We start from the raw sequence: 115343 nt of genomic DNA, 5'->3' as shown, positions 1-115343 counted from the left end.
GCTGTGCGTGCTACGTAATAGAATGATTTAGTACGGCCTTCAATTTTTAGGCTGTGTACACCCATTTTAGTCAGTTGGTCAACGTATTGAACGGCACGTAAATCTTTGGAGTTCATGATATACGTACCATGCTCGTCTTCGAATGCTGGCATATATTCGCCTGGACGACCTTGTTCTTCTAACAAGAAAATTTCGTCGGTTGGTTTGCCTTCGCCAAGCGTTGGGATGATTTGTTTTGGGTCAAATTTATGAACAACATCGCCTGTGGCTGTTTCAACGGCTGGTTTTGCATCGTAGCTCCAACGACATGCATTTGTACATGTGCCTTGGTTTGGATCGCGCTTATTAATGTATCCGGACAGCAAGCAACGACCTGAATAAGCCATACACAGTGCGCCATGAACAAACACTTCGAGTTCGGTCTGCGGACATAGTTCGCGAATTTCTGCAATTTCTTCAAGCGACAATTCGCGTGACAAAATAACACGCTCAATCCCTTGTTTAGCCCAGAAGTTCACCGTGGCAAAGTTAACCGCGTTCGCTTGCACTGAGAGGTGAATAGGCATATCCGGCCATTTTTCACGCACCAACATAATCAAACCAGGATCAGACATGATTAGCGCATCAGGCTTCATTTCAATTACGGGTTCAATATCGCGCATGTACGTCTTTACTTTTGCGTTATGTGGTGCAATGTTTGAGACTACGTATAGTTTTTTGTTTTGCGCGTGCGCCTCGTTAATACCTAATGCGAGGTTATCAAGATCAAATTCGTTGTTACGCACACGGAGACTATACCGCGGTTGGCCCGCATAAACGGCATCGGCTCCGTAGGCGAATGCATAGCGCATGTTCTTTAAACTGCCTGCCGGTGATAATAATTCTGGTGTAAACATGAGAACCTCATACATTGAACTGAGTACAAGTCAGCTGCTGGGGTAAGTAAGCAATAGGCATGAATTTAATCTATGCCACACTCTAAAAGCGGCGCATTATACAGAAATGCGAAAATAATCACATTACTTTTAGTGTGGTTATTTTTTTCAAACGGTCACAATGAGTTCACCACTCATGGAATCACACCGTCTTCGTATTTCTGTAAAACAATCCACGTAAATTGGTTTTGTTGCGCAAAAAATGTGCGCAAAAGTTAAAACGAGCCTAGGTTTTTCACACTAAAGCGCGTATAATCCGCGGCCGTTAACATTCACTAAGCTAATTTTGGAGCAAAAGATGGCTTTAGAGCGTACTTTTTCTATCGTTAAGCCTGATGCGGTTGCTAAGAACCACATCGGTGCTATTTACAGCCGTTTCGAAGCTGCAGGTCTTAAGATCGTAGCTTCTAAAATGGTTCACCTTTCACAAGAGAAAGCAGAAGGTTTCTACGCAGAACACAAAGAGCGTCCTTTCTTTGGCGCACTAGTGTCTTTCATGACTTCTGGTCCAGTAATGGTTCAAGTTCTTGAAGGTGAAGATGCAGTTCGTAAGAACCGTGAAATCATGGGCGCAACGAACCCAGCTCAAGCAGCTGCTGGTACTTTACGTCACGACTTCGCTGACAGCATCGACGAAAACGCAGTACACGGTTCAGACGCTCCAGAGTCTGCAGCACGTGAAATCGCGTACTTCTTCGCTGACGAAGAAATCTGTCCACGTACTCGTTAATCTCGAGTCTGGCCAAGAAAAAGGGGCTTTCGAGCCCTTTTTTCGTCCCTAAGCTCACTCGCAAAATTGCTTTCCTCCCGTTTGAATAAAGCCATTTTGCAAGTTAGCTAAACTGGTTTTGTTTGGTTGATTTTTGTACAATTATCATCTGAAGTGTATTTGTTGTGCCAATGCAGTCGTTAGGCAGACACAAACACGTTGTTGTTACCGTCACAGAGGTTGTTCCATGGACACTAATGTTAAGAAAATTAATCTACTTGATCTCAACCGCGAGGGAATGCGTGAATTATTTGCGTCATTTGGCGAAAAGCCGTTCCGTGCGGATCAGGTGATGAAGTGGATTTATCACTTTGGTGTCGACAACTTTGACGATATGAGCAACTTAAACAAAAAGCTACGTGCGACATTGATTGATAAATGCGAAATCAAGGCGCCAGAAATCGCGGTGAAGCAAGTTGCCTCAGACGGTACGATTAAATACGCACTACGCCTTGAAGGTGGTCAAGAAGTAGAAAGCGTTTGGATCCCAGAAAAAGACCGCGCAACGCTGTGTGTGTCTTCGCAGGTTGGTTGCGCACTTGAATGTACATTCTGCTCGACGGCGCAACAAGGTTTTAACCGTAATCTTAAAGTATCTGAAATCATCGGTCAGGTCTGGCGCGTTGCGACCGACATCGGTTTGTATAACGATAGCACACGTCGTCCTATTACGAACGTGGTGATGATGGGCATGGGTGAGCCGCTTCTGAATCTCAACAACGTAGTTCCAGCGATGGAACTGATGATGGACGATTGGGCATTTGGTTTATCAAAACGTCGTGTAACGCTCAGTACTTCAGGCGTTGTTCCAGCACTCGATTTACTTAAAGAAAAAATTGACGTTGCACTTGCCATTTCATTGCACGCGCCAAACAACCCGCTTCGTGATGAAATTGTGCCAATCAACAAAAAATACCCAATCGAAGAATTCTTGGCTGCATGCCGCCGTTATATCGATGGTTCTAAAGCGAACAAAGACGTGACCATCGAATACGTGATGTTGCAAGGCATCAACGACTCAACCGATCACGCTCATGAATTGGTTCAAGTATTGAAAGGCACACCGTCGAAAATCAACTTGATCCCATTTAATCCGTTCCCAGGAAGTGATTATCAGCGTTCAAGTAACAGTCGTATTGACCGCTTTTCAAAAGTATTACAAGAAGCTGGCCTTACCTGTATCGTTCGCCGTACACGTGGCGATGACATTGATGCCGCCTGCGGTCAGTTGGTCGGCGATGTGAAAGACCGTACGAAGCGCTTATTGAAGAAAAAGCAGCTTGATGACAACGCGATTGATGTTTCAATCAACGCCGGTTAAATAAAAAATGGGGGTAGGTCGTCAGGCTTTACCCCCTTTGTTTAAACGAATTTTGAAAAATCCTATTCAATTTTCGAAAAATAGATGAATCACAAAGGCTTTTCGGTAATATAAAGGCAATAACGGATTGAGATGCAAAACGTAATGCGAAAAGTACTTGTCTTACCCTTCACGATGTTTGCACTAAGCGGATGCGTAACGCAAACCACTTACGTTGGTAGCGAACAACCTGTCGTTGAAAATAAAATTGATAACATCGAAGCGGCGAAAACGCGTATTTCTTTAGCGCTACAATACCTTACTACCGGCAACACCACACAAGCGAAGTTTAATTTAGAGCGGGCTTTAAATCTGGCTCCTTCGTTACCTGAAGTGCATTACTCCCTAGCTTATTACTATCAAAACGTTGGTGAAAATGCGATGGCTAAAAACGCCTATATCAAGGCGCTTGAAATCGAGCCGAACGATCCGAATACTTTAAACAACTATGGTGCATTTTTGTGTGGTATTGGTGAATACGGTGAGGCAAATGAACAGTTTTTAAAAGCGATAGCTATTCCTAGCTATTTGCGTGTTGCGCAAAGTTATGAAAATTTGGCCTTGTGCTCGATTAAAGACAATAAATTTGATGCGGCTGAACAACACCTGCGAAGTGCCATAAATCACAATGGTCAGCGCCAATCTTCACTGTTGTTGCTGGCTTCGCTTCTGTATGCGAAAAGTGATTTACATCAAGCGCAGCAAGTTTTAAAGCTGTTTGAAGACAAAGGCTTCGTCTCTGCGGAAAGTTTGTTTATTCGCTACTTGGTTGATACGCGTATGGGACGTATCGAACAAGCTCAAACACAAAGCAAAACATTATTACAAACCTATCCAACCTCTCAACAAGCAGGGTGGGTAAGAGACAATACGATTGCTCAAAGTGACATAGAGCAACTTCGAGAGCAATACCGCCAAGCGCAATTAGACGCGCTAACGCATGATGGCAATGAACGGTTTGTAAAACAGCCAACGATTAAAATAACGCGAAAAGTTGCCCCAAGTCAGGCTGAAAACAAGGAGCGATTCAGAGTTGATTCAGCGGCTAAACAGAAAATAAGTAAACCTGACAGTACAACTAGCGGCGTATCGATTAGAACGGCTCAAAAACCTCGTACAGACGAGCGTACTGAAACAGAAGCGCACCCTGTGCAGTTTTATGAACCGGATCCAAATGACATCGTGTTTACTGAGGATAGTTCGCAACCACAGGTTAGTTTTGTCGAGCCTACGTTAGTTACTAGTGCGAGCGAAAAAACGTTGTTGAACCCTGATATTCCGTTGCCTAAAGTGCCATTTCATGAACTGCAAATTGGTGAAAATCTGTTTAGTGTTTCGGTTAAATACAACATTAAGCTTGCGATGTTATTGCAATGGAATGACCTTAAAGAATCGGCTCGTTTGTCGATTGGCAGCAAAGTCTATTTAAACAACCCTCGTGTTACAGCACCGATCGAAGCCGGCGACTCGTTACTGGATGTGGCAAATCGCTATCAGGTTATGGTCGATGAATTAATGCGTTGGAATAAATTAACACCGGACGTGACCCTAAAAGAGGGGTACTCCTTATTAGTCGTGGATCCAAGTACCTACAAGCTATGAGCGAAGAAGAAAATACACAACCACAAAACACTCTCGGACAAACCCTAGCGCAGGCGCGTGCAAGCCGAAATATAAGCGTCGACTTTATTGCGACTCAGCTTAAAATTACGCCACAACAAATCGAGCGCATTGAAGCGGATGATTACCTGACGCTCGGACCGGAAACGTTTGTCCGTGGCTATATCAAGGCATATTGCCGAATTGTGGAGCTAAATCAAGACGAAGTCTTTGCGCTTTATGTGGGCCATCCAGTACCAGAAAAGTCTCGTCGAATGAAAAGCTTTTCGCGCCGTACTGAAAAAGAAGCCAATGATAGTCGTTTAATGTGGGTAAGCTACGCCATTTTGGCCTTGGTGATAGGATCGTCCATTTTTTGGTGGTGGCAAACGACGTCGTCATCGGAAATCACGCCGTCAAATAACACCGTACAAACCATTGAATTGACGCAAGCCGAGACCAATGACAGTGCACCTGAATCTGAAATGCTCGCAGATAAACTTGAAAACACCGAGGTTGAAACGGCAGAAAGTGCACTGATTGTTGAACCTTCAGTAGCCGATTTAAGCGTAGATAAAGCGGAAAACAACTCGAAAGCAAGTGATGGTTTGAGTACAATTGTGATGAATTTCCGTGAAGAAAGCTGGGTCGAAATTTTTGATGCTACGTCAGAGCGCATTGCGTTTGGTGTCAAAAAGGCAGGTTATCGAATGACGGTTGCGGGTAAAGCTCCATTTTCAGTGGTGCTAGTTAAACATCACGCGGTGGATGTGACGCTCGATGGTCAGCCAGTTAATTTGTCTCACTTGCAAAAGAATCGCTTAGCTAAATTTAAATTACCGTTAACTGAGTAATCGTGATGTTTTCAGAATCTCCTATCATACGCAGAAAGTCGACACGCATTTATGTGGGTAATGTACCCATTGGTGATGGTGCACCAATTGCCGTTCAGTCGATGACGAATACCAACACGATGGATGTTGATGCAACCGTCGCGCAAATCCGTGCAATTCAAATGGCCGGCGCTGATTTAGTTCGTGTGTCAGTGCCGACAATGGACGCAGCTGAAGCGTTTCGCAGCATTAAAGAGCAAGTCGATATTCCAGTCGTTGCGGATATTCACTTTGATTACCGTATCGCGCTAAAAGTCGCTGACTATGGCGCGGATTGTTTGCGTATCAATCCAGGCAACATTGGTAGTGAAGATCGAATTCGTGCGGTGATTGATGCGGCAAAAACGCACAGCATTCCGATTCGAATTGGTGTCAATGGCGGTTCGCTTGAGCGAGATCTACAAGAAAAATATGGTGAACCGACGCCTGAGGCGTTACTCGAGTCGGCAATGCGTCATGTCGACATCTTACGTCGTTATGACTTTGACCAGTTTAAAGTGTCTGTGAAAGCATCTGATGTGTTTCTAGCCGTTGGTGCGTACCGTTTGCTTGCCAAAGAGATTGAGCAGCCACTTCATCTCGGAATTACGGAAGCCGGTGGATTTCGTGCGGGCTCTGTAAAATCCGCTGTGGGTCTTGGGATGTTGCTGGCAGAAGGGATTGGAGATACGCTCCGAATTTCATTGGCTGCCGATCCGGTTCAAGAAGTGAAAGTGGGTTATGACATCTTAAAGTCTCTGCGCATTCGCTCTCGAGGCATTAACTTCATCGCTTGCCCTAGTTGTTCAAGACAAGAATTTGATGTGGTTAATACCATGAATCAACTTGAAGAACGATTAGAAGACATTATTGATCCTATTACGGTTTCGGTAATTGGTTGCGTGGTGAACGGTCCAGGTGAAGCTTTGGTGAGCGACATAGGGCTTGCGGGAGCAAATCGTAAGTCGGGGTTGTACATCAATGGTGAACGTAAAAAAACGCGCATTGACAATGATGATGTCGTTGACCAACTCGAAGCGCAGATCCGCGGATATTTACAAAGCAAAATCGATGTAAAGGTGGTAGAATAACCACCTTTTTCGTTTAAAGATCGTTTACGTTTTAGCCGAGCTAGTTATAATAGCGAGCTATTTATTTTCTATATTCTGGGACAGCTCCCTCTCCTGTGGCTTTGAAGCGCACAGTGCATTGATTAAAGGTTAGGATTTTTTCGTGGCAAAACAAATTCAGGCAATTCGTGGCATGAACGATTGTCTGCCAGGCGATACGCAAATTTGGCAGAAGGTTGAAGGCATCTTACGTGAGACGGTCGCGTCTTATGGATATCAAGAAATTCGTTTCCCAATCGTAGAGTCAACGGACTTATTTAAGCGTTCAATTGGTGAAGTGACAGACATTGTCGAGAAAGAAATGTACACGTTTGCCGACCGCAATGGCGACAGTCTGACACTTCGTCCTGAAGGTACAGCCGTCTGTGTACGTGCAGGCAATGAAAATGGCCTGCTTTACAACCAAGAACAACGTCTTTGGTACATGGGACCGATGTTTCGCCATGAACGCCCACAAAAAGGTCGCTACCGTCAGTTCCATCAATTTGGATTGGAAGCGTTTGGCGTAGCAACTGCGGATATTGATGCAGAAGTAATTTTGCTTACAGCACGTTTGTGGAAAGCTTTTGGGATTAGTGATTACGTTCGCCTTGAATTAAATTCATTGGGCTCAAACGAAGCTCGTGCGAATTACCGTGATGCATTGGTTGCTTTCCTTGAACAGCACATTGATGTATTAGATGAAGATGCAAAGCGTCGTATGTATTCAAATCCATTGCGCGTTCTTGACACTAAAAATGCTGATATTCAAGCGGTGTTAGTGGATGCGCCAAAGCTGTCTGAGCATCTAGATGAAGAATCTCGCGAACATTTTGCAAATTTATGTGAACGTTTAGACGCAGCAGGCATCCAATACCAGGTTAACGAAAAGCTAGTTCGTGGTTTGGACTACTATAATCGCACCGTTTTTGAATGGGTTACCGATAGTTTAGGGGCTCAAGGTACGGTGTGTGCGGGTGGTCGTTACGATGGTCTCGTTGAGCAACTGGGTGGCAAAGCAACGCCAGCGGTTGGTTTCGCGATGGGGATGGAGCGTTTAGTTTTACTTCTTCAAGCATTGGAATGTGTTGGTGAACTTCGACGTGATGTTGATGTTTATGTAGCAGCAATGGGCGATAAAGCGAGTATTGCCGCGCCAGTGATAGCAGAAGAACTGCGTACGTCTGTGGCTGGGCTTCGCGTCATGGTTCACGCGGGCGGTGGCAACTTTAAAAAACAATTTAAGCGTGCAGATAAAAGCGGTGCACTCGTCGCTCTGATTTTTGGGGAAGACGAGTTAGCACAAGGTGTGGTTACAGTTAAGTATCTGCGCGAAGAAAAAGAACAAGTTACGCTTTCTATAAACGAAGTTAAAACACTTCTAGCGGACTTGATTGCATAAGAGGTAAGCATGGAAATTTATTCAACAGAAGAACAACAAGCCGAAGCAATAAAACGATTTTTCCGTGAAAATGGTGTTTCACTTGCGCTGGGTATTGTCTTAGGTCTGGGCGGCCTTTATGGCTGGAAAGCCTATAATGCGCATCAAATCGATGTGGCAGACAAAGCATCTAATGCGTTCAACACATTCGTTGAGTCAGAAGACGCTTTGGCAAAAAGCGACGCGTTCATTGCGGACAATTCGGGTTCAAATTACGCGGTGTTAGCTGCATTTGTCGCGGCGAAAGAAGCCGTTGAACAAAAACAACTGGACAAAGCAGCTGAGAAATTAACTTGGGCAGCTGAAAACGTGAAAAATGAAGAGCTTAAGGCAACCGCATTGCTTCGCTTAGCCCGAGTTCAGGCGGCCCTTGGTCAAGCGGATGTTGCTTTTGCAACGCTTGAGAAAAAAATGCCAGAGGGTTTCGCGGCTCAAGTAGCGGAAATCAAAGGTGATATTAAACTGTCTTTGGGTGATGAAGCCGCGGCGCGCGCAGCATACCAACAAGCGGTTGATAAAGGTGGTTTGGACAATAACCCAACCCTACAAACGAAGTTAGACAATCTCGCTCAAGCTGCAAACTAAGGAGTGAGGATGAAGAAGTTCAGTCTAGCTGTACTTGCGCTCTGTGGCTCTGCTTTATTAGCAGGTTGTACATCGAAAGATGAAGAAGAATTGGTGTTACCTGACATTAATAACCAGTTCAAAACGCAAGTCGTTTGGCAAGAAAGTGTCGGCAATGGCGTAGAGCATTATTTCTCGCGCCTAACGCCAGCTGTTTATAAAGACACCGTATATGCGGCCTCTCGCGATGGTATTGTTTCCGCATTCGCATTAGCGGATGGTAAGCGTTTATGGCGCACTGATGTGCGTGAAAACAGTTCAATTTGGCCATGGCAAGGCGGTGAAGGTGCAAAATTGTCAGGCGGCATTTTGCAGGCGTTTGGCAAGCTTTACATCGGCTCTGAACACGGTTCGGTTATCGCGCTTGATAGAGAAACGGGTGAGGTGTTATGGCGTAAATCGGTGCCAGGTGAAGCGCTATCTACACCAGCGGCTGGCGAGGGCCTTATCTATGTCAATCTAGGTTCAGGTAAGTTACTTGCTTTACATCCAGATACGGGCGAAGAACGTTGGACGTATGAACAAGAGATGCCAGCATTGACCTTACGCGGCCTCAGTTCACCAAACGTTGCCGCGGGCGGTGTGTTGGTTGGCGAAGAAACGGGTCGTTTATCTGTCTTGATTGCGAACTCAGGTTTTGCAGCATGGAGTGCAGATGTTGCTGTGGCAAAAGGCGCGTCAGAGTTTGAACGTTTAGTTGATGTTGACACAAAACCACTGGTTAGTGGCGCATATGTTTACTCAATAGCCTATAATGGCAACTTAGCGGCACTGGACTTACGTACCGGCAATGTGGTGTGGAAACGTGAATACAGTAGCTACCGTGAAATGACCATCGAAGGTCAAACGATTTACCTTGTGGATAGTGACGGTGTGGTTTACGCACTCGATAAAGATTCGGGTATTGAACGTTGGAGTCAATCAGCGCTACGTGGTTGGTATTTAACGGGACCAGGCGTGTTAGGTGACTATTTAGCGCTTGGTGACCAAGAAGGTAATCTACATTGGTTGAACCGAACAACGGGTGAACTCGTTGCTCGAGCAGAATTTGATGGTTCAGGTTTTTATGTTGAACCAATTCAAGCGGACGATAAGTTAATTGTTATCACCCGTGATGGCGAGATAAGCGCAATCGCCAAGCCTTAATCCGGAATAATCCGAATGGTTTTTTGAGGCTTCGCATTGCGAAGCCTTTTGTTGTTTATTGAAGGGGTTGTATATGCTTCCTGTGATCGCTCTGGTAGGGCGACCTAATGTTGGTAAGTCTACACTGTTTAACCGATTAACTCGTACTCGCGACGCGTTAGTTGCCGATTTTCCTGGTTTAACTCGTGACCGTAAGTATGGTCATGCAAGTTATGAAGGATATGAGTTTATCGTTGTTGATACTGGCGGTATCGATGGGTCTGAAGAGGGCATTGAAACGGAAATGGCTCAGCAGTCGCTATTGGCGATTGAAGAAGCTGATATCGTTTTGTTCTTGGTAGACGCAAGAGCAGGCCTAACGAGCGCAGATATCGGCATTGCCGATCACCTTCGTAAACAGCAAAAGAAGAGCTTTGTTGTCGCTAACAAAACAGACGGCATTGATGCTGATTCGGCTGCGGCGGAATTTTATCAGCTAGCATTAGGTGAAGTGCATCATATCGCTGCGGCGCATGGTCGAGGGGTAACTCAACTTCTAGAGCACACACTTCGCCCAGTACTTGGTGATTTGAATGAAGAAATCGCGGAAGAAGAAGCTGAATTCGACAATGCATTTGATGCTTTTGACGAAGAACATGTCGATGGAGAAGAAGAGGTCGAGGCTGAAGATAAACCAATTAAATTGGCAATTATCGGTCGTCCCAATGTAGGTAAGTCAACACTTACAAACCGTATTCTTGGTGAAGAACGTGTTATTGTTTACGATATGCCTGGCACGACGCGTGACTCTATTTATATTCCAATGACACGTAATGACCGTGAGTACATTTTGATTGATACGGCGGGTGTTCGTAAACGTAAGAAAGTTTCTGACGTAGTTGAGAAATTCTCAGTGATCAAAACGTTGCAAGCGATTGAAGATGCTAACGTCATTTTATTGGTCATTGATGCTCGCGAAGGAATCTCTGACCAAGACTTGAGTTTACTCGGTTTTGCGCTTAATTCAGGTCGCTCATTGGTTATTGCGGTAAACAAGTGGGACGGGCTTGATGAGTACGTTAAAGAGCGTATTAAATCAGAGCTTGACCGTCGACTAGGTTTTATAGATTTTGCACGTATTCACTTTATTTCAGCGTTACACGGTACGGGTGTAGGCCATTTATTTGAGTCGGTAGAAGAGGCTTACGATTCTGCAACGCGTCGTGTGTCTACTGCAATGCTACGTCGTATCATGGATATGGCTCAAGCCGACCATCAGCCGCCGATGATCCGTGGCCGTCGTGTTAAACTTAAATACGCACACGCGGGGGGATATAACCCACCTCGAATCGTTATTCATGGCAACCAAGTGGATGATTTACCAGATAGCTATAAGCGCTACTTGATGAACTACTATCGTAAAGCGCTTAATATCATGGGCACACCGATTAAAATTGAATTCCGTGAAGGGGATAACCCATACGCGAATCGCAGCAACAAAATGACGCTTTCTCAAAAGCGTAAGTTGCGCCGCTTTATGTCGGAAAATCGTAACAAATAGTTGGTGCGAACTGGAATTCAAAACCCCCTCGAAGCAAAAGTTTCGAGGGGGTTTTGTTTTTAGCGCGGAAATTTTTTTCGGACATCTTTTAGTGAGCACAAGAGCCAACTTTTATTTGGGGATTACTTAAGTATGTGTTTTATGATTTAAAATGGCCGTGATTGGACTCACTGGGTAGCGCACAATTTGACTTACTTCTATTCCATACTTCAATATAAAAAGAATATACATGGAAAAGTGAGGGTCTATGTCGCAAGTCATCAAAATGGTGATTTATGTGGAAGATGTCCCCGAGGTTTTAGATTTCTATTATCAGGCTTTTGGGCTGACAACGGCACATTTAAGTGAAATGGGTGATTATGGCGAGTTAGATACTGGCGAGATTGTCGTCGGCTTCGCGACGCATCCATTGGCTCAATCGCAATTCAAACAGAATTACATTCGAAGCCATCCAAAACAACCTGCATTAGGGTATGAATTAATCATTTCCTGTACGAATGTGTTTGAAGCGTATGATAAAGCTGTGGAAGCAGGGGCTGAACCTTATTGTCCACCGGGAATTCGCGGCAGTGATTGTAAGGGATACGTGCGTGCAATAGAGGGGACGCTTATCGCGCTGGTGAATATAACCGAGCAGCAGTAAGGCAAAGCGATGCTTCGCCTTACTATGACATCGAGACTTAGTCTTCTAGTGCTCGTGCAAGGCCAGTCGGTTCGATTTCAACACAAACATTATCATCGTTCCAGTTTAAGCCAAGCAATGCGCTGTCTGCGTTTAACTCTTCAATCCACTCATCAAGCAGTTCGTCCAATGGAATAGCCACAGGTTCGAATTCTGCCCACTCTTCATTGCACTGTGCTTTTGCTTTCTCTTCACTATCCCAAAGTAACAACACATCTGTGTCATCAAATTGGTTTGAGTCACACACGACAAGACCTTCATCGTCCGCACCCAAAGCCCATACTTGACCTTGTTGGCGAACTGCAGTCACAAAGTTTACGAGTTCTGAATCGAGTTCTAATTCATTCATTTTGTTTCTCTTTAATGGTTACGTGGATCGCTTTGTGCTACATCGTCTTGCGTTGAAAACACCGAATAAAAACGTTGTAAATTCGGGTGTTCATCAAGCGTCCACAATGCGCGAAATGCTATCCAATCCAACAAGCAGTATAAACTGATTGCTAAATAACTGCAGTTAATAAATGAGGATTTCTCACACTCCTCATTTAGCAAAGTTAATAGTGATGACACGCGTTCGCGCTGCAAATTAAAAAACAGTTTGTCGTCTTTCGTATCAAAACCTGAGCGGTCACAGAGCAGCAATTCAACACAGGAATCGTTACAGGCATTAATGTAGGTCAACACATTCTCTTGATGCCACGTTAACGCGGAGAGTTGAAACTTTTGTGACACGTAGCGAAAAATGACATTGGAATCACAGATTACCGTAGCGCCGTCGACGAGAAATGGAATTTTTTTCGCAGGGTTATGTTCATTTAAAATTGCACGGCCTTCAGTAGAAAAAATATCAATGTGTTGATAGGTAAAAGGCAAATGTTCGCGTGCTAACCAAAGTCTCAATCTGCGGGCGAACGGTGACGTGTTTGAGCCGTAAAGTATCATGATGCAGTCCTTGTAAAGTTGTCGCTGGTGTTTGATGAGTGAATAGGCAATATCGAATCTTAAGCACTTTTATACCGTGATTAGAAGCACTTGCCAATGCTCCAATGAGAGCAAATTTAAAGGTTAGTAATTAGCGTCTATGGGCAAGAGCCATGCAAGTATCTGCGTAAAAGAGTAAAACAAAAAACGCAGCCATCGCTGCGCTATGTTTTACTGCTTGTACAGATTACTCTGTGCGATTGGTCACCTCTAAAAGATGATAACCAAATTGTGTTTGAACAGGGCCTTGCACTTCATTAATCGGTGCGGAAAAAACCACTCGGTCAAACTCTGGCACCATCATACCCGGTCCAAATTCACCAAGCGCCCCGCCATCTTGGCCAGATGGGCAATTTGAATAGGTTTTAGCTAGTTCGGCGAAATCTTCTCCGGCTATTATCCTTTCTTTGAGGTCTTGGCACTGTGCTTCACTGTCCACCAAAATATGGCGGGCATTCGCAAGTTTCATAGGCTTATCCTTATTATTCTAGAAATCATACTTTAGTCTAGGAGATATTTTAAAATTTGCACCGTTATTTCAAAAGCTTTTCGATGGCACTGCGGAGTTCCTCTGAATCTGGCTTCGTGCGGCTATTGAAGCGCTGAATTTCTTTGCGATCTTTTGAAACAAGGTATTTGTAGAAATTCCAATTAGGTGAGCTTGTCTGTTCGTTTAGATATTTAAACACCGCATTAGCATTACTTCCTCTTACTTCAGATGTGGCCATCATTGGAAAGGTGACGCCATAATTCATAAAGCACACTTTAGCGGTATCTGCTTCGTCGTTTTCTTCTTGTAAAAAGTCATCGGATGGAAAGCCTATCACGACAAGACCTTGATCTTTATATTCCTTATATAGGGCTTCAAGCCCTTTGAATTGGCTAGTAAACCCACAGTTGCTTGCCGTGTTTACGATGAGAAGCGGTTTGTCTTTGAACTCACACAGGTTAATGGATTCTTTGGAATGGAGTTTCCTAAAGGTAGTATTCGTAAAATCGTCGCAGGTTTCAGACGCTGACGTAACGAACGACAGACCACTTACACATAAACCAACACACAATGATGCAATTCGTAGCATTCTTATTTCCTTCCTAATAGAGCTGCTCTACTATACGAGACGATACCACTTTTTGATCAAGAACCCGAATAATGACGCAGAATTTGCTTTTCACTGGTGACTATACAATACGTTTGGCTCAACGCGATGATCTCCCTGCTATTGTCGCAATCTACAACGAAACTATCGAAGGGCGAATGGTCACTGCGGATACCTCACCTGTGACAGTAGAGGAACGTGAACCGTGGTTTGCAAGCCACCATGAAAAAAGACCTATTTTCACGGTCCAAGAGGGCCAAAACACTGTCGCGTGGCTCAGTTTTAAGTCATTTTATGGTCGCCCAGCCTATGACGGTACTGTTGAAGTCAGTATTTACATCACGAAAGCAGCTCACGGTCGGGGATTAGGTAGAACATTGTTGTTGTTTGCGGAGCAACATGCTCCAACCATTGGCATACACACCTTACTTGGCTTTATATTCAGTCATAATTTACCGAGTATGAAGTTATTTGAACGCTTGGGTTATGCCCTCTGGGGGCAGTTACCAAATGTCGCTATGATGGATGGTAAAGAATTCAGCTTGAGTATTTTAGGTAAACGCCTTGTCGAGTCCGTTTAAGTATAGAATCGTTGCTTGCAGCTTTGTCATGTTGCTCAAATTGCACTTGATGAATAAAGAACGGGAAATCTGATGGGTTAGCGTTGGTGTTGGTTCTGACGTAATTATCACGTAAGGCTTGTGTGTTTACGTTAGGCCTCGCTTATTAGTGAACAACGATGATTTACTCTCTAATTTTCAATACGTCCAAATAAATTCGTCTACACTGATTACTGAAGGATTAGTTTCGGTGGCGATATGTCAGATCAAGTTCTCATCATAGATAACAACAGTGTTCTTGCCATGCGCATAAAAGTGCTTTGTGAGCTCTTGGGGTGTGAGGTTGAACATAACCATTTTTTAATGTTGTCCGAAAGGGTCGATTTTTCGCTCTACAATGTCATCGTCATTGCGCACGGATTACCTCGTGACTATATCCCCATCCTTCAACCCCTTAATCGACATCAGAAGATTATATTATTAGCACCAAAACCGGATAACGCCGAACATCTAAAAGCATTTAGTGAACTAAACAAAGTTTTGCCCAACGCCATTGTGATTTACCCGTTTTTTGCAAATAAAGATATTTCTAACTTACTCGAACGTGTGCTGGAAGTCGGTGGAAATAGTCGCTTAGTGCTGCCTACCGTGTTGGTTGTTGATCACGATGAAAATCGGTTACAGCAAATTTGCACCAATTTGCGAAGTGCACAGATAAAGGTATTCTGTGCGACAGGGAAAGAAAACGTTTTAGATATTATTGCTGAAAATAACATCGACCTGTTAATTAGTGATTTTAATTTTGCGGATGTATCGGGGCTCGATCTTTTTACCTTAGTCAAATCTCGGCAACCTAATTGCCGCTGTTTGTTGATGACGTCGCGAGCGTCACAAGTTGATATGCTGGTGGCTATTCGCCAAGGTGTCGATGATGTTTTAGTAAAGCCGATAAACGAAAACATGTTGCTGCAAGCATTGCACCGAGTCTGGCAAATCGAGTTATTACGACGTCATAATCAAGAACTAGTCGAGCGCATGCAAGCTACAGTAGATGCCTTAATTGAACGTGACAGTCTATTGCGTGTTATTTACAAACACACGCCAGATCCAATCATGTTGTTTAATCGCAATGGCCTCATCATTGAAGCGAACGATGCATTTACGCAACTAGTCAATAAAACCTCTGAAGAGTTGGCCGGTTTTTCATTTTTTGAATTGCTGCAAAGTGGCTGTGTCGACAAACTAAAACAAACTATTCAATCTGATGCGCACAAACGTCAATTTAGCTCAGATGTGAATTTTCCGACTAGCGCTGGAATGATCCCGATGATGGGATCGTTTAATGAAATCGATCACCATGGCGAAATGGCGTTTGCGGTTATCTTCAAAAATATTGCGCACTTAAAAGAAAAAGAAGAATTGTTAACCGAAGCAAAGGAAATGTTGGAAGAGCAAGTTTTGGCTCGAACTGCTCAGTTGCAATTGGCTAAAGAACAGGCCGAAGCGGCCAATTTAAGCAAATCAGAATTTTTAGCCAACATGTCCCATGAATTGCGGACGCCGATGCACTCCATACTCAGTTTTGCTCGTTTTGGTCTTGAGAAACTTGAGTCGACTATCGTACCCGTTGATAAGTTAAGTAAGTATTTATCCCGTATTGAAACAAGTGGGGAACGGTTGTTGTCGTTACTCAATAATTTGCTGGATTTATCTAAACTTGAAGCGGGTAAGTTTCCATTTAGACCAGAAACACATGATCTTGCGTCTATCATTAAAACTGCCATTGATGATGTTTCTGGTAGTGCACTTGAAAAGCACATTGAACTTATATTTCACCCGCCTAAAGAATCTGTTCGGTGTCTGTGTGACCGTGAGCAGCTCAATCAGGTGTTTCGTAACCTTTTAGGTAATGCACTTAAATTTAGTGGTCCAGAGTCGCAAGTCATGGTCACAATAACCCATGATGATGTTTTGGCTCGCATCAAAGTGATTGATAGCGGCGTTGGGATCCCAGAAGACGAGTTAGAGCATATCTTCTCGAAGTTTGCACAGAGTAGTAAAACGAACAGTGGTGCCGGTGGAACAGGACTTGGATTGGCTATTTGTCGAGAGTTTGTGACGCTTCATGGTGGGCAAATTTTTGCAGCGAATAACCCTCAAGGCGGGGCCACTATCCACGTCGAGATCCCACTGCAAAGCGAAGCGACAATTTGAATTAATTCATGATGCTACTGGCAAGCTTCGAGTTTGTCGCTATAACTTAATATGAGAGCCTTAATTGATTTCAAATTTGGGATAAACGTTACCCGCGTTAAATCAAAAGTGCTCAAGCGTTGTTTTTAAAAAGAATTCTTTAGTACTTTGATTTTACTCACTTGGGTTTGCGTAAAAAGGAAGATTAGATGGAATTAAGACGTATCTTGGCGGTGGATGACGAACCGTTTAACCTCGAAATTATAGAAGAAATATTAGAAGATTTGGACTTTGAGTTGGCGACGGCAGCCAGTGGTCCCGAATGTTTAGAAATGGTGGAAGCGTATAATCCGCAAGTTATTCTGCTGGACGTCAGTATGCCACAAATGAATGGCTATGAAGTTTGCAAAGCGCTCAAGGCGAACCCTAATACCAGCCACATCGTTGTTATGTTTGTATCAGCCCGAGGCTCCGTTGAAGAGAGAATGGAGGGCTATTCGGTTGGTGCTGAAGACTACATTGTGAAACCGTTTGGGCATACTGAATTAAAATCAAAACTTATGAATTTGAATAAGCTGCTTGAAGAAAAAGCATCGCTTACTCAGCAAATTGAAGATGCGACAAATACGGCATTCAGTGCTATGGCGACCAGCAGTGAAATGGGGCAAATCGTCAACTTCATTGAGCAAATCGGTGAAATTGAAGACGTCAACGAGCTTGCTCATGCTCTACTGCGCTGTTTAGAAAATTTTGGTTTGTCGAGCAACCTTGAATTTCGCATTGATGATGAGCGTCAACATTACGCCTCGTCAGGAGTGTGTTCCCCCATCGTCATCGAGTTGTTCGATATCTTAAAAGGAAAAGGTCGACTGCACGAATTCACAAATCGAATTTTGGTTAACTACCCAGTAATTAGCCTGTTAATTTTAAACATGCCAACGGATGACCCTGACAAGCGAGGTCGGATCCGTGACCACATCTGTTTTATAGTTTCCGTGACGGAGCAGCAATTGAGAGCAATCCTGACACGCTGCCGACTGCTCGATCAGCAACGAAACTTGAATGATGCAATCGCCATGATCCACACAAAATTTCATGGCATGGTCACGTTGCTTGATAAGAATCGCAAAGAAAACGAATCGGTGTTCAAAGAGCTACAGGAAGAGTTTGAAAACAGGATCCCAACTATGGGATTGGATGAAGACCAAGAGGTGTTTATTTTTTCTAAGTTGGATACATCTATCCAACGTTCGATTGCACGGGAAGGTGCGATACAGGATGTAAAAGGCGCATTCAAAGAAATTGAAAGTGACTTAGCTTTGCTTGCGCAACACGTGAACAACTAGTCCGGAACGATACATTTTACGGTTTTGAGTCTAACGTTGGGCTGATGAGATATCAGCCCTTTTTCTATATCGACTTTAAGTAAGGGTCGTTTCCCCGTATGGTTATGAATCGCGCGGAAGTCCTTTTTCGACAATACGAATTAAGCGCGCCATTTTTCTATTTTTTTCAGTGCGTTTAGTCGCTTGTTGTTTGAGTGCCCAGTCAATGTGCTCCAGAATCACAGGTGTCGCATTTTCTCGTCGTGACTCTAAGGCTGACACGATGGTTTCATCATAGTCAGCGTTACCCATACCGACCGATAAATTGCGAAGCCATTTTTCATGACCTATTCGACGTATAGCACTGCCTTCTGTGTGCTTAAGGAAGGTCGCTTCGTCCCATAAAAACAATTCGGCAAGCGATCTGTCTTTAAGCTTAGCTCGCGGTAAAAAATCGGTTTCTTGAGTAAGTTGGCCATAACGGTTCCATGGACAAACGAGTTGGCAATCATCACAACCGTAGATCCGATTACCCATTTTTTCCCTGAATTCGATAGGAATGGGCCCATCATGTTCGATAGTGAGGTATGAAATACAGCGTCTAGCGTCAACAACGTACGGTTCGACAATCGCACCTGTTGGACATAGCGTTAAGCACGCGGTGCATTTGCCGCAATGTTCAGTTTTTTGAACTTCCTCTATGGGAAGCGGTAGATCAACAAACAGTTCGCCTAAGAAAAACCATGAACCGGCTTGTCGGTTTAGCAGCAAGCTATTTTTCCCTCGCCAACCGAGTCCTGCATTTTCTGCAAGTTGACGTTCCATTACTGGGGCTGAATCGACAAACGGACGATAACCTAATTCAGCGACATGTTGTTTTATCTGTTCGCCAAGTTGCTTAAGTTTGTTTCGCATTACTTTGTGGTAATCGCGGCCAAGAGCATAGCGGCTAATATAGGCCGTTGATGGTGACGACAACGCTTTTGCAAAGTGCGCATCAGGTGGAAGGTAGTTCATTCGTACACTTATCACACGAAGTGTGCCTGGAACAAGTTCGGTTGGGCGTGCGCGTTTTAGGCCGTGAGCCTCCATATAATTCATCGTGCCATGATACCCTTTTTCAAGCCACTCGAGAAAAGGCTGTTCATGTTCACTTAAATCAATACCTGTTATACCAACATCATCAAATCCGAGCGCTTTTGCCCATTGCTTAATTTGGTCAGCTAGGTCACGATAATCAATAGTCGGAGTGCTCACGAGAATACTTAAAAAAATGAAACAATTCAGCGCTAATTTACCACAAAAAGCCTATACCGCGCACCAAGTAAGAGACAATGAAGCATTGGCTGCCGAACAAAGTGGTACAACTTTGTCTCAGTTAATGCAACGTGCAGGAAGTGCAGTTGCAGCGTACGTGCAATCTTACTGTCAGAGTCAGGAGTTAGATGGTGCTTATACGGTCGTATTGTGTGGTAAAGGCAATAATGCGGGAGATGGCTACATTGCGGCGAAGATCCTAAAAGAGTTAGGTTTACGGGTCGTTGTTTGGTCGTTGTTTGATCCTTCGTTGTTAAAAGGTGATGCACAGGACGCATTCAATGCGTTTGTCGACTTCGGTGGTGAAGTAACGCGTAAATGCCCGCTTGATTTAGATGAAGCGGCTATCACGATTGATGCGGTATTTGGTGGGGGATTCCGTGGACAACTGCCTGAGGCGGTTCAGTCGGCATTTGATAGCATCGAAAATGCAAGTACCTACAAGGTAAGCGTTGACATTCCTAGTGGCGTTAACGGCACGACCTCAGAAGTGAGTGATAACGCATTTCAAGCGGATGTCACGGTTACTTTTATTGCACTTAAACAGGGTATGTTAACCGGACAGGCAAGAGGCTGTTGCGGGCAGATCCTGTTTGCTGGACTTGGCGTTGCAAAAGCATTTTCTAAACTTGTTGCAGGTACATCGTCTTTTTCATCTGAGGTGCAACATTTTCGTTCTATTCCTGTACGCGCTTTCGACAGTTACAAACATCAATTGGGGCACGTTTTATTGATTGGCGGCGGCAAAGGGATGGCAGGAGCAATTCGCTTAGCCGCCGAGGCGTGTTTACGCTCTGGGGCGGGTTTAGTTAGTGTAGCGACTCACCCAGACAACGTTGGTGCGGTGCTGCAAGGACGGTACGAATTGATGGTACATGGCGTTGAAACTGCGCCACATTTACATGCGTTATTGGATAAAGCAACAATCGTGGTATTGGGGCCTGGTCTTGGATTAGATGCCTGGGCCAAGGAGCTATTTTTTGCCTGCAGTGAGGTAACATGCCCACTTGTCATCGATGCGGATGGTTTGACCTTATTGGCGCAAAATCCGCAGGCGCTGAAGGCAACAGTGGTTACACCTCATTTGGGCGAAGCGAAACGATTGCTCGATAGAAATGACGTAGAATACGTTCATCATCGTTTTGAACTTGCGGAAAAGGTGTATCAGACGACCAAAGCAATTACGGTCCTAAAGGGACCTGGTACCATCATACAAGGCTATGAGCGGCGAAATATTAATCGTTCAGGAACGCCGGCGATGGCGAGTGCTGGGATGGGGGATGTATTGTCTGGTATCATTGCGGCTTTGTTAGCGCAGCAAGTCCCGACATTTGCAGCGGTTTGTTTAGCTGTGTATATTCATGGATTAGCAGCTGAAGAGGCAGCAAAAGACGGTGCATTAGGATTAGTCGCTAGCGATTTGTTTAGCCATATCAGACGTATATTGGGGTAGTCATGAACTTGCTGTTTTCCAGAGCTTTAGAGAATGAAGATGCAACCGTTGCCATGGGACGTCAACTTGCTGCTGTATTGCACTTAGGTGGGGTGATTTACCTCAAAGGGGATTTGGGCGCGGGTAAAACCACTTTGAGTCGCGGAGTTGTGCAAGGGCTTGGCCATACGGGTAAAGTAAAAAGTCCAACGTATACCTTAGTCGAGCCGTATGAATTGGAACGCATCAATGTTTACCATTTTGATCTATATCGATTAGGAGACCCAGAAGAACTAGAATACATGGGGATCCGTGACTATTTCAGTCCCGAAACGATATGTATTGTTGAGTGGCCAGATAAAGGGACAGGATTTATTCCTAAACCTGATTTAGATATTGAAATGCGCTACGTGGGAGATGCACGAGAAATCGCCATTTCCGCTTGTTCATCTCGTGGTCAGGAATTGATCGAAAAACTACAAAGTGATGAAAATAAATAAAATAATAATCCTATTTTTCGTGTTGAGTGCTTTGCTCATAACGCAGGCACATGCCAGCAACAAAATTGAAGGGGTGCGGGTTTGGCCTTCTCCTGAGAGCACTCGGGTTGTTTTCGATCTCTCGAGCAAGCCCGATTTCTCTTATTTTATGCTTAAAAACCCCTATCGTTTAGTCGTCGATTTCTCAGATACGGATAAATTACCATCCTTACCTGAGGTACCCGACGAGCATCGCATTATCAAAAAATTGCGTTACAGTTCCCCGAAAAGCAAAGGTGACTCCCGAGTCGTATTCGATTTATCTCGTACAGCAAAACCGGTTGTGTTTGCTCTTGCGCCAACAGGCCCTTATAAGGACAGGTTAGTCGTAGATTTGTATGGCACTCAAATGAGCGCTTACAGCAATGAAAGTACAAATAAAAAGTCAGACTCTCGGGAGAAAGATCGCAACATCGTAATTGCGATAGATGCTGGACATGGTGGTGAAGACCCCGGTTCAATTGGACCTTCGGGTACGTACGAGAAAAACATCACACTGCAAATTGCCAAACGTTTAGTGCGGTTAATTGATAATGAGCCCGGAATGGAAGCCAAATTGATCCGTACGGGAGATTATTTTCTGAAACTTAACACGCGAACAGTAAGGGCTCGAGAACGCAAAGCGGATTTCTTTGTGTCTATCCACGCCGACGCGTTTACTCGACCTGAACCAAGTGGTTCTTCTGTGTGGGTGCTGTCTTTAAATCGGGCCAATTCTGAAATAGGTAAATGGCTAGAAAATACAGAAAAACACTCACAATTATTGGGCGGTGCAGCCGACGTTATCAAAGACACCGAAAATGAACGCTATCTCGCGAAAGCTTTGCTCGATATGTCGATGGATCATTCGATGAAGACGGGATTCCAAGTGGCGGAGGAAGTTATTGGGGAACTGCGCAAGGTGACCAAACTTCACAAACGAACACCACAAGCGGCAAACTTAGGTGTGCTGAAATCACCAGATATACCATCAATTTTGGTCGAAACGGGATTCATCTCTAATCCGACAGAAGAGCGGATGTTACTGTCTAGTTCACATCAAGATAAACTAGCTCGAGCAGTGTTTAACGCAATCAAAGGCTATTATTGGCAAAATCCGCCAGCCGACTCATTGTTTGCCTCAATGAGAGACGATAATCCGGTTAAGCACACTGTGAAAGCGGGTGAATCGCTCAGTGTTTTGGCAAGTCGCTATAAGGTGAGTGTCGAGTCTCTTAAGCGCTTTAACAGTTTAAAATCTAACACATTGTTTGTTGGGCAAGTGCTCACTATTCCAAAGGCTTAAACATGGCAATTGAAATTTTACCTGCACGTTTGGCGAACCAAATTGCAGCAGGGGAAGTTGTCGAACGTCCTGCGTCAGTGGTTAAAGAATTAGTCGAAAATAGCCTCGATTCTGGGGCGACAAAAATTCAAATCGACATTGAACGAGGTGGGCACAAGTTAATTCGGATCCGAGACAATGGCAGCGGCATTATCAAAGAGGAACTAACCCTTGCGCTTTCTCGCCATGCAACAAGCAAGTTGAAGACGTTAGATGACCTTGAAAACATCATTAGCTTGGGATTTCGTGGTGAAGCTCTCGCATCAATTAGTTCTGTTTCCCGTTTAACACTGAGTTCAAAGCCAGAGGCGCAAGAAACCGCATGGCAAGCCTTTGCCGAAGGTCGTGACATGGCCGTTCAAGTGCAACCGACATCACACCCAAACGGAACGACAGTTGAAGTCAAAGATCTCTTTTTTAATACGCCTGCTCGGCGGAAATTTTTAAGAACAGAAAAGACCGAATTTGCACATATTGATGAATTGGTTAAGCGGATAGCCCTTAGTCGCTTTGATGTCGCTTTCACACTAACTCACAACGGTAAAGTAGTACGCCAGTACCGAAGCAATGGAAGTGTTGACGCAAATATACAACGTGTCGCACAGGTTGCAGGAAAGGCTTTCTTAGAACAAGCGGCATTTCTAGAGTCGGGTACGGATGGATTAACCCTGTTTGGTTGGTTAATGCCTGTAGGGACCTCGGGGAGTACGCAGTACACCTACGTTAATGGTCGCATGATGCGTGATAAGCTCATTCAGCATGCTATTCGACAAGCGTACGAAGAGATTGCGGGCAATGAAGAAGTTCCATCTTTTGTCCTCTACTTGGTGTTAGACCCAAGGCAGGTTGATGTGAATGTCCACCCTGCAAAACACGAGGTACGCTTTCACCAAGCTCGGCTAATCCATGACTTTATTGTTCAAGCGGTTAAACAAGTTGTTTCAAGTGAGCAGCACACCTTTGGTGAGATTGCCACAAACGCTGTCGCTGAGAATGAAATTGAATCTCCATCATTTGAGCTGACACACTCAGAACCGAGGAATTTCCAGCCGCCTGAATTTGCTTATGCGCAGGACGCGAAGGAACACAGAGAGTTTGTTGCACCGCTTACTCGTTCTATTCGTTCGGCGAGTGACGCTCGAAGTGGTGGAGGCTACACGGCTTCCCATAAATCGACACATCAGTACAACGTTAACCGGCTTTATCAAGAATTGGATGTTCCATTGCATCCTCGCGAGATTGAGTCTGCTGACAGGATAAGCGAAGCGCAGCCAACGACGGCTTCTAAAATCCAAGATGTTCTCCCTGTGGCCGGAGGTTTGCGCTTGTGGACTCAATCAGGCGTTTTGTTTGGCGTACACTATCGTGAAGCATTGCCCGCATGGTGGCAAAATGTGATCGAAACTGATGGGGCATTACCCTCGAAAGCTTTACTACTGCCAGTCAGAGTTGCAATAGATGAGTGCGATTCAGCGCGCGTCAAGTTACAAGAAGCGACACTAGCGTTAATTGGCTTTGAAATTCATACGGCTGAACGTTTTGTCATCGTGAAGAAAACGCCACCAAGCCTTTATCAATTGGATGCGGCAGAATTGATTCAGCGGCTTCTTGCGAAAATAAATCGTTTGGAATCGACCGTGGATTTGTGCCAATGGTTCGAATGGATGGCGCAAAATGTACCGGATGTCTTTTTTGAGAGTCAGGCGTTCTTAGTTAACGTCACGGAACTTGAAAAAAATCCGATTTGTATCGCCCGTTTAGAGGAAAAAGCAGTTAAAATAGATACCAATGTCTTAATGACACAGATATTGGATGCGAAGTAGATTGAAAAAATTACCAGTAATCACCTTAATGGGCCCAACCGCTGCCGGAAAAACCGATTTGGCAATCGCGCTTTGTCAGCATTTAGACACAGAAGTGATCAGTGTCGATTCAGCATTGGTGTACAAAGGGATGGATATTGGTACAGCGAAACCGACGCTTGAAGAGCAGACACAAGCGCCACATCAACTGATTGATATACTCGACCCAAAAGAAAGTTATTCTGTGGCTGATTTCCGCCGAGATGCAATATCGCATATTGAACGATTGCATCGTTTAGGAAAAGTGCCAATTTTGGTTGGTGGCACCATGATGTATTTCAAGGGGCTCATCGATGGTCTTTCGCCGTTACCCGAGGCTGACCCAAAGATTCGAGCCGTGCTTGAGCAGGAGGCCGACGAATTAGGCTGGCCTGAAATGCACAAAAAGCTGGTGGAAGTGGACCCAATTGCTGCAAGCAAAATCAGTGAAAACGATTCGCAACGTATTAATCGTGCACTCGAAGTTTATCGAATTACGGGCAAATCGATGACTGAACTGCAAAAAACAAAAGAAACCCCGCTTCCATACGAGTTTCATCAATTTGCAATTGCACCAGCTGATCGTAGTGTATTGCATGAACGTATTGAGCTTAGGTTCAAAAAAATGCTTGCAGAGGGGTTTGAAAATGAAGTTTCGGCCCTATATCAGAGATCTGATTTACATCCAGATTTGCCCTCCATCCGTTGTGTTGGGTATCGGCAAATGTGGGATTACTTAGCGGGTCGTTGCGATTATGACGAAATGGTATTCAAAGGGATTGCCGCGACTCGACAGCTGGCTAAGCGACAGCTGACTTGGTTAAGAAGCTGGCCGGAAGTTACATGGTTAGATAGTGCTGACCAAGAAAACTTGCAACGTGTTGTAAGTTCGCTAAGCTAATAGAAGTCATACGAAAAAGTTACGTAAAGACTTTGCGGGCAAAATTACAATAACACCTAAGAACTAAGGAAAATAACATGGCAAAAGGCCAATCGTTACAAGACCCATTTTTGAATGCGCTACGTCGTGAGCGTGTTCCCGTTTCAATTTTTTTAGTTAACGGAATCAAATTGCAAGGCAAAATCCAATCGTTTGACCAATTTGTGATTTTGCTTGAAAACACGGTAAACCAAATGGTTTACAAACATGCCATTTCTACAGTTGTACCAGCTCGCGCAATTACCTTCCAAGGTATTCAAGGTGCGGAAGGCGATAGCAACGCAGACGATGGTAATTATTAAGAAGTAGGAGCGTAATGCTTGTTTGACCGTTATGAAGCCGGCGAACAGGCAATCTTAGTTCACGTAAACTTTTCTAATGACAGCAATCGTGAAGATTTGAACGAGTTAGAAATGTTGGTATCTTCTGCGGGTGTTAATACGTTGGCGGTTGTGCAAGGCAGCCGTCAATCGCCCCATGCCAAATTGTTCGTCGGTACAGGCAAAGCAGAAGAAATAGCTGAGATTGTCAAATTCCACAACGCAGATGTCGTCATTTTTAACCACCAACTCAGTCCCTCTCAAGAACGAAATTTAGAGCGAGTGTGTCAATGCCGTGTGTTAGATCGAACTTCGTTGATCCTTGATATTTTTGCTCAACGTGCACGTACGCACGAGGGGAAACTACAGGTTGAGCTTGCTCAACTACGTCACATTTCTACACGACTTATCCGAGGTTGGACACACTTAGAACGTCAAAAAGGCGGGATTGGATTACGCGGTCCGGGTGAAACTCAGCTTGAAACAGACAGACGACTTCTTCGTGAACGTATCAAGAGCATTATGAAACGTTTGGAAAAAGTAGCAACGGTACGTGAACAGGGACGACGAGCTCGAGCTCGTAATGATATCCCGACGTTATCGCTTGTCGGTTATACCAATGCGGGTAAATCAAGTCTATTTAATCGCATCACTGGCGCGGATGTTTATGCCGCAGATCAGTTATTTGCGACATTAGACCCAACGCTACGAAAAATCGAAGTAGACGATGTGGGGCCTGTGATTTTAGCCGATACGGTTGGCTTTATTCGCCATTTACCCCATGACTTGGTTGCCGCGTTTAAAGCAACATTGACCGAAACACGGGAAGCTGATTTACAACTGCATGTTATTGATGTTGCAGACCCGCGCCGTCAAGAAAACATTCAAGAAGTGCAAAAAGTCTTAGCAGAAATAGAGGCAGATCACATTCCTCAACTGCTTGTTTTTAACAAAATAGATTTACTTGAAAAAGTCAGCCCGCAAATCGATAGAGACGACGAAGGGCTACCAATTCGAGTTTGGCTGTCAGCCCAGTCTGGTGAAGGAATAGAACTGCTTTTTCAAGCAATTACCGAACTGTTATCTAAAAAGGTGTTTGATGCCCAACTTAAGGTACCGCCTAGATTTGGTAAATTGCGAGGTGCGCTATTTGGATTAAATGGTGTGCAAGACGAGCAATATGATGATGAAGGTAATTGGCTGGTCTCCGTACGCATACCAATGGTAGATTGGGAAAAGCTAAAAAAGGAACAGCAACTGGACTTAGATAACTTGATTGTTGAATCGGTAGATAGGACAATCTAATTTACGTTTAAGCACAGGCTTGTGCTGCAAGTGAGTGGGAAAACTGAGAAATAGTCGCGCTTTTTTCTGTCAGTGGCGCGATATATTTGTTAGATTTAACTTAATTCATTTTAATAACAATGGAGTAGAGCTATGGCCTGGAACGAACCGGGTAACAATGGCAATGACAAAGATCCGTGGGGTAACCGCGGTGGTCGTGACCAAGGGCCTCCTGAGCTTGATGAGGTGTTTCGCAAATTCGGTGATAAATTTGGCGGACTATTTGGTGGTAAACCAGGTGGTAGCGGCGGACTAAGCGGCATCGGATTCACTCTTGTTTTTTTAATCGCGCTAGTCGTATGGGCACTAAGTGGTGTTTATACGGTAAAAGAAGCGGAACGTGGCATTGTATTGCAGTTTGGTAAATTTGATCGCATAGCAGAGCCTGGCTTACGTTGGAAAATGACGTTTATTGAACGCGTTATTCCAATTGATATTGAAGCGGTACGCTCGTTGTCAGCGTCTGGTTTTATGCTAACTGAAGACGAAAACGTGGTAAGCGTGGAGTTTGAAGTTCAGTACCGAGTTGTTGACCCGACACTTTATCGTTTCAGTGTAACGGATGCAGATCACAGTTTACAACAAGCGCTAGACAGTGCATTACGTTATGTTGTCGGCCATTCACGTATGGACGAAGTGTTGACGACGGGTCGTGAGATCGTTCGTCAACGCACGTGGGACGAACTTAATAAGGTTATCGAGCCTTATAAGCTGGGTATCATTGTCACTGACGTAAACTTCAAAGATTCTCGTCCTCCAGCAGAAGTGAAAGATGCGTTTGATGATGCAATAGCTGCACAAGAAGATGAAGAACGTTTCATTCGTGAAGCTGAAGCTTATGCTCGTGAAATCGAACCTCGAGCGCGTGGTCAAGTGACGCGAATGACTCAAGAAGCTGAGGGTTATCGTGAGCGCGTAGCGTTAGAGGCTCGAGGTGAAGTAGAGCGCTTCGAAAAACTTTTACCAGAATATAAAGCAGCGAAACAAGTAACACGCCAACGTTTGTACATTGAAACGATGGAAGAAGTGCTTGGCAACAGTTCAAAAGTGCTTGTTGATGTTGAAGGCAGCAACAATATGTTGTACTTACCTTTGGACAAGATTATGGAAAATCATGGTGGGCAAACGCCAACTTCGTTACCAAATCAAAATGACATCAACCACCTACGCAGTAAACTAAGTACGTCAGCGCGCAACAACAGCACGCCGCAAAGCACAGACCGCTTTGCCAATGACCGTTTTAGTAATGGGAGATAAGACTGATGAGAAATTTTAGTGTTGTATTACTCCTTGCTGCCGTTGTGCTGTGCTTTTCTTCTGTATTTGTTGTAACAGAAGGTCAGCGAGCGATCGTTTTATTGTTCAGTAAAGTACAAAAGGACTCTGACGATAAAGCGATGGTGTATGGTCCAGGTTTACATTTCAAAGTGCCATTCTTTGCGCAGGTACGCCATCTCGATGCGCGTATTCAAACGCTAGACGGAGCACCAGATCGTTTCGTTACTAGTGAGAAGAAAGACTTGATTGTTGACTCGTATGTGAAATGGCGAGTGAACGATTTCAGCGCATTCTACCTTCGTGCACGTGGTGATAAGCAATATGCTGAAACGCTACTCAAGCAAAAAGTGAATAATGGACTTAGAACGAACTTTGGTTCTCGTACAATCAAAGAGATCGTCTCTGGTGAACGAAGCGAATTGATGGAAGAGGCGCTCGTTCAAGCAGGTGAAAGTGCAAAAGAACTGGGGATAGAAGTGCTTGACGTTCGCGTTAAGCAAATTAATTTACCAGGCGAAGTGAGTAGCTCTATTTATCAACGTATGCGTGCAGAACGTACAGCAGTGGCTAAAGAACACCGTTCGCAAGGTCAAGAAAAAGCTGAAACTATTCGTGCTGAAGTTGACCGTAGAGTAACTGTAATGCTTGCTGACGCTGAGCGTAACGCACGAGCTGTACGTGGTGAAGGTGATGCATTATCTGCCAAGATTTATGCAGATGCTTATAATAAAGACGCTGAATTCTTTGGTTTTGTACGTAGCCTAGAGGCCTACAGAAAGACCTTCAAAGACAAGAATGATGTGATGGTACTTTCACCGAACAGTGAGTTCTTTAATTATATGAAGGAAGCGAAAGCTAAATAATCTTATTTGGTTATCACTTCTGATAAGCCTCGAATTCGTTCGGGGCTTTTTTATTAGTTAGATCATATAGTTTTAAAAAGAACGAGATGAACGCAGAAAAATTAACCATTACGGGGGTGTCTTCCCTTTGCTTTTCTGGTAAAATCTGCCCCTAATTTTTTCTAAGTGATTTTGCAATGGGTAAAAACGTCGTTGTATTAGGCACCCAATGGGGTGACGAAGGTAAAGGTAAGGTTGTTGACCTACTTACAGATAAAGCGTCTTATGTCGTTCGTTATCAAGGTGGTCATAACGCTGGCCATACACTAGTGATCAACGGAGAAAAGACGGTATTACATTTAATTCCATCTGGCGTTTTACGTGATAACGTAAAATGTATCATCGGCAACGGTGTAGTACTTGCACCAGACGCGTTGATGAAAGAGATTGGCATGCTAGAAGAGCGTGGCGTTCCAGTGCGTGAACGTTTGCTTATCAGTGAAGCCTGTCCGCTGATCCTGCCATACCATGTGGCATTGGATAAAGCGCGCGAATTAGCACGTGGCAATAAAGCAATCGGTACTACCGGTCGCGGTATCGGCCCTGCGTACGAAGACAAAGTTGCTCGTCGTGGCCTACGTGTTGGTGATTTGTTCAACCCAGAGCAATTCGCTACGAAACTAAAAGAAATTCTTGAGTTCCATAACTTCGCACTTGTTAACTACTACAAAGTAGATGCAGTTGATTTCCAAGAAACCTACGACCAAGCAATGGCTGTGGCTGACATTCTGAAATCAATGGTTGTTGACGTAACTGAGCTACTTGATACTGCTCGTAAAAATGGCGACAACTTATTGTTTGAAGGTGCGCAAGGTACATTACTTGATATCGACCACGGTACATACCCATACGTTACGTCTTCAAACACAACGGCTGGCGGTGTAGCAACAGGTTCTGGTTTTGGTCCTCTTTACCTAGACTATGTGTTAGGTATTGTTAAAGCATACACAACGCGTGTTGGTTCTGGTCCTTTCCCAACGGAGCTTAGCTGTGAAGTTGGTGAGCACTTAGGTGTTAAAGGCCATGAATTTGGTGCGACAACTGGTCGTAAGCGTCGCACAGGTTGGTTTGATGCGGTTGCAATGCGCCGTGCTATTCAAATCAACAGCATCACAGGTTTCTGTTTAACGAAACTTGATGTTCTTGACGGTCTTGAAACGATCAAAATCTGTACGGGCTACCAAATGGAAGACGGCACAGTAACAAACGTGTCTCCACTTGCCGCTGAAGGTTACGAGAAAGTAACTCCAGTTTACGAAGAAATGCCAGGTTGGAGCGAAAATACGTTTGGCGCAACGACAGTTGAGCAGCTTCCACAAGCGGCTATCAACTACATCAAACGTCTTGAAGAAATCACTGGTGTGCCAATTGATATCATTTCAACGGGCCCAGACCGCGTTGAGACGATGATCGTTCGCAACCCGTTCAGCGCATAAGTTGCGTTGAAAAGAAAAAAGCTGCTTCGGCAGCTTTTTTTGTGCCTGTTGGTATACTTTTTGTAGGTCAAACTGTAGTGAACAATTTAGAGTGTCAAAAAATAGGCGAGAACATGCAGAAAAAGCTAACGCGTGTTGGGTTGGTTGTATTGATTTGCAGCAGTGTCTTTGGTCATGCTTATGCCGAAGAAACAAAACCGTCTGATAACGAAGCTGTACCGCTTTATACGCAAGAAGAGTTGGTCAATCTCATCAATAAAAATGAGCATTTGAAGCGTGTCAAAGCGGACGAATGCCAGCTTGTCGACGATATTAAAGCGCGAGCAGAAGTAATGGCGTTGCCGAGCTATCAGTTTTTATATGGTGATATGCTGGCGTATGCCGTGTGTGTAGACCAAGACGTAGAACTTGGTGTTTATTACATGCGTCGAGCGGCAGAACAAGGTCTTGCCGCTGCGCTTGAGCAGCTCGGACGTTATTACGACACGGGCAAATTGGTGCAACAAGACAAAGCAATGGCAATTACTTACCTACGAGAAGCGGCCTCTCAAGGAAATTTAGCTGCGCAAATTCGATTTGTGAATTTACTCAATGATGGTCATGGGAGTCCTCGTGACTTTGAGGCGGCATATCGTTGGCTGTTTCAATCCATCGTTGCGGATAAAGGTATGCACAAAAAAGTGGAAGAGGCGCTTGCGAGATTAGCAATGAAAATGCCTGAAAGTGTCGTAAAACGAGCTCGTTTAGCAAATTAACTTTAGCACTATTTCATAAAAATTCAGTTCAAGATCCCAAGCAAAAAAGCGAGAACCTGTTCAGTTCTCGCTTTGTCATTTATTCAATGAGTGGGTAGCGTTTTATTTCGACGCTAATTTCTCGCCAATCGTCATATCCTTATTCGTGTTGCCACTTAATATCGTCATTTTCGGTGGCTGTAACGAAATAATCCGCTCTCCAACTTCAGGAGGCTTGTTCATGTCGGTAATAAATGGGCGGATACGTACCGTTTCATCTTCTTTTCGTTGCTCGGATAGGATGAAAAGGGGAATAGCTTCTTTATTGTTAGCCTGGAATTGCTCCCAACTAAATTCCTCTGAGATGCGCGTAGAGCTGACTTTGCCACCTTTGGCAATGATGCTCGACAATTTGGAATAGTTACCAAGATCACCAAACAGAATTTGACGAGATAAGAAAGTCGCGCTGTCCTTGTTCGCTTTTGCGTGGTTTGTTGACGATCGCAGAGAAAACACATTTTGGTCGCCAAGTAAGTGTGAGAAATATTGAACGCCGAGCGCGTTGTGGTGCCGGTTTGGTGATAGTGCTAGTACGGATTTTACCGAGGTGAGAGGTAAGTAACGCTCAGCATGCTCGGATTGAGGATTGCCGTAATAACAATTAAGTCCATCCATTCGAGCCATCTTGCAGTTTTCCCACGCAGGGTCAGATAAAAAGACGTCAATATTTTGTTCTTTGAGTCCAACAGCAATCGCACGCGCAACATGGTTTGCACCGATAATTAAGAAGGTGTTAGGTGCTGGTTGGCGAACACCCAGTAGCTTAGCAAGTGGTGTTGCTGTCAGACTTTGCGAGACGACCGTTACGATGATAACCGTAAAGATGAGTGGAACGATTTTATTGGCATCTGGAATTTGAGCTTCAACCATACTAAGCGCAAAAACCGATCCTACCGCTGCTGCCACAATCCCTCTTGGGGCTATCCAAGCAAGTACTAAACGTGATTTAAAAGGAAGTTCTGAACCATAGGTAGAAAGCGCGATACAAACCGGGCGAGCGATAAATAAAACGATGGCGAGGAATAAAAAGACTTTGAAATCTAGCAGCATGAGATCTGCAATTTGCAAACGCGCCGCAAGAAGGATAAACAACGTCGAAATCAGAATCATCGACAAATCTTCTTTGAATTCCAACACAGAATCGATTTCAAGGTCGTCTTGGTTAGCAAGCCAAATCCCATAAACGGTGACTGCCAATAGACCGGACTCTAACGCGAGATAATTCGAACCGGTAAATGACATTAAAACAAACGCAAGAATTGCAAACTTGTGTAATTCAAAAGGAAGCCATTCTTTGCGGATCATGTGGCTTGTCAGCCATCCCGATAAAACGCCAACAGAAAGGCCAACCGAAACTGTTTTAAATAACGCCATAAGCGTGTGGTTTACTATCCCTTCATCGCCCACCAACATTACAGCTTCGAACACGAGAACGGCAAAAAGCGCCCCGATAGGATCAATAACAATGCCTTCCCAGCGAAGCACTCTGTCAATATCTTTATTCGGTCGCATGGTGTTGAGCATCGGCGCGATAACAGTTGGGCCAGTGACAACTAATACAGCCCCAAGTACTGCGGCAACCCGCCAATCAAGCCCCAAAATACCGTAGGCACTTAGCCCTACAAGTACAAACGTGCTGAACATTCCAATAGAACAAAGGTTACGTACCACTTTGCCAATACCTTTTAATTCTTGGAAGTGTAAGGTCAATGAACCTTCGAAGAGAATGACTGCGACGGCTAACGACACAACAGGAAATAGGAGATCGCCAAGAAGCATATCGGGATCGAGTTGTCCGGTCATTGGGCCAAGAATAAGGCCGACCAGCAACAAAAACAAAATGGCTGGAACCTTGAAAAACCAAGCCATCCATTGAGCGAATACGGAACACATCGCAATTCCTGCGATATAGATCGCTGACATAAAATCTCCAGTAGTAGTAAAAAACGGTGAACTCTGGCTTATGAGAGTGTTATAACACAGATACTGACTTTGTATAGTGAATAAGGCGTTGAAATCCCAATACTATCAATAAACACGATAGTCGACATAGGGAATTAAAATGCAATCGACTTGAAATCAATATCTTATCGCGTTAAGGTAGAAAGGTAAGTTTGTTCTTACATCAGAAGTTCTACTCTTTTGCGTAATTTTTCATTGCGTTTCAAGTTATTTGAATCCCATCAAACCATGATGGTCCAATTCAAATCGACTAGATGCGAGTTATACGGCGTGTGCCACACTCAGCATCACAATCCAATTTATGATGTCTTTGGCGAAAGCCGCATTTGACAAAACTCTAGTCTGTTTTTCACTTTTCATCTTGAAAAGCGGTCCGCTTTTTCCATCGACGTCGTTCCTTATTTTACGCACGTTTAAAAGGGCATTATTTGTCTTAAACTATGTTGGGGCATTTCTTTGGCGTTGCGTATTTTGATTCGTCTGTCGTGTTGATGGAAATCGAATTATTTCCCATAGGGTGGCAATTCTTAGGAGGAAACTATGTCAAGTAAACCAACGGAGCGCTTGGTTTTAAAAATAGGTAGCGCGTTAATTGCACCAATGCAGGATGGTTGCCGTTCCGCCAATTTATTGCGAGTTGCGCAGTTTATCGTTGATGCGCGAGCTCAAGGCAAAGAAGTCATTTTAGTATCTTCAGGTGCAGTTGCGGCTGGATCGCACCATTTTTCGAATGAGGAACCCCATACAGTAACGGTTAAAAAAGCGATGGCTGCGGCAGGTCAAACAGCGATGATGTCGATGTGGGATCGCTTTTTTGATTTTCCATGTGCCCAGTTATTACTAACCCACGCTGACCTACGTCACAGAGAGCGCTACACCAGTATTCGTCAAACATTATTCACTTTACTCGAGCAAGGGATTTTACCTATTATCAATGAAAATGATGCCGTCACTAGTGATAATCTCAAGGTGGGTGACAACGATAACCTATCCGCAATGGTTGCAGCGGCGGCTGAAGCTAATACGTTAGTGATTTGTACGGATGTGGATGGGCTTTTCGATAAAAACCCACACACTCATGCTGACGCAAAGCTCGTTAAGGAAGTTCACCATATCGACTCGTCGATAATTGCCTCCTGTGAGGGACCGTCGAGCCGTGTTGGTACTGGTGGAATGAGAACCAAATTGGAGGCTGCAGAAAAGGCCACATCACATGGTATAACAACGTTTATCGTCAATGGTTTTAAAGATGAAACGTTCAAAGCGCTGATCTTAGGAGAAAATCCAGGAACGCAGTTGATGCCGTATGAAAAGCCCCTACAAGAGCCAATTCATTGGTTAACGCATACAGCGGCTGCGCAAGGTGAACTGATTGTGCAACCCGAAGCAATAGAAGAAGTAAGCGAAGGGGAAGTGGACTTCGCTGTGATGAAATTCAATCCGTGGAAGGGGACTTCTCAGCGGGTGAAACCATTTTAATCAAAGATGAACAAGGTAAGCCAATTGCTAAGGCGAAGTCGAATTACAGCAGTTGTTTGCTAAATTTCATTACCGAACATCAAGAGGGGCTGTTTACCTCACAAATGCAAGACAGCATCGGACCTATCATTTCACAGCAGGATATTGCCGTATTGGAGAAGTAAGACGTGAGTTTAATCAGAGAATTATCAAAAGGTGCTGCGAAAGCAGCTAAGAAACTAGCTTTGTTATCTACAGCACAAAAAAATCGAGTATTAAGCGCTATGGCGCAAGGACTACGTGAGCAGCAAGCCACCATCCTAGATGCAAATAAGCTTGATTTAGATGCTGCGCACAATGCTGGACTTTCGCCCGCAATGATAGACCGATTGACGCTTACACCCGATAGAATTGAGGCAATGGCACAAGGTATCGAGACCATCGTTTCGCTGCCCGATCCGGTTGGAGCGACACGAGAACTATGTACTCGCCCAAATGGCATCCGTATCCGAAAAATGCGCGTGCCGCTCGGTGTGGTGTGCATGATTTATGAGGCACGACCGAATGTTACTGCAGATGCTGGTGCTTTGTGTTTTAAGTCGGGTAATGGGGTTATTTTAAGAGGTGGTAAAGAGGCATTACAAAGTTCATTAGCAATTGCATCTGTTCTTCATCAAGTGCTTGAAACTCATGGCGTACCTAAAGATGTTATTACCGTTGTTCCAGATCCTGATAGAGCCTTGATGATGGAGCTGATGCAACAAAAAGACTACATCGACCTTATTATTCCCCGAGGCGGTGAAGGGCTAATCAATTTCGTTACGGAAAATAGTACGGTGCCGGTTATCCAGCATTTTAAAGGCGTATGTCATCTATATGTTGATAAAGAGGCTGATTTGGACGTTGCCCTTTCGCTTTTGCTTAACGGTAAAACACAGCGAACAGGGGTTTGCAATGCGCTGGAAGGGTTGTTAGTGCACAGTGAAATTGCCGCGGCCTTTTTACCGTTAGTGGCTCGTGCTTTGGCAGATAAACAGGTCAAAATTAATGCGTGCCAGAGGTCGTTTAGCTACTTTGAAAATGCGACCATTTTGGCTGATGACGAATTTGGCGAAGAGTATCTTAGCTTAGAAATAGCTGTACGTATCGTAGATGATTTTGACGCAGCATTAGACCACATTGATGCGTTCGGTAGTCATCATACTGAAGTGATTTGCACGACGAACGCACAAACAGGAGTATTGTTTCAACGTAGCGTCGATGCCTCTGTTGTTATGGTTAATGCCTCGTCTCGTTTTTCGGATGGTGGCGAGTTGGGGCTTGGTGCTGAAATTGGTATTGCAACGAGCAAACTTCACGCCTATGGACCAATGGGACTTGAATCGTTGACCACGGAAAAATATTTAGTCGATGGTGAAGGCCAAGTGAGAAGCTAATTTATGGCGTATTTGCAGTATCGGGGCGTTGCTTCGGTATTGCAAATGGCTGTAGCGATAAAAAATAAGCGTCTAAGAAAGATTAAATTTTTTACGGTGTTGAATTTAAAACTTAGAAGAGACTTTAGAGTGGAAAGTGGTGGAGCTAAGCAGGATCGAACTGCTGACCTCCTGCGTGCAAGGCAGGCGCTCTCCCAGCTGAGCTATAGCCCCACATTCCAGTCGGTGTTCTTTATAAGAATCACCTGAAGACGTTGCGCATTATAAGAATTTATCAAAAAGCGTCAAGCCCCTAAATTGAAAAAAGATTAATAATTTGAAAAATAGCGTTCTTTTGGTTGTTTAATCATCAAATTCGCCGTGCGCATTCCAATTTTTGAACCAAACTGACCGAGTTACGGACAAACAGATTAGGTTCTGTTTTATCCATGCGCCTTGATGGCGTTCATCACATTTTGCCCACGTTAAGGCAAACTTGTGTACAATGCATTGGATCAACATTAATCGTCTACTCCTTATGGCGATTGAAAAAGATAATATCTCTACAGTTTGGTAGCCAAATAAAGCGAAAATAATGAATAAGTTAGTTAAAACCATCCCTTTATTTTTAATTACTCTGATACTGAGTGCCTGCGCGGCGAAGCCTGAGGCGCCTAAATACCAAATAGAAAACGAAAAGTTTTATCAACGAGGTGTCGACGGTGGTCGTACCGAGTTTGTATTTATAGTCACTGTAGCGCCGACGCCCGCTTTTACCTTTGCGAATGGGCAGCCTTCAAATCAACGTGAAATGCGAGCCTTTATTGAGCATGAGCGTGTTGAAGATTCGCCTGCACTTAAAATTGAACTTGAAGACGAAGCTGTTCGTCGACTGAAGCATACTCTTCAAGATCGACAAATTTGTCGTCAGGGGCATAAGATCGACCAAGTGTTTTGGCGCGACCGCAGCGTACAACTGCGCGGTGGGTGCTATGAGTAGCACTCAAGCACCGCATGAGCAACACCCAAATCGTCTTTTACTTTCAAAGACACTCAATGCTCTTGGGATTGAGTGGTTATGCTATGAACATCCTCCACTCTATACGTGTGATGAAGCCGACGCATTAGGACTTAAACGAGACGGGACTCGCATTAAAAATTTATTCTTGCGGGATAACTATGGACGAGCGCATTTTCTATTGCTCACTCATGCTGAAACTCAAGTTGATTTGAAATCGTTGTCCCGCCAATTAAACGTATCACGGCTCGGATTTGCCTCATCAGAACGTCTAATGCGGTATCTTAAGGTGAAACCCGGGTGTGTATCTGGATTGTCACTATTCAACGATGAAAATCGTTCTGTGGAGCTTTGGATAGATCATGCCCTTTGGTGTGAAGCTGAATTGTGGCAATGTCATCCATTTGACAATCACTTAACTTGGGTTTTGAAAAAAGTAGATTTAGTCCGTTTTTGGACACATCTGGGTTACGAACCAAAGTTAATCGATCTACCAAGGTTTTAATTCCTTCCAACGCGTATGTCTGTATTGCGCACTTTACAGACTCGGCACGTTACCGGCTTTTTTGTTAACCTGTGTAATACACCACGTGCCTAACATACACACACATGTCAATGTTAGTAAAAAACCATGGGTACCGAGGTGCTCAAAAGCAAAACCAGGAAGAAATGAGCCGAGTGCACCACCGCTGTAATAAAAGGAGACGTAAGCGCCATTAGTCACTGTTGATGGAGCTTGGCTGAGGTGATTGGCAAATCCTGCGGCGGTTGTATGGATCATAAACATTGCCATACAGAATAAGGTAAATGCAGTGATAAAAAGCCAAAATGAAGGAAACTGCATGACCATTAGCGTTAGGACATAAAGAATAAAAATCCAGAAAATAAACACCGATGCACTGGGGCATTTTTTTACTATCCATGGGCTTGTCACACTGAGTGTTGCACCTGCTAAATAGCCGGTATAAACGAGACCGACATCTTTTGGATCGGTGATGGCATAAGTATCTTGCAAAATAAATGGTAAGAAATTCATTAATCCAGCAAAACAGAAGAACATACAAAAAACCGCAAGATAAAGTGAAATAAGTGCACGGTTTTTGAGAGGGCGCAAATAATCTTTCGGTGAGTTGGCGGCTTTTATTTGTGCTTGATGATTGGTCGGCTTGATTAAACAAGACAGTAATATGAGCAGCACCGCTATAACATAGTAAAAACTTTGCCAGTCGAGCATCGATGCGAAGCTGGCGGATAACACTCGACCTAGATACCCCCCAAGAATGGTACTACCGATATACAAACTCATGTTCTTTTGAAGCGTTGTACCTTGGTAACTCATACCAATGTAGCCTGTCATACTGGTTAACGCAGCCGGTAATAGCAAACCTTGAATAAATCGAAGCCATTGTAATAAATAAAAGCTATCCACGTGGACAAAGAGCAGACAGGAGAGAGCAAGCCCAACCATGGTCATTTTAAGAACGAATAATAGGTTTCGTTTTGCTAAAAAGAGCCCGTATACGATTGGCGCAATGGCTAGAGGCAGCATTGTGAGCGACATTAACGAGCCACTTTGTGCAGGCGAGACATTAAAGTCAGAACTGAAAAGAACTAATAGCGGCTGCGGTGCATAAAGTACAAAAAAAATGACAACCGAACATAGCAACAACAATACAAGAGGCATGAGGGACTCGGTGTTCTGATTTGCGCAATATCTTACCTAAATTCAAATTATTTCGCTTAGAAAATCTGATAAAATTTTGCGCTAAATCACAGAATTAAATGTAATAGCTGGTAGATTGAGAGGCGCTGCTACTTCTAATAATGAATCTGCCTGTTTACAATGTACGTATAAGCGAATACAGATTGGAGTATCACAATGGGTTCTCTTCAAGAACAATTATTGAAAGCTGGGCTAACTACAGCACACGATGCGCGAGTCGCGAAATCTGAAAAACGTAAACAGCAAAAGAAAAAGAAAAAAGGTGCAACGAGCGAACAAAGTGATTTGCAAAAGCACATCGAGCAAACGAAACTCGAGCAACAGAAAAAAGCGCAAGAACTGAATGAAGCTAAAAAGGCTGAGCTGAAAGACAAAGAGCAAGTAGCGCGAGCCAAGCAAATTCTTGAGCACCACAATCAAGAAGAAATTAAAGGCGATTCCGTCTTTAATTTTGCATACGACGGCAAAATTAAAGAGTTGGATGTCAATGAGGCTACACGTAAAGCACTTGCAAAAGGGCGTTTAGCAATTTGTGTGCTGGAAGGGGCGTTTTATGTTTTACCCGATGAGCCTGCACGAAAAATAGCTGAAATTGATCCAAGTTATATTGTAGTTCATGCGATTAACGAGAACGATAAGCCAGCGGAAGACGATCCTTATGCGGATTATGAAATTCCAGATGACTTGATGTGGTAGACACCTGAATTGCAGTTCCTAAAATGCTGATAAATAGCAAATTGGTATGCTTGGTCTACACTCAAACAGGATTTAACGTTAAACAATAAGAGATAGGAACAATGAGCAAGATTAAATATTTAGTACTTGGTACTGCACTTTCAATGTCTGCATTCGTTTCAACATCAAGCCAAGCGGCCGATGGTGCAGGTTTGTATACTGCAAAAATGTGTCAAACGTGCCACGGTGCGGAAGGTAAAGCGCCAATTATGGGCTCTTATCCAAAGCTTGCGGGTCAGAATAAAGATTACTTAGTCCAACAGATGAAAGACATAAAATCTGGCGCTCGAAATAACGGTATGGCAATGGCAATGAAAGCCATGGTTGCAAATGTTTCTGAAGAAGAAATGGCCGCGATTGCTGAATACCTATCACAATTAAAGTAGTCACAGCAGTGTAAATTAAAAAGAAAACCATCGCATAAGCGATGGTTTTTTTATCCAGAGATTGAAACGTAAACCTTTCTATTTTAGACTTCTAAACATCCATTTGGATGTGGAACACAGAAACGGAGTGATCATGTTTGAGCTGCCTAAATTTAGTCTTAAAGGCAAAGTAAGTGACGAAGAGTGGCAATTACGCGTAGACCTCGCTGCGTGTTATCGCTTAGTGGAGCATTTTCGATGGGGCGATTTGATCTATACCCATATGTCTGCACGTGTACCTGGAACAAACCAATACTTAGTCAATGCATTTGGGCTCAGCTTTGATGAGGTTACTGCGTCTAATCTAGTTAAAGTAGACCTCGATGGTAACATTCTGGAAGACTCTCCATATTCAATAAATCCAGCTGGTTTTACTATCCACAGCGCAATACATGAAGTTAGGGAAGATGCACATTGTGTAATTCACCTTCATACAAAAGAAACAATTGCCGTCGCTACGCTTGAATGTGGCTTATTACCACTGAGTCAGCACGCGATGTTTTCGCTACCGTCATTGTCCTATCACGGATATGAAGGTTTAGCGGTGAATGAAGCCGAAAAGGCTCGTCTACAATCGGATTTAGGTACGACAAATCACATGCTACTTGTGAATCATGGGGGGTTAACCGTAGGTCCTACTGTCGGTGATGCGTTTATGCGTTTTTATGATTTACAACGCGCTTGTGAAATTCAAGTGGCAATTCTGGCAACGGGTCAACCCGCGGTGCCGGTGCCTCAACCTATAATCGATAACATTTATAATCAAGCGAATGTGGTTCACAGTGGTAGTACAGGTGGCCAGCTTGCGTGGCCAGCCATGCTAAGAAAAGCGTATCGTTTAGACCCAAGCTTTGCTGAATAGGAGCAAACATGAAAGTAACTCGCGTCGAAGTTTTTGATATCCATTGTCCTGATAGACCTCAGTGGACACCCGTTTTTGTCCGTATTCATACTGATGAAGGTATCTCAGGAGTGGGTGAAGCCGGTCTTGCCTATGATTTAGGCCACAGTGCTGCAGCGGCGATGATTAAAGAAATGGCAGAAGCGTTTCTAATTGGCCATGACCCTTTTCAAACCGAGTTACTTTGGTCTCGTATGCTCCGTGAAAGTTTTTGGGGGTTAGGTGGGGGTCCAGTTATCTATTCAGCCATGAGTGCCATCGACACGGCGCTTTGGGACATTAAGGGTAAAGCCTTAAACCTACCAGTTTACCAACTATTAGGTGGTAAAGTGAACGATGAATTACGTACCTATGCATCACAGTTGCAGTTCGATTGGGGTCCTGAATTTAAGAAATTAATTCGTCCTGAAGAATACGCAGAAGCGGCGTTAAAAGCGATAGCAGATGGCTATGACGCTGTTAAAGTTGACCCAATCATGTACGACAAAGACGGTAATACTTACTACGATCGCACGAAGCTGATTTCACGTACAGAAATGAAGCTTTATCGTGCTCGTATGCAGGCTATCCGCGAAGCCGTTGGCGATGAAGTCGATATTATTTTTGAGTGCCACAGCCTTCCAGGTGCGACCTCGGCCATTCAAATAGGTGAGATTGCGGAAGAGTTCGATTGTATGTATTACGAAGAACCAGTGAATTACCTTAATCATTCGTTACACGATAAGGTGGCAAAAAAGGTCAATGTACCTCTAGCTGGTGGTGAGCGTTTGTATAACCGCTGGGCATTCCGTCCTTATTTTGAAGACCAAAGTATTGACGTATTACAACCCGACATTGGCTTATGCGGTGGTTTCACTGAAACGAAGAAAGTGTGTGATTACGCGGATATCTTTGATATTCGTATCCAAGCACACGTCTGCGGTGGTCCAGTTGCAACTGCTGCATCTTTGCACCTTGAATCTGCAATTCCTAACTTCTTGATTCATGAACATCACACGTATGCCATTAAAAAGTGGAACAGAGAACTTTGTATTCAAGATCCTCAACCTGTAAATGGTAAGTTTAAAGTGTCTGACTTACCGGGTATTGGTATTGAACTAAACGACGAAGTCGTCATGCGCTCACCGAGAGTTGAGATTAAATAGACAGATGTAAAAGAGCCGTCCTGAATGAGATGGCTCTTTACTTTAAGCTTCGTTGTTTCTGTTTTTAGGTTTTTTTAATGATGGTAGTTTTTTAAATCTTTCATCTTTATAACTATTAATTGTCAAATAAGTAAGGATAGTTGCATTGGTTGATAACACAAAATAGCCAACGATGTCGTATATGCTATAGAAAAACTTTATATCGTAACCCAACCCATTTCTTAAATAATTTTCTATTAACGAACAAAAAATCACGATTGATGACAGTAACAAGGTATATGGAAATACATTGTCAGCTATTGTGAGTTTTGGTTCGTAAAATGGCCATATCTTTGTTTGAAACTCAACTCTTAATACCATCGGGATAAGAGCGGCAAGATTTGATAAAAACTGAATACCAAAAATAACGGTATTTTGAAATAGTCGTTCTTCATCACTTGATTTTAAAGAAATTAAACCCGTGTCGAATATCATCATTTCTAGGAGTACGGGTATAAGGGCAATAAAGCTAATAAAAGTAGTATCTCTGTCCTTAAATTTTAGGCTGCATATAATTATGCAAAAAATAAATACAACATAAAATCTCAAGAAAAAAATTGGAAGATGTAAAAATGTGAACAGCAGGACACACGCAGAAACGCCCAGAAGTAAAATACTGTCTGGGCTTTTAAGATTAATCATCTAAGATTAACCATTGCTCTTTTTACTAGATACAAAAGGCTTGTCTGGTGGTACTACAATACCGCCACTTACTTTTTTACATACGTTAAGCGCTAATTGTTTCATGATCATATTCCTTATTTTAGTTCAATCTTCTAATTTGCTCTTAAGAGCATAGCGTTCCAGTACAAGCATACTACAATGGTTTTGCTATCCAACAAACTGTAAAATCGAGCTTGCTCAATTTCCCCAAGTCGGTAACTACTTTTTACCCCACCGTTAAATAAAAGTAAATTAAAAATTAAGCTGAGATTAAGTTTAATTTCGCTATTTATCATTAGATATGGGAGGGTTTATTACCCATATCTTTGAAAAAACTAATGATTTATTCTTGAGTTAACATTCAAATTTGGTTGTTTCATATTCAAGTTGGTGTGTTAAATTTTTAATACTGTCAGTTGCCGTATGGGCTTGCTGCGAGACTCGAGCCGTCTGGGAGGCTGTATCTGAAATAGTCACCACCCGTCTTGCGGTGTCTTCGCCTGCATCAAGCTGTTCTTTTGCGGCAATGGCGATTTGATGACTCATCTGAGAGATGGCACTCAATGACTGTGCAACTTTGCGGAGTTCTTCACTGGCCTTTTTCGACATCGACACGGTTTTTTCGCTCGTACTAATACTTGTTGTGACGGATGTTTTTGCTTCTTGAGTCGCAGATTGCAATTTACCTATCATAGTACGGATTTCTTCTGTACTGGTTTGGGTACGCTGCGCAAGTTGCCTTACTTCGTCGGCGACCACCGCAAAACCACGTCCTTGTTCACCCGCCCTCGCAGCTTCAATGGCCGCATTGAGTGCAAGTAAATTCGTTTGTTCAGCAATGCTTTGAATAACACTGAGTACATTTGCAATGTTGTTTACTTCAGAATCCAATACTTGGATGTTATTACCAGCGCTGTCAATTTGTCGCTCAAGTAATGCGATTGCATTCGACGCTTCGGTTGTTAGCTTGTCCGCATTTTGACCTTGGCTTTCGGCCGCTTGAACCGAATAGGCCGCTTGTTCGGCGTGTTCAACGACCGTTTGTGCCGACGCAGTAAGTTCGGTAATAGCAGAAGCAACCATTTGCGTTTCATCACTTAAGCTACGAGTTAAGTGCTCAAGTTCAGTTGAGCGAGATTCGCCATCATGACTCTGTACTTGCAAGGTATTGCTTGCTGATTTGATCCCTTCTACAACTCCTCTCAGACCTTTTTGCATGTACTGCATCGCAGCAATAATACTGTCATCGCGGGCTTTAGAAGCGTCAATAGGAGAGCGCAGATTGCCTCGAGAAATTTGCTTAACAATAGTGAGTACTTGATCAAGCTCACCACCTAATTTATTGGTGATCCCAAGACCAAATCGCGCAAGTACAAATGTCATCGCCACTGCTATAACAAGAGATAGGCCAAGCAGCCAACTTGCCGTATTCCAGTAACGCTCATCGACTTCTTTGTAGCTTATACCAGTGCCAATATACCAACCAAATACCGGCGTTTTCTGCACTACAGAGGTAAGATCGACAACTTCGCCATTGCGTTCAGAATTCCAATGGTAAGTGATAATTTGATCCGTTCGATTGCCCACTAAGGTTTTCACCATTTGGCCGATGCTGTTACCACTTGCATCTTTAAAATCATTGAAGCTTGTACCGTGCAACTGCGGATCGTGTGGCGTCGCCAAAAAGTTCATTTTTTCATCTACAGCATAGACATACTCTGAATCTTTGTACTTGTTTTCACGAAGAATTTGAGTCGCAAATTGCTTTGCTTGTTGTTCTGATAGTTGTCCAGATTGGACGAGTTTTTCGAATTGCTCTACCACATTAACAGTGCTTTTCATCAACTGGTTAATACGTTCAATATTGTCTGATTCACTCGCCACACGGAGTGATTGAAGACCAAAAACGGCAACCAGTAACAATGATAAGAAAATTGCTGCAGCGAAAATTACTATTTTTATTCTTAAAGAGAGTCCCGACAGCACAATACGCCCCTTTTAAATGATGCCCAATTACTATCTATCACGAAATCCGTATAGATGTAACTAAGTTATAGATCAAAGAGGCGTATTTTGAGGTGATTTTTACTCAAGTTTGTGCTTAATATCGGCACGATTGCATTAATAATGCAATATTTCGTTTTCAGAGAGTAGGCGGTACTGGCCTTCTTCCAACTGTTCATCAAGTAAAATAGAACCTATTTTTTCTCGATGGAGCTCTACAACTTTATTTTCCACGGCAGCGAGCATCCGCTTAACTTGGTGGTACTTACCTTCGGAAATCGATAGACGTAACTGATAGCTGGCTAACTTTTCGACTATTGCAGGTCTAGTTAATTCACGTTCACCGTGTAATTGTACGCCATCACGCAACTGCTGTATTGCTTCATCTGAAATAGGGTCTCGCGTTTCAACTAGGTAAGTTTTAAATTTTTCATGTTTAGGAGAGGTTATCTTGTGTGACCAATCACCATCATTGGTAATTAAAACAAGACCTGTAGTATCAATGTCGAGTCTGCCTGCAACATGAAAATCTTTTAAGTTTGGTTCGTCGAGCAAATCAAAGACCGTTGGGTGCATTTCATCGCTGTTCGCGCAAACGTATCCCTTCGGTTTGTGGAGCATAAAATAGCGTTTGCCGAGATAAACGAGTTGTTGATCTTTCCAAAGCACTTCGTCACTTGGAGATATACTGACATCGAATTTAGACACGACTTCACCGTTGACTTTTGCATATCCGCGTTTTATGCCACCGCGCACTTTCGTACGTGGCGATTCGATTAAATGACTGACAAATTTGTCCAAGCGACAAGGAAATTTCATTAGTTTTTCTCAATTACAAAAAAGATAAAAAATTCCAAAATATTGGAATTATTGTTTTCGGTAGATCTCAGGCAACAAATCATAGACGTGAACACTTAAGCTATAACTCGTGTCACAATAAGTTGCAATGCAATCTAAAAGCGCTTCACTCAGCTTTTGCTTTTGCTCGGTGCTTCTACCTGCCATTATGTGTGCTTGGATGTGAATAAAACCTTCAATATTCTGAGCAAGTGCATAATGTTGGAAGCTCGCTGCACGGGTTTTAACCGTTGTTGGGTCAAAAAGGTCTGTGGCAATCGCGGCTTTATGTACACGCTCGACTAATACTTGTGGCAATATAGGTAGATGCTCTGAGTGCTCTATGATGATATGAGGCATAACGGAAGACACGTCGTAAATTTGCGACAAGTTTAGCAAGCTTATGGCTGATGCAAAAGGAATCTAGAATGAGAATTTTTGAAAAACAGATGAAATCCACATTTATAGTGGGTGCGCTCGTTTTATTAAGTGGGTGCAGCGACGATGCCGCGAAAGTCAGTCTTGGTTTGTTTACAACGAAAGACGTCATCGTAAGTGGTTGGACAGACCCCAAAGTAACAGGAGTGACTTGTCACGTCAGTCATATTGAAGCCAATTTGGATTTTGCGGACCCGTCCGACATGTCGATTGCGTGTCGTCAAACGGGACCGATAACGGCCGAGCAAATGAGCCAAGTCAAACTTGGTAACTCGGGTGAAGTGGTATTTAGTACGTCGAAAAGTGTGCTGTTTAAGTCGCTTAAAGTGCGTCGTGTATATGACCCTGAGAGCAAAACACTGTTGTACATTTCGTACTCAACCAAAGAAACGTCAGGAAGTCATCATCATGCGCTTTCAACGGTGCCATTGTTTGGCACAGACGCGTGGGATTGGGCCTCAAGTCAGGTTAAAAAATGATACTCGATTTATTCGCAAAAAAATCGCTCATTGATGACGATGAATTGGCGTTTATTGCCGACACCTTTGTATGGGCGGCGACTCATCTAGACGGTGAATATTTTTTACACGAGACTCAAATTATTACGCCATCAGGCCAATTTTTTCCTGAGCAAGTCAGTAGTGTCGAAGAAATGGCAAAAACCGTATTTAAACGTGTGGTCGGTTATGCTGGATTGTCTCATTGGCCGCTCACGCTAGTATCTCCAGCAGATGCTCGAGCGCAAACCTTGCCGAGATTGCAGATCGCAAATCGAATACGAGGGAGTCGCAGTGAGGTTTATGCTGAAAATGGCGCTTTGATTCCATTTTCATTTAACCCTCAACAAATTAATCAACCTGAAGACTTAGTCGCAAGTTATGCTGTTGGCATAGCCCATTTGTTAGTTGCGGCAGTGAATCAGCAACAAGGCATCCTACCGCCAGGTGGGTCAGAAAAATTACCGCAAGCCTGTGATGTCATCGCTGTATTTTTAGGCTTTGGCGTCATGTTAAGTAATACGGCCTACCAATTTAAGGGCGGGTGTGGCTCTTGTTATAATCCATACGCAAATAGGCAAGCGGCGTTAACGGAAGCCCAAACGGTATTTGCGCATGCATTGGTCTCTCATTTTAAGCCGGAGCAACGTTCAAGTGCCTATCTAAAACCGCACTTACGAGGGCAATATAAGAAAGCCAAATCGCAGCTCAAACGTTATCTGAAAACCTCGTCTCAACCTTTATTGCTTGCTATGGAGTCAAAGCAACATGCTTAGTTATTTAGATGAATTTATTTTGATCGTCATCGCTCACTTTTTTGCAGTGGCAAGTCCAGGTCCTGACTTTGCAATTGTACTAAAACAAAGTGTACAGCATGGTCGCAGTAACGCACTTTGGACGAGTGCAGGCATTGCTCTGGGTATTTTTGTCCACGTTGCATACTGTCTGCTAGGCGTTGCAGTGGTATTGAGCCAATCAGAAAGCTTATTCAACGCGTTAAAATATTTAGCGGGCGCGTATTTGCTTTACATCGGTATTCAAGCCTTGCGAGCAAAAGCAGCAACAGGGCCGCTGGAGGAAATAAAACACGATGATAAGCAGGAATCCGCATTTATTGCGTTACGTCGTGGTTTTCTAGTGAATGTGCTCAACCCAAAAGCCACGCTCTTTTTCTTGTCTTTGTTTACTTTGGTGATTAGTGCGGATACTCCCTCGTCTATTCAAGCGATTTATGGTTTTTACATGGCCATTGCAACATGGGCGTGGTTTTCGGGGTTATCAATGGTGTTGAGTAAGCCTAATGTTAGGCAATTCTTCCATCGAGCTGGTCACTGGTTTGATCGAGGCATTGGTGTGATACTGGTGGGTTTAGCGATTCGTGTAGTAGCCCAATAAGATGGAAAAGCGCTATCTGAATTTCGCTTTTGGCTCGAACATGGCCAGAGCTCGGCTATTTTCTCGTTTGCCGGATGCCAAACGTGTTTCGACTGCTAAATTAGACAATTGGAAGCTGACATTTCGTATGCTTGCTGTCGATGGTTCAACCAAATGCGATATTGAACGATCAAGTGGCGATCGGGTCTTTGGTGTCGTGTATGCATTAAGTGAATCAGAAAAGCGACAGCTTGATGCGATTGAAGGTGACCGATACGAATGTGTAGAAGTCTGCGTTTCAACGCAAGATGGCCAACATCTAAACGCATTTGCCTATGTTGCGAATACACATAATGATAAGTTGAAACCTTATTCATGGTATTTAAACCATGTAGTACAAGGTGCTTATGAGGCTCAAGTCCCTGACTCTTATATGGCGATGTTAAAACAAACTCCTGTTCAAGAAGACCAAGACGAACTACGAGCAAAAAAAGAATGGTCAGTTTACGAGATGAATGAGCAGGGAAAGTAGTAAGGTAAAACATGAAAATTGGCACTCAGTCACTCAGTCGAATTGCGTTAGGCGCATGTCTCGCGATGTCGAGTTTAAGTACGTCTTGGAACGTGCACGCTGCCGTCAACGTAGGTGATGTAGACGTCGCCGTTAAAGCCGCAATGAAAGCGTTCAATATTCCAGGTATCGCAATTGGTGTGGTTGAAAATGGCAAAGTGGTTTTGGCAAAAGGCTATGGTGTTACGCATCTTGAGACGCAAGCGCCAGTTAATGAAAATACGTTGTTTGGTATAGCCTCTAACTCAAAAGCGTTTACTGCAACTGCTTTAGCGATGTTAGTGGATGAAGGTAAATTGAATTGGGACGATAAAGTCATTCAACATTTGCCTGAGTTTCAGCTCGCCGATCCCTATGTAACCCGTGAAATGACAATTCGAGATCTACTAAGTCACCGCAGTGGATTAGGTCTTGGCGCGGGCGACTTAATGATTTGGCCTGATACAAACAAGTCAATGAAAGAGATTTTGACGGGCCTTAAATATCTAAAACCCGTTTCAAGTTTTAGAACGCAGTACGCGTACAACAATTTGATGTTTGTAACAGCCGGGGAAGTGGTCGCTCGCGTATCAGGAAAGTCTTGGGCAGAGTTTATTGAAACGCGCATATTGGCTCCGCTCAAAATGAATAATTCCCATGCCGGGTTTTCAAGGATCCCAAAAACTAATAAAAACTTCGCCACAGGTCACATTCCTTATAAAGGCAAATTACACCCATTTTTTGTCGATTATCTTGAAGACTTTCAAGGAGCAGGGGCGATTGCATCGAGTGCCAAAGACATGAGTCAGTGGTTACTTTCACAACTTTCACATGGTGTTACGCCGAGTGGTGAACGAATTTTCACTGAAGAGCAACAAAATCAGTTATGGCAGCCTCACATCATGCGTACGGTGAGTCAAAGTGACTTTGAAAGTACGCAGCGGCATTTTGTTGGGTATGGCCTTGGGTTTGCGATGGAAGATTACTTTGGCGTGAAAAAGTTAGGCCACGGTGGTGGGATTTTAGGGATGGTCTCGCACGTTGCAATCATTCCTGAGAAACAGCTTGGCGTTGTTATCTTGAGCAATCAACAGGCGTATCCCGCACTCACGGCGATAGCGAATGAAGTCTTTGAAGATGCACTTAAACTCGAAGACAGAGACTGGGTTAGTGAGCTTAGTACTCGCTATAAGGAGAAAAAACAAAAAGCCTATACAGCACTGTTGCCTAAACCTATCGAAGTTACTCAAGCCAGTCTCCCAACTGAGTTCTATACCGGTACTTTAAAGAGTGACTGGTATGGTGATGTGGTCATCGAAAAGTTGGGCAAAGCGCTGCGCATCGATTTTACCCATACAGCACTGCTAAAAGGAACGTTGCAGCATCGTTCCGGTCATACATTTCTTGTTAAATGGGATCAGCCTTTATTAGAAGCTGAAGCCTTTATTACGTTCGAGGTTGATGAAAACCAAAAGGTTATTGGTGCAAGCATGAAGTCAGTTAATAGCGATATTACTGATTTTAGCTTTGATTTTCACGACTTGGATTTAAAAGCAAAGTGACGTATTGATAGCGTTACTTCGTCAGCCAAAAGTAGCAAAGCGTTCATCGTAGCGCTTTGCTACACTGCACCTATTGCCACTGCCAAGGATTTGCCTTTATGCGCACCGCGATAATTACTCATCCTCTTTGCCGCCGACATAAAATGATCGCGGACCATCCAGAGTGCCCCGAACGTCTCGACGCAATATCAGACCGTATTTTGGCCTCAGGGTTGGATTTATCCTTGCTTCACAAAACAGCACCTAAATGTTCGATGGAAGACATAACTTCTGTTCACAGCAAAGCGATGGTCGAGCAGGTAATTAACTCAGTGCCGAGTGAAGGTCTCTCTTCACTCGATGGGGATACGTGGTTATGCCCAGACTCTTTCAAAGCTATTGAACGAGCCGTTGGAGCTGGCATTATGGCCGTTGATGGTGTGTTGGCGGGGGAGTTCGACGCGGCATTTTGCGCGGTAAGGCCTCCGGGTCACCATGCAAATCAAACCAGTTCTTCCGGGTTTTGCGTGTTTAATAACTTGGCGATTGCGGTAAAACACGCGCAACAGTTAGGAGTTAACCGCATTGCTATTTTAGACATCGATGTACACCACGGAAATGGGACGCAGGATATCTTTCATGATGATGAAAACGTTCTGTTTTGTTCATTGTTTCAATACCCATTCTACCCAAACACACCTATTGAAAATAATGGACATATCGTCAATTCACCGATGAAAATTAATAGTAATGGTGCGGATTTGAAGCAGGTTGTGAGCTGTGACTGGCTTCCAAAATTACGCGAGTTTCAGGCTGAGCTCATTTTTATCAGCGCAGGCTTTGATGCCCATCTAGAGGATGACATGGCAAGTCTTGCTTTTGTCGAGGCAGATTACGCGTGGTTTAGCGAGGAAATTGCAAAACTTGCTAAAGAAGCTCATTGCAAAGGGATCATTTCGTTTTTGGAAGGTGGGTATGAGCTGTCGAGTCTTGGGCGCAGCGTAGCCGCGCACTTACGCGCGTTGATTGACTGTGAGTAATCACGTCGTAACCCACGACATTAATCTGGATTGCTAGCGTGGTTGGCATAGCGCAAACGCTTCTTGAATGTTAGTCAGCATGATTTTCCCTACGCAGCAATGCCCCTCTTGTGCTAAGGATTGTTGCACTAAACATGTCAGTTCAGCCATCGACAACGCGGGTAAAGCATCTCCCTTTAGACTAAAGTTAAAACCGTCAGTAGTGATGATTCTGTGGTTATCTAATTCATTGTTTTTAATGTAAAAAACTTCATTTTCAAAGGTTTCTTGATCTTCAATGAGTTGTACTTCTTGACTCGAGATGAGCAAAAGTGGGTACGAATTTGTGCTCATAAATTGTTCTCAATCAAAGTATAAAGACTTAGCCCAAGTATACTCGATAAGATGTGTGATACGCGAGGGTTGCTAATGAAGTCAAGTGATACGAGACAACTAAAAATCAAGGACGTGCTATCTAATCAGTTATTAACATGTGATGTATCAACGCCGTTGATTGATGCAGTGCACATGATGCGTGGCAAGAATGTAAGCTCAATATTTGTCACAGATAATGACTTAATTGTGGGAATTTGGACGGAATCCGATTGTGTGCGTATTGATTTCGACGACCCCGATTTCGCATCTCGGCCAATTGCGTTAAACATGGCGTCACCGGTTCATTCAATCAACGTTGACAAAACGTTGAGTGAAGCGACGATTAAATTTCATCAACTGGGCATTCGGCATCTGTTGGTCGTTGATAAGTTTAATACGCCCTGCGGCGTGGTGTCTTTGTCAGATATTGTTCGTAATCAAGGGCTTGATCACTATTTGCATTTCAGGCCTATTGACGCTCATTTTGAAAAGAATGTTCGTATTCTTGATAGTGAGCAGTGTCTTTCTGATGCGATTCATTTGATGCGTGAAACCAAGATGACCGCCGTGCTTGTATACAATCAGCAGAAACAGGCCTACGGCATCATCACACAGCGTGATATTGCCTACATTATTCTCAATCCGGATTGGCGCAAACCCTGTTGGGAGATCTGTAGTTACCCTATGCTACACGTGACACCAAAAGACTCCCTGTTTGACGCATATCGTTTAATGACAACGAATGCAATTCGTCATCTTGTCGTGAAAGACCCTGAAACAAAACAGGTGCTAGGTCTGCTTGCACTGAAAAATGTATTGACCGAAATTGAAACGGCTTACTGCAGCGAACTGGAAAAAGTGTTAGTACAACGAGACCTTGCGTTGCAGAAATCGGAGAAAAACCTCTATCTTGCAAATCGAATCATTAATGCCTCTTTGGACGGCATCATGATTACGCGCAGCAATGGCGAAATTATTCAGATAAACCCTGCATTTAGCGCTCTTACGGGCTATCAAGATTATGAGGTACTAGGTAAAAAGCCGAATTTACTCAGTTCAGGTATTCACCCAGCGGAATACTATGAAGACATGTGGGGCGCTTTGCGAGAAAAAGGTGTTTGGCAAGGTGAAATCTGCAACCGTAAAAAATGCGGAGACATCTATGTCGAATGGCTGACTATTATCGAGATTAATGAACCTTACAGCGATGACGTACTGTATGCCGCGATTTTTAGTGATATTACGGAGCGCAAAAACGCGGAAGAAAAAATTGTCCGTTTAGCGTATTTTGACGAGTTAACTGGTCTACCCAATCGCAGATTGTTCAACGACCGACTTTCTATGGCGCTTGCTGCAGCGCATCGTGAGAAACAGAAGCTGGCGGTCATGTTCATTGATTTAGACCGATTTAAAGAAGTGAACGATACGCTAGGACACAGTGCTGGTGATGAGCTTCTGGTGCAAGTCAGCGAACGTATCAAGCGAATTTTACCGGAAGGAGACACGCTTGCTCGTTTGGGTGGTGATGAGTTTGTGGTACTGTTGACCGAAGTGAAAGCTATTGAACTCGTGGTCAATTTCGCAAATCAGATTTTGAGTGAATTAAGCAATCCTTTTAGTATCGCAGGTATGAATGTCGGCGCAACAGCCTCTCTTGGCGCGGCAATTTACCCTGAAGATGGCTTGGACAGTGAAGCGTTACTTAAACATGCTGACGTGGCCATGTACCGCTCAAAAGAAGTCGGCCGTAATTCTTTCCAACTCTATAAAGCCTCAATGAACGCTCGCTCTCTCGAACGGTTATCGATGTTGAGTCGATTTCAAAATGCGTTGGAATACGATGAATTTGAACTGCATTATCAGCCGTTAGAATGTTTGAGTAGCGGTCAGATTTTAAGTGTTGAAGCGTTGGTCCGTTGGCGCGACCCGAATCTTGGGATGATCTCCCCGGCACATTTCATTCCACTTGCAGAAGAATTAGGCTTAATTATCAAGCTAGATAATTGGGTAATCGACAAGGCCTGTAAGCAATTCAAAACATGGCGAGATGCAGGTACGAATATACATCGAATCGCCATCAATGTGTCTGCACAACACCTGTGTCAAGGCAATCTGGCTGAGACAGTTGCTCAGACCCTTGAGAAGTATGGGATTGATGGCCGGAATCTGGAAATTGAATTAACCGAAAGCAGTTTTGTGAGTAACTTCCATGAAGCAAAAGTGGCGTTAAAGCGCTTAAAAATGCTCGGGGTGAGTATTGCTTTGGATGATTTTGGTACGGGCTACTCGGCACTCAGTTACCTCACAAAATTACCTATCGACATTCTGAAGATTGATGCCAGTTTTATTGCAAAAATTCCAGATGAATATGGCAACAGTGAAATCGTGAGTGCGATTGTTGCGATGGCTAAAGCGCTCAATCTGCGTGTCGTTGCGGAAGGGGTGGAGAAAGTGGAACAAAAACAATTTCTACAAAAACTAGGCTGCCATACGAGCCAAGGGTACCTGTTCTGCAAGCCCCTTAGCGCCGACGATTGGGAACGATTTTATTCGCAGTGGAAAGCTACTTCATAAGAGGTAAATTTGCGAATATTAATCACGCCAGTATCAAAAATGAGGTACTGGCCTTTAATACCTTTTAGTATGCCGCTTGCAACTGGGTCTTTATCAAAGTTGAATGAAGTTAGTTTTTGTGCGCTTTCCAGCTTTGGATAATTTAAATCCACCACTTCTTCGTCAAGAATTTCGATGGCGCCCTCACCATATAACGCGTTTAATTCAGCAATCTTTGCCTCTATCTGTGGTAAAAGCTCAGCTGCAGCTTGTTTTAAATCCACATCATAGGTGATGTCTTTCAACATATTGCGCCAATTGGTTTTATCTGCAATAAATTCAGCTAAGGCAACTTCAACTAGGCCGGATTGTAAGCGAGTTTTCACTATCATGATAGGTAAAGCCTGAGTGGCACCTTGATCTATCCAGCGCGTTGGAATTTGCGTGTGGCGGGTTATCCCTACTTTTAGACCTGATGTGTTCGCGAGGTAAACGTAATGTGGGATCATGCAATTTTTCTCTCCCCATTCGGGCTCTCGACATGTACCTGCATCAAAATGACAAGTTTCAGGCTTCATAATGCACATGTCGCAACTGGCTAGTTTTTTCATGCAAACAAAACAGTGGCCCTGTGAGTAACTTTTCTTTGTTTTTTTCCCACAGCTACAGCAAAAGATATTTCCTGAAAACGTTAATGTAACGTGTTTTCCAATGTGTTCGTTTAATGAGATAAGCTCTTCACCAAGCGGAAGAAAATAGTGGATTGGTTTGGTGTGTTGCGCTTTGAGTTTACTCAGCGTGCCCTGCATGTTTTGCCCCTAAATACAGTGGTTTGCCAGCTCAATCGTACTGTTTCTTTGAGTCACAAAGAAACAGAGCGATTAAACTCGATTCATTGCTATCTAAGCAGCTAGTTCAGCCTAAATAGTATTAAGGAAAGCAGTCTAGCACATCCTGAGGCGAGGAGATGATAACTCGAGGCTAATTAGTGGTATTGAGTGCTTCTGCTTGCGCTTTACACGCATTGTATTCGTCAATACATTGATTGTTACATATCTGCTGCGTCAGAGTTGCATCGGTGCTTTGGCTTTGGCAGGATTGTTCACACTGATAATTCTGCTGTGCGCATTGTTTGAGTTCTGGGCTGATTTTGCTTTGGCAACCCATAAGTGGCAAAAGCATTAAACAGGACATTAGAGTAAAACGAGAATAACGTTCGCGCATGAGACATTCCTTTTTATAATAAGAAAAGGGTCGCAATCGACCCTTTTTTAACTCTATGCATTGACCTGTATGTTGTCAATGAGTCTGACTGCCCCTAAGTATGCCGCAACTAAGATGACAAAATGCTTATCATCAGAGGTCGCGTTTCTTAAAGTGTCACGCTCAGCGATACCAAAATAGTCAATTTTTAAGCCTTTGGCTTCAATCGCAGCTTTAGCTTGTTGCTCAAGTGTGTCGAAACGACGGTCACCAGCTTCTAAAGCCTGAGCTGTCTTTGTAAGTGTTTGATAAATAACACTAGCTGTCACTTTTTCCTCATCGCTCAAATAACCATTGCGAGAACTCATGGCGAGGCCGTTGTCTTCGCGTTTGGTGGCGACACCGACGATTTCGACAGGGATAGATAAGTCTTTGACCATGGAACGGATGACTGCGAGTTGCTGGAAATCTTTCTCGCCAAAACACGCGAAATCAGGCTGAACTAAATTGAAAAGTTTTGTAACTATGGTCGCGACGCCGATAAAATGGCCTGGACGTGAAGCACCACAAAAGCCTTGAGAAACCGTTGGAACGTCTACGGAAGTTTGCGCATTTAAACCATTAGGGTAAATGACATCAACCGTTGGCGTAAAAATCAAATCAGTATCAAGTTCGGCTAAGCCTTTTTGGTCTTCAACGAGGGTACGTGGATATTTGTCCAAATCTTCGTTTTGACCAAATTGCATCGGGTTGACGAAAATGCTCACAACCACTTTATCTGCAAGCGTTTTGGCTTTCTCGACTAATGAAAAGTGACCTCGATGAAGGTTACCCATCGTTGGCACAAACGCAATACTTAAACCTTGTTGGCGCCAAGCTTTTATTTGACTACGTAGCGATTTGATTTCACTAATTGTTTGCATTAATTAAACTCGTGTTCAGGGCCCGGAAATGCGCCCGATTTTACATCATTACAATACTTCTTAACGGCATCGACCATGTTGCCAGTCTCTGCTAGGAAGTTCTTTGAAAATTTAGGAATATAGCCAGCCGAAATACCCACTAAATCATGCATAACGAGAATTTGGCCATCAGTTTCTTTACCTGCACCAATACCGATCACAGGGATTGTTACTGCCTCGCTGATTTGTTTCGCCAGTGCTGAAGGAATGCATTCGAGAACTAACAGTTGTGCACCGGCGTCTTGCAGTGCTCTTGCATCGGCGATCATTTTTTGCGCTTTATCGGATTCTCTTCCTTGGATTTTAAAACCACCAAAAACATGAACGGACTGCGGCGTCAAACCCAAGTGACCACAAACAGGAATCCCTTGTTGAGTCAGTTGTTTTATGCTGTCGTAAAGCCATTCACCACCTTCCAATTTAACCATGTTGGCGCCAGCTCGCATTAACTCAGCAGCATTCTCGCATGCTTGCGTTGGATTTGCGTAACTCATAAACGGCATATCAGCCACCACAAATAAGGCTTTGCTGCCGGCACGAACACAACGTGTGTGATAGGCAATGTCTTTAGTCGTCACAGCAAGTGTGTCATCTCCACCTTGCAGTACCATACCAAGTGAGTCGCCGACCAAAACGATATCAACACCGTTATCAGCAAAGAGTTTTGCAAAGCTTGCATCGTAAGCCGTTAATGCGGTGATTTTATCACCAGCTTGCTTCATTTTTTGTAAAGTGGATACCGTAATTTTTGACACGACAATTTCTCCGTTGGCGCGCACCATTAGTATGCGAAGGGGACTAATCCATTCGCAGGAATGTGTTGTTTTAAATCGGCAATGCGAGTTCCACATGGCATGACCAATTCTGGTGCGATATCAAATAATGGGTAGATAACAAACTCTCTGACCTTCATACCATAATGAGGAACCGTTAAACGCGCCGTTTCCACTACTTCTTGGTTGAAGAGCAAGATATCGAGGTCGAGAGTCCGTGGACCCCAGCGTTCGTCTTTTCGTACTCGTCCGTAATCTAGCTCGATTTGTTGTAGCACGTCTAACGTGGCATCGGGCGTTAAAGCCGTTGTAAAAGCTGCAACCGCGTTTACATAATCAGGTTGATCTTGCGGACCCATAGGTTTAGAGGCATAAAAGGGAGATACAACAACATTACTTACCTCATTGTGAGCCTGCAATGCCGTGATAGCACCTCTTAATTGTGCAACCGGATCGTTCAAGTTCGCACCAAGTCCGATGTAAACTAGGTTCATGATGGATCCGGTTTCTTTCTTGGCTTACGACGTCGAGGACGACGAGGGCCTGAACGCTCATCGAGCGACTTAACCATGTCTTTTTGTCCGGTCACGTCTTTTTCTAAATAATTTGTCCACCAAGCCGCGAGCGATTGCAATTCAGTTTCACCGCTTTCAACTCGAAGAAGTAAAAAGTCGTAAGCCGCCCTAAATTTAGGTTGTAAGCTCAAGCGATAGGCACGTTGACCACCACGTTTATCCAAACGTAATTGCAGATGCCAAATATCACGTGCGCCAATGGTAAAACGTTTCGGCACCGCCACTTGTTTCGCGCTATCGGATAACACGGCGTTCATCGCGATATTATAAGCGTCATGTGCGAACATGCCGTCTTTCTCAACAAGAGCTTCTGCACGTTGACGAAGGGGAAGCCATAGAAGCGCGGCAAAGATAAATGCCGGCGTTACTTTTTTATCTGCGTTAATTCGAGCATCGGTATTTGCAAACATTTGCTGAATAAAGCGCTCTGCAAAGCCATCAGTCGATGCATTCAAGGCACGCTCTGTTGTTGGGAAGAGATACTTGAATAAGCCGAGTTCACGCAGCATTAGGAAGTTTTGCTCCGCTTTGCCATTTAGAAACAGCTTCAAGCACTCTTCGAATAATCGAGCTGCTGGAATATTTTCAAGAAGTGACGCCAACTGTGGAATTGGGTTCTTCGTCGCTGGAGCGATGCCCATATCAAGTTTCGTCGCAAAACGAACTGCACGCAACATACGTACGGGGTCTTCTCGGTAACGTGTTTCAGGGTCGCCAATAAGCTCTATTTGACGAGCTCGAATTGCAGCAAGGCCACCGGCATAATCGCGAATGCTGAAATCTTCAATGGAATAATATAGCGCATTGATTGAAAAATCACGACGCTCAGCGTCTTCTTCAATGGTTCCATAAACATTATCACGAAGTAATTGTCCATGTTCACTTGCTTGGCTGATGTTGTTGCTTTTTCCTTCATCACTGTGATGGCCGCGCATTGTCGCTACTTCGATAATTTCTTGACCGAAGACGATATGAGCAAGACGGAAACGGCGACCGATGAGTCTGCAGTTGCGGAAAATTCGTTTTATTTCTTCAGGCTTAGCATTCGTCACGACATCGAAATCTTTTGGCTCTAATCCAAGCAATATGTCACGAATACAACCGCCCACAAGATAGGCTTCAAACCCCGCATCTTTTAAACGGTACAGCACTTTGACCGCATTGGGACTAAATTGCTTGCGCGAAATACTATGCTCACTGCGAGGTACAATCACAGGTTCCGGCAATAAGGTCGCGGTAGCCGTGTGATCATCACTTTTGCTCGCAGGGCCAATTATTTGGCGGCAAATTTGGAATAGCTTGGAAATAATAACGATTCTCCTAACAAGTTTGCAGCTTGAAGTTTAGGCGATTTTATAAGGGTCGTTATCATATACCAGCTCTCAATAAAAATTAAGAGGTAGGCAACGAGAATTGATACCCTTTATCGCTTAGTTTTACGACAATTTCACGTGTTTTTGGGATGCTTTCACGTTGATAGTGCTCAATTGCCCATTTCAATAAAACATCAACCGAGTGGATGTCGACATGATTATCAGGGAATAAGCCGAGGAATTGCAGGGTTGCAAGCAAGGCTGGTGCTGGATTTTTCTTGTCCACAGCGGGAGCATGATTTTGCTTAGAAAGCTTAAATCCTGGCGATTGAACCGCCAATGGCACGTGACCATATTGTGGTATTGGCCAGCATAACTGCGAAAACAAGCTCATTTGCCGAGAAGTTGGTTCGACAAGATCTGCACCGCGGATAACATGACTAATACCTTGTAAGTGATCGTCTACAACCACGACTAACTGATAGGCATATAGACCATCGCTGCGCTTAACAATGTAGTCTTCGTTTGCCAGTTCAGCAGGGGTTGTAACTTGCCCTTGAATTAAATCATCAAAGGTAACAATAGGGTGGGTCTGAGTAATACGTAAAGCATTGCGTTCAAACGCCTTGTTTAACGGTAAACAGTGTCCAGTATACAAACCACCGAGTGCTTTTATTTGCTTGCGAGTGCAGGTGCAGGCATACAACTCTTGACGAGTATTCAGCGTCGAAAGCACATCTTGGTAAAGCGAATGTCGTTGACTTTGCCAAACCACGTCTTCATCCCAATGAAGGCCAAATGCGTCAAGCGTATGAAGAATGTCAGTATCAGCGCCTTTGACCACCCTCGGCGTATCAATGTCTTCAATACGAACTAACCATCTACCTTGGTTGATTTTTGCATCCAGGTAGCTTGCTGTGGCGGCGATGAGTGAACCAAAATGAAGAGGGCCGGAGGGGGAGGGAGCAAATCGACCGCGATAGCTCCCTTGAATATCTGGGGTAAGCATGTCCGGGAGGGGTTATCCGCGTCCCGTTTGTTTCTCTTTAATTTCAGCAAGAGTCTTACAGTCAACACATTGGTCAGCAGTAGGACGAGCTTCTAAGCGACGGATACCGATTTCAATACCACATGAGTCGCAGAATCCGAAATCGTCGTCTTCAATATTTTGTAGCGTTTTTTCAATTTTCTTGATGAGTTTGCGCTCACGGTCACGTGCACGCAGTTCCAATGAGAACTCTTCTTCTTGAGCCGCACGGTCAACTGGATCAGGGAAGTTTGCAGCTTCGTCTTGCATATGCGTTTTAGTACGATCTACTTCATTTCTTAGATCGTTGCGCCATGCCTCCAAAATCTGTTTGAAATGGGCAAGTTGTGCCTCATTCATGTATTCTTCGCCTGGTTTTTCTTGATACGGCTCTAAACCAGCTTGGGCTAACAACCCAAGTTTCTTTTGCTCTGGCATAGCAATCTCCTAAATCCTTAAAATCTTACCCCAGCTTCCGCCGGCGGCTATAAATAGCAGAATCCTACTACCTAGGCAATTACTTTTTTCCTATTTAGTGTGCCAAAAGCAAGATTCTACCTAATTAAAATGGATGGGTTTTAGCCATTTTTGACGACAAGTCAGAAGGTTAAAACAACCTGTAGAAAAAATAATTTTCCCAAATATGGGGGGCTTTTTTAAATAATCAAGCGTTACCCTTTAATTATTATCGGCAAGGGGTCGGTAATAATAAGTTCCTCTTTTGACACTTGTGCGCGATAAGCGAGAAATTCAACACCTGCTTTTTGCGCGTCAATACATAAATTGGCGTAATGAGGATCAATATGTGCGGCAGGGTGTACGTTTTGAATGCCATTATGCATGACGATAAAAAGTAGAACGGCGCGATGCCCCTGCGCTTTCATTCCCATCAATTCGCGTAAGTGTTTTTGACCTCGAACGGACGGTGCATCAGGGAAGTATCCATTGCCATTTTCTAACAGCGTAACGGACTTCACTTCTATGTAGCAATGCGTCTCCGGATTTATTGATTGACTGAGTAATACGTCGATTCGGCTTTTTTCACTGCCGTAGGGTACTTCGGCTTGAACTCTGTCGTAATGTGCAAGCGGTGCAATTTTTCCTGACTGCAATGCTTCAATCGCAACGGTATTCGCACGTGCGGTGTTAACGCAAATTAAGTGACCATCAAGGCTTGTTGTAAGTTCAAGCGAATGCGGGTATTTACGTTTTGCATTATTACTAGTGGTGTAATATGCCTGCGTATTTGGCTCTGCACAGCCAGTCATTCGACCCGTATTTGCGCAGTGCACGGTTAAGGATTGGTTATTGACGTCAAGGTCAACCAAAAAGCGTTTATAGCGTTTAATCATTAAGCCAGTTTGCAGTGGCGGAACGTATAGCATTATTTCTTCGCAGATGTTTGGGTCGACATTCTGGCTAGTGTACACTGTGAAAAACACATTTAATATGAGTGAACTACATGTCTGAACAATTTTTAGTCCGTCTAAGTGAAGAGCCTGCAAAGGGCGTTTGGGCGCAGTCTGGCACAAGCTTTGATAGCCAAGGTGCGGTTATTCATCTCCCAGAAGCGAGTGCATTGAAACATGTTCAACGTGCTGCCCGCGCGATTGCAACGCAAGGTTTAGCGAAAGTGAGCTTGCAGGGCGAGCGTTGGACTACCGAGTTACAATGGGCCTTTTACCAAGGTTTTGTCAGTCCAAAACAACTCAGTGGTGTGACGTTTGTCGATAATACGAACAGTGATTTGGCAGCGCTTGAAGCATTAAAAGTCAGTGCCACTTGGGCACGTCAAATGATTAACGGTACTGCAGAAGACATTTACCCTGAGAGCCTTGCTGGTAAAGCGGCTGAGTTTATCCAGTCTCTTGCTCCAGAGCACGTAAGTTACCAAATCATCAAAGGTAAAGCGTTGTTAGAACAACAATGGATTGGTATTCATGAAGTTGGTCGTGGTAGTGAACGTCCTCCGGTGCTATTAGAACTTGATTACAACCCGACAGGTGACGACGATGCACCTGTCAGTGCCGCTTTAGTTGGTAAAGGGATCACGTTCGATTCAGGTGGTTACTCAATCAAAGCAAGTGAAGGTATGCTGGGCATGAAATGTGACATGGGCGGTGCCGCAACGGTGACTGCAGGTCTTGCTTTGGCGATTCAACGAGGCATTCAAAAGCGCATTAAACTATTTTTATGCTGTGCGGAAAACTTAATCTCAGGCCATGCATATAAACTAGGTGACATTCTTACCTATAAAAATGGCACCTCAGTTGAAATTGTGAATACAGATGCGGAAGGTCGTTTAGTGCTTGCAGATGGTTTGATGGCAGCAGCTGAAACGGGTGCGCCATTGATTCTTGATGCGGCGACGTTGACTGGAGCTGCGTTAATGGCCGTAGGTCAGGAATACAATGCGATTTTTGGGCTCGATAAGCCCCTAGTGCGTGAAGTTTGCCAGTTTGCTGAACTGGAAAGTGAAGCAGTTTGGCCATTGCCACTTGAAAAATGGCATCAAAACGCTTGCCCATCTGCTTATGCGGATACGGCAAACAGTCGCCCAGTCAAAGGCGGTGGAGCTGGTGGCGCATCGAATGCCGCTGGATTCTTATCTCGTTTCGTTCCAAACGATGGTCAAGGTTGGATCCATTTAGACTTAGCGGCGTGTTTTAGAGACAACGCTTCTGCAGATTGGTCTGCGGGAGCAACAACGTTAGGTTTCAGAACTATTGCTCGTTTCTTGCAAGAAAAAGCGTAATTCATTGCTCTTCAAGAAAAAGCTCGCATCATGCGAGCTTTTTCTTATCCCATCATATCTTGTTTCATACTTTTAAAATTCACCAGCGACTCAACGAATACCGTGTCGACAATTATTGCAACTAATTTGAGCTTACAAGTGTTCGCTGTACGCGGTATAATGCCCCCAGTTTTACTATACGGAGAGTTCCCGTTGCTTGCTGTAGTTCGAATTATCGCGATGGCGATATTTATCGTGATGAGCGCTTTATGCGGTTTAGTGCTTTGTTTATTCAAACCATTCCACAAAAATAACGTACATATCGTGGCCTCATGGTTTGGTAGTATGGCACGTATTTTAGGTGTCAACGTTGTGATTAGTCGTGCGCAAGGTATCGATGACATTGGTCCAGCTATTTACGTTGCTAATCACCAAAACAACTATGATTTGTTTACTTTGCCAGGGGCTGTGCCGAAAAATACGGTAAGTATGGGAAAGAAAAGCTTAAAATGGATCCCATTTTTTGGGCAGCTTTATTGGCTTTCTGGCAATATTCTAATTGATCGTGGCAATCGTTCCAAAGCGGTCGGCACACTTGGTAAAGCAGCAAGTAAAATAAAAGAAGATGGTGTATCCGTATGGATGTTTCCAGAGGGGACTCGAAGCTACGGACGCGGACTTTTACCGTTTAAAACGGGTGCTTTCCACACTGCACTAAATGCCAAAGTACCTGTCGTTCCTGTATGTATGAATTCAACACATAAGCTTATAAAGCTAAATCGTTGGGACAATGGTACAATATTTATCGATATGATGGAGCCTTTGATGCTCGATGAGAGTGTAAGTGCACGAGACCATGCACAAGCGACTCACGAACTGATGGCACAAAGAATTGCACACCTTGATGATAAAGTGAGAGAAGCGAATGGAAAATTGGCGTGAGATCAGCGAAGACATCGTTGAGTCGTTGCTAGAAGATGGTTCTAACCCTGAATTGTTATATGAAGTGGAACACCACTTTGTATGTGAAGACTTTGATAAATTAGAACAAGCCGCATTAGCCGCTTTTAAACTCGGATACGATGTTGAAGAACCAGCCGAATTAGAACTGGAAGAAGGCGGTACTATTTGGGGCTTTGATATTGTTGTTGAATGTGAGCTAGACGTTGAAGCGATCATGGAAGACGTTGATAAATTAGCCGCGCTTGCAACGCAAACAGGCGTTGAATACGACGGTTGGGGCACTTACTTTCAAGAGTAAATCTGCTTTGTGCGATATCAGGCCGACGGTGTTCGGCCTGATTTGTTTTGAGCACGAGTGAGCCAAATCACTAATAACATTTTATTAATTATTTTCGTTAATCTAGACAAGACCAATAAAAAAATGCTAATAATCGCGTCTTGTTCCCTTTGTGTGAAAAATCGACTTCATGCTGGTCACGCTACCGATTACAGAACTACAGCCAGGAATGTTTGTTGACAGTGTTAGCAAGCAAAGCGGTAATTCTAAAGTTAAGATCAAATCTCGAGGAATGGTGCGTGATAGCGGGATCATCAAACAGCTCAAAGCCAAAGGGGTTTTAGAGCTTAAAATTGATTTCACACAAAGTGAAATTTCAATCCCTGACAAATACCAACCTAAGCCTCCAACACCAATTGTTGAGCTTGAGCCGGATAAACCACTATCAAAGCCCGATGGGACATTATCGACAGCGAAAAAGGTCGTTAAAAAGCCTGTAGAACCAAAAAGTCAAAAGCAACAAGAGCTCGTTTCACTTGAAAAAGAGTTTGCTCAAGCTATTCAACAATTTGAGCAACACAATCGCAAAGTCCAGACGCTTTACGGTGATATCACCGCAGGCATGCGAGTTGACATGGGATTAGTCAACGAAGTCAGCAAAGAAATTGTCGAATCCGTATTTCGTAACTCGAATGCGATGGCGATTATGACGCGTTTGCGTGACAAAGATAATTACAATTGGCGTCACATGATCAATTGCACCATTTTGGTCACTGTTTTTGCGAAATACCTCGGGTTAAAGCCTGCCATGGTTGAACAGTTAGCCCTTGGAGCAATGTTGCACGATGTGGGACATGCTAAATTACCTCAAGGTATCTTAAATAAAGACAGTAAGCTGACCTTTCATGAAATGAAAGCGCTTGAAAAACACGTTTCGCAATCATTGGGGTTGGTCAAAGGTGAGGCTGGTTTGTCGAAAATCGTGATGGACATGATAGTTAACCATCATGAGCGACTGGATGGTACAGGTTATCCAAGAGGCCTCAAGGCTGAAAACATTTCTAAAGTGGCACGTATTATGGCCATTGTTGACGTGTATGATGCAATCACTGCGGATAGACCACACGCGAGTGGTAATGAGCCAGTTCATGCACTGCGTTATCTACTGACGAATAAGCAGTTGTTTGACCCGGAACTTGTGCAGCGATTTATAAAATGTATGGGGGTTCATCCGGTAGGCACGATAGTAAAACTGACTAATGAACGTTTAGCTTTGGTGCTTGAGGGAAATAGGTTGCAGCCTACAGCGCCAAAAGTGCGTATCTTTTACAACACGAAGCATAACCATCATATCACTGCGAAAGAACTTGATTTAAGTGAACCGGAGCATGGTGTTAAAATCATCGCCGCGGTTAAGCCGCTGGATTACCAAATTAACCTCAGCCGTTTGTTAAAAGATCATTTGTTGGTTTAGACATTCGCTTTTGGCATCTGCGTTTATTCCGTCTTATTCCAGCCCAACTCGCCCCTGAAAAACAGCCTGTCATCATCACGATCCAAATTAGAGAACCAAGTTGACTGTGAAAAGCAAGGCAACACAGTGACAGAGCCAGTACCGCGCTGGAAATTGCGGCTATCCAATAGAAATCAATTGGCTTTTTGCAGTGTTTCGCATTAGCACAGGCACACTCATTTGCTTTCAAGAAATAAAAACAACTGACGCCACATAACACAAGACCTGCGGTGAGTAAGAGCCATTCCATGATACACCCAATTTAAAATACACGACCTAAGTAGTGTAATTGCTTCTGTTTTTTCTTTCAATATAAATGATAATTATTATCAATTAAATCAATGAGTGGTCTAATCTGTTTACAAAAAGTTCAAGTGTGGTGCTTTTGTGTGCGATCGGACAGTGATAAGTCGAGAACAAGAAGCTTTTTTATAAAAAATTCGCTAGGGTGCGTATCGATTAAATTTGGTATGTAAGCCAAATCGAAAAAACATATGGGATTTGAGAATGAAATTATTTACTAAATCACTACTAGCATTAAGCTTAGCCGGTCTTTCAGCACAGTCTTTTGGTGCTGCGTTTCAACTAGCAGAGCAAAACGTTTCAGGTCTTGGTCGCGCGTATGCTGGTGAAGCAAGTGCTGCTGACGATGCATCTGTTGTAGGTCGTAATGCGGCACTTATGACTCAATTCAGCAGTGCACAACTTTCTGTTGCGGCGATGTACGTTGAACCTGATGTGAGCCTAGATGGCACTTCAACAAATAATGGCCTTCCTGCAAATGTACTTGACGAAAGTAGCATTGCGCCAAGCGCGATTGTACCTGCGGTTTATTACACTCGTGCTCTGAATGATCAGTGGTTCATTGGTGCAGGTATTTACTCTCAATTCGGTCTGGCTACGGATTTTGAGAGCGATTATGCAGCGGGTCAACTGGCAGGCGAAACAGAAATTGTCACGATCAACACAAATTTAAGCGTTGCATACAAAGTTGACGAACAGTGGTCAGTCGCATTTGGTCTTGACCATGTCTATGCGGATGCAAAGATTGTACGTAATCTCGGTGCTAACCCATTCAACGTACCGGCACAAACGGAAGCGGTTCGTCTAGAGGGGGATGACAGTGCGTTCGGTTGGCATGTTGGTGCATCTTACCAAATGGATGCAAAGACTCGCTTTGGTCTTAGCTACCGTAGCGAAACAGACATTAAATTCGAAGGTGATTTCAGCAACCAATTGCCTGCAACTCCACCATTTTATGGCACTGCATCTGCTAAACTTCCAGGTTCTGTGGACTTAACGCTTCCAGCTATCGCTGAGTTGTCAGCAACACATCAGTGGAATGACATCGTAACCGTTCATGCAAGTGTCATGTGGACGGGTTGGGATAGTTTCCAAACACTTGCGGCAGATGTTGAAGGTCGTGGAACGGTATTTACCAAGAACGAATCATTCTCAGATTCTTGGCGTTACGCTGTGGGCTCTGAATATCGTTTCTCGAAAGCATTAAAGCTTCGTATGGGTCTTGCGTATGACACCTCTCCAGCTGACGATGCGCACTTGTCTATTTCAATCCCAGATACCGATCGTATTTGGTTCTCGTTTGGTGGTGAGTATCAGTTAGACGACCATAGCAGCATTGATTTAGGTGCGAGCATTCTTCGTGGTAAAACACAGAACTTTGTTGAGCATGATAACTTTGGCAGTGCATGGGGTTTTGAGTCTCGCGGACATGCAGCGATCGTTGGTGCGCAGTACAACTATCAATTCTAATCAAAGATTAGTTTGATAAAAAACGCGAGGTTCTGATGCCTCGCGTTTTTGTTTTCTGAAATAAAAAAGCCACCTTAAAGGGTGGCTTTTTTGGCAAGCGGCTGATTATAAGCTTTCAATCTTCGCTTTTTGAGCGAGTAGCTTATCTTTTGCATCTTGGTACTCAGCAAGTTTCTCATGCTCTTTCGCCAGAACTGCTGGTGGCGCATTGTTTACAAACTTTTCGTTTGCAAGCTTGTTGCTTACCTGAGCTAAGCCTTTCTCTGCTTTTTCTAATTGCTTTTCAATACGTGCAAGTTCAGCTTCAACATCAATTAAGCCTGCCATCGGGATCATGATTGCTAAATCACCGATAAATGCGGTTGCAGATGCAGGTGCATCATCTTTATTTTCAAGTACTGTAAAACTTTCTAGTTTTGCAAGTGAACTCAAGAATGCACTGTTACTATCGATACGACGCTTGTCTTCTGCGCTAACACCTGCAAGTAATACGTTTAGAGGCTTACTTGGACTAATGTCCATCTCGCCGCGGATATTACGTACAGCAAGGATGAACTGTTTTACCCATTCAAGATCCGCCATCGCTTCGGAATCAACTTGAGATTCATCGAAGCCAGGGAAGCTTTGTAGCATGATTGTTGAAGCTTCAATGCCTGCAAGCGGTGCAACACGTTTCCAAATAGTCTCGGTGATGTATGGCATCAGTGGGTGCATTAAGCGTAGCAAACCTTCAAGCACTGTGATCAACGTGTGGCGTGTGCCACGTTGTTCGACTTCAGAGCCTTTGAATAGGACAGGTTTTGTTAACTCTAAGTACCAATCGCAGAACTGGTTCCACGTAAATTCATATACCGTGTTTGCAGCAAGGTCAAAACGGTAGTTATCTAAGTGTTCACGGAACGTTTTTACGGTGTGTTGGAACTGACCTAAGATCCAGCGATCGGCAAGAGACAGCTGTTTGTCGCCACCATTGAAACCACAATCCTGTTCTTCGGTATTCATCAATACATAACGGCTTGCGTTCCAAAGCTTGTTACAGAAGTTGCGATAGCCTTCTAAGCGGTTCATATCCCAATTGATGTCACGACCAGTTGACGCCATCGCAGCCAATGTAAAGCGCAGCGCATCGGTTCCGTGTGCTTCAATACCATCAACAAAGGTCTTGCGCGTATTTTTTTCAATCTTTTGCGCTAGCTGAGGTTGCATCATGTTGCCAGTGCGCTTTTCAACTAAGCTTTCAAGATCGATACCATCTATCATATCGAGAGGGTCTAATACGTTACCTTTAGACTTCGACATTTTATCGCCGTTTTCGTCACGAATTAGACCCGTCACGTATACTGTTTTAAATGGTACTTGTGGTTTACCATTCTCATCTTTCACGAAGTGCATCGTCATCATAATCATACGTGCAACCCAGAAGAAAATGATGTCGAAACCCGTTACAAGCACGTCCGAAGGGTGGAATACTTTTAAGTCTTCCGTTTGCTCTGGCCAACCTTGTGTCGAGAATGTCCAAAGTGCTGATGAGAACCACGTATCTAATACGTCTTCATCCTGTGCAAGTACGACATCCGCGCCTAGGTTATGCTCTGTACGAACTTCCGCTTCATCACGACCAACATAGACGTTGCCCGCTTCGTCATACCAAGCTGGAATACGGTGACCCCACCACAATTGACGTGAAATACACCAATCTTGAACGTCACGCATCCATGAGAAGTACATATTTTCGTATTGCTTAGGTACGAACTGGATTTCACCGTCTTCTACCGCTTTAACGGCTTGCTCTGCAAGCGGAGCAACTTTTACGTACCATTGGTCAGTAAGTAAAGGCTCGATGATAACGCCAGAACGGTCGCCATAAGGAACGGTTAAACTGTGATCGTCGATTTTTTCCAATAAACCGGCTTGCTCAAACTCTTCTACAATTTTTGCACGCGCATCGAAACGGTCAAGACCATGGAAACGCTCAGGAATTGGTGCATCTAGGTCGAGTTCTTTACCGTCAAACGTATAGGTTTCACCCGTAATCAAAATTGCCGCGTCTTTGTTGAACACGTTGATCATCGGAAGTTGATGACGTTTACCTACTTCATTATCGTTGAAGTCATGGGCTGGTGTGATTTTCACACAGCCAGTACCTTTTTCCATGTCCGCATGTTCGTCGGCAAGGATAGGGATACGACGATTTACGATAGGAAGTAAAATCTCTTTACCAATCAGATCTTGGTAACGTTCGTCGTCAGGGTTAACGGCAACACCTGTGTCGCCTAGCATGGTTTCTGGACGAGTAGTTGCAACGACAATATAATCTTTGCCATCTTTCGTTTTAACGCCATCGGCTAGGGGATAGCGTAGGTTCCACATGTGGCCTTGCTTGTCTTTGTTTTCAACTTCAAGGTCAGAAATCGCTGTGTGTAATTTCGGGTCCCAGTTTACTAAGCGTTTACCACGATAAATAAGGTCATCTTGATAAAGGCGAACAAACACTTCTTTAACCGCGTTTGATAAACCTTCATCCATCGTAAAACGTTCGCGATCCCAATCAACCGACGCGCCTAAACGACGAAGTTGGCGTGTTATCGTGCCGCCTGATTCGCCTTTCCATTCCCACACTTTCTTAATGAATTCATCGCGGCCTAAATCGTGGCGGCTTTTTCCTTCTTCTGCGGCTAATTTACGCTCTACAACCATTTGCGTTGCAATACCCGCATGGTCTGTACCGACTTGCCAAAGTGTGTTGTTACCATTCATGCGCTTATAACGAATAAGCGTATCCATAATGGTGTCTTGGAATGCATGGCCCATGTGTAAGCTACCGGTGACATTCGGTGGCGGGATCATGATGGAGTACGCTTCACCTTGGCCTGACGGTTTAAAGTAGCCATTGCTTTCCCAGTCTTGATATAAAGACTGTTCAATATCTTGTGGATTATAGGTTTTATCCATTACACAGAACCTTAAAATATACTTTTATTGCGAGATTTCTTGAGTTGAAAGCACTGCACCAAGCTGCCTAAGTTGCTTAAATCGTTCTCGAGCGGCTTGTTTTTGCACTGCCTCAACGGGCACAAAATCAAATACTTGATTAAAACGTCGAATGAAGTCCGGCAGTGTCATCGATAAATTAATGAGTACTGTTCGACGGCCTACGGGCGGAGTCACACCGATTTCAACTGGCGCGCCACCTTTTGGTCCTTCACCTTGCAAATTGTGAGGCACAAAACTGTCAGCTTCAAATTGCCATAAATGTTCATCGAACTGATGCGCCAAAGCAATGTCATCGATGTAGACAAACACACGTTCACCAGAGCGAAACTGCTCTAATGCGATTTTGGCGGCTAAATCAAAATGAGCCGGTACTGTCGTGTCCGGCCCATGCTCTTGGTTTAGCACATAGAAACATGCATTTGTGGTCATATAACGGCTATTTTTTGAATCCGACGCGGTCAAATCGTGAGGTAAAGCATTGCGCTAAAACGACATGAAACCAGCTGTTTTGGTTATCAATTCGACGGCTAAAAATAAAACCGCATTCTGACACAGAATGCGGTTTCCTTCAATCGTCGACGCGCCTCGAAAGGGCGCTTTACAGAGCAAAAAAGGGACTAATCTGCCTGACCCTGACCGATGTTTGCTCTATTTAGCAAATATTGCGTTAACAATGGCACCGGACGACCAGTTGCGCCTTTGTTTTTGCCACTACGCCACGCTGTACCTGCAATATCTAAATGTGCCCAATTGTATTTTTTGGTAAATTTAGATAAGAAGCATGCGGCTGTGATCGTGCCAGCAGCGCGACCTCCAAGGTTTGTAAAGTCAGCAAATGGGCTTTCGAGTTGCTCTTGGTAATCATCCCAAAGCGGCAATTGCCAAGCGCGGTCGCCACTTTGTTCAGACGCTTTTAAGATGTCGTGTGCGAGCGGGTTGTGGTTTGAAAGCAAGCCTGTAGCATGATGACCAAGGGCGACAATACACGCGCCAGTGAGTGTTGCTACATCAACAACTGTTTCTGGCTCAAATTGTTCTACATACGTTAACGCGTCACATAGCACCAGACGACCTTCTGCATCGGTATTTAATACTTCAACCGTTTGGCCTGACATCGTGGTAAGGATATCTCCTGGACGATAGGCGTTAGCGCTTGGCATGTTTTCACAGCCAGCCAAAATACCAATGACATTAAGCGGGAGTTTGAGCTCTGCAACGGTACGCATTAAACCTAAAACCGATGCCGCGCCGCCCATATCGTATTTCATCTCATCCATGGCTTCGCCAGGCTTGATTGAGATACCACCTGAATCAAACGTAAGCCCTTTACCGACAAATACAACAGGAGCTTGTGAGTCTGGAGCACCAGTGTAATGGATAACAGACATGATGGATTCGTTAGCACTGCCTCGTCCTACAGCAAGATAGGAATGCATGCCAAGATCTTCCATTTCTTTTTCACCGACTAGATTCACCGTCACATTGCCAAATTCGTTCTCGAGAATTTTTGCTTGTTCGCCAAGATATGCTGCATTACAGATATTCGGTGGCATGTTGGCCACGTCTTTACACAGCTTAGCTCCTGATGCAATCGCTAAACCGTGCTCGATGGCCGTTTCGCCAATTGGTAGTTCGCGACGTGTTGGTACATTGAACACGATTTTACGAAGTGGTCTGCGCAAATCGCTTTTTTTGCTCTTGAGTTGATTGAAGGTATATAAGCAATCCTGTGTTGTTTCAACAGCTTGCCTTACTTTCCAGTACGTATCACGACTTTTCACATGTTGCTCTGTTAAAAAGCAAACCGCCTCCATTGACCCTGTTTCATTAAGGGTATTGATGGTTTTTGAAATAATTTGTTTGTACTGTTTATCATCGAGCTCACGCTCTTTGCCGCAACCGACAAGTAGTACGCGCTCACTAAGAATATTTGGTACATGATGTAACAATAATACTTGTCCGGTTTTACCTTCGATATCGCCGCGACGAAGTAAATTAGAAATGTATCCTTCACTGATTTTGTCGAGTTGCTCACCGATAGGTGATAGGCGACGTGGTTCATAGACACCCACGACGATACATGCGCTTCGTTGTTTTTCTGGACTACCGCTTTTTACGCTGAATTCCATTGCGACTCCTGAGTCTGTGATAGGTCAATTTGAACTTTATACGCCATTTTTCATCAATACCAGTAAAGGCCTTATATTTCTTAAATTGGCCCAAACAGTTGGTAGGATTATTGGCACTGTTGGCATATAATAAAGTGACTAAAATAAAGAGTTTACCCAATTTTTTGCACTATTCCAGTGAAATAAGACGCTTATAGGGGCAAACATTGCTAATTTTTCGTTATTTAACTGCTGAAGTTCTGAAATCTCAGATAGCGGTTTTCCTTACATTGATGACTATCTTTTTGTCGCAGCGCTTTGTGGTGATCCTAAGCTCCGCGTCCGAAGGCAGCATACCTGGCAAGTTAGTACTTGCTTTTTTGGCACTGAAATTACCGCAGTTGGCATCGTTAATACTGCCACTCAGTTTATTCCTCGGGATCATACTCGCATACAGCCGCATCTATGCAGATAGTGAAATGACGGTGTTACGGGCTTGTGGGGTAAGTGAATGGTATGTTGTGCGTGTTACGCTTATATCCAGTGGAATTTTAGCCGTATTGGCAGCGGTGCTTACGCTTTACATCGCGCCTTGGGCAAGTGAAAAAGAATATCAACTTCGAGAGCAAGCAGATGCAGAGTCTGGGCTGTCTACGCTAAGAGCTGGGCGCTTTCAACAAACCGGAAACGAAAAGGCAGTGGTGTTTGTACACAATATCGATAATGGGGGGACCGATTTACACAAAGTATTCGTTGCCCAATTGCCGAGTAAAGATTCTAATCAAACCGCTCGTATTGTATATGCTCAGTCAGGTAAAGTATTGGAATCCGAAAGTGGTGAACAGCAATTGCTGCTAGGTACGGGTAAACGATACGAAACGGATGAAAGTAATTTATCGATGAACATTACGGAGTTTTCGAGTTATCAGGTCCAGATCCGTGAGCAGGCGATAGAACACCAACGTCGAAAGCTAGAAGCGGTTCCAACCATAAAACTTCTTGAAATGAAAACACCTGAAGCCGTTGCTCAATTTCAATGGCGGATAGCAATTCCTTTGGCCATCCCATTACTGACGTTAATTGCCGTTCCGCTTAGTGTAGTGAACCCAAGGCAAGGTAAATTTGCTAAGTTGGTCCCTGCAATTAGTCTATATCTTGGCTATTTTATTTTACTCAATGCTGCGCGTTTTGCTGTGGCCGACGGGAAGATACCACCCTCCATTGGACTTTGGTGGATCCATTTAAGTGCGTTGTTTATAGGTGCTTATCTTATCGTTAAGGGGCGTCCAATTGGCGTATGGTTACGTTCGATCTTTCTGCGCAGAGAGAGCACATTATGATAAGAACCTTAGATGTGTATTTGGGACGTAGCCTTGTTCAAACTACCGGTTTTACGCTATTAGTCCTTGTCGGTATAAGTACGCTTATCAAGTTTATTGAACAATTGAAATCCGTTGGGCGTGGTACTTTTGATATCATGGACGCGCTCTTATACACGCTTTACAGTGTGCCGGGAGAGTTGGTCGTCTTTTTCCCTATGGCTGTGTTGATTGGTGGCCTGACAGGACTTGGTGCACTGGCATCGAACAGTGAATTGATCGTTATGCAAGCTGCTGGAATGTCCCGATTGCAGATTATCTCTTCGGTAATGAAAACTGCCGTTCTACTTGCATTATGCATGATGGCTATTGGGGAGTGGGGTGCTCCACAAGCCGAGAAAATTGCACATGATTTGAAAAGTCGTGCAATTCATGGCGGTGAGGTCTTCAATGCGCAAAAGGGAATTTGGGCAAAAGACGGCAATAATTTCATTAACATCGCCAATGTTGATCAGCTCGGAATTTTGCAAGATATTAATATTTATCAATTTGATGAGGCGCTTAGCTTAAATTCGATCATCAGGGCTAAATCTGGTCATGCACGCAATGATGGTTGGCTATTCAAAGGGGTTGAAACGGTCAGCTTAGATGGCGAATCTATCAATTCGAATAAACAAGCAGAGTTATTTTATTCGTCGGCATTGAACGCTGAAAAATTGGGTGTGGTTTCAATTGACCCTGATTCTTTGTCTTTTTCTGGTCTTTGGTCTTATCTAGGCTATTTAAAGCAAAACGATCAGGACACGAGTACCTATGAATTAGCGCTTTGGAGAAAGATAGTGCAACCTATTACTGTGGGAGTCATGCTGCTCGTAGCACTGTCGTTTATCTTTGGCCCGCTCCGTTCTGTTAGTATGGGGGCTCGTATTATAATGGGTGTAGTTACAGGCATTGCTTTCCATCTTACGAATGAAATTTTTGGTCCTATCGTAATGGTCTACCAAGTACCAGCAGCCTTTGGTGCAATAATGCCAAGCATCTTGTTCATCGTATTTGCAAGCTATTTGCTAAAACGACGAACCTAATTTTTAGCGTGAGAATTGAAACAAAAAGTCGCGTTGGCGACTTTTTGTTTTTAATATGTAGACCTTATCCGCGTGAATTTAATCTAATGAACGATAGACTCGGCGATTTTCTTCTTTACTCAAGACAATGACATTCGTGCCAGTCAGCCGGTCTTGCAAAGCTCTTTTATGTTTGAAATCGATGAGCACCAATAGATTTCCTAAACCTAATAACGCGCATACGCTGCGCAGTGCTGCTTTACCCCATGATAAAGGTGTTCCGTCAGTGGTCACAACCTGAAGACGCCAGGCGCGCATACCAATCGTTTGCCCACTTTTTTCCAGAAGTACGTAAAGAAAAACACCGAAACACAAATTAATAATGCTAAACGTAGCCAATAGAGCAAAGGTGTGTCTTGAACAAAAGCGGAAATATCTTCATGCCCCGACATTGATAGCCATCCAAGGCTAATCGCTCCTTGCACGAGTAAAAGAAATAAAACTGTCGATAACATGGCGAAAGCGATTACCACTAAACCATCATAAAGCAATGCAGCTAAACGGCGGAAAAATCCCGCATTAGGAAATTCAGACATGGGGAACCTCAAAAATAAACTTTGCCTATTTTACACCAATGACCCTAAAAGTGCAGTGATGTTGGTGTTTTGTTCAAAGAAGCAGCAGTTAACGCTTGGGAATCAAAAAATTGCTTGCTGCGACAAAAGATATTTGTATAATGCAAAGCATAGAGACGAGGGCATATAAACAAAGCCCAAGCTCAAAGTGGTTTTTCTTTATCTTTTAATTTTAGAAGATTAAAGAAAAATGATGCCAGTGTGATGGAATTGGTAGACATGACGGATTCAAAATCCGTTGCCTTCGGGCGTGACGGTTCAAGTCCGTCCACTGGTACCACTTTACTAACCCTAACCTATTTGGTTGGGGTTTTTTTATGCCTGAATTTTGTGGTTTGTACTAACGTCCTAATCGATTCATTCAATGTTCCCATTGGAGCCCTGCATACAACGATCTAGTTCAAACATTCTCCCAGAGATAATTCTTTACTAATTTGTTTTATGTAATAGGTTGTTTGAGAGTGATGGGAATGAATTGAATTGGACAAAAACTCTAGTGGCAGGATGACAAGTTGTCAAAGGATAGGTGAGCGCTAGATGCTCACCAATAGATCCAATCGCGTTATTGAAAGAAATCGTCTTGATTTTTTGCCAACATAGCCTCAGCTTCTTCGATTAAGCGTTGCTTGTCTTCCTCTGATAGTGTGTGCTCAGTGTTTAGTACCGATGAAATCTTATGGTTTTCCATTGACCATTCTCCAAGGTCAATGAGTTGACAGCGCTTGCTGCAAAAAGGGCGATAAGGGCTTTTATCAGACCAAATAACATCCGCTTGGCAAGTAGGGCATGCGACAATAGTAGCCATCGTTATTCTCAATAAGTTCTTTGCTAATAGTCTAACGAGCTGGTCTAGAAGGTCAAGGGAGTGTGGTGCACTCCCTGTATTTAAACGGCTATTTAAAAGCTGGTGACGCGGTTAATTTCGGTAAGAGAACTGACGCCAGCTCCTGCTTTTTTGAGGCCAGAAATACGCAGATTCGCAAATCCAGCTTTGTTTGCCATCTCGGCAATTTCAAGACTATTACCACCTCGCATAATCACCTGTGCTATTTCAGGAGTGATTTTTACTACTTCGTATATACCGACTCGGCCTTTGTAGCCATCGGTACAATGATCGCAGCCTTTTGGCGAAAACAGCGTTACATTTGGGATATCCGCTTCTTTGAAGCCTTGTCTTAGGAGCTCTTCTTTCGGCAATGTTTCTGGTGTTTTACATTTAGGGCATAAACGACGAGCAAGGCGTTGTGCGATAATCAAACTGACAGAGCTGGCAACGTTGTAGGCAGGCACGCCCATATTGAGTAAACGAGTGAGTGTTTCGGGGGCAGAGTTGGTGTGAAGTGTACTTAGCACCAAGTGACCTGTTTGTGCCGCTTTAATGGAAATTTCAGCCGTTTCCAAATCTCGGATCTCACCCACCATCACCACATCAGGATCTTGACGTAGGAATGCACGCAGCGCATTAGCGAATGTCATATCAGCCTTGGTATTGATTTGAACTTGGTTAATACCTTCAAGGTTTATTTCAACAGGGTCTTCAGCGGTACTGATGTTACGCTCTGGTTTGTTGAGAATGTTTAAACCCGTGTAAAGTGAAACAGTTTTACCGGAGCCGGTCGGCCCAGTGACCAAAATCATCCCTTGAGGTTGATTGAGTGCGTCAAGGTAAAGCTGCTTTTGTTCAGGTTCATATCCTAAAACATCGATGCCGAGCATTGCGCTGGAAGAATCCAGAATACGCATTACTATTTTTTCGCCCCACATGGTTGGCAAAGTGCTCACACGGAAATCGATGCTTTTCCTATCCGATATTTTGAGTTTAATGCGACCGTCTTGAGGTTTACGCTTTTCTGCAATATCTAGACGAGACATAACCTTGATACGGGCAGAAAGTCGGTTTGCGAGCGTAACCGGTGGACTTGCCATTTCATGTAAAATACCATCGATACGAAATCGAATTCGGTACTTGTGCTCGTACGGTTCGAAGTGAAGATCCGATGCACCTTTTTTGATGGCATCCATCAGTATCTTATTGATGTAGACGATGATAGGTGCATCGTCTTTTTCTTCTTCCTGTTGTGCTTGAACGGTTGAAGAGTCATCTGTTTCAAGTGAACTAAATTCGTCAAACTCAGCTTCCGACATGCCAAGTCCACTTGATGAGTCGAACAATAAGTCAATTTTCTTTTCAAGTTGACGATAATCGACAACGACAACTTCACATTGAAGGCCTGTACTGAACTCAAAGTTTTCGAGGGCGCCATAATCAGTTGGATCAGACGCGGCGACGTACAATTTCCGTCCTTTACGGTTAAGTGGAAGAATATGATGTTGTCGAATGAGCTTTTCTTTAACAAGTTCTTTTGGAATGTTTTCGATATCAAACTCATTCAAATCGAATAAGGGAACTCGAAATAGATCTAGGCATTGTTCGGCTAACTCTTTGCCATCCATGCCGCTGCACATCGCAATTAACTCTGCAATTGAACTTGCATCTTTTTGCTTTGCTTTAACCTGCTCAGCGGTCACGCGTCCTAATGTTAAGAACTTACGTAATAATGGGGAGTTTTGCTCCATTGAATACCTTTATGTGTTTAACTCTGTTTTTTTGTCGGAATAATGTCTTAGTTTACCACTTTTCAAACGGTTAAAAAGCCATAATGAGGTCAGCGTTGATTTCGCTCAACCCCCACTCACTAATTGTGCTTGCCTTAAATAGAATTCATGTAATTCTTTGAGTTTAGTATAGGTTTGCGATAACGCATGAGAATTGTCGAGTATGTCGTCGGCAAGTGCTAACTTTTCTTCCCTACTCATTTGTGCGCTTATAATCGCTTTTACCTGCTGTTCACTCACTTGATCTCGCTCTACCGTTCTAATCAACTGAATTTCTTCGGGCACGTCAATGAGCAATGTACGATGACAATATTTCTGTAGCTGATTCTCAAAAAGCAGTGGGGCAGCAAGGATGCAATAAGGCGATTGGCTTGAACTTAAGGCTAATAAAGTGTTCTCACGGATTAAGGGATGCAGCAAATTGTTGAGCCAGCTTTTTTCACATTCATTGGAAAAAATGCGTTCACGTAGCTTTGCTCGATTAAGAGAGCCATCATGATGAAGTATTGTTTCACCAAAATGTTGCTTAATTTGTTCGAGAGCTGCACTACCAACGGCCACAACATCACGTGCAATTATATCCGCGTCAATGACTTCGATACCTAATCGTTCAAACTCCTTGGTGACCGCAGATTTACCTGCACCGATACCACCGGTTACGCCTAAAACCCATTTTTTCATAGCTGCAGCATCCCAAAATACCAACTTTGGATTTGTGGGCCAAATAACATCGCTATCCAACCTGCTGCGGCTATGTAAGGGCCGAACGGAATTGGTGTTGCGGAGTCTTTGCCTTGTACGGCGAGCTGAATACTGCCGATCACAGCGCCGACGACGCTAGACAATAAGACGATTTGTAAAATGTATTCCCAGCCAAGTAAGGCGCCAAATACAGCCATAAGCTTAAAATCACCATAGCCCATGCCTTCTTTGCCAGTGACAAGTTTAAACAGCCAGAACACGCTCCAAAGACTTAAATAACCAACAGCTGCGCCAATGATGGCCTCTTGAGGGGCTATCGTGATATTGAGTGTCGCGGCAAGTAGTGCAACCCAAACTAGCGGCAGGGTAATCTGGTCTGGGAGTAGCATATGATCGACATCGATAAAGGTGAGAGCGATAAGTGCCCAGCCTATAACGATATACAGTAATGCTTTCTCGGTAGGTCCAAAATGCCAAGCGACAACAACACTCATAGTTGCCGTCAGTACTTCAATGAGAGGATAACGGATACTTATCGACGTTTGGCAAAATCCACAGCGACCTTTTAAAAGCAGCCAACTCACTAAGGGAATGTTATGCCACCACTTAAGAGAAGTTTGGCACTTTGGGCAGTGCGAATTTGGAAAGGCAAGATTGAATGTTGGTCTATTGTCTTCTCCATTGGAGCCAGTTAGATGCTCGGCTAATAGAAGTTTGCATTCAGTTTGCCATTCGTATTGCAACTGTATGGGGAGTCGGTAAATAACCACGTTTAGGAAACTGCCTATGCACAGTGAAACCAATCCAACGGAAACTAAATAAAACGCAATATTGGTTTGTAAAAGCGTTAGCGTGTTCGTAAAAAGCTCTAACATAGTACAACTTAAATTTAAGAGTTAAACAACTGAACCCAATTGGAAAATAGGTAAGTACATCGCAACAATTAAGCCGCCGACAATAACGCCCAAAACGGCCATAATAAGAGGCTCAAGTAGGCTGGATAACCCATCTACAGCGTCATCGACCTCTTGTTCATATATGCTGGCCACTTTGGCAAGCATATCGTCAAGAGAACCTGACTCTTCACCAATGGAAACCATTTGGACAACCATATCCGGGAATATCTTTGAATTTCGCATAGCCCAGTTCATTTGGTTACCTGAACTGACTTCCGCTTTTATCTCGATAATGGCATCACGGTAAATCACGTTACCAGAGGCTCCTGCTGCAGAATCTAACGCATCCACTAACGGCACGCCAGCAGCAAAGGTAGTCGAAAGCGTTCGCGCATAGCGTGCAACCGCCGCTTTTTTTAGAATATCACCAACAATAGGCAATCGAAGGACCATGCGATCGTTAAAGTTACGTACAGCTTTGCTTTTAATTAGGGCTTCTTTATAGAAAAAGATAAAACCAACAATCGCAATAAGACCGAGCCACCAATATTCCTGCATAAATTCGGAAATGGCGATAACCATTAGCGTGAAGGCAGGGAGTTCAGCACCAAAACCATTAAAAATATCTTGGAATTGTGGAACAACAAATACAAGTAAGATGGACGTTACAATCAATGCGACAACCATAACGGCGATAGGGTAGAATAGTGCCTTTTTTATCTTTGATTTTAGTGCTTCGGCTTTTTCTTTATAAAGCGCGACTCTATCGTAAATACGGTCAAGCGCGCCTGATTGCTCACCTGAGTGGATTAGGTCACAGTATAAGTCATCAAAGTAACGAGGATGTTGTTTCAGTGCAGCGGCTAGAGGTTGACCTGCTTTTACATCACTCGATACTTTTTCAATTAATTTGGCTAAACTTTTGTTTTTTGTTCCTGATTCAATCATATCCAGAGACTGAATGAGCGGTACGCCAGCAGTTAGCATGGTCGCAATTTGTCGCGTGACCACACATATGTCTTTAGCGGTAATTTTTTCTGCGGTGCCAATACTTAGAAATGGTTTTTGCTTTCGTTTGACTTTGAGCGGTGTAATCCCTTGTTTTCGCAATTGCGCTTTTAACAGCGCGATACTTTGAGCACTCATTTCGCCCTCAAGTTTTTTGCCGCGCGCGCTAATTCCCGTCCATTGAAAGATGTCGACTGAATCGGAGGTTGGTTTTTTCTGCATATAATTCAATTAGACGTGTGTTGCGGTGGGCATGCCACCGCAAACATAACTTAGCAAAGGTTTGTAATACCAGCGGAGGTACAGGTACCGCTCTTAGTGAATACGTAGGTTGACGGTGCAGGATTTGCAGGGTCAATCGTTGGAGGAGTAAGAATATAGGTAAATCCCCCTGCTGCAGCAGTTCCAGTTGCTGTAATAACACCAGTAGTTCCCGTTATAGCAACAGATGCAAGGTTTGCAGTAGCTGCAGGTGCGGCAATATTCAGTTCGCCGAAAGTATCACAGTTCGCAATAACGTTGTTATTAGTTTGCATACACTCTGCCATTGTAAATTTTACAGAGTCAGCTGCTGTAACTACTTCTGTAAAACGCGCTTTAACAGTGTAGTTTTGGTATGCTGGAAGTGCAACTGCCGCCAAAATACCGACGATTGCTACTACGATCATTAATTCAATTAGGGTAAAACCCTGTTGCTTTTGTTGCGTCATCTTTTCTTCTCCTAAGGATAATCAACCATTGTCAGATATCATCTGGCAATGCGTCTAAAATCTTACAACTCAAATTGAACATCCGTAGCGTGAGTTGTGTTGCAACGCCATCTGCTTCCCTAATTTAGGCAGGCTTTAGTCGATTTGACAAGGTAGCGGCACCTATTCGACGTTGCTTAAATCTACTTTAATTCTAAATCATGACAGTAACAAGAAATTATCATTCTAAAAGGTGGTTTTTCTTTGTTTTGCCTAGGTTTGTTTTATTTTTGTGCAATTTATTTACAAAACTATCGACAGACAAAGGAATGAAATTAAAGAATTGTTACAATATCAAACTTTATTCGTATTTAACGTTTTTTAACCATTGTTGTCAATGAATTATGTTCCTCTGTCGATTACAGAGCATTACAAGGTGTTGAATGCATTTTATAAATCTTCCAACGGCCTACTGGTAATGGAATATGTGGAGCGATATATCACCAATAAACTTCTTATTTAAAAGAAGGAAGGTAGATTTGTGGGATTGAGTCGACTAAGGCCGATGTTCTAGATATTCATTATCGCAGACGAAACGTATGTAATTCGTCTGCGATGAAATAGAAGTAGACGAGGGTTGTTGTGATTAAGCAAATCGCATTGATAAATCAATGCTTTGTACGTTTTTGGTTAATGCACCGCTTGAAATAAAGTCCACACCCGCTTGGGCGTAAGCGCGAAGTGTTGCAATGGTCATGTTGCCAGAAACCTCTAGTTTAGCTTTGCCTTCGGTCATTCTGACGGCTTCTTGAATGTCGGCAATGGTAAAATTGTCTAGCATGATAATGTCAGCGCCAGCTTCCAATGCCTCTTTGAGTTCACTCAAGTTTTCAACTTCCACTTCAACCGGTTTGTCAGGGTGATTTGATTTTGCTGTCGTGACCGCTTTTGATATTCCGCCACAGGCATTGATGTGGTTTTCTTTAATTAGGAATGCATCAAAAAGCCCAATACGATGATTCTGACCACCGCCGCAAAGTACCGCGTATTTTTGCAGTGCGCGCAGTCCTGGAATGGTTTTGCGAGTGTCGAGTAGTTTGGTTGTGCTTTCACCTAATTCTGCAACGTAACGAGCCGTTGTGGTTGCCGTACCTGAAAGTGTCTGAACGAAATTAAGTGCTGTACGCTCTGCCGTTAAAATCGCACGCGCAGATCCCTTTGCGGTAAAAAGTGGCGAGTTGGCAGAAACTGCGTCACCATCTTCCACCAAAACGGTAACTTCAACGCTTGGATCAACTTGTTTAAAAACTTCCAGTACTAACGCTTTTCCACAAAATACACAGTCTTCGCGAGTGATAACCGTTGCTGTGCTAATCTGACTTGCAGGGATGAGTTGTGCCGTAATGTCACCGTCTGTGGCAGACAAATAATTCAAATCTTCATCCAATGCGAGTTTGACCAATTGGCTAATAAGCTCAGTGGATGGAGTTGGGTACGACGACATGCTGGCCTCTCTTATCGTATATCTGCATTGCAAATGCACATTGAAATATATGCGGGTTATGGATATTAATTTTACGAGGTTTTCGCTAGCAGCACAATCTAACCTCAAACTTGGTAAAGCAAATTACACGTTGATTTTGATGTGAAGTTGAACAGGCTCTACCAGTGAAAGATGGTCAGCACGTGTTTTAATTGATATGTTAGCGCCTATAAGATTTGATTTAATAAATGGCTTATTTTCAGTATCATGCCAATAATTGACCACTTTCTAGACAGTGCGGAACGCCGCCTATCATCACATTTTGATGATAGGCCAAATACACAAGATATTAGTCTTATTGTGATCCACTGTATTTCCTTACCTGAAGGCCAATTTGGTGAGGGTTATATCGATGACTTATTCATGGGGTGCATTGATTGTCGAGCGCATCCAAGTTTTCAGTCATTGGAAGGGGTTAGGGTATCAGCACATCTTGTTATCGATAGACATGGTACCATCAAGCAATATGTACCGTTTAACAAACGTGCTTGGCATGCAGGTGTGTCAATGTTTAATGGGCGCGAGCAGTGTAATGATTTTAGTATTGGTATTGAACTTGAAGGTACAGATAGAGATTCGTTTACTGACCAACAATACAGAAAACTGAGTCATATTATCACTGAGTTGCAATTTGCCTATCCAAATATTAAGCAAAATATTGCCGGGCACAGTGACATCGCGCCAGGTCGTAAAACCGACCCAGGTATTGGTTTTGATTGGGATAAATTGCATGCTGAACTTAAACGCAATGGATAAAACGAATTTACAGTAGAAGAGCGTATTATGATTTTGATTTCTATTATTCTAGCGCTGATCATCGAGCGGCTAGGGGCGAGAGCGCCTTTTTGGCAAGCTGAGTTTTATGTATCCAAATATCAGTTGCATAGTAGTGTTGTTTTGAAAGATGAAGGGATCTTTTTTACCCCTATTGGGTTTATGGTTTGGTTGGTATTCCCCGCGCTATTCGTCGCGTTTATTTGGCAGCTCTCTGATTTTATTTTGTGGCAATTCGCTTTAAACATCTGCGTGCTTTTGGTTGCTTTTGGTTGTGCCGATGTGCGTTCTAAATATAAAGGTTACTTGAATGCGTTGAGTCGGGGAGATAATGAAGCAGCGACACTGTATGCGTTGCAAATTGGCCAACGTCGAACTGAAGAGCAAAAAGGGGGAGAAACGTTTGGTCAAACCCTTGCTTGGGTTAACTTCCGTCACTACAGCGCGGTTATTTTTTGGTTTGTCCTGCTCGGAGCACCAGGTGCAATATTGTATGCAACGGTCCGTACGGTCGCTGATTGGACATACAACGACCGAGAGCATGGATTTAGAGTTCATCGCGTCCGCTTACAAAGTGTGTTGTTCTGGTTGGATTGGTTGCCTGCAAGAGTGGCTTCGTTTGGCTTTTTGATTATTGGCAATTTTTCCAAGGGAACGGGCTATTGGCTGAAATACCTACTTGATTTCAAAACCTCAAATCGCAAAGTTGTCACGTTAACAGCGTTAGCGGCCGAGGAAATAGAGCAACAGCATTTTGGTTGTACCTATGAAGCTACATGCATGATGCGCCTAGTAAAGCGCAATATTCTATTTTATTTGGTCCTTATTGCGCTGTTAACGTTGTTCGGTTTAGTTGCGTAAGTAAAGAGTCCCTGACGTATTCTCAGGGGCTTTATGTTTGGCCTTAAGTCCTCTTTGTTTCATATCGCTCTAGTGTACTTTCCATTCATTGAATCCTAATCTTCGCTTTCCTTCATGTCTGTCGTTAATAGATTGCTGCTGTCGTAAAAAATTCATTAAACAACTGGTATGACCATTTGCATCTAACTAGGCAAAATGAGGTTTTTGATACATGTTTATCTATCGCAAACCGAGCAAAAATGCGGGAATTGTGTTTACGTGAACGTAAACTGGATGTTTTTTAGCTTTACTTTGACAGAAATGCGGCTTTTTGGTAGTGTATAGGTTAAATTTGGTATGACCAATTTACCCTTGTGGTTTTAGGCCGATCCTAGCTCGACGTTATTGCTGATTAAATTTGTGTAAAGGTTTTCGTTGTTTTATGCGTTGAAGCATCAGTAATGTTTTGGGATCAAAGGGTTAAAACACACCACAATTTCGGTGCTAAAAAATGTCACTAAAAATAAAAGCTGCAAAACTATCTGATGTCATCGTAGAGCAACTCGAGAATATGATTCTTGAGGGGTCATTGTTACCAGGAGAACGCTTACCTCCTGAACGTGAACTTGCGAAACAATTCGAGGTTTCACGGCCATCGCTGCGCGAAGCAATTCAGAAATTAGAAGCCAAAGGTTTAGTGACTCGCCGTCAAGGTGGCGGAACGTTTGTTAAAAATCAACTTGAGGAAGGGTTAAGCGATCCTTTGTTCAATTTAATAAGTAAACATCCAGAATCACAGTTCGATTTATTGGAGTTTCGTCATGCCTTAGAAGGTATTGCTGCATTTTACGCGGCAATGCGAGGCACAGAAAACGATTTTAACAAAGTGAAACAAAGTTTTGAGAATATCGCAGAAGCCTCCGATGATTTAATTCAAAAGGCCAAAGCGATAAATGCTTTTCACTATACAGTTGCTGAAGCGTCACACAACGTTGTATTGCTCCATTTAGTTCGTGGCATGCAACCGTTACTTGAGCAAAATGTATTACAAAACCTTGAAGTACTCTTACAGAAATCGGAAGTCAGTGAACAGTTAGCTGAACATCGCCGTGTGCTTATGAATGCGGTGATTAACAGTAATCCGGAAGAAGCGAGACTGGCAAGTAATGCGCATTTAGCGTTTATTGAAGATGCGTTATTGCAAGCAGGTAAAGAGCGTTCACGTATTGAACGTAGCCTACGCCGGACCAAACCTATTTAACTGAAGTGTGGTTTAACCATAACAAAATTCGAATTTTAAACATAAGGAAACTTCCATATGTCTGAAGTCACCAAAGTTGACATTGACGCGTTAGAAACCAAAGAATGGTTACAAGCGCTGGAGTCGGTAGTAAAAGAAGAAGGTTTAGAGCGTGCTCAATATCTTCTTGAGCAAGTTTTAGAACAAGCTCGCCTTGAAGGCGTTGATATGCCAACAGGCATCACAACGAACTACGTAAACACGATCCCAGCAGCACAAGAACCTGCGTATCCGGGTGATGTGAATTTAGAACGTCGTATTCGTTCTATCATCCGTTGGAACGCAATCATGATCGTATTGCGCGCGTCTAAAAAAGAGCTTGAGCTTGGCGGACATATGGCGTCTTACCAATCTTCTGCGGCGTTTTATGAGATGTGCTTTAACCATTTCTTCCGCGCACCAAATGCGAAAGACGGTGGCGATTTAGTCTACTATCAAGGCCATATTTCGCCGGGTATCTATGCGCGTGCCTTCGTTGAAGGTCGTTTGACAGAAGCGCAGCTAGATAATTTCCGTCAAGAAGTCGATGGCAATGGTCTACCTTCTTATCCTCACCCGAAGTTAATGCCTGAGTTTTGGCAATTTCCAACGGTTTCTATGGGCTTAGGTCCAATCTCCGCAATTTATCAAGCGCGATTCCTCAAATACCTTGATGGTCGTGGAATGAAAGACACCTCTGAGCAACGCGTGTATGCGTTCCTTGGTGATGGTGAGATGGATGAGCCAGAATCGCGTGGTGCAATTTCGTTTGCTGCTCGTGAGAAGCTAGACAACTTATGTTTCCTCATTAACTGTAACTTGCAGCGTTTAGACGGTCCAGTAATGGGCAACGGTAAGATCATTCAAGAATTAGAAGGTCTTTTCAAAGGCGCTGGTTGGAACGTCATTAAAGTGGTTTGGGGCTCTGGTTGGGACAAACTTCTTGCTAAAGACACTACAGGTAAATTGCTGCAGCTGATGAATGAAACAGTGGATGGCGATTACCAAACGTATAAAGCGAAAGATGGAGCGTACGTTCGTAAGCATTTCTTTGGTCGTTATCCGGAAACGGCTGCGCTTGTAGCTGATATGACTGACGATGAAATCTTCGCATTGAAACGCGGTGGTCATGAGCCTTCTAAACTTTACGCTGCGTTTAAATCAGCGCAAGAAAACAAAGGTCGTCCAACGGTAATCCTTGCTAAAACGGTAAAAGGTTACGGCATGGGTGCGGCTGCGGAAGGTAAAAACATCGCGCACCAAGTGAAGAAAATGGACATGACTCACGTTGCGCATTTGCGTTCACGTCTTGGTCTTGACGACTTAGTGTCTGATAACGACTTAGTAAACCTACCTTACTTAACTCTTGAGGAAGGTTCAAAAGAGCACGAATACCTGCACGCTCGTCGTAATGCGCTTCATGGTTATACTCCACAGCGTCTACCAAACTTCACAGAGTCATTGACACTGCCTGAACTCAGTGATTTTGCTCCTCTGTTGGAAGAGCAAAAACGTGATATTTCTTCAACAATGGCATACGTTCGTGCATTAAATATCTTGTTGAAAGACAAAAGCATCGGCAAGAACATAGTGCCTATTATTGCTGATGAAGCACGTACATTCGGTATGGAAGGTTTATTCCGTCAAATCGGTATTTACAATCCACACGGCCAAAACTACAGCCCAGAAGACCGTGATATCGTTTCTTACTACAAAGAAGCAACGTCAGGTCAAGTACTACAAGAAGGTATCAACGAGCTAGGTGCAATGTCTTCATGGGTAGCAGCGGCTACATCATACAGCACGAACAACCTACCAATGATCCCATTCTACATCTACTACTCGATGTTTGGTTTCCAACGTGTCGGCGATATGGCATGGATGGCGGGTGATCAACAAGCTCGCGGTTTCTTACTTGGTGCAACGGCAGGTCGTACAACACTGAATGGCGAAGGTCTACAACACGAAGATGGGCATTCACACATTCAAGCGGGCACAGTACCAAACTGTATTTCATACGATCCAACGTATGCGTACGAAGTAGCAGTAATCCTACAAGACGGTATTCGCCGCATGTATGGTCCGGACCAAGAAAACGTTTTCTATTACCTTACGCTGATGAACGAAAATTATCATCATCCAGCGATGCCAGAAGGTGCAGAAGAAGGCATTCGTAAAGGTATCTACAAGCTAGAGACGCTTGCTGGAGACAAAGCACAAGTGCAGTTACTTGGCTCTGGTACGATTCTGAATGAAGTCCGTAAAGCGGCGCAAATCTTAAGCGAAGAGTACGGCATTGGTTCTGATGTGTTCTCGGTTACCTCGTTTAATGAGCTATCTCGTGATGGTTACGCATGTGAGCGTTTTAACATGTTGAATCCTGAAGCCGAAGCGCAAGTACCATACATCACAACGGTACTGGGTTCTGCGCCTGCGATTGCAGCAACGGATTACATGAAGAGCTACGCTGATCAGGTTCGCGCATTTATGCCGAGTGAGACATATAAAGTGCTTGGCACGGATGGCTTCGGTCGTTCAGACAGTCGTGAAAACTTACGTCGTCACTTCGAAGTGAACGCCGGTTACGTGGTTGTTGCAGCGCTCGGTGAACTTGCAAAACTAGGTAAAGTTGAAAAATCGGCAGTGGTTGACGCTATCAAGAAGTTTGATATCGACACAACGAAAACTAACCCTCTGTACGCTTAATAGGAGAGATCATGGCTATTGAAATTCATGTTCCAGATATTGGTGCTGATGAAGTAGAAGTTACCGAGATCTTGGTACAAGTGGGTGATTCAGTAGAAGTGGATCAATCACTTATCACTGTTGAAGGTGATAAAGCTTCAATGGAAGTACCAGCTTCACAAGCCGGTGTTGTTAAAGAGATCAAAATCGCTGTCGGTGACAAAGTTGCAACAGGTACATTGATCATGGTGTTTGATACGGATGCACAAGCGGCACTTGTGTCTGCACCTGCAGCAGAAGCGGCTCCCGCTCCAGTTGTTTCAGCAGCAAGTGAACTGAAAGACGTATTCGTGCCTGATATTGGTGGCGATGAAGTTGAAGTAACAGAAGTTTTGGTTTCAATTGGTGACGTTGTGACAGAAGAACAGTCATTAATCACGGTTGAAGGTGATAAAGCGTCAATGGAAGTACCAGCACCATTTGCTGGTACGGTAAAAGAAATCAAAGTTGCAGCGGGCGCAAAAGTGTCTACTGGTAGCTTAGTGTTTGTGTTTGAAGTTGCTGGCTCTGTGCCAGCGGCTCCCGTAGCAGCTCCTGCGGCGGCACCAACACCTGTAGCTGCGGTATCGGCTGCGCAAGACGTATTTGTACCAGACATAGGTGGTGACCAAGTAGAAGTCACTGAAATTATGGTTGCAGTGGGTGATGTTGTTGCCGAAGAACAGTCACTACTGACCGTTGAAGGCGACAAAGCGTCAATGGAAGTACCTGCACCATTTGCAGGCACGGTTATCGATATCAAAGTGGCCGCTGGTGATAAAGTGGGCACTGGTTCATTGATTTTCGTCTTTGAAACGCAATCGTCGGCACCTGTTGCCACCGCTCCGGTAGCTGCGGCATCTGTGCCAGCAGCATCTGCTCCAGCTCCAGCGGCTCCAGTCGCCTCTGCAACAAAAGAAGAGTTTGAAGTGAACTCTGACTATGCGCATGCGTCGCCAGTCGTACGTCGTCTTGCTCGTGAGTTTGGTGTAAATCTAGCTCGCGTAAAAGGTTCAGGCCGCAAAGGTCGTGTCGTTAAAGAAGACGTGCAAAACTACGTGAAAGAGCTTGTGAAAAAAGTCGAGTCAGGGCAAATCAGCACAGCATCTGCAGGTGGCGATAACTCAGGCTTGAATTTGATCCCATGGCCAAAAGTGGATTTCAGCAAGTTTGGTGAAGTGGAAGAGAAAAAACTTTCACGTATCCAAAAACTGTCTGGCGCAAACTTGCACCGTAACTGGGTTCACATTCCACACGTAACGCAATTCGACGAAGCGGACATCACGGCGCTAGAAGACTTCCGCAAGGAGCAAAACATCCTTGCTGAGAAGAAGAAACTTGGCGTTAAGATCACACCTCTTGTGTTTGTGATGAAAGCAGCAGCGAAAGCACTTGAGGAATTTCCAACGTTTAACTCGTCACTTTCATCAGACGGTGAAAGCTTGATCCTGAAGAAATACGTTCACATTGGAATTGCGGTAGACACACCAAATGGTCTTGTTGTACCGGTCGTTCGTGATGTGAACAAGAAGGGGATTATGGAGCTTTCAAGTGAGCTGATGGAGATTTCGAAGAAAGCGCGTGAAGGTAAACTTACCGCATCAGATATGCAGGGTGGTTGTTTCACTATTTCTAGCCTAGGTGGTATCGGTGGTACGGCATTTACGCCAATCGTCAATGCGCCAGAAGTGGCAATATTAGGGGTCTCTAAATCGGACATCAAACCTAAGTGGAATGGTAAAGAGTTTGAACCTCGTTTAATGGTGCCATTAAGCTGTTCATACGACCATCGTGTCATTGACGGTGCGCTTGCTGCTCGCTTCACTGCGACCTTAGCAAGTTACCTTAGCGACATTCGCCAATTGGTAATGTAATTTGTTGTCCCGCCTAATATTTAGGCGGGACTTTAGTATGTGCCAATGTTACACTTGCGCACACAAAATGATAAACAAGCTTGCTAGGTTTGCTTGCGTGTTAAACCACAAACTTAGTCGGCATATTTGGCTGCGACACTCGCGAAACTGCATGTGCGAGCATAGTCCCGTTCAATCTTAGTTAAGGTAATAACATGAGCAACGAAATCAAATCTCAAGTTGTAGTACTAGGCGGTGGTCCTGGTGGTTATTCAGCAGCATTCCGTGCTGCGGATCTAGGTTTAGAAGTTACACTCGTTGAGTCACGCGAAACACTAGGCGGTGTGTGCTTAAACGTAGGTTGTATCCCTTCAAAAGCTTTACTACACGTTGCTAAAGTCATCGACGACGCGAGCGAAATGGCACACCACGGTGTGACGTTCGGCGCTCCACAAATTGATCTAGATAAAATCCGTTCATGGAAAGAGTCTGTAATTGGTCAGTTAACCGGCGGTCTAGCTGGTATGGCAAAAATGCGTAAAGTGAAAGTGGTTAACGGCTACGGTAAATTCACTGGTGCAAACACGATTGCAGTTGAAGGTGCAGACGGCACAACAACAATCACGTTTGATAACGCAATTATCGCAGCGGGTTCACAACCAGTTAGCCTACCATTTATTCCAAAAGACGAGCGTATCATCGACTCAACTGGCGCACTTGAACTGAAAGACGTGCCAGGAAAATTGCTCGTACTAGGTGGTGGTATCATTGGTCTTGAAATGGGAACTGTATACCGCGCGCTAGGTTCACAAATCGACGTAGTTGAATTTGCTGACCAACTAGTACCTGCAGCAGACAAAGACATCATTAAAGTTTACCAAAAATACGTAAGCGACAAGTTCAACGTCATGCTTTCTACGAAAGTAGTGGCAGTTGAAGCGAAAGACGACGGCATTTACGTATCGTTTGAAGGTAAACAAGCGCCTGAAGGCCAAGTACGTTACGACAAAGTATTAGTAGCGGTTGGCCGTACGCCAAACGGTAAACTAATCGACGCAGAAAAAGCGGGTGTTGCGGTTGATGAGCGTGGCTTTATCAACACGGACAAGCAATTACGTACAAACGTAAACCACATCTTCGCAATCGGTGACGTGATTGGTCAACCAATGCTAGCGCACAAAGCGGTTCATGAAGGTCACGTTGCTGCAGAAGTTATCTCTGGTCAGAAACACTTCTTTGATCCTAAGTGCATTCCTTCAATCGCGTACACAGACCCAGAAATTGCTTGGGTTGGTGTGACGGAGAAAGAAGCCAAAGAAAAAGGTCTGAGCATTGAAACGGCTGTGTTCCCATGGGCTGCATCAGGCCGTGCAATCGCATCTGCACGTACTGAAGGTCAAACTAAGCTAATCTTTGACAAAGACTCAGGTCGTATCATCGGTGGTGCTATGGTTGGTATCAACGCAGGCGAAATGCTAGGTGAAATCTGTCTAGCGGTTGAAATGGGCGCAGACGGTGAAGACATCGCATTGACGATTCACGCGCACCCAACGCTAAATGAGTCTATCGGTCTAGCTGCAGAAATCTTCGAAGGTTCAATTACTGACCTTCCAAACAAAAAAGCGAAGAAAAAGTAATTATCTAAGCTGATTTGATAAAAAAGCGAGACTAGGTCTCGCTTTTTTTATGCCCAAACGAGTGAAACGTGGTGAAGGTTTTGACTGGAGTTTGAGCACCATTTTTAATGATAGCCACGAAATTAATCACTTAGTTGAGAGATTCTCTTTCGTCGTTTTTGCAAAGATATTGAAATAAACAAAGCGTTGTAAAAGCGCGTTACCACCAAATATGAAAACGGACATCGGAGCATAAAAAAAGATAATCATATACATAAAAAACACGGACCCGATTTGTTCAAACTCGGCAAATGTTACCAATGCACTTAGTAAGACGAGCAGTGCAGCAAATGCTCTAAACAAATATTCCCTCATTGAACTTCCTATTTAGTAATTAATTTAGGTACTTGTTGTAGTTTATCAATTATTTAGACCGTTTGACTAGTTAATTGTTTTGCGTATTGGTTGTGCCGAATCCGATATTTGAGCGAAATGAAAGCGACTGAAGGATGTCAATCGCTTTGGCTGACAATGGGGCTTTTAGGAAGCAAAAAACAGCGTCATTTGATGATAAAGGCCAATTCCGATGATGACATTAAATGGAAATGTGAGGCCAAGTGAGCTTAGCATTGCCAGACCTATATCTGCTTGTGGAATAGCGGCTTTTATCGCTGCAGGAGCAGCTATGTAAGAGGCACTGGCAAGTAGAGCCGCTAAAACAACAATAGAGCCTTGTTCTAAGCCTAACATCATCCCAACAAATACTCCGATTGAACCGAGAATACTTGGCACCGTTAGAGCGAATAGAACGAGACGCCATTGGTGCCAAGGCATAGGTCTAAGCGTTCGAGCAGCCGTTATCCCCATTTCAAGTAGGAATAGTGCGAGTACAACTTTAAAACTCGAGGTTAGAATACTTGTTACCTGAGAACCTTGTTGTGTACCGTACATCATCCCTATGATTACACCGCCTACAAGAAGAATGACGCTCTTGTTGGTTAGCGTTTCGTGCCACAGCGCTTTTAGAGATGGCTGTTTCTGAGTTCCACCTTGGGTTTCAAAGCGACGAAAGAGTAAAAGGCCAACGATGATGGCAGGGAGCTCGAGCATGACAAGATACAGTGTTACTTCTGGACCCACCGTTAGATTTTGGCTTTCGGCAAATGCTAAAGCGACAGCAAATGTTCCAGCACTCACTGAACCATAATGTGCGGCAATACTGGCGCTGTTGGCTACGGATAAGCCTATTACATGTTTAAGAAAAGGGTAGAGAGTAAGGGGGATAAGCGCGCCGAGTGCTGCGATTGTCGCCATTTCAGGGAGTAATCGCCACGCTAAATTACCATGGAGTACCATCCCGCCTTTTAATCCAATTGTGAGCATTAAAAGTAAGCTGAGCGTTTCATATGTCGCTTTGGGAATGGCTAAATCAGAGCGAAGCAATCCGGCTAATAAACCGAGCACAAAAAACATAACCACAATATCTGGCATGACAACCTCTTAGTTGGACTGAATTGGACTTAGTTTAACGAATCCGAGGTATAGTAAATAATAAAATGATTGGTATATTAATATAGATAATTATCTATAGGTTTTAAGTATGGATCTTAGACATCTCTCTTTTCGGTTGCTGGAAGTGTTCATGTGTGTTGTGCAAACGGGCTCGGTCAGTGAAACGGCACGTAGGTTACATCTCACTCAACCAACCGTCTCTCTACAAATTAAACGTCTGACCGAAGCGGTTGGTGAGCAACTGTTTTACACTCAGCATCAACGTTTAATGACAACGGAAGCGGGTCTCGAACTATTTAGAACGTGTTTACAGGTTTTTGAACAATTTGATGATTATCAACGTTATTTGAAAGAAATACAGGGTGGAGAACGGGGGCATTGCCGAATTGCAATGGTAAATACCGCACAGTACATATTACCCAAACTACTCGGTCCATTTAGTCTTGTGCATCCGAATGTCGACATGAAGGTGGAAATCGGCAATCGAGAACAAGTGCTAGCACGTTTTGAGCGAGCCGAAGATGACTTGTATGTGTTTAGCCATCCCCCCTCACTTGAACATGCCTTGGCTGGGCGCTTTTTACAAAATCCTTTAGTGCTATTAGCACCTGCGGATCATCCGCTGGCTGCCCTTTCACAAGTATCCTTAAGCGATATTGTGCAGCATCGCTTTTTGCTCAGAGAACCCGGTTCAGCCACTAGAATGTTATTTGATAGCGCGCTACAAAGTCGTGGACTAGTACTTGCAGACAGTATTCAAATGGCAAGTAATGAAGCGATCCGTGTCGCGGTTAGTGCAGGAATGGGCATTGCGGTGTTATCACGACATGTTATTCCTGCTCATGATACTACGTTAAAAATTATACCTATCAAGGGTTTAGAGCTCGCGAGTCATTGGTATTTTATTGTGCGTACAGATAGACATATTGCTCACGCAGCAAAACATTTTCTGCGCTTTGCGCAGATGAATTTGGAAAACTACTTGGACAAAACGTGGGTCAGAAATGGCTTAAACGAATTAAATCAAGCTTTGTCGAAGTGACGCTCTTTGTTGCATGTTGCTAAAAGAACGTCCTTTAGACTTGCTCTTTACACTAAGGCGGCACAATGCAACTAATCGATTAGAGGTTTGGTGTAGTACACCACTTCAGTTTGCCAAGTTGGGTCGGTATGTATGTCTTGCTTGACAAACTGCATACCTAGTTTTTTCATGACTGCAATAGAACCAATGTTATCTACTGCTGCGACAGCGCTAAATGACTTTAATTCATTTAATTTTTCAATATGGGTCGCAACGTGCAAAGCGGCTTCAGTGGCGTAACCTCGTCCCCAGGTCGTTTGTTTAAAACGCCAGCCAAGCTCCATGTCGGTGTCGTCCCGTTCTTCAGTGAAATAGAACATTGGACGCACCAAAATCCAACCAATAAATTCATGCTCATCTTTAGTCGCGACATGCCAAAGACCCCAGCCTTTTTCTTCATTATGAAAAGACGCAATTCTTGGTAGAAAGCGATTGTGAATATCTTCCATGGAAGTTGGTATCCCACCATTTAGGTATTGCATCACCGAAGGGTCTTGATCCAACTCAAACAGAAGCTGTGCATCATCTGGGGTGATCATTCGATACATAAGACGTGCCGAAGATGTAATTTTCATAATGAATTCCTTACTGCTTTTTTTATTCTAGTTGCTTACAATACGCCGCTTAATATCTAAGAGGCAAGAAATGAACAATTCGGTACTTCAACTAAGACAAGTTTTGTTGGCCAACGCGACTCGACCTTTCAATGCGCGAGGTGGCCGTCTTATCCGTTGTGAAACGTGTTTACTTGCCACCTCTTTGTGTATCTGTTCATCACGTCTGGTTGCTCAGGATTGTCAAAGTGCGGTGTTGATGTTGATGTCTCATAACGAGCCTTTTAAACCTTCCAATACCGGGCGACTAATAGCGGATATTGTACCAGACAATTACGCGTTTAAATGGAGTCGCACTGAGCCGGAAGACGCACTGCTCGCTTTGTTAGCGGATCCTAGTTATCAACCAATCCTTGTTTTTCCCGCAGAAGAAGCGGACGGACGGCAGATCATTGAATCCGTGCAGCGAGAAGAAAATAGAAAACCACTGTATGTCTTTTTAGATGGTACTTGGCGGGAAGCTAAACGGATGTTTAGACGAAGCCCATATTTGGACAATTTACCTGTGTTATCAATCACGCCAAAAGCACTCTCTGATTATCGTTTGCGGGTCGCACCATTTGAAAATCAGTTGGGTACTGTTGAAGTAGCGACAATGGTATTAGCTCAGAATGGTGAGGCGCAAGCTGCAGAAAACCTACAAGCACATTTTCTTGACTTTAGAAGTGCCTACTTAAAAGGTAAAAATCGAAAAGTGGATTAATTTGCTTTAGTCATGTTTCAAATTAAGTGATGGGCTAGGGGAATGCAGCTTAAGAAATAACGTATCCCAAAAAAGAAGGGCGCAACCCAATGGGCTGCGCCTGCGGAATCTTCTTTTCGCGTCCTGCGATAGAGTACTTACTCGTACAACACTGTCCTAGTTGGCATCCTTTACTACGTTGGTTAGGGTCTACGTAGTTTCAGAATTACTCCCTGAGTACACCTTAATAAGATTTACTCGAAGGTAACACTGTTCCTCACTTCCTGTTGTGTTTCCATTCACTTGCTCATCCTGAGCAATCCATCTTATTTACTACTTGGCCTCGGTCATTCCCAGAAGGGGTAAACGTCCGCTGTTCCTTTGCCTACTTCTTCCTGGCAGCATCCTGCTATCGATTCCATTTCGAACAATCCGTGTGTCCACTACAACTTCCTGTCAGCCAATCTATCCCTTTGATTGGATGTCTTCCTTACGCGTCCATTGCCCAGCTTCCAATGCTGAATTATCCTTGACTTTGCTTATCCTAAGCTGAATCGGTCCTTCGATATTCCTTTCCTTTGCTATCCTTCCTAGTTAGCAACGTTCTTCCTGAACGTTTCCCTTTTATCAGCGTTTTCCCTAGCTGATGTGAACAGTATAGTTAGCGGTGGTGAGCTTGTATCCGATAAAAACCGAATGATTTTGTGTTTACACTGGTTTACTTAAGAGTAAGCCTTTTTATTTCAGTATGTTACAAATAATTTAGGGGTTTTTTATGCAGTATCTTCCACGATCGCTGTCAGCGCCGTGAGAGATCTCTCACATGCAACTTCCTCTTTTGTGATTCTATTTTGGAAACGAATGGTGAGTTTAGACTATTAACTCCATCGCAAGGCGCATGAAATCTAGTGTTGAATAAATTATCCATACCATGCATTGTCGTAGATTTGAGTTATTCGCGCTCATATTTGCGTGTATATATACATATAGATGCTTAAATATCGAACAATCTGCATTCAAAAACACCTCACGAATGTCTCGATTGACAGTATGGGTTGCTGAAATTTATCGCCTCGACATATACTTACCTTTGGCCAATCACAAGTAATTACATTCAAGCGTTATTTGCTTAAGTTGAGCAGAACTACTTTTGGGTGTTTTTATTTAAGTTGCGACGGAGTCTTCGATGCTTTGCATTGAGGTTAATGAGCGTAAGAGGATTGGTTAACATCGAATTTTGGCTGCGGACTTGTGCTTTTACAATATCGTTGTGTGGGCATTTGTTTGAATGCGAAAAATCAGAGAGGCATACAAAACAAAGCGTTTTGTGTCGCTGGACAACAATAATATCAAGAATTGGGTACTGTTTCGGTATGGCGCAAGCGCAATCAGGACTTTGTGCAGAAGCAAATCTGCATGGATTACATCTCTTTTTCAACGTGTTAGACGGTCATGATGAAGCAGTGCGTGTTCAGCTCCCCGAATTGTTAATGTTGCAAGACGAGTTTAACGATCAGTTTTCTGAGTCAATGATTAGTTCCTTTATTGCTGTCGGTGCGCAATATTGGCCACATATCTACCCTGAATTTATTCCATCTGAACTTCGAAGTTTTCCCCACATTAGCCATTCAGAACACAGTATTCACAGCCAACCGTTTGACTTACTTTTGGTGATTCGTTCCGATAGAGAGGATGTAAACCATCTCTTTGCGCAGCGTGCTTTACAGATATTTGGCCCAGGTGTTGAACTGGTATCTCAAGTTCGTTGTTTTCGATTTCTCGATGGACGAGATTTTAACGGTTTTGTGTATGGCGGTGATGCGCCACATGGCCGTTTAAAGCGGCAAGTTGCGTTGGTGAGTAATCCTAATCAACCAGATGATCAAGGCAGTTATGTGCACACCACACGTGTAAAATTTGAATTGGCGGGTTGGCATCGTTTAGAGGTGAGCGAACAAGAACAGATTATGGGTCGAACTCGGTTGGACAATCAATTGATCCTACCCCCAACGCCTGATAGTCATGCAACGCTGAGTGAATTGAAAGATGAAAATGGTCTGGCTTTGTTACTAAATCAGAGTATGCCGTTTGGTGATGTACACGTTCAAGGCAGTTTATGGCTGAGTTGCAGTGCGCATGGCGATGGTTTGGCACTCGTACTGAAAAAACGATTAGGTGATGATGAGTGCTACGACCGATGGTTAGACTTCACTCATAGTGACATGGGCGCTGCATTTTTTGCGCCCTCTGTCCAGTTTTTGAAATCGATGGCTGAACGATTAGACGTTATCGAATAGTGTGCGAACACGGTCTAACGTTAAATCAATTTCAGACACTTTTGCTGGTGCAATGAAGATAGTGTCATCACCCGCAATCGTACCAAGTACTCCATCTGCTTTGCCAAGAGAATCGAGCAAGCGAGCAATAAGTTGCGCAGCGCCAGGGCTTGTACGAATGATTATCATCATCTCATTATGCATGATATCTAAAACAAGTTGTCTAAGTGGGCTTTTCGCGGTTGGTACGCCCATTTCCACAGGTAAACAGTAGACCATTTCTTGTTTAGCATTACGAGTGCGAACGGCCCCAAATTTGCTCAGCATTCTAGATACTTTGCTTTGGCTAATGTTATCGAAACCTTGATCTTTGAGCGCGTCGACAATCTCGCCTTGCGAAGAAAGGTTTTCTTCTTTTAACAATGCCTTGAATGCTTTTACTAGTGCTTCTTGTTTTTCTTGAGGTTGCATAACTACTCGCTCGCTTATTGCTATATCTGGATGATTCTACACAAATACGTACTGATGCCCAAGTTTTCGTGATGATGTTTTCGCCGAAGGCAGTACAAGTGGCGACATATATCAATGCGCACGTCTGCTCGATTGTAGTCTTACAATGGCACTAAGTGTCGCGATGTTTACAACTATGGTCGAAAAAATCTCGAATATAAGCAGGATTAATTTGTTTTTATCGGTGCTTTTCATTATCTTTATGGCACTTTTTATTCCTACCTCAAATTATGGAGAATTCCCATGAAAGTTGCTGTTTTAGGTGCTGCTGGTGGTATCGGCCAAGCTCTATCTCTACTACTAAAAACTGGTTTACCAGCAGGTTCTGAGCTAGCGCTTTACGACGTAGCGCCAGTTGTACCTGGTGTTGCTGTTGATTTGTCTCACATCCCTACAGCAGTGAAAGTGACAGGTCATGGTAAAGATGATCTTGACTCAGCGCTTGTCGATGCGGATATCGTTTTAGTTCCTGCAGGTATGCCTCGTAAGCCTGGTATGGATCGCTCTGATCTATTCAATGTAAACGCGAGCATCGTAAAAGCGTTAGCGGAAGGCATGGTTAAAAACTGTCCTAAAGCACTAGTAGGTATCATCACTAACCCAGTAAATGGCACTGTGCCAATCGTTGCTGAAGTATTCAAAAAAGCTGGCGTTTACGATGCAGCACGTATCTTCGGTGTTACAACGCTAGACGTCATCCGTTCAGAAGCATTCGTTGCAGAACTTAAAGGTCTAGACGTTGCAAACGTTAAAGTACCTGTGATCGGTGGTCACTCAGGTACAACAATTCTGCCTCTACTTTCACAAGTTGAAGGTGTAGAGTTTACTGAAGAAGAAGTTGCAGCGCTTACTCCACGTATTCAAAACGCGGGTACTGAAGTCGTTAACGCAAAAGCGGGTGGCGGTTCAGCAACACTTTCAATGGGCGCAGCGGCAGCTCGTTTCTGCTTCTCATTAGTTAAAGGTCTTCAAGGTGAAGCGAACGTTGTTGACTACGCATACGTTGCGGTTGAAAACGGCGATGCACCTTACTTTGCACACCCAGTACGCCTTGGCAAAAACGGTGTTGAAGAGATCCTTTCTTACGGTCAATTAAGCGCATTCGAAGAGAAAGCGAAAAATGACATGTTAGAAACATTAAACAAAGATATCCAAGAAGGTATCGATTTCATGGCGTAATTGCTATTGAAATGAAAAGCCCGCAGATGCGGGCTTTTTTTATCTGTGCAATACATACAAACGTTAATATTTCGGGCTAAAGTCAATTACTCACTGTCGTCAAATGGTGCGCAAAGTAGATGCGTGTATCGTCCTAACGATGCGTAGGGTTCTTGTCGGTTAAATTTAAGCTCCATGGCAAGTAATTCGTTAAATTGGTTCTCCGCCTTTTTAGGATCTCTCAAATAATCGTTAATGCAGCGCACACCCGTCTTTGCCAGGACGGATAAATTTAAATCGCTTAACCACGCTGCGACATCTTTCGGGTCGAGCGGCTGATTGGGATTCAAACTGACTTTCTTTTTAACTTTTAAATCGTTTTGTACGTAGTCGAAGTTACCGTAAACTAAATTTGCAAAGCGTTGTGCGTCACGATTGTAGAACATCAGCGATAGAAGTCCGTCTCGTTGCAAACAACTTTTCAATATTGTTAAGGCTTTCTGCTGCTCAACTACCCACTCTAAAACCGCGTGGCATAAAACCAAGTCAAACTGCCCCAAAGCTAAATCAGGAATAGACTGCAAAGCGCCATGCACGGTTGTGAGATTGTGCTGAAGATTTTGTTGAGTTGCGTTGCTCATCGCAACATCAAGCATCTCCTTGGAAATGTCGATGAGCGTAACGTGATGCCCCTGTGTTGCCAAAAAAAGCGCAAGTTGGCCCTGACCACCCCCCACATCTAAAATTCGCATTGAGGGGTTGATACCAAGCCAAGGGACGCCTTCGGTTAAATCCCGTTTTAAGACCGCTTCACGGATTTTGCCTTTATTCGTGCCATAAATATTTTTCGAAAATTTAGAGGAAATAGTGTCAAAACTTCTGTCGTTTTTCATTTATGGGCATCACACTGGATTGTGGATATCAACAAATTCAACCTCGAGGTCAAATTGTGTTGCAAGGTATTCACCTAACGCTTTTACACCATATCGCTCGGTTGCATGGTGCCCCGCGGCAAAAAAGTGAATGCTCTGTTCATTTGATGAATGGATAGTTTGCTCAGATGCTTCGCCGGTAAGATAAGCGTCAATACCCTGGCTTGCGGCTAAATCTATAAAACTTTGCCCGCCACCCGTACACCAAGCAACCGTCTTGATTAAATGTTCACCTGCGGTATTAACAAGCGGAGCTCGACCTAATTTATTTTCAATCAAAATCGCAAAATCTTCGACTGACATCGGTGTCGAAAGTTTGCCTTTTACTGCGACACTCGATTTATTCCATGGTTCAAGAGGCCGTTCAATATCCAAGCCTAACAATGCACCGAGTTGTGCGTTGTTGCCAAGTTCAGGATGTACATCTAAGGGGAGGTGATAGGCAATTAAGTTAATATCGTGTGCAAGTAAGCGTTGAATACGACGTTTTTTCATACCAGTGATTGTTTGATCTTCACCTTTCCAGAAGTATCCGTGATGAACCAAAATTGCATCAGCACCACGTTCAATAGCAGCATCGATTAGCGCTTGACTCGCAGTAACGCCAGTCACGATCTTCTTTATTTCAGACTTACCTTCGACTTGTAAGCCATTCGGACAATAGTCATTAATTTGAAAAGGCTTGAGCAATTCAGTCAGATGGTTAATTAATTTTGTGCGTTTCATAATGCTCCCCCTAAAAACCGCTAGTTTAGCGCTTTTTAGGGGGATGAAAAGAGGCGAATGAGAGATTCCAAATAAGGTATCTCATCTATAGGATTCGAAGTTACCGCATACGTCCATTTTGCAAAGTCGATGCGTTGTATGAACTGTCCTTGAAGTGTATGGATTACCTGTCAAATTCAGTTGATTAGCCTTCACTGCCAAGTAATGCGGCAGCCAAACGAACAAAATCAGACGAGGTGATAATGCCCTGCAATTTGCCATCTTCAGTGACAACGGGCAAACAACCATGACGGTTCTTAACGAAATAAGTTGCTACGTCTTTTAGTTTTTCGTCAGGACGCACTGCGACAAAATCAGTTGCCATGACTTCTTGAGCCTTCTGTTGTTTTTCTTTTCGTTCTAGAGCCAGTTGGCCGTAAGTCGCCAGTATTTTCATGACGTTTGCAATCATGATTTTTTGGGTCAACATACCTTGCAACTGACCTTGGTTATCAATAATTGGGATATGGCGGATGTTTTTTTCACGCATCAGATCGTGAGCGACTTTTAACGAATCCGTTTGGCTAATGCAAAGTGGATCTGGTGTCATGAGGTCAGAGACGTATTTTAACATTTATTTACCTATTTAACGTTGCAAGTTGCTCTAATTCTAGTCATAAATGTGCGTTCTTACTTGGTCTCAGATCAATAAATTGTATAGCAAGACTTCATTTACTATTTACTTAAACGTGGGAAAGTTAGAGTGAAAGGATTATCCGTATTACTTTGTATAGTGGTATTAGTTGTAACGCCATTAGTAATGGCGTCCGAGCGTTCATCAGACTATGCCAAGCTAAACTCGATATTGAGTTTGTTAAAAGGCGTTAAATCACCTTATGTTTCAGGCAAGGCACAACTTGAGATTAAGAATGATGAAATTAAACTCGAGGACATCAAAATATGGTTCACAAAAGACGGTAACTTGTTGACAGAAGTGAACATTGGTGCGGATGCAACATTAGAGTTACCAGTTTATGAAGATGCTAAAAACATCAAGATGCACGTCAATCAGAAGAAAGATGATGTATCAATTTCGTTTAGTACCCAAATCAAAGAGCTTGAAGTGACCGAAATTGCTTACAATGATTTGTTTGTGTTGCTGGACGATATCAACTCATTTATGGAGGGTACGGCTGGGGGGATGAGTTTCATGGTCCCCACAATGGATGCGCTTAAATTTAAGTTTGCGTCCGATGCGACGATAGACGTGTTTTCGGCTAATCAGGTTTATCGTTTTAAAACGAATAAAGAATATGAGATTTCAATGGACGTATCGAAGAAGTTGAGGAAAGAAAATCCAATGGTTAGGTTTAGTCAGTTACCGACCTCAATGTCACCAGAGCATTAAATGTCTAAGGCGTTACGGTCAGATGACTGACCGTATTCGGTATGTCTTGCGCTTTGTCAGCAAGTTGAATGTATTTGTTGTCGACTAATTGAGAAATGGGCACTAATTCAAATCCTTGAGCGATAAGTAATGGCAACTGGGCCGTTAGAAACGTTTGAGTTTCTGGATAAGGGTGCGCAATCGCAACGGCAAACTGGTTATGCGTTGCAATGCGTTTTAGCTCCTCTAATTGCTTCAGCATTGCTTCTTCGCTGAGCTCATTATCGAGAAACACGTTGCGCGAAATATTCATTACACCCACTAAGTTTGCAACGTGTTGAGCTTGCGTTTGCACGGTAGTGCGGCTGTCGAGAAAAAATAGGCCTCGTTTCTTCAATATTTCCATAGTCCAGCGCATCGGTTCAGTTTCTTGAGTTAATCTTGACCCCATATGATTATTCACCCCCTTAACCTGCGGTAAACTGGCAAGAGCGTGGCCCAAGGTGCTTTGTAATTCGAGTCGTCCCATGTCCGAAGTCAGGCCTCCAGGCCCTAATAATTTTTCATTAGTTGCTTCCATCGGGACATGGAGTAGTAATTCTTTACCTTGTTGGCTCGCCTTGAAAGCAAAGCGCTGAGAATATGGCGTGTGAGGTAAAATGGAATAGGTGAGCTTGCCGGGTAGATTCAGCAAATCCATATCGCGTTGATGATAGCCTATATCATCGATGACAATGGCAATTCTTGCTGCCTGAGCAAAGGCGCAGGGCAGCAAGAAAAGTGTGATACCAAGTAGGTAAGACGTTATTTTATTTGTTAGCACTCAATCGTTTTTATTATTTTTCAGCCAGTAAATGTGAATCCAATTTTGCGAGAAGACTCGTTATCTCAGGCTTTATTTGATTATTGTTACGGTCCATTATAACGGCTTTACTCAATTGTGAAAGTACCTCTTTATTCATCTCAACATCTGGTTTGATACCTATTCCATCAATCGAGCGGCCAGATGGTGTGAAGTATTTTGCGGTGGTCAACTTGAGCGCTGTTTTTCCTTCTCCCAGCGGAATAAGCGATTGTACCGAACCTTTACCGAAAGACCTTTCGCCCATAATGAGTGCCCGATGGTTATCTTGCAAAGCACCTGCTAGAATCTCAGCCGCTGATGCCGAGTTTTCATTGATCAGTACGGCGATAGGCGCTCCTCGAAGTAGGTCACCTCGTTGAGCTTGGTAGATTTGATTTGCATCGAAGAAACGTCCTTTAGTCGTCACAATGAGCCCGCTGTCTAAAAACAGATCAGAAATTGCAACAGCACTGTTTAATGTTCCTCCGGGATTGTCGCGGAGATCTAAAATCAAACCACGTAAGGTACGCCCATACTTACTTTTAAGTTTCTTAATGTGGTTTGCTACATCATGGTAAGTGTGATTATTGAAACTCGCAATAGAGACATAGCCAATACCGCGTGGAAGTAATTGGCTCGTTACGGTATCTAAGGAAATCTCTTCTCGTTGCAGAGCGAATTCCATATTCGTTTGAGAGCGAGACACAACCAGATTAATAGTCGACTTTTTCGCAGAACGCAGCATATCAGAGACGTATTTCAGAGGCTTGTCTGCCACCTTCTGGCCATTTACGAAAAGCAGTACATCACCTTTTTGCAGTCCAGCTCTACTTGCGGGGGAATTGCTTAAGGTGTTAGTGATAACTAGCGTACTCTCACGTTCTTCCACTTCTATCCCAAGCCCAGTGTACTGGCCGTTTGCGGTACTAAAAATGGCGTCTAGGTCACCTTCATCTAAATATCTTGAGTAGGGGTCTAAATGTTCAAACAACGTGCCTAAACTGTTTTGACTTAGCTCACTGATAGGTAAGTCTTCAACGTAATAGGCGTGAATGTGGAACAGAATTTCGTTACTTTCTTCTTCACTTAATGAGACATCAGTGATTGATGCGAATACAGGATTTATCAGCGTAAGAAACACAAACAGAATAGCAAAAAAGGTATTTACTAAGGTGTGTGCTTGGCGCAGATTTGCTTGTGGTATCGTATTCATGAGCTGCTCCTCTTAGTGCAGCGATACGTACCTTACGATTTCCTGCACCATTCGATAGGATTTACAGCGCGTCCCTTATGCCGTATTTCGAAGTATAGACCAGGATTTTGCTGTCCGCCGCTTTGACCCACTTTAGCAATCGGTTCGCCGCTTTGCACAAGGTCGCCAACATCTCGCAGGAGTGTTTGTGCATGACCATAAAGGCTCATAAACCCTTCACCATGGTCGACCACGATGACCCAACCATAACCATTTAGCCAATCGGCAAAAACCACCTGCCCTTGTCGAATACTGGTGACGTTACTTCCTTCATTTGCTTGGATAAGAACACCATTCCAGTTGAGGCCTGTGTGTTTTTTCGCACCAAACCGGTTTCCTATACGGCCTGTGACTGGCCAAGGTAATTTTCCTTTGGCGTTATTGAGGCCGACCATTTCTTGAGATTGGACAGTTTGAGCTTTGACGGTTTGCAATTGAGCCAAAGTGTCACGAAGTGTTTTCTCATTGTCACGAAGGTATGCAATGGCCGTTTTTGTCGCATTTAAGGTGCTTTGGAGTGCGTTTGATTTTTCAACCTGCTCAGCTTGTGCGACTTTAAGCCCATTCAACCTTCTTTGCTGTTCGTTGGATAAATCAACCAGCTGAGATTGCTTTTGCAATAAACGAGCTTTGTTTTGGTCTATTTTTGCTACCACCTCTTTTAACGCATCGAGTTGCGATGTTCGAGCATTATTTAGGTATTCGTAGTACACAATCATTCGTTCCAAAGTTGACGCATTCTCTTGGTTTAACAACATCTTGGAATAGTCGTGTGCACCATTGATGTAGGCGCTTTGAAGTTGTTTGGCGAGAATTGCAGAGAGTTGGCGACGTTGTTTGGATAAGCGATTTTGTTCTTCTGCCAATATTTGCTGTTGCTGGCGATTCTCCGTCATCCCTTGTTGTGTTAACTCAAGTGCGCGAACATGTTCAGCGACACTTCGTTCGACTTGTCTGAGTTGTTTTTCCTGTCTCTTTAGCGCGTTCTTTTGCTCAGCAAAACGAGCTTCGCTGCGTTTAATTTCTTCTTGGACCTCGACAAGATCTTGTTTTGTTCGGTCTTCATTTGCGAGTAACGGACTACACCACGAAAAAGACAATACGCAAAAAATTATACACAGCAGTCGCTTAACGTTACTGCTGTGTGATTGAGGTGAAATTAAACGAGCAGAGTTCATTACTTCAAAGTAACGATAGGAGAACCTGTCATTTCTGGCGGTTGCTCCATGCCAAGTAGGTGCAGCATTGTTGGGGCAACATCGCTTAACGTTTTGCTTGAATGCGCGATTGCATCACGGCCAACATAAATAAATGGTACAGGCTCGCTTGTGTGCGCTGTGTGTGATTGTCCGGTGCTAGGATCTGCCATTTGCTCAGCATTACCATGGTCTGCGGTGATTAGCGCTTCGCCACCGACTTCTCTTAATGCCTCAACGACACGTCCTATGCAACGATCTACTGCTTCACAGGCCTTTACTGCAGCATCGAATACACCCGAGTGACCAACCATATCGCCATTGGGGTAGTTGACGACAATCACATCAAACTCACCACCGTGGATTGCATCAACAAGCTTATCGGTTAAAAGCGTAGAGTTCATTTCCGGTTGAAGGTCGTATGTAGCGACTTTTGGCGATGGAATGAGTTCGCGTTTTTCGCCGTCAAACAACGCTTCACGACCACCACTGAAGAAGAACGTTACGTGAGCGTATTTTTCTGTTTCCGAAATACGCAACTGAGTTTTTTGATGCTTCGCAAGCCACTCACCAAGCACGTTGCTCAACGATTCGGTAGCAAATGCAATTGGTGCGTTAATATCTGAGGCATATTCAGTTAACATGACGAATGCACTGAGCGCCGGAGTACGAACTTTCGCAAAGCCATCGAAATTTGCATCGACAAATGTACGTGTCATTTGACGAGCGCGGTCAGCTCGGAAATTCATAAAAATGACGGTGTCATTGTCGTTCATCACTGCCGCGTTTTCGCCAGTAGGAACAATAGTCGTAGCCTTAACAAACTCGTCATTTTCTTCACGAGCATAAGCCGCTTCTAGTGCGCTGACACCATCTTCGAATGTGAAGTTCGCTATACCATCCACCATTAAGTTATAAGCGGCTTCGACACGATCCCAGCGGTTATCTCTATCCATGGCATAGTAGCGACCGATGATTGTCGCTAATCGTCCGGTGCCAAGGCGAGCAAATTCTTTCTCAATGCGTTCAATTGATGCTTTTGCACTTCGAGGTGGTGTGTCGCGACCATCTAAGAATGCATGAAGATAAACGGCTTTAGCGCCACGTTTGACAGCAAGCTGCATTGCGGCAATGATGTGATCTTCATGGCTATGTACACCACCAGGGCTTAATAGTCCCATCAAATGAACGGCTGCGTCTTTAGCAACCGCTTTATCAATATTTTCTACAAGTACTGGATTGTGTTGAAATTCACCATCGTCGATTGACTTGGTAATACGAGTAAAATCTTGATACACGATGCGACCAGCACCCAAGTTCACGTGACCCACTTCAGAGTTACCCATTTGACCTGCAGGTAAACCAACATCAAGTCCTGAGCCCGAAATTAGTGTGTGCGGACATGTTGCCCAGAGTGAATCTAAAATTGGCGTATTTGCAGCTAAAATAGCGTTGCTTTCTGCTTCTTCTCTGTATCCCCAACCATCTAAAATCATTAACACTAAAGGCTTTTTCTTCGCGGTCATTTGGACTCCTGACATGTGGCACGAACTTCCTCTGTAGCATATCGTGTTTTGTGCTTCTTTTCAGCCTTTGTCGCGTGATTTCTCTTCAAGTACTCTAAAATATCAGAAGAACGATTCGCTAACGCCAAAAAGCTGTTTTACCACGAGAGTCTGTGTATACTTGCGCGCATAGTACGAAATTTCATTGGGCGTAACGTCCAGAAACCTTCACAGAAAGAGTATAAAAGCATGGATCAATATATTGCATTTGTTGGTAACCACCCCGTTTTAAGTATTTTGTGGATAGTGATAGCGGCAATGCTGGTGGGCAGTTGGTTTAAAAGTCAGTTTTCAAAAATTAGACAAATCAACCCGCAACAACTCACTTTGCTTGTGAATCGTCAAGAAGGGCAAGTGATTGATATTCGTGCGCAGAAAGAATTCAGTGCAGGTCACATTGCAGGCGCTATCCACTTAAACGCAGAAAAAGCGAAACAAGGGGAACTTTCTAGCCTTGAAAATTTCAAAAGCAAACCCATTATACTTGTGTGTAATGCTGGTATCACGGCTTCAGCTGTCGCTGAGAAATGTTTGAAATCAGGATTTGAGCAAGTTTACGTGTTGTCAGGTGGCATGGGTACTTGGCAAGGCGCGGGTTTACCGACCAGCAAATAATAGAAGAAGTGAACTTATGAGTAACGTTGTCATTTATACCAAAGACTACTGTCCGTACTGCCATCGAGCTAAAGCTTTGCTTGATAGCAAAGGGGTACAGTATACTGAATTTGACATTGGCCAACAGCCGCAATTAAGAGATGAAATGATTGCAAAAGCGAATGGCCGTACAACAGTGCCACAGATTTTTATCAATGAGTCGCATATCGGCGGTTGTGATGACATGATGGCATTGGAAGCTCAGGGCAAACTGAATTCATTGCTTAGCGCTTAAACAAATATAAATTTAATTAGGACCTTTCAAAAAAGGTCTGGATAACAAGATTAGGAATAGTAATGTCTGAACAAAACCAAAACGAAGCAGCAATGCAAGACGGCGCACAATTTGCAATTCAACGTATTTATGTGAAAGATGTTTCATTTGAAACACCAAATTCGCCAGAAATCTTTCAACTTGAGTGGACACCTGAAGTGAAGTTGGACATGGACACGCGTTCAAACAAGTTGGGCGATAACGTTTATGAAGTGGTTTTGGCATTAACGGTAACAGCAACGCTTGGCGACAAGACCGCATTCTTATGTGAAATCCAGCAGGCTGGTATTTTCAGCATTGCAGATTTAGACGAGCTACAAATGGCGCACATGTTAGGTGCATTCTGCCCTAATATTCTCTTCCCATACGCTCGTGAAGCGGTTGCAAGTTTAGTTAACCGTGGTACTTTTCCACAACTTAACCTAGCTCCAGTGAACTTTGACGCGCTATTTGCACAATACATGCAACAACGCGCGGCTCAACAAGGTGCTGAAGAGCAAGCAGAAGCTAACGCTTAATTAAGTGACATTATGAGTACAGCATCATCAGCTGTTACGGTTTTAGGGGCGGGGTCATATGGCACCGCCCTTGCTATTTGTTTTGCCCGTAACGGTCACAAAGTTACGCTGTGGGGTCGCAACTCTGCAGACATTGAAGACATCGCAAATACCCGAGAGAACGCGCGGTATTTGCCTGGATTAAAACTGCCTGATTCACTTGAGCTTGAAGCTGATTTAGAAACGGCTGTTAAAGCCAGCCAACTCATATTGGTGGTTGTGCCAAGTCATGCGTTTGCTGAAACCCTGAAGCAAATAAAGCCTTATCTGCTTGATGGTGCACGTGTTGCTTGGGCGACAAAAGGGTTAGAACCCGATACTGGTCGCTTGTTGCAAGAAGTCGCGCTGGAAGTCTTAGGAGAGCAAGTTCCACTTGCTGTATTGTCAGGACCGACGTTTGCGAAAGAAATGGCAGCTGGTCTACCTACTGCGATTTCAGTTTCGTCGACATGCTCAGATTTTCGTAGTCAATTGGCGAAATTGCTTCATTGCGGACGCTCGTTTCGAGTCTATAGCAATGACGATTTTATCGGTATCCAACTTGGTGGTGCGGTTAAAAACGTGATTGCTATTGGGGCGGGGATGTCTGATGGTTTTGGCTTTGGAGCGAACGCAAGAACAGCGCTAATCACTCGAGGTTTAGCTGAATTGTGTCGCCTAGGCTGTGCGCTTGGTGCGCGTTCAGAAACCTTTATGGGGATGGCGGGGCTGGGTGATCTTATTTTGACTTGTACGGACAACCAATCACGTAACCGCCGTTTTGGTCTTGCGCTTGGGCAAGGCAAAAATGTGGATGACGCGATGTCGAGTATTGGTCAAGTGGTGGAGGGCTATCGAAATACCAAAGAAGTGTACCTTTTAGCTAAGCGCACTGGGATTGAGATGCCGATTACCGAGCAAATATATCAAGTATTGTATCAGCAAAAAGACGTTAAAGAAGCCGCAATGGCCCTGTTGGGACGCGAGCAAAAAGCGGAGTAATGTTTGAATTTAGCAGATTAGGTTAAGTGTTGCTTAGCTTAATCTGCTGTTGCGCTTTAATTTCTTCCAAAAGACGAAGGGCTGCGTCTGACATTAGTGGTTTGGAAAAATAGTAACCTTGCAGTATGTTACAACCCATAATGCTTAAAAGATAAGCTTGCTCTTCTGTTTCGACCCCCTCCGCGACCACTTCCATATTTAAGTATTTCGCTAATCTAATGATCGTCGACGTGATATTCCTATCTTGTTCTCCATTAACGATATCCAAAATAAACGATCTGTCGATCTTGAGCACATCAATAGGGAAATTCTTCAGTTGACCCAGAGAAGAGTGGCCAGTGCCAAAATCATCCAGTGCGATGGTAAAGCCCAGTGATTTGAGCGCTCTCATTTGCCTCAATGCAAGTTCAGGGTTATCCATCATCGCACTTTCAGTAATTTCTAACTCAATGTTCTGGGCAGGCACTGCATAATCTTTGAGTAACTGTGAGAGTGTTTCAACCAAACTTGGGTTTTGAAAATGCAGCGCTGAAATGTTAATTGCCACTCGTCCAAAAATCAGTTCTTGCCTTATCCATTGTTGAACTGTAGCAAACACTTGCACAAGCAAGTTGTCGGTGAGTTTGATTATCGTACCGTTGCTTTCGGCGAGTGGAATAAACTCATTCGGTGGTACGCTACTACCATCGGTTTGTGGCCACCGAGCCAAAGCCTCAAAGCCACTTAATTCATTACCATTGCCACTATATTTTGGTTGGTACACGAGAATAAACTCGTTATTTTCTATACCTTTGAGCAATGCACTCTCTTGGGTAAGCACTTTAGGGTCAAGGCTATGCAATGTGCTATCAAAGAACTGGAAGCGATTCTGACCTTGCGATTTTGCATGACTTAAAGCACTGTCTGCCGCACGCAGTAGATGCTCAGTGTCGTGGCCGTTATCTGGGTAAACGGCAAGTCCGCAGGAAGCAGAAATATTAGTCTCAACATCATTATGAATAAATGGTCGTGTAAAGGACTTGAGGATGGTATCTGCGAGTTTTTTGGCAAAGAAAATGGTCATGCCTGAATAAAGGTATGGAGGCACGAGTATAGCGAACTCATCACTACTAAAACGCGCAATCGTATAGCCCTTATCTAGGCATGTTTGCAGTCGAGTCGCGATGTCTTTAAGTAGAAAATCTCCCGCATGATGTCCAAGTAAATCATTAATTTTTCTAAAATTATCAATGTCGACTAAAATCACAAGTAAGGATGGAAAAGTGTCGTTGCAACTGGAAATTGCTTGGGTGCACGATTCCATAAAGAGATTTCTATTGGGTAAACCGGTGATCGCGTCTCGAGTAGATAGAGTTAGCAGTGCTTCTTCATTATCTTTTCTTGATGTGATGTCTGAAAACACCCCTAAGTAATAGAATTGGGCTTTCTCTCGTTTTTTTAGTGCGAGCTTCGTCACGGCTAAATCCAGCGCCATTTTCTGTCCGTTTGCGCCAAGCATCCACAACTCACCACTCCAATGACCGGTACTTTGTACTTCTCTTGCAATGTAGCTTTCTAACTGTCTGTTCCTACCTGTTTTAGTTTTAATTTTCGGACGTTTACCTATGACATTGTCAGGTTTAAATCCTGTGACTTGGCAGTAGGCATCATTTACTTCAACGATCTTAAATTGTTCATCTGCAAGCCAAATAGCATCTTTCGAATGACTCATGAGAGCTTGAGCAAATTCGTTGTGCCGTTTTAGTTGCTGTCTGGACCATAACCAAGCGATGGCCATTACCCCGCCAATTAGCATCATGATAACAAGGCTGGGCCAAGGTAGACTTGATGCTAAACTCGATTGAAGGTGTAAATAGAGTGGGGCTGTAGAGCTACCATCATTGCCCATAATTTTAATGGTAGAGTACGCATGAGCGGGAAAATGTATTTGGTTTTCAGGGCTGTTTACTGGCTTCCATGGGCCGTTATCAAAACTCACTTGATACTGGCAGGTATCACAACCACTGAGCCAAATCGTTACGGTGTCAGCCAACGTGGGGGTAACAATGTTATCGGTTGGGCGCCAAATATGAGTTTCGCCGGTCAAATCGTTACTTAGAGCTGTGTTTGATTGAGAAAAACGAACATGGCTTACGAACCATTCACGTGTTGTGGATGGGGCATAGCTGCCAAGTAAGAAAAGATGACTGTCTTTGAGCATTAGCACTTTGTCGCGATAGGAGGCCATTGCAAAATGTTCGAACGGGGGGCCTAATTCATCCACTTGATAGGCGTCAGGAGCAAAGCTCTCGGGGCCAGCAGGTAAGTGCAAATGAGCAATGTGAATGTCTCCAACAAGCCATACCCCTTGCCGTGATGCTTTTATTGTTCGCACTCCAAAATCGGTGACTTTACGAGGTCTTTCCACCTCGAATTGTTCGCTAAGAACAACGCTCCAAACCCCTGTTTTTGTGCCAACGAGTAATTTGTCTATCGAATAGGCATAGACTGACGTCACTTGTGCTATTTCGGGAGGCAAAGCAATGGGTGAAATAACGTTAGTTACTTCATTCAGTTTAAGAAGTTGTCCATTCGAAACAAAGGCTGACAAGTTTTGCGTCAGCGTTGTAACGTCTTGCGCCGTGATGTTAGGTAACTCTGCTAAAATTTCTTGCTGTTGGAAATTGTAAAGCCAAGTGCCTTTATCGCTTATAAGCCAAATCGTGTCACCACCGCTGTAAAAAAGATGGGTAATATCGGTTTTATCGGAAAATAAGGTAAAGCTGCCTTGCTGGGCAGAAAACCAATAAACCCCAGAGTTGCTAGCAACTGCCCAGCGGTCGGAACGCAAATACACGAAATCAAAGACGGTGCGTGTTTTTTTAAATTCTTGGAAATCCTCAAGCCCTTTGTTGAGCACGCGATTTTGTGGCTCGTTTGAAATGGTTGGATCATCACTCGCCTTGAACGAGTAAGGGGTGAGCGTTGGTATAATCCATTGTCCAGTTCGATTTTGCGCCCAGAGCTCTCTCCCTACAGCCAAAGTATTTGCATAAAATGATGGCCAGCGCGTTATTGTTTGTTGAAATGGTGGGGAAAGCTCTGTTCGTGTCAGTGCGCCGTGCTTAACCGAATAAAGGGCCTTCTTGAAATAAGACAGGTGATTAATGCCGGTCAGTCCCAGGTAATCGATTCGAGTATCGTGAACTAAAAATACCTCGTCGGATGCATTGATTACAGCAACACCTAACGGCGTTGCTGTAAGTTGTTTAACCGACCATGGTAATTGCTGAAGTGATAGGGCTTGTTTGTTTTCTGACCATTGCCAAAGTTGACCTGATTTTGTTAAGCCAAAGAAAACGCCATCTACGCTTGCCCATCGTTGAAGTGGTTCAACGATCGGGACTCGAATAGGTTTTTCTTTATCGGTTCTAAATAGCTTGTTGTTTAATAGATAGCCTACATGAGCTTCATCAAGACGCTGTAGTTGTTCGACGGCATGTTGTGTTATCGGTTCTAATTCATCTGAGTAGAGATCCAGCCTGAGTAAGGCTTCAGGCATTGAAAAATAAAGGTATTGCTCTGTTGCGACCAATTGGGAAACATTATCTAAATGAATTTTTGTCAATTGTTTCGATGGGTAAGCGAATTGATGTTTTCCGTCACTTTTGAATAGCTGGCCTGAGTGAATAAACCAGAAAATGTTTTTGTGGTCGACCGTAATATTTTGGCTATGGGCAGGAAATGTGAGGTAGTTTTGTTGTGCGAAGGTCGGGCTGAAAAAGCCAAATAAGATTAGGTAGAAATAAAAGTAACGTAAAATGCTCCGCATAGATTAGCCAGTTTAACTTCCTTGGTAACAATAAAGCCTAGTCAATGCTAGGCTTTTTTACAAAATAGAAACTGTAAAAATTTATTGCGCGTTTGGAAAACCCAATTGTCGCCAAGATTCGTAAACAAACACGGCGACCGCATTGGACAGATTCATGCTGCGGCTATTCGGACACATTGGAATGCGTACGCGGTGTTCCTCGGGTAATGAGAAAATTAAGTCTTCTGGTAAACCTCGAGATTCAGGACCGAAGAGTAAACAATCCCCCGCTTGATAATCTGGCTCGTGGTGGAAACGCTTCCCCTTTGTTGTACAGGCAAAAATACGTTCGGGCTGGCGAGCTGCCAAGTAGTCTTCTAAACAAGCATGACGTTGCACATCCGTAAATTCATGGTAATCAAGACCTGCTCGGCGTACACGTTTGTCATCCCATTCAAAACCAAGTGGTTCAATCAGGTGAAGTGCATAACCAGTGTTGGCACATAAACGAATTATATTTCCCGTATTTGGCGGGATCTCTGGCTCATAGAGAACGATATCTAACATGGATAACCCCAAATCTGTTGCAGCTCGCAGTATACCGAATCCCTTTTCAGCTTAATAGGTTTGCGTTGTGTTACTATCCTATCGTCCACGCTAGTCATTTGGAGTATGAACTTTTACACTAGAGCGTGAAAGAGCAAAAATGAGAAGCGGAATGAGTAATGAATATCGACGTTTAGTGCGTCTTGCAGGCTACGCAACCATGAGTTTGGTAAGCTTGATGATCTTAACAAAAATCTGGGCTTGGGTGAGTTCCGGCAGCGCAGCAATGCTTGGCAGCTTAACGGACTCGCTACTCGATATCAGTGCATCACTCATGAGTTTTATGATTTTAGGATATGCGCTTCGGCCTGCGGACGACGATCATCGATTTGGGCATGGAAAAGCAGAAGCGCTTGCTGGACTTGGACAAGCGGCCTTTATTGCGGGAAGTGCCTGTTTGCTGGCATTCCATGCTTTTGAACGTGGCTTAAACCCTGTAGCTCTCAAACATTCACAAACGGCTATTATTGTCAGCCTTTTTGCCATTGTTTGTACCTTAGCTTTAGTTGCAGTGCAATATTATGTTGTTAAGCACACTAAATCGATTGCAATTAAAGCCGATTCAGTTCATTACAAAGGTGATATTTTGCTGAACTTAGCTGTATTGGCTGCGATTATTCTA

105 protein-coding genes, 2 tRNA genes and 2 pseudogenes (2 of these 109 only partly in view) are annotated in these 115343 nt (G+C 43.7%); 63 read left to right on the top strand and 46 right to left on the bottom strand.

What is annotated here, in order from left to right:
• Positions 1 to 896: the 5' portion of a prephenate-dependent tRNA uridine(34) hydroxylase TrhP gene (gene trhP / locus NI389_RS07190; RefSeq protein WP_308362202.1), read on the bottom strand. 463 nt of this gene lie to the left of the window's left edge; 896 of the gene's 1359 nt are visible here — the first part of the coding sequence; its start codon is at positions 894 to 896; its stop codon lies beyond the left edge, outside the window.
• Positions 897 to 1233: 337 nt separating this feature from the next.
• On the opposite strand from trhP, the gene ndk reads away from it, so the two are divergent.
• From ndk to NI389_RS07140, 10 genes are all read left to right on the top strand, one after another.
• Entirely contained in the window at positions 1234 to 1665 is a 432-nt protein-coding gene (gene ndk / locus NI389_RS07185) for a nucleoside-diphosphate kinase (protein WP_208844156.1), read from the top strand.
• Positions 1666 to 1891: 226 nt separating this feature from the next.
• On the top strand, positions 1892 to 3025 hold the full coding sequence (locus tag NI389_RS07180) for a bifunctional tRNA (adenosine(37)-C2)-methyltransferase TrmG/ribosomal RNA large subunit methyltransferase RlmN (RefSeq protein WP_308362201.1): 1134 nt from the start codon (positions 1892 to 1894) through the stop codon (positions 3023 to 3025).
• Between the two features lie 144 nt (positions 3026 to 3169).
• Positions 3170 to 4666, top strand: a complete 1497-nt coding sequence (gene pilW / locus NI389_RS07175; protein ID WP_308362200.1) for a type IV pilus biogenesis/stability protein PilW — start codon at positions 3170 to 3172, stop codon at positions 4664 to 4666.
• Positions 4663 to 5517: a RodZ domain-containing protein gene (locus NI389_RS07170; protein ID WP_308362199.1), complete on the top strand. Its 855-nt coding sequence runs from the start codon at positions 4663 to 4665 to the stop codon at positions 5515 to 5517. Before pilW ends, NI389_RS07170 begins: the two co-directional genes overlap by 4 nt.
• 5 nt (positions 5518 to 5522) lie before the next feature.
• Positions 5523 to 6626, top strand: a complete 1104-nt coding sequence (ispG, locus tag NI389_RS07165; RefSeq protein WP_308362524.1) for a flavodoxin-dependent (E)-4-hydroxy-3-methylbut-2-enyl-diphosphate synthase — start codon at positions 5523 to 5525, stop codon at positions 6624 to 6626.
• A gap of 142 nt (positions 6627 to 6768) precedes the next feature.
• Positions 6769 to 8046 (top strand): histidine--tRNA ligase, encoded by a 1278-nt coding sequence (gene hisS, locus NI389_RS07160; RefSeq protein WP_308362198.1) that lies wholly within the window; start codon positions 6769 to 6771, stop codon positions 8044 to 8046.
• A 9-nt stretch (positions 8047 to 8055) separates the two neighbouring features.
• Complete coding sequence (locus tag NI389_RS07155) at positions 8056 to 8670, top strand: YfgM family protein (RefSeq protein ID WP_308362197.1); 615 nt, start codon at positions 8056 to 8058, stop codon at positions 8668 to 8670.
• 9 nt (positions 8671 to 8679) lie between these two features.
• Positions 8680 to 9855, top strand: coding sequence for an outer membrane protein assembly factor BamB (bamB, locus tag NI389_RS07150; RefSeq protein WP_308362196.1), 1176 nt, complete (start codon positions 8680 to 8682; stop codon positions 9853 to 9855).
• A 73-nt stretch (positions 9856 to 9928) separates the two neighbouring features.
• Positions 9929 to 11395, top strand: a complete 1467-nt coding sequence (gene der, locus NI389_RS07145) for a ribosome biogenesis GTPase Der (protein ID WP_308362195.1) — start codon at positions 9929 to 9931, stop codon at positions 11393 to 11395.
• A 247-nt stretch (positions 11396 to 11642) separates the two neighbouring features.
• Complete coding sequence (locus tag NI389_RS07140) at positions 11643 to 12038, top strand: VOC family protein (RefSeq protein WP_308362194.1); 396 nt, start codon at positions 11643 to 11645, stop codon at positions 12036 to 12038.
• A 37-nt stretch (positions 12039 to 12075) separates the two neighbouring features.
• Here NI389_RS07140 and NI389_RS07135 read toward each other — a convergent pair whose 3' ends face one another.
• The 4 genes from NI389_RS07135 to NI389_RS07120 form a co-directional block, all read right to left on the bottom strand.
• Entirely contained in the window at positions 12076 to 12426 is a 351-nt protein-coding gene (locus NI389_RS07135; protein WP_308362193.1) for a DUF2750 domain-containing protein, read from the bottom strand.
• An 11-nt stretch (positions 12427 to 12437) separates the two neighbouring features.
• Complete coding sequence (locus NI389_RS07130) at positions 12438 to 13019, bottom strand: glutathione S-transferase family protein (RefSeq protein ID WP_308362192.1); 582 nt, start codon at positions 13017 to 13019, stop codon at positions 12438 to 12440.
• A gap of 226 nt (positions 13020 to 13245) precedes the next feature.
• A complete protein-coding gene (locus tag NI389_RS07125; RefSeq protein WP_208844147.1) occupies positions 13246 to 13527 on the bottom strand; it encodes a peptidylprolyl isomerase in 282 nt (93 codons plus the stop codon).
• Positions 13528 to 13591: 64 nt separating this feature from the next.
• Positions 13592 to 14137 (bottom strand): glutathione peroxidase, encoded by a 546-nt coding sequence (locus NI389_RS07120; RefSeq protein ID WP_308362191.1) that lies wholly within the window; start codon positions 14135 to 14137, stop codon positions 13592 to 13594.
• A 71-nt stretch (positions 14138 to 14208) separates the two neighbouring features.
• Between NI389_RS07120 and NI389_RS07115 the strand changes: the two genes are divergently transcribed.
• From NI389_RS07115 to NI389_RS07105, 3 genes are all read left to right on the top strand, one after another.
• A complete protein-coding gene (locus tag NI389_RS07115; RefSeq protein ID WP_308362190.1) occupies positions 14209 to 14736 on the top strand; it encodes a GNAT family N-acetyltransferase in 528 nt (175 codons plus the stop codon).
• 237 nt (positions 14737 to 14973) lie between these two features.
• A complete protein-coding gene (locus NI389_RS07110) occupies positions 14974 to 16929 on the top strand; it encodes a sensor histidine kinase (RefSeq protein WP_308362189.1) in 1956 nt (651 codons plus the stop codon).
• A 188-nt stretch (positions 16930 to 17117) separates the two neighbouring features.
• Positions 17118 to 18254 (top strand): response regulator, encoded by a 1137-nt coding sequence (locus tag NI389_RS07105; RefSeq protein ID WP_308362188.1) that lies wholly within the window; start codon positions 17118 to 17120, stop codon positions 18252 to 18254.
• Between the two features lie 102 nt (positions 18255 to 18356).
• Here NI389_RS07105 and queG read toward each other — a convergent pair whose 3' ends face one another.
• Positions 18357 to 19490, bottom strand: coding sequence for a tRNA epoxyqueuosine(34) reductase QueG (queG, locus tag NI389_RS07100; RefSeq protein ID WP_308362187.1), 1134 nt, complete (start codon positions 19488 to 19490; stop codon positions 18357 to 18359).
• A 16-nt stretch (positions 19491 to 19506) separates the two neighbouring features.
• On the opposite strand from queG, the gene NI389_RS07095 reads away from it, so the two are divergent.
• The 11 genes from NI389_RS07095 to NI389_RS07045 all read left to right on the top strand — a co-directional run bounded on the left by NI389_RS07095 (position 19507) and on the right by NI389_RS07045 (position 31661).
• Entirely contained in the window at positions 19507 to 21003 is a 1497-nt protein-coding gene (locus NI389_RS07095) for an NAD(P)H-hydrate dehydratase (RefSeq protein WP_308362186.1), read from the top strand.
• Positions 21004 to 21005: 2 nt separating this feature from the next.
• Positions 21006 to 21482, top strand: a complete 477-nt coding sequence (tsaE, locus tag NI389_RS07090; protein WP_308362185.1) for a tRNA (adenosine(37)-N6)-threonylcarbamoyltransferase complex ATPase subunit type 1 TsaE — start codon at positions 21006 to 21008, stop codon at positions 21480 to 21482.
• Complete coding sequence (locus NI389_RS07085; protein ID WP_372588619.1) at positions 21469 to 22806, top strand: N-acetylmuramoyl-L-alanine amidase; 1338 nt, start codon at positions 21469 to 21471, stop codon at positions 22804 to 22806. The genes tsaE and NI389_RS07085 overlap by 14 nt, the downstream gene beginning before the upstream one ends.
• A 2-nt stretch (positions 22807 to 22808) precedes the next feature.
• A complete protein-coding gene (gene mutL / locus NI389_RS07080) occupies positions 22809 to 24668 on the top strand; it encodes a DNA mismatch repair endonuclease MutL (protein WP_308362184.1) in 1860 nt (619 codons plus the stop codon).
• Position 24669: 1 nt separating this feature from the next.
• Positions 24670 to 25587: a tRNA (adenosine(37)-N6)-dimethylallyltransferase MiaA gene (gene miaA, locus NI389_RS07075; protein WP_308362183.1), complete on the top strand. Its 918-nt coding sequence runs from the start codon at positions 24670 to 24672 to the stop codon at positions 25585 to 25587.
• A gap of 77 nt (positions 25588 to 25664) precedes the next feature.
• Positions 25665 to 25928 carry an RNA chaperone Hfq gene (gene hfq / locus NI389_RS07070; protein ID WP_208844137.1) on the top strand — a complete coding sequence of 88 codons (264 nt, stop codon included), beginning with the start codon at positions 25665 to 25667 and terminating at the stop codon, positions 25926 to 25928.
• An 18-nt stretch (positions 25929 to 25946) separates the two neighbouring features.
• Positions 25947 to 27251, top strand: coding sequence for a ribosome rescue GTPase HflX (gene hflX / locus NI389_RS07065; RefSeq protein ID WP_308362182.1), 1305 nt, complete (start codon positions 25947 to 25949; stop codon positions 27249 to 27251).
• Between the two features lie 132 nt (positions 27252 to 27383).
• The gene (gene hflK, locus NI389_RS07060) at positions 27384 to 28547 is read left to right on the top strand and encodes an FtsH protease activity modulator HflK (RefSeq protein ID WP_308362181.1); all 1164 of its coding nucleotides are present in this window, start codon (positions 27384 to 27386) and stop codon (positions 28545 to 28547) included.
• A 5-nt stretch (positions 28548 to 28552) separates the two neighbouring features.
• On the top strand, positions 28553 to 29431 hold the full coding sequence (hflC, locus tag NI389_RS07055; protein ID WP_308362180.1) for a protease modulator HflC: 879 nt from the start codon (positions 28553 to 28555) through the stop codon (positions 29429 to 29431).
• 176 nt (positions 29432 to 29607) lie between these two features.
• Complete coding sequence (locus NI389_RS07050) at positions 29608 to 30906, top strand: adenylosuccinate synthase (protein ID WP_308362179.1); 1299 nt, start codon at positions 29608 to 29610, stop codon at positions 30904 to 30906.
• Between the two features lie 113 nt (positions 30907 to 31019).
• The gene (locus NI389_RS07045) at positions 31020 to 31661 is read left to right on the top strand and encodes a tetratricopeptide repeat protein (protein WP_308362178.1); all 642 of its coding nucleotides are present in this window, start codon (positions 31020 to 31022) and stop codon (positions 31659 to 31661) included.
• A gap of 102 nt (positions 31662 to 31763) precedes the next feature.
• Here the strand turns inward: NI389_RS07045 and NI389_RS07040 are convergent, their stop codons facing one another.
• Positions 31764 to 33623: a cation:proton antiporter gene (locus NI389_RS07040; RefSeq protein WP_308362177.1), complete on the bottom strand. Its 1860-nt coding sequence runs from the start codon at positions 33621 to 33623 to the stop codon at positions 31764 to 31766.
• 579 nt (positions 33624 to 34202) lie between these two features.
• Between NI389_RS07040 and proB the strand changes: the two are divergent.
• Both proB and NI389_RS07030 read left to right on the top strand, forming a co-directional pair.
• Positions 34203 to 35305 (top strand): annotated as a pseudogene (gene proB, locus NI389_RS07035) (glutamate 5-kinase).
• A 3-nt stretch (positions 35306 to 35308) separates the two neighbouring features.
• A complete protein-coding gene (locus NI389_RS07030) occupies positions 35309 to 36556 on the top strand; it encodes a glutamate-5-semialdehyde dehydrogenase (protein ID WP_308362176.1) in 1248 nt (415 codons plus the stop codon).
• A gap of 137 nt (positions 36557 to 36693) precedes the next feature.
• Here the strand turns inward: NI389_RS07030 and NI389_RS07025 are convergent.
• Positions 36694 to 36769: transfer RNA gene (locus NI389_RS07025), tRNA-Ala, on the bottom strand.
• 361 nt (positions 36770 to 37130) lie between these two features.
• On the opposite strand from NI389_RS07025, the gene NI389_RS07020 reads away from it, so the two are divergent.
• Positions 37131 to 37535, top strand: coding sequence for a hypothetical protein (locus NI389_RS07020; RefSeq protein ID WP_308362175.1), 405 nt, complete (start codon positions 37131 to 37133; stop codon positions 37533 to 37535).
• Complete coding sequence (locus NI389_RS07015; RefSeq protein WP_308362174.1) at positions 37528 to 38058, top strand: prolyl-tRNA synthetase associated domain-containing protein; 531 nt, start codon at positions 37528 to 37530, stop codon at positions 38056 to 38058. Before NI389_RS07020 ends, NI389_RS07015 begins: the two co-directional genes overlap by 8 nt.
• 33 nt (positions 38059 to 38091) lie before the next feature.
• On the opposite strand, the gene NI389_RS07010 is transcribed toward NI389_RS07015, so the two are convergent.
• On the bottom strand, positions 38092 to 39237 hold the full coding sequence (locus tag NI389_RS07010) for an MFS transporter (RefSeq protein ID WP_308362173.1): 1146 nt from the start codon (positions 39235 to 39237) through the stop codon (positions 38092 to 38094).
• A gap of 195 nt (positions 39238 to 39432) precedes the next feature.
• Between NI389_RS07010 and NI389_RS07005 the strand changes: the two genes are divergently transcribed.
• The 4 genes from NI389_RS07005 (at position 39433) to NI389_RS06990 (ending at position 42482) form a co-directional block, all read left to right on the top strand.
• The gene (locus tag NI389_RS07005; protein ID WP_308362172.1) at positions 39433 to 39972 is read left to right on the top strand and encodes a DUF2058 domain-containing protein; all 540 of its coding nucleotides are present in this window, start codon (positions 39433 to 39435) and stop codon (positions 39970 to 39972) included.
• Between the two features lie 101 nt (positions 39973 to 40073).
• Positions 40074 to 40397, top strand: a complete 324-nt coding sequence (locus tag NI389_RS07000) for a c-type cytochrome (RefSeq protein WP_308362171.1) — start codon at positions 40074 to 40076, stop codon at positions 40395 to 40397.
• A 133-nt stretch (positions 40398 to 40530) separates the two neighbouring features.
• The gene (locus tag NI389_RS06995; protein WP_308362170.1) at positions 40531 to 41298 is read left to right on the top strand and encodes a class II aldolase/adducin family protein; all 768 of its coding nucleotides are present in this window, start codon (positions 40531 to 40533) and stop codon (positions 41296 to 41298) included.
• A gap of 8 nt (positions 41299 to 41306) precedes the next feature.
• Positions 41307 to 42482: a mandelate racemase/muconate lactonizing enzyme family protein gene (locus NI389_RS06990; protein WP_308362169.1), complete on the top strand. Its 1176-nt coding sequence runs from the start codon at positions 41307 to 41309 to the stop codon at positions 42480 to 42482.
• A 42-nt stretch (positions 42483 to 42524) separates the two neighbouring features.
• Here NI389_RS06990 and NI389_RS06985 read toward each other — a convergent pair whose 3' ends face one another.
• From NI389_RS06985 to NI389_RS06970, 4 genes are all read right to left on the bottom strand, one after another.
• Positions 42525 to 43163, bottom strand: a complete 639-nt coding sequence (locus tag NI389_RS06985; RefSeq protein ID WP_308362168.1) for a hypothetical protein — start codon at positions 43161 to 43163, stop codon at positions 42525 to 42527.
• 375 nt (positions 43164 to 43538) lie between these two features.
• Positions 43539 to 45170 (bottom strand): methyl-accepting chemotaxis protein, encoded by a 1632-nt coding sequence (locus NI389_RS06980; RefSeq protein WP_308362167.1) that lies wholly within the window; start codon positions 45168 to 45170, stop codon positions 43539 to 43541.
• A 135-nt stretch (positions 45171 to 45305) separates the two neighbouring features.
• The gene (rsuA, locus tag NI389_RS06975; RefSeq protein ID WP_308362166.1) at positions 45306 to 46007 is read right to left on the bottom strand and encodes a 16S rRNA pseudouridine(516) synthase RsuA; all 702 of its coding nucleotides are present in this window, start codon (positions 46005 to 46007) and stop codon (positions 45306 to 45308) included.
• A 48-nt stretch (positions 46008 to 46055) separates the two neighbouring features.
• Entirely contained in the window at positions 46056 to 46385 is a 330-nt protein-coding gene (locus NI389_RS06970; RefSeq protein ID WP_308362165.1) for a 5-carboxymethyl-2-hydroxymuconate Delta-isomerase, read from the bottom strand.
• A gap of 68 nt (positions 46386 to 46453) precedes the next feature.
• Between NI389_RS06970 and NI389_RS06965 the strand changes: the two genes are divergently transcribed.
• The 6 genes from NI389_RS06965 to NI389_RS06940 all read left to right on the top strand — a co-directional run bounded on the left by NI389_RS06965 (position 46454) and on the right by NI389_RS06940 (position 51465).
• On the top strand, positions 46454 to 46942 hold the full coding sequence (locus tag NI389_RS06965; protein WP_308362164.1) for a CreA family protein: 489 nt from the start codon (positions 46454 to 46456) through the stop codon (positions 46940 to 46942).
• A complete protein-coding gene (locus tag NI389_RS06960) occupies positions 46942 to 47736 on the top strand; it encodes a hypothetical protein (RefSeq protein ID WP_372588626.1) in 795 nt (264 codons plus the stop codon). Before NI389_RS06965 ends, NI389_RS06960 begins: the two co-directional genes overlap by 1 nt.
• Positions 47729 to 48355: a LysE family translocator gene (locus NI389_RS06955; RefSeq protein WP_308362162.1), complete on the top strand. Its 627-nt coding sequence runs from the start codon at positions 47729 to 47731 to the stop codon at positions 48353 to 48355. The genes NI389_RS06960 and NI389_RS06955 overlap by 8 nt, the downstream gene beginning before the upstream one ends.
• A 1-nt stretch (position 48356) precedes the next feature.
• Positions 48357 to 48866, top strand: a complete 510-nt coding sequence (locus NI389_RS06950; protein ID WP_308362161.1) for a gamma-glutamylcyclotransferase family protein — start codon at positions 48357 to 48359, stop codon at positions 48864 to 48866.
• Positions 48867 to 48931: 65 nt separating this feature from the next.
• On the top strand, positions 48932 to 50446 hold the full coding sequence (locus NI389_RS06945; RefSeq protein ID WP_308362522.1) for a serine hydrolase: 1515 nt from the start codon (positions 48932 to 48934) through the stop codon (positions 50444 to 50446).
• A gap of 98 nt (positions 50447 to 50544) precedes the next feature.
• Positions 50545 to 51465: a histone deacetylase family protein gene (locus NI389_RS06940; RefSeq protein WP_308362160.1), complete on the top strand. Its 921-nt coding sequence runs from the start codon at positions 50545 to 50547 to the stop codon at positions 51463 to 51465.
• Between the two features lie 33 nt (positions 51466 to 51498).
• Here the strand turns inward: NI389_RS06940 and NI389_RS06935 are convergent, their stop codons facing one another.
• The gene (locus NI389_RS06935) at positions 51499 to 51798 is read right to left on the bottom strand and encodes a DUF4144 family protein (RefSeq protein ID WP_308362159.1); all 300 of its coding nucleotides are present in this window, start codon (positions 51796 to 51798) and stop codon (positions 51499 to 51501) included.
• A 75-nt stretch (positions 51799 to 51873) separates the two neighbouring features.
• On the opposite strand from NI389_RS06935, the gene NI389_RS06930 reads away from it, so the two are divergent.
• A complete protein-coding gene (locus NI389_RS06930; protein ID WP_308362158.1) occupies positions 51874 to 54393 on the top strand; it encodes an EAL domain-containing protein in 2520 nt (839 codons plus the stop codon).
• On the opposite strand, the gene NI389_RS06925 is transcribed toward NI389_RS06930, so the two are convergent.
• From NI389_RS06925 to sfsA, 9 genes are all read right to left on the bottom strand, one after another.
• Positions 54366 to 55181, bottom strand: coding sequence for a DUF2797 domain-containing protein (locus NI389_RS06925; protein WP_308362157.1), 816 nt, complete (start codon positions 55179 to 55181; stop codon positions 54366 to 54368). The genes NI389_RS06930 and NI389_RS06925 overlap by 28 nt on opposite strands.
• A 172-nt stretch (positions 55182 to 55353) precedes the next feature.
• Positions 55354 to 55596 (bottom strand): hypothetical protein, encoded by a 243-nt coding sequence (locus NI389_RS06920; protein ID WP_308362156.1) that lies wholly within the window; start codon positions 55594 to 55596, stop codon positions 55354 to 55356.
• Positions 55597 to 55649: 53 nt separating this feature from the next.
• Positions 55650 to 56498, bottom strand: a complete 849-nt coding sequence (gene panC / locus NI389_RS06915) for a pantoate--beta-alanine ligase (RefSeq protein WP_308362155.1) — start codon at positions 56496 to 56498, stop codon at positions 55650 to 55652.
• A complete protein-coding gene (gene panB / locus NI389_RS06910) occupies positions 56498 to 57292 on the bottom strand; it encodes a 3-methyl-2-oxobutanoate hydroxymethyltransferase (protein ID WP_308362154.1) in 795 nt (264 codons plus the stop codon). The genes panC and panB overlap by 1 nt, the downstream gene beginning before the upstream one ends.
• Before the next feature lie 26 nt (positions 57293 to 57318).
• Entirely contained in the window at positions 57319 to 57804 is a 486-nt protein-coding gene (folK, locus tag NI389_RS06905) for a 2-amino-4-hydroxy-6-hydroxymethyldihydropteridine diphosphokinase (RefSeq protein WP_308362153.1), read from the bottom strand.
• A complete protein-coding gene (gene pcnB / locus NI389_RS06900; RefSeq protein WP_372588625.1) occupies positions 57801 to 59159 on the bottom strand; it encodes a polynucleotide adenylyltransferase PcnB in 1359 nt (452 codons plus the stop codon). Before pcnB ends, folK begins: the two co-directional genes overlap by 4 nt.
• Positions 59160 to 59277: 118 nt before the next feature.
• Positions 59278 to 60207: a tRNA glutamyl-Q(34) synthetase GluQRS gene (gluQRS, locus tag NI389_RS06895; RefSeq protein WP_308362152.1), complete on the bottom strand. Its 930-nt coding sequence runs from the start codon at positions 60205 to 60207 to the stop codon at positions 59278 to 59280.
• 12 nt (positions 60208 to 60219) lie between these two features.
• Positions 60220 to 60663: an RNA polymerase-binding protein DksA gene (dksA, locus tag NI389_RS06890; RefSeq protein WP_208844109.1), complete on the bottom strand. Its 444-nt coding sequence runs from the start codon at positions 60661 to 60663 to the stop codon at positions 60220 to 60222.
• A gap of 233 nt (positions 60664 to 60896) precedes the next feature.
• Positions 60897 to 61610, bottom strand: a complete 714-nt coding sequence (gene sfsA / locus NI389_RS06885; RefSeq protein WP_308362151.1) for a DNA/RNA nuclease SfsA — start codon at positions 61608 to 61610, stop codon at positions 60897 to 60899.
• A 77-nt stretch (positions 61611 to 61687) separates the two neighbouring features.
• Between sfsA and pepB the strand changes: the two genes are divergently transcribed.
• The 5 genes from pepB (at position 61688) to NI389_RS06860 (ending at position 67485) form a co-directional block, all read left to right on the top strand.
• Positions 61688 to 62980 (top strand): aminopeptidase PepB, encoded by a 1293-nt coding sequence (pepB, locus tag NI389_RS06880; protein ID WP_308362150.1) that lies wholly within the window; start codon positions 61688 to 61690, stop codon positions 62978 to 62980.
• A 192-nt stretch (positions 62981 to 63172) separates the two neighbouring features.
• The gene (locus NI389_RS06875) at positions 63173 to 63901 is read left to right on the top strand and encodes a 1-acylglycerol-3-phosphate O-acyltransferase (RefSeq protein WP_308362519.1); all 729 of its coding nucleotides are present in this window, start codon (positions 63173 to 63175) and stop codon (positions 63899 to 63901) included.
• Positions 63885 to 64220, top strand: a complete 336-nt coding sequence (gene rraB / locus NI389_RS06870) for a ribonuclease E inhibitor RraB (protein ID WP_308362149.1) — start codon at positions 63885 to 63887, stop codon at positions 64218 to 64220. The genes NI389_RS06875 and rraB overlap by 17 nt, the downstream gene beginning before the upstream one ends.
• A gap of 169 nt (positions 64221 to 64389) precedes the next feature.
• Positions 64390 to 65673, top strand: coding sequence for an HD-GYP domain-containing protein (locus NI389_RS06865; RefSeq protein ID WP_308362148.1), 1284 nt, complete (start codon positions 64390 to 64392; stop codon positions 65671 to 65673).
• 546 nt (positions 65674 to 66219) lie between these two features.
• Positions 66220 to 67485, top strand: a complete 1266-nt coding sequence (locus NI389_RS06860; protein ID WP_308362147.1) for an outer membrane protein transport protein — start codon at positions 66220 to 66222, stop codon at positions 67483 to 67485.
• A 105-nt stretch (positions 67486 to 67590) separates the two neighbouring features.
• Here the strand turns inward: NI389_RS06860 and NI389_RS06855 are convergent, their stop codons facing one another.
• From NI389_RS06855 to pepA, 3 genes are all read right to left on the bottom strand, one after another.
• Positions 67591 to 70437, bottom strand: coding sequence for a valine--tRNA ligase (locus tag NI389_RS06855; RefSeq protein WP_308362146.1), 2847 nt, complete (start codon positions 70435 to 70437; stop codon positions 67591 to 67593).
• A gap of 24 nt (positions 70438 to 70461) precedes the next feature.
• Positions 70462 to 70908 carry a DNA polymerase III subunit chi gene (locus NI389_RS06850; protein ID WP_308362145.1) on the bottom strand — a complete coding sequence of 149 codons (447 nt, stop codon included), beginning with the start codon at positions 70906 to 70908 and terminating at the stop codon, positions 70462 to 70464.
• A 188-nt stretch (positions 70909 to 71096) separates the two neighbouring features.
• Positions 71097 to 72608: a leucyl aminopeptidase gene (gene pepA, locus NI389_RS06845; RefSeq protein ID WP_308362144.1), complete on the bottom strand. Its 1512-nt coding sequence runs from the start codon at positions 72606 to 72608 to the stop codon at positions 71097 to 71099.
• 206 nt (positions 72609 to 72814) lie between these two features.
• Here pepA and lptF point away from each other — a divergent pair, with 206 nt between their 5' ends.
• Together lptF and lptG are read left to right on the top strand one after the other, a co-directional pair.
• Complete coding sequence (gene lptF / locus NI389_RS06840) at positions 72815 to 73927, top strand: LPS export ABC transporter permease LptF (protein ID WP_308362143.1); 1113 nt, start codon at positions 72815 to 72817, stop codon at positions 73925 to 73927.
• Positions 73924 to 74991, top strand: coding sequence for an LPS export ABC transporter permease LptG (gene lptG, locus NI389_RS06835; protein ID WP_308362142.1), 1068 nt, complete (start codon positions 73924 to 73926; stop codon positions 74989 to 74991). The genes lptF and lptG overlap by 4 nt, the downstream gene beginning before the upstream one ends.
• 78 nt (positions 74992 to 75069) lie before the next feature.
• On the opposite strand, the pseudogene NI389_RS06830 reads toward lptG, so the two are convergent.
• A pseudogene (locus NI389_RS06830) lies at positions 75070 to 75566 on the bottom strand (RDD family protein).
• 234 nt (positions 75567 to 75800) lie between these two features.
• On the opposite strand from NI389_RS06830, the gene NI389_RS06825 reads away from it, so the two are divergent.
• Positions 75801 to 75885, top strand: a tRNA-Leu gene (locus NI389_RS06825).
• Between the two features lie 282 nt (positions 75886 to 76167).
• Here the strand turns inward: NI389_RS06825 and yacG are convergent.
• The 7 genes from yacG to nadC all read right to left on the bottom strand — a co-directional run bounded on the left by yacG (position 76168) and on the right by nadC (position 83020).
• Entirely contained in the window at positions 76168 to 76410 is a 243-nt protein-coding gene (yacG, locus tag NI389_RS06820) for a DNA gyrase inhibitor YacG (RefSeq protein WP_308362141.1), read from the bottom strand.
• A gap of 92 nt (positions 76411 to 76502) precedes the next feature.
• Positions 76503 to 78182, bottom strand: a complete 1680-nt coding sequence (gene pilB / locus NI389_RS06815) for a type IV-A pilus assembly ATPase PilB (RefSeq protein ID WP_308362140.1) — start codon at positions 78180 to 78182, stop codon at positions 76503 to 76505.
• Between the two features lie 105 nt (positions 78183 to 78287).
• Positions 78288 to 78902 carry a dephospho-CoA kinase gene (gene coaE / locus NI389_RS06810; RefSeq protein ID WP_308362139.1) on the bottom strand — a complete coding sequence of 205 codons (615 nt, stop codon included), beginning with the start codon at positions 78900 to 78902 and terminating at the stop codon, positions 78288 to 78290.
• On the bottom strand, positions 78899 to 79798 hold the full coding sequence (locus tag NI389_RS06805) for a prepilin peptidase (protein WP_308362138.1): 900 nt from the start codon (positions 79796 to 79798) through the stop codon (positions 78899 to 78901). The genes coaE and NI389_RS06805 overlap by 4 nt, the downstream gene beginning before the upstream one ends.
• A gap of 21 nt (positions 79799 to 79819) precedes the next feature.
• Positions 79820 to 81049 (bottom strand): type II secretion system F family protein, encoded by a 1230-nt coding sequence (locus tag NI389_RS06800; protein ID WP_308362137.1) that lies wholly within the window; start codon positions 81047 to 81049, stop codon positions 79820 to 79822.
• A gap of 50 nt (positions 81050 to 81099) precedes the next feature.
• Positions 81100 to 81537 (bottom strand): pilin, encoded by a 438-nt coding sequence (locus NI389_RS06795; RefSeq protein ID WP_308362136.1) that lies wholly within the window; start codon positions 81535 to 81537, stop codon positions 81100 to 81102.
• A 625-nt stretch (positions 81538 to 82162) separates the two neighbouring features.
• Positions 82163 to 83020, bottom strand: a complete 858-nt coding sequence (gene nadC / locus NI389_RS06790) for a carboxylating nicotinate-nucleotide diphosphorylase (RefSeq protein ID WP_308362135.1) — start codon at positions 83018 to 83020, stop codon at positions 82163 to 82165.
• A 246-nt stretch (positions 83021 to 83266) separates the two neighbouring features.
• Here nadC and ampD point away from each other — a divergent pair, with 246 nt between their 5' ends.
• The 6 genes from ampD (at position 83267) to lpdA (ending at position 92166) form a co-directional block, all read left to right on the top strand.
• Entirely contained in the window at positions 83267 to 83815 is a 549-nt protein-coding gene (ampD, locus tag NI389_RS06785) for a 1,6-anhydro-N-acetylmuramyl-L-alanine amidase AmpD (RefSeq protein ID WP_308362134.1), read from the top strand.
• A gap of 27 nt (positions 83816 to 83842) precedes the next feature.
• Positions 83843 to 84694 carry a beta-lactamase regulator AmpE gene (ampE, locus tag NI389_RS06780; RefSeq protein ID WP_308362133.1) on the top strand — a complete coding sequence of 284 codons (852 nt, stop codon included), beginning with the start codon at positions 83843 to 83845 and terminating at the stop codon, positions 84692 to 84694.
• Positions 84695 to 85184: 490 nt separating this feature from the next.
• On the top strand, positions 85185 to 85934 hold the full coding sequence (pdhR, locus tag NI389_RS06775) for a pyruvate dehydrogenase complex transcriptional repressor PdhR (RefSeq protein WP_308362132.1): 750 nt from the start codon (positions 85185 to 85187) through the stop codon (positions 85932 to 85934).
• 57 nt (positions 85935 to 85991) lie between these two features.
• Positions 85992 to 88658 (top strand): pyruvate dehydrogenase (acetyl-transferring), homodimeric type, encoded by a 2667-nt coding sequence (gene aceE, locus NI389_RS06770; protein ID WP_308362131.1) that lies wholly within the window; start codon positions 85992 to 85994, stop codon positions 88656 to 88658.
• 11 nt (positions 88659 to 88669) lie between these two features.
• Complete coding sequence (aceF, locus tag NI389_RS06765) at positions 88670 to 90550, top strand: pyruvate dehydrogenase complex dihydrolipoyllysine-residue acetyltransferase (RefSeq protein WP_308362130.1); 1881 nt, start codon at positions 88670 to 88672, stop codon at positions 90548 to 90550.
• 194 nt (positions 90551 to 90744) lie between these two features.
• A complete protein-coding gene (gene lpdA / locus NI389_RS06760) occupies positions 90745 to 92166 on the top strand; it encodes a dihydrolipoyl dehydrogenase (protein WP_308362129.1) in 1422 nt (473 codons plus the stop codon).
• A 519-nt stretch (positions 92167 to 92685) separates the two neighbouring features.
• On the opposite strand, the gene NI389_RS06755 is transcribed toward lpdA, so the two are convergent.
• Positions 92686 to 93636: a sodium-dependent bicarbonate transport family permease gene (locus NI389_RS06755; RefSeq protein ID WP_308362128.1), complete on the bottom strand. Its 951-nt coding sequence runs from the start codon at positions 93634 to 93636 to the stop codon at positions 92686 to 92688.
• 109 nt (positions 93637 to 93745) lie between these two features.
• Between NI389_RS06755 and NI389_RS06750 the strand changes: the two genes are divergently transcribed.
• On the top strand, positions 93746 to 94699 hold the full coding sequence (locus tag NI389_RS06750) for a LysR family transcriptional regulator (protein ID WP_308362127.1): 954 nt from the start codon (positions 93746 to 93748) through the stop codon (positions 94697 to 94699).
• A 71-nt stretch (positions 94700 to 94770) separates the two neighbouring features.
• Here NI389_RS06750 and NI389_RS06745 read toward each other — a convergent pair whose 3' ends face one another.
• On the bottom strand, positions 94771 to 95313 hold the full coding sequence (locus NI389_RS06745) for a GNAT family N-acetyltransferase (RefSeq protein ID WP_308362126.1): 543 nt from the start codon (positions 95311 to 95313) through the stop codon (positions 94771 to 94773).
• A gap of 70 nt (positions 95314 to 95383) precedes the next feature.
• Here NI389_RS06745 and NI389_RS06740 point away from each other — a divergent pair, with 70 nt between their 5' ends.
• Positions 95384 to 96055 (top strand): tRNA-uridine aminocarboxypropyltransferase, encoded by a 672-nt coding sequence (locus tag NI389_RS06740; protein WP_308362125.1) that lies wholly within the window; start codon positions 95384 to 95386, stop codon positions 96053 to 96055.
• Positions 96056 to 97407: 1352 nt separating this feature from the next.
• Positions 97408 to 98331: a Dyp-type peroxidase gene (locus NI389_RS06735; protein ID WP_308362124.1), complete on the top strand. Its 924-nt coding sequence runs from the start codon at positions 97408 to 97410 to the stop codon at positions 98329 to 98331.
• Here the strand turns inward: NI389_RS06735 and argR are convergent.
• Positions 98314 to 98781, bottom strand: coding sequence for a transcriptional regulator ArgR (argR, locus tag NI389_RS06730; RefSeq protein WP_208844083.1), 468 nt, complete (start codon positions 98779 to 98781; stop codon positions 98314 to 98316). The two genes, NI389_RS06735 and argR, sit on opposite strands and share 18 nt — an antisense overlap.
• Positions 98782 to 99063: 282 nt before the next feature.
• Here argR and mdh point away from each other — a divergent pair, with 282 nt between their 5' ends.
• Entirely contained in the window at positions 99064 to 99999 is a 936-nt protein-coding gene (gene mdh, locus NI389_RS06725) for a malate dehydrogenase (protein ID WP_208844082.1), read from the top strand.
• Between the two features lie 86 nt (positions 100000 to 100085).
• Here mdh and NI389_RS06720 read toward each other — a convergent pair whose 3' ends face one another.
• The 3 genes from NI389_RS06720 to NI389_RS06710 all read right to left on the bottom strand — a co-directional run bounded on the left by NI389_RS06720 (position 100086) and on the right by NI389_RS06710 (position 102249).
• The gene (locus NI389_RS06720) at positions 100086 to 100871 is read right to left on the bottom strand and encodes a methyltransferase domain-containing protein (RefSeq protein WP_308362123.1); all 786 of its coding nucleotides are present in this window, start codon (positions 100869 to 100871) and stop codon (positions 100086 to 100088) included.
• Between the two features lie 9 nt (positions 100872 to 100880).
• Positions 100881 to 101636, bottom strand: coding sequence for a Nif3-like dinuclear metal center hexameric protein (locus NI389_RS06715; protein WP_308362122.1), 756 nt, complete (start codon positions 101634 to 101636; stop codon positions 100881 to 100883).
• Between the two features lie 184 nt (positions 101637 to 101820).
• Positions 101821 to 102249 (bottom strand): CBS domain-containing protein, encoded by a 429-nt coding sequence (locus NI389_RS06710; protein ID WP_308362121.1) that lies wholly within the window; start codon positions 102247 to 102249, stop codon positions 101821 to 101823.
• A 129-nt stretch (positions 102250 to 102378) separates the two neighbouring features.
• Between NI389_RS06710 and NI389_RS06705 the strand changes: the two genes are divergently transcribed.
• On the top strand, positions 102379 to 103023 hold the full coding sequence (locus tag NI389_RS06705) for a DUF2987 domain-containing protein (protein ID WP_308362120.1): 645 nt from the start codon (positions 102379 to 102381) through the stop codon (positions 103021 to 103023).
• A gap of 4 nt (positions 103024 to 103027) precedes the next feature.
• On the opposite strand, the gene NI389_RS06700 is transcribed toward NI389_RS06705, so the two are convergent.
• The 4 genes from NI389_RS06700 to gpmM are packed head-to-tail and all read right to left on the bottom strand — an operon-like array spanning position 103028 to position 107820.
• A complete protein-coding gene (locus tag NI389_RS06700; protein ID WP_372588618.1) occupies positions 103028 to 103825 on the bottom strand; it encodes a divergent polysaccharide deacetylase family protein in 798 nt (265 codons plus the stop codon).
• 13 nt (positions 103826 to 103838) lie between these two features.
• Positions 103839 to 105059: a S41 family peptidase gene (locus tag NI389_RS06695; RefSeq protein WP_308362119.1), complete on the bottom strand. Its 1221-nt coding sequence runs from the start codon at positions 105057 to 105059 to the stop codon at positions 103839 to 103841.
• A 32-nt stretch (positions 105060 to 105091) separates the two neighbouring features.
• A complete protein-coding gene (locus NI389_RS06690; protein WP_308362118.1) occupies positions 105092 to 106276 on the bottom strand; it encodes a murein hydrolase activator EnvC family protein in 1185 nt (394 codons plus the stop codon).
• Positions 106276 to 107820, bottom strand: coding sequence for a 2,3-bisphosphoglycerate-independent phosphoglycerate mutase (gpmM, locus tag NI389_RS06685; RefSeq protein ID WP_308362517.1), 1545 nt, complete (start codon positions 107818 to 107820; stop codon positions 106276 to 106278). The genes NI389_RS06690 and gpmM overlap by 1 nt, the downstream gene beginning before the upstream one ends.
• Before the next feature lie 228 nt (positions 107821 to 108048).
• Between gpmM and NI389_RS06680 the strand changes: the two genes are divergently transcribed.
• The 4 genes from NI389_RS06680 to gpsA all read left to right on the top strand — a co-directional run bounded on the left by NI389_RS06680 (position 108049) and on the right by gpsA (position 110325).
• Positions 108049 to 108474: a rhodanese-like domain-containing protein gene (locus NI389_RS06680; protein WP_208844075.1), complete on the top strand. Its 426-nt coding sequence runs from the start codon at positions 108049 to 108051 to the stop codon at positions 108472 to 108474.
• A gap of 16 nt (positions 108475 to 108490) precedes the next feature.
• Complete coding sequence (gene grxC / locus NI389_RS06675) at positions 108491 to 108748, top strand: glutaredoxin 3 (protein WP_208844074.1); 258 nt, start codon at positions 108491 to 108493, stop codon at positions 108746 to 108748.
• Between the two features lie 62 nt (positions 108749 to 108810).
• Positions 108811 to 109305, top strand: a complete 495-nt coding sequence (gene secB, locus NI389_RS06670) for a protein-export chaperone SecB (protein ID WP_208844073.1) — start codon at positions 108811 to 108813, stop codon at positions 109303 to 109305.
• Between the two features lie 12 nt (positions 109306 to 109317).
• Positions 109318 to 110325, top strand: coding sequence for an NAD(P)H-dependent glycerol-3-phosphate dehydrogenase (gene gpsA, locus NI389_RS06665; protein ID WP_308362117.1), 1008 nt, complete (start codon positions 109318 to 109320; stop codon positions 110323 to 110325).
• A gap of 22 nt (positions 110326 to 110347) precedes the next feature.
• On the opposite strand, the gene NI389_RS06660 is transcribed toward gpsA, so the two are convergent.
• Entirely contained in the window at positions 110348 to 114136 is a 3789-nt protein-coding gene (locus tag NI389_RS06660) for a putative bifunctional diguanylate cyclase/phosphodiesterase (protein ID WP_308362116.1), read from the bottom strand.
• A gap of 81 nt (positions 114137 to 114217) precedes the next feature.
• Entirely contained in the window at positions 114218 to 114682 is a 465-nt protein-coding gene (trmL, locus tag NI389_RS06655; protein ID WP_308362115.1) for a tRNA (uridine(34)/cytosine(34)/5-carboxymethylaminomethyluridine(34)-2'-O)-methyltransferase TrmL, read from the bottom strand.
• A gap of 199 nt (positions 114683 to 114881) precedes the next feature.
• Here trmL and NI389_RS06650 point away from each other — a divergent pair, with 199 nt between their 5' ends.
• Positions 114882 to 115343 carry the 5' portion of a cation diffusion facilitator family transporter gene (locus NI389_RS06650; RefSeq protein ID WP_308362516.1) on the top strand. Its footprint extends 387 nt past the window's final position, so only the first 462 of its 849 coding nucleotides appear in the window; its start codon is at positions 114882 to 114884; the stop codon falls past the right edge of the window.

This window comes from Pseudoalteromonas xiamenensis, from assembly GCF_030994125.1.
Lineage (GTDB): Bacteria > Pseudomonadota > Gammaproteobacteria > Enterobacterales > Alteromonadaceae > Pseudoalteromonas > Pseudoalteromonas xiamenensis_B.
This window is presented reverse-complemented; position numbering and strand designations above follow the sequence as displayed.

Coding starts and splice junctions, on each gene's coding strand:
- ndk (WP_208844156.1), top strand. CDS start 1,234: ATGGCTTTAGAGCGTACTTTTTCTATCGTTAAGCCTGATGCGGTTGCT.
- NI389_RS06805 (WP_308362138.1), bottom strand. CDS start 79,798: ATGTTAGAGCTTTTTACGAACACGCTAACGCTTTTACAAACCAATATT.
- NI389_RS06990 (WP_308362169.1), top strand. CDS start 41,307: ATGAAAGTAACTCGCGTCGAAGTTTTTGATATCCATTGTCCTGATAGA.
- NI389_RS06735 (WP_308362124.1), top strand. CDS start 97,408: ATGGCGCAAGCGCAATCAGGACTTTGTGCAGAAGCAAATCTGCATGGA.
- NI389_RS06985 (WP_308362168.1), bottom strand. CDS start 43,163: ATGATTAATCTTAAAAGCCCAGACAGTATTTTACTTCTGGGCGTTTCT.
- NI389_RS06755 (WP_308362128.1), bottom strand. CDS start 93,636: ATGCCAGATATTGTGGTTATGTTTTTTGTGCTCGGTTTATTAGCCGGA.
- NI389_RS07135 (WP_308362193.1), bottom strand. CDS start 12,426: ATGAATGAATTAGAACTCGATTCAGAACTCGTAAACTTTGTGACTGCA.
- NI389_RS07010 (WP_308362173.1), bottom strand. CDS start 39,237: ATGCCTCTTGTATTGTTGTTGCTATGTTCGGTTGTCATTTTTTTTGTA.
- hflK (WP_308362181.1), top strand. CDS start 27,384: ATGGCCTGGAACGAACCGGGTAACAATGGCAATGACAAAGATCCGTGG.
- ampD (WP_308362134.1), top strand. CDS start 83,267: ATGCCAATAATTGACCACTTTCTAGACAGTGCGGAACGCCGCCTATCA.
- folK (WP_308362153.1), bottom strand. CDS start 57,804: ATGAACCTAGTTTACATCGGACTTGGTGCGAACTTGAACGATCCGGTT.
- NI389_RS07020 (WP_308362175.1), top strand. CDS start 37,131: ATGAATAAGTTAGTTAAAACCATCCCTTTATTTTTAATTACTCTGATA.
- NI389_RS06750 (WP_308362127.1), top strand. CDS start 93,746: ATGGATCTTAGACATCTCTCTTTTCGGTTGCTGGAAGTGTTCATGTGT.
- NI389_RS06925 (WP_308362157.1), bottom strand. CDS start 55,181: ATGCAGGGCACGCTGAGTAAACTCAAAGCGCAACACACCAAACCAATC.
- NI389_RS06970 (WP_308362165.1), bottom strand. CDS start 46,385: ATGCCTCATATCATCATAGAGCACTCAGAGCATCTACCTATATTGCCA.
- NI389_RS06660 (WP_308362116.1), bottom strand. CDS start 114,136: ATGCGGAGCATTTTACGTTACTTTTATTTCTACCTAATCTTATTTGGC.
- NI389_RS07130 (WP_308362192.1), bottom strand. CDS start 13,019: ATGATACTTTACGGCTCAAACACGTCACCGTTCGCCCGCAGATTGAGA.
- lptG (WP_308362142.1), top strand. CDS start 73,924: ATGATAAGAACCTTAGATGTGTATTTGGGACGTAGCCTTGTTCAAACT.
- NI389_RS06955 (WP_308362162.1), top strand. CDS start 47,729: ATGCTTAGTTATTTAGATGAATTTATTTTGATCGTCATCGCTCACTTT.
- NI389_RS07180 (WP_308362201.1), top strand. CDS start 1,892: ATGGACACTAATGTTAAGAAAATTAATCTACTTGATCTCAACCGCGAG.
- gpmM (WP_308362517.1), bottom strand. CDS start 107,820: ATGACCGCGAAGAAAAAGCCTTTAGTGTTAATGATTTTAGATGGTTGG.
- NI389_RS06965 (WP_308362164.1), top strand. CDS start 46,454: ATGAGAATTTTTGAAAAACAGATGAAATCCACATTTATAGTGGGTGCG.
- NI389_RS06920 (WP_308362156.1), bottom strand. CDS start 55,596: ATGCGCGAACGTTATTCTCGTTTTACTCTAATGTCCTGTTTAATGCTT.
- nadC (WP_308362135.1), bottom strand. CDS start 83,020: ATGTCGTCGTACCCAACTCCATCCACTGAGCTTATTAGCCAATTGGTC.
- grxC (WP_208844074.1), top strand. CDS start 108,491: ATGAGTAACGTTGTCATTTATACCAAAGACTACTGTCCGTACTGCCAT.
- pepA (WP_308362144.1), bottom strand. CDS start 72,608: ATGGAATTCAGCGTAAAAAGCGGTAGTCCAGAAAAACAACGAAGCGCA.
- NI389_RS06945 (WP_308362522.1), top strand. CDS start 48,932: ATGTCGAGTTTAAGTACGTCTTGGAACGTGCACGCTGCCGTCAACGTA.
- lpdA (WP_308362129.1), top strand. CDS start 90,745: ATGAGCAACGAAATCAAATCTCAAGTTGTAGTACTAGGCGGTGGTCCT.
- NI389_RS06865 (WP_308362148.1), top strand. CDS start 64,390: ATGCTGGTCACGCTACCGATTACAGAACTACAGCCAGGAATGTTTGTT.
- tsaE (WP_308362185.1), top strand. CDS start 21,006: ATGAACTTGCTGTTTTCCAGAGCTTTAGAGAATGAAGATGCAACCGTT.
- NI389_RS07110 (WP_308362189.1), top strand. CDS start 14,974: ATGTCAGATCAAGTTCTCATCATAGATAACAACAGTGTTCTTGCCATG.
- NI389_RS06740 (WP_308362125.1), top strand. CDS start 95,384: ATGAACAATTCGGTACTTCAACTAAGACAAGTTTTGTTGGCCAACGCG.
- NI389_RS07105 (WP_308362188.1), top strand. CDS start 17,118: ATGGAATTAAGACGTATCTTGGCGGTGGATGACGAACCGTTTAACCTC.
- NI389_RS07125 (WP_208844147.1), bottom strand. CDS start 13,527: ATGAAACTTGCGAATGCCCGCCATATTTTGGTGGACAGTGAAGCACAG.
- NI389_RS07000 (WP_308362171.1), top strand. CDS start 40,074: ATGAGCAAGATTAAATATTTAGTACTTGGTACTGCACTTTCAATGTCT.
- NI389_RS06930 (WP_308362158.1), top strand. CDS start 51,874: ATGAAGTCAAGTGATACGAGACAACTAAAAATCAAGGACGTGCTATCT.
- dksA (WP_208844109.1), bottom strand. CDS start 60,663: ATGCCAGAGCAAAAGAAACTTGGGTTGTTAGCCCAAGCTGGTTTAGAG.
- NI389_RS06720 (WP_308362123.1), bottom strand. CDS start 100,871: ATGAAAAACGACAGAAGTTTTGACACTATTTCCTCTAAATTTTCGAAA.
- hflC (WP_308362180.1), top strand. CDS start 28,553: ATGAGAAATTTTAGTGTTGTATTACTCCTTGCTGCCGTTGTGCTGTGC.
- NI389_RS07095 (WP_308362186.1), top strand. CDS start 19,507: ATGAAACAATTCAGCGCTAATTTACCACAAAAAGCCTATACCGCGCAC.
- pilB (WP_308362140.1), bottom strand. CDS start 78,182: ATGGAGCAAAACTCCCCATTATTACGTAAGTTCTTAACATTAGGACGC.
- der (WP_308362195.1), top strand. CDS start 9,929: ATGCTTCCTGTGATCGCTCTGGTAGGGCGACCTAATGTTGGTAAGTCT.
- NI389_RS06935 (WP_308362159.1), bottom strand. CDS start 51,798: ATGAGCACAAATTCGTACCCACTTTTGCTCATCTCGAGTCAAGAAGTA.
- NI389_RS06855 (WP_308362146.1), bottom strand. CDS start 70,437: ATGGATAAAACCTATAATCCACAAGATATTGAACAGTCTTTATATCAA.
- NI389_RS06710 (WP_308362121.1), bottom strand. CDS start 102,249: ATGTTAAAATACGTCTCTGACCTCATGACACCAGATCCACTTTGCATT.
- trmL (WP_308362115.1), bottom strand. CDS start 114,682: ATGTTAGATATCGTTCTCTATGAGCCAGAGATCCCGCCAAATACGGGA.
- rraB (WP_308362149.1), top strand. CDS start 63,885: ATGGAAAATTGGCGTGAGATCAGCGAAGACATCGTTGAGTCGTTGCTA.
- NI389_RS06940 (WP_308362160.1), top strand. CDS start 50,545: ATGCGCACCGCGATAATTACTCATCCTCTTTGCCGCCGACATAAAATG.
- NI389_RS07015 (WP_308362174.1), top strand. CDS start 37,528: ATGAGTAGCACTCAAGCACCGCATGAGCAACACCCAAATCGTCTTTTA.
- NI389_RS07050 (WP_308362179.1), top strand. CDS start 29,608: ATGGGTAAAAACGTCGTTGTATTAGGCACCCAATGGGGTGACGAAGGT.
- hfq (WP_208844137.1), top strand. CDS start 25,665: ATGGCAAAAGGCCAATCGTTACAAGACCCATTTTTGAATGCGCTACGT.
- panC (WP_308362155.1), bottom strand. CDS start 56,498: ATGCAAACAATTAGTGAAATCAAATCGCTACGTAGTCAAATAAAAGCT.
- NI389_RS06795 (WP_308362136.1), bottom strand. CDS start 81,537: ATGACGCAACAAAAGCAACAGGGTTTTACCCTAATTGAATTAATGATC.
- sfsA (WP_308362151.1), bottom strand. CDS start 61,610: ATGCTATACGTTCCGCCACTGCAAACTGGCTTAATGATTAAACGCTAT.
- NI389_RS06745 (WP_308362126.1), bottom strand. CDS start 95,313: ATGAAAATTACATCTTCGGCACGTCTTATGTATCGAATGATCACCCCA.
- pilW (WP_308362200.1), top strand. CDS start 3,170: ATGCGAAAAGTACTTGTCTTACCCTTCACGATGTTTGCACTAAGCGGA.
- NI389_RS06680 (WP_208844075.1), top strand. CDS start 108,049: ATGGATCAATATATTGCATTTGTTGGTAACCACCCCGTTTTAAGTATT.
- rsuA (WP_308362166.1), bottom strand. CDS start 46,007: ATGAAATTTCCTTGTCGCTTGGACAAATTTGTCAGTCATTTAATCGAA.
- pdhR (WP_308362132.1), top strand. CDS start 85,185: ATGTCACTAAAAATAAAAGCTGCAAAACTATCTGATGTCATCGTAGAG.
- argR (WP_208844083.1), bottom strand. CDS start 98,781: ATGCAACCTCAAGAAAAACAAGAAGCACTAGTAAAAGCATTCAAGGCA.
- ampE (WP_308362133.1), top strand. CDS start 83,843: ATGATTTTGATTTCTATTATTCTAGCGCTGATCATCGAGCGGCTAGGG.
- coaE (WP_308362139.1), bottom strand. CDS start 78,902: ATGAAAAAATGGGTTTTAGGCGTAACCGGTGGTATCGGTGCAGGTAAA.
- NI389_RS07155 (WP_308362197.1), top strand. CDS start 8,056: ATGGAAATTTATTCAACAGAAGAACAACAAGCCGAAGCAATAAAACGA.
- NI389_RS06715 (WP_308362122.1), bottom strand. CDS start 101,636: ATGAAACGCACAAAATTAATTAACCATCTGACTGAATTGCTCAAGCCT.
- NI389_RS07115 (WP_308362190.1), top strand. CDS start 14,209: ATGACGCAGAATTTGCTTTTCACTGGTGACTATACAATACGTTTGGCT.
- NI389_RS07170 (WP_308362199.1), top strand. CDS start 4,663: ATGAGCGAAGAAGAAAATACACAACCACAAAACACTCTCGGACAAACC.
- pepB (WP_308362150.1), top strand. CDS start 61,688: ATGTCTGAACAATTTTTAGTCCGTCTAAGTGAAGAGCCTGCAAAGGGC.
- NI389_RS07040 (WP_308362177.1), bottom strand. CDS start 33,623: ATGTCAGCGATCTATATCGCAGGAATTGCGATGTGTTCCGTATTCGCT.
- NI389_RS06850 (WP_308362145.1), bottom strand. CDS start 70,908: ATGACCACAAATGCATGTTTCTATGTGCTAAACCAAGAGCATGGGCCG.
- NI389_RS06695 (WP_308362119.1), bottom strand. CDS start 105,059: ATGAATACGATACCACAAGCAAATCTGCGCCAAGCACACACCTTAGTA.
- NI389_RS06800 (WP_308362137.1), bottom strand. CDS start 81,049: ATGCAGAAAAAACCAACCTCCGATTCAGTCGACATCTTTCAATGGACG.
- mdh (WP_208844082.1), top strand. CDS start 99,064: ATGAAAGTTGCTGTTTTAGGTGCTGCTGGTGGTATCGGCCAAGCTCTA.
- ispG (WP_308362524.1), top strand. CDS start 5,523: ATGTTTTCAGAATCTCCTATCATACGCAGAAAGTCGACACGCATTTAT.
- mutL (WP_308362184.1), top strand. CDS start 22,809: ATGGCAATTGAAATTTTACCTGCACGTTTGGCGAACCAAATTGCAGCA.
- aceE (WP_308362131.1), top strand. CDS start 85,992: ATGTCTGAAGTCACCAAAGTTGACATTGACGCGTTAGAAACCAAAGAA.
- NI389_RS07085 (WP_372588619.1), top strand. CDS start 21,469: ATGAAAATAAATAAAATAATAATCCTATTTTTCGTGTTGAGTGCTTTG.
- bamB (WP_308362196.1), top strand. CDS start 8,680: ATGAAGAAGTTCAGTCTAGCTGTACTTGCGCTCTGTGGCTCTGCTTTA.
- NI389_RS07140 (WP_308362194.1), top strand. CDS start 11,643: ATGTCGCAAGTCATCAAAATGGTGATTTATGTGGAAGATGTCCCCGAG.
- gluQRS (WP_308362152.1), bottom strand. CDS start 60,207: ATGCTTACCCCAGATATTCAAGGGAGCTATCGCGGTCGATTTGCTCCC.
- NI389_RS07120 (WP_308362191.1), bottom strand. CDS start 14,137: ATGCTACGAATTGCATCATTGTGTGTTGGTTTATGTGTAAGTGGTCTG.
- NI389_RS06950 (WP_308362161.1), top strand. CDS start 48,357: ATGGAAAAGCGCTATCTGAATTTCGCTTTTGGCTCGAACATGGCCAGA.
- NI389_RS06860 (WP_308362147.1), top strand. CDS start 66,220: ATGAAATTATTTACTAAATCACTACTAGCATTAAGCTTAGCCGGTCTT.
- NI389_RS06690 (WP_308362118.1), bottom strand. CDS start 106,276: ATGAACTCTGCTCGTTTAATTTCACCTCAATCACACAGCAGTAACGTT.
- gpsA (WP_308362117.1), top strand. CDS start 109,318: ATGAGTACAGCATCATCAGCTGTTACGGTTTTAGGGGCGGGGTCATAT.
- NI389_RS07005 (WP_308362172.1), top strand. CDS start 39,433: ATGGGTTCTCTTCAAGAACAATTATTGAAAGCTGGGCTAACTACAGCA.
- yacG (WP_308362141.1), bottom strand. CDS start 76,410: ATGGCTACTATTGTCGCATGCCCTACTTGCCAAGCGGATGTTATTTGG.
- NI389_RS06995 (WP_308362170.1), top strand. CDS start 40,531: ATGTTTGAGCTGCCTAAATTTAGTCTTAAAGGCAAAGTAAGTGACGAA.
- secB (WP_208844073.1), top strand. CDS start 108,811: ATGTCTGAACAAAACCAAAACGAAGCAGCAATGCAAGACGGCGCACAA.
- NI389_RS07045 (WP_308362178.1), top strand. CDS start 31,020: ATGCAGAAAAAGCTAACGCGTGTTGGGTTGGTTGTATTGATTTGCAGC.
- aceF (WP_308362130.1), top strand. CDS start 88,670: ATGGCTATTGAAATTCATGTTCCAGATATTGGTGCTGATGAAGTAGAA.